Origin of the sequence: Planotetraspora sp. A-T 1434, assembly GCF_025420585.1 — a bacterium.
Taxonomy (GTDB): Bacteria; Actinomycetota; Actinomycetes; order Streptosporangiales; family Streptosporangiaceae; genus JAOEGB01.
In genome coordinates, this window is record NZ_JAOEGB010000015.1 from 113,573 (window position 1) to 196,594 (window position 83,022).

Consider the following 83,022-nt stretch of genomic DNA (forward strand, 5'->3'; position numbering starts at 1 on the left):
GCAAGTCAGCAGGCGCAGGCTTCTGCCACACGAACGGCCGGGGGTTGTCATTCCACCGGCTGCTCGTCCGTCAGCCCCTCCGGCCTCAGACGGACGAACCGGGTCCCCCATTTGGACACCGAGTCGTGGTGCACCGGCAACCGCGCGGCGGTCTCGATGTTGTCCCCACCAGCCGCGCGCGTCAGCACGATCTTGGATCGCATCGCCAGGACCTGCGAGGACCTACCTCGCCGCGCCCAGCGCTCCAGGATCATCCTCATCCGAGAGCGTTACCGGAGTTTTCGGCCGTCCGGTCCGCGCCCTACCACCACTCTGGACTTAACGGACGAATTTCTGACGCAGGACAGTAGTGGCCCATGGGACGCGCCTGCGTCCACGCCTCGTCGTGAAATGGCACATCAGGTCCCTTATGTCACGATGGAAAGCTCCGACTCTCCCGCGACACTAGGATTTGGCGACGTGCAAGAGACCAGGGCCGTCTTCGTGGATCACACTGGACGCCGACGCAGGATCTTGATGATGGTGGGCGTGGGCACCGGCGCCGGCGCGATAGCGCTCGTCCTCACGCTTGTCGGCGGCATCGTCAGCGGCACCGAGCTCCCCGGAATGAACTGGCCCGGTGGCTCCGACGTGTCTGAGGGCGGCGGGGCGGGCGCCACACCGTCCGCCAGGCATACGACCTCCTCTCGCCCCCCGACTCCGGAAGCCAAGCCCAGTCGCTCCATCTCTCGTCCACCGGCAACGGCGTCAGCGCCCACCTCGACGTCCGCGTCCCCTTCGAAGCCGGCCACTCCGACACGCCGGCCGTCGCCCTCGCCCACGCCGAAACCCTCGACGGAGGAGCCCTCCCCGACGCCCGAGCCGTCCACGTCGGAGGCTCAGAACCCGGGTCATGGCGGCATGCCTCCCGGCCAGGCGGGCAAGTCCAAGGGCCCCTGGCAGTGAGCCGGCGGAGCGACACCCGGCCGCGGAGGCGGGCCCGTACGAGACAGCCCGCCGACCCGAGGGCGCACTGGTTCCTCGTCGCCGTGGGAGTGCTGCTGATCACGGGAGGGCTGCTGCTCAACGGCTTCGCCCACAACGAGGTCGGGGAGACGCACGCTCCCATCGCCACCGGCACCGGGATGACTCCCGGCATGGATCTCGTCCGGGAGGGCGGACCCGTCGTGAACATGGCGGGCGCTCGGCCGGAAAGCCTCCAGATGCCCCGCAAGACCGTGGCGCTCACCTTCGACGACGGACCCGACCCCCGTTGGACGCCCCGGCTTCTGGACGTCCTCAAGCGGCACAACGCGAAGGCGACCTTCTTCGTCGTCGGCGCGCGGGCCGCTGAGGAACCCGCGCTCGTCCGCCGGATGGTGGCGGAGGGGCATGAAATCGGTAACCACACCTACACCCACGCCGACATCGCCACGACGCCCGCCTGGCGGACCCGAATGGAGCTGTCGCTGACCCAGAGGGCGCTCGCGGGAGCCGCCGGGATCCACACGCGGCTGGCGCGCCTGCCCTACTCCTCCTCGAACGACTCGGTGAGCGACGAGCAACTCAAGGCGATGCGCGTCCTCGGGGCCGAGGGCTACCTGGTGGTGCTCACCGACCTCGACTCCAGGGACTGGAGCCGGCCCGGGACCGAAAAGATCTTCAAGTCGGCGCTGCCACGGAACGGTGACGGCGCCGTCATCATGCTCCACGACGCGGGCGGCGACCGGGCGGAGACCTTGGCCGCCGTGGACAGGCTGCTGACCTGGCTGTCCCGCAAGGGCTACTCGGCCAAGACGGTCACCGACGCGGTCGGGCTCCCGTCCGCCCACACCTCCGTGGACGCCGCGGATCGGTTCACCGGCAGCGTGCTCAGCCTGGCCCAGCGGGGCTCCGCCGCCCTCACCGGCGCACTGACCTGGATCCTGGCCGTCGCCGGCGTCCTGACCCTCGTGAGGCTGCTGTTCTTTCTCACGCTCGCGTGGGTCCACGCCCGGCGGGCCCGGCTCGCGCGGGGAGAGAGGGGTGGCAGGCGCCGTCGCGGCCGCGCCCCCATCTGGGAGACGCCCCCGCCGGTCACCGTCATCGTTCCCGCCTACAACGAGGCGGCCGGCATCGAGGCCACCGTCCGGTCGCTGGTCTTCACCGACTACGCGGGCGAGGTGGAGGTCCTCGTCGTCGACGACGGCTCCTCCGACGACACCGCCCGCATCGCCGAGTCCCTGGGGCTGCCGGGCGTGCGGGTGATCCGCAAGGAGAACGGCGGCAAGCCGTCGGCGCTGAACACGGGCATCGCCCACGCGCGGCACGAGATCCTCGTCATGGTGGACGGTGACACGGTCTTCGAGCCTTCGACGATCGGAATGCTGGTGCGGCAGCTCGCCGACCCGTCGGTCGGCGCGGTCAGCGGCAACACCAAGGTCGGCAACCGCCGCGGAATGATCGGCCGGTGGCAGCACATCGAGTACGTCATCGGGTTCAACCTCGACCGGCGCGCTTTCGAGCTGCTCGGATGCATGGCGACGGTGCCGGGGGCGATCGGCGCGTTCCGCCGCTCCGCGCTGGAGTCCGTCGGCCGGGTCAGCCTGGACACCCTCGCCGAGGACACGGACCTCACGATGGCCATCTGCCGGGCCGGCTGGCGCGTCGTCTACGAGGAAGAGGCACGGGCCTGGACCGAGGCGCCCTCGTCGCTGCGCCAGCTCTGGCGCCAGCGCTACCGCTGGTGCTACGGCACCCTGCAGGCGATGTGGAAGCACCGGGGAGCCCTGCTGGAGCCGGGGCCCTTCGGCCGCCGTTGCCTGACCTACCTCACCTTGTTCCAGGTGGTGCTGCCCCTGCTGGCTCCAGTCGTCGACGTCATGGCGATCTACAGCGCGGCGGTGGGCGACCCGTTGCCCGTGGTCGCCGTGTGGGCGGGTTTCGTCACCGTCCAGGCCATGACGGGCTGGTACGCCCTGCACCTCGACCGTGAGCGGGTCTCCGCCCTGTGGGTTCTCCCGCTGCAGCAGTTCGTGTACCGCCAGCTCATGTATCTGGTGGTCATCCAGTCGGTGGCGACGGCCGTGCTGGGCGTCCGCCTGCGCTGGCACACGATCCGCCGGGAGGGCACGTTCAGCGTGTCAAAGAATCTTGAAACTTTGCCGGAAAGCGCAGAACCGGTTGTCGCGGAGGCTGCGTCTAAGAGCTGAGGGTGCTGCTCGGGACTGAAAGTGGCTTTCCCCGCCAAATGGCCGGCGAGGAAAGCCACTTTCTCTTTTCCGGCCCTCTTCCGCCCCTTCCCGCGCGGCCGTTCAGCTCAGCCAGGCCAGCAGGCGGCGCTCGGTCTCCGCGATCATGGCGAGGCTCACGTTCTCACCGGCGGTGTGGGCGAGGTTGGGGTTGCCGGGGCCGCAGTTCACGGCCGGCATGCCGAGGGCGGAGAACCGCGCCACGTCGGTCCAGCCCAGCTTGGCGCGCGGCGTGCCGCCGATGGCCTCGGCGAAGGCCGCCGCCACCGGGTGGGTCAGGCCGGGCCGGGCTCCGGGGGCGCCGTCCATGAGCCGCACCTCGAAGCCGTCGAACAGCTCGCGGACGTGGTCGAACGCCTCCTCCACGGTCAAGTCGGGGGCGAACCGGTAGTTGACGCTCACCACGCACTCGTCGGGGATCACGTTCCCCGCGACCCCGCCCCGCACGGCGATGGCGTTCAGCCCCTCGTGGTACCGCAGGCCGTCCACGACGGGACGCCGGGGCTCGTAGGCGCTGAGGATGTCGATGATCGGCTTGATGCCGTGGATGGCGTTGACGCCCTCCCACGACCTGGCGCTGTGCGCGCGGGCTCCACGCGCCACGATTTCGGCGCGAAGCGTGCCCTGGCAGCCGCCCTCGATCAGCCCGTCCGTCGGCTCCATGACGACCGCGAAGTCGCCGGCGAGCCAGTCAGGGTGGTCGCGGGTGAGCCGCAGCAGGCCGCTCCGTTCGGCCTCGATTTCCTCGCACTCGTAGAAGACGAAGGTGAGGTCGCGGTTGGGGTTCTCCAGCAGGCAGAGCTTGAGCTGGACGGCCACGCCGCTCTTCATGTCGGAGGTGCCGCAGCCGTAGAGCAGGTCGCCCTCGACCCGGCTGGGGAGGTTGCCCGCGATTGGGACGGTGTCGAGGTGCCCGGCGATCACCACCCGCTCCGGGCGACCGAGGTTCGTCCGGGCCACGATGTTCTCGCCGGCGCGGTCCACGGTCAGGTGGGAGAGCGGGGTGAGCGCCTCCTCGATGGCGTCGGCGAGCGCCTTCTCGCCTCCGCTCACCGACTCGATGTCCACGAGCCGCGCCGTCAGCGTTCCGACGTCCTGTGCAAGGTCAAGCCACATGCCCCCTCACACTAGTGGTCACGCAGGAAGTCGCTCAGCTCGGCCTTGTCGTGACGGGTGCCCTCGGCGAGGCGCCTCAGCACCAGCACGCACAGGAGGCCGAAGGTCCCGCCGGGGAACTCCCTGGGCCTGGTCCCGCCCACCGCCACGCACCAGTCCGGGACCCGGCCACGGGCGATCTCGGCGCCGGTCTGGACGTCGATGACCGGCATGGAGGCCGACAGGATCGTGCCCGCGCCGACCACCGCGCCCCTGCCGACCCGGGCGCCCTCAACGATCATCGCGCGGCTTCCGATCAGCGCGCCGTCCTCGATGACGACCGGCACCGCGTTGGGAGGCTCCAGCAAGGACCTTGAAGGCCAGCAGGATCGCCCGCTTGGCCCGCTCGTCGACGACCACGTCGCCGGTGCTCTCGTCGACGAAGGCGACCCGGGCCCTGCCGGTGTCCAGCATGTCGACCGCGGCCACCACGACGCCGCGCGCCTGCGCGTCCGCCGGGCTCAGCTCCGCCCGCCGCTCCCACAGCTCGTCGACGGCCGCCGGCCGGGAGCTGGTGAACCTCATGGCAGGCGAGCTTAACCGGGCGGGGGCACGTCCTATGTGATCCGCACGGATCCGGATGCCTTCGCGTCCTTCAGCCAGCCGTCGTGGCCCGCCACAGCCGTCCAGGACACCCCGTCATAGCGCACCTCGCGCAGGCCGTACTTCTGGGCGTGCGTGACGTACCAGGCGGCGACCAGCCAGCCGCGCCTGGCCGCGGCGTCCTCGCCGAGGGCGCGGATCAGCTGCTTGCGCGCCTCGTCGGGCTGCGGTGTGACGGGCTTGTCCGCCGGGGGGTACCAGCAGTGGACCGCCTTGGGAACGCGGCCCGTGAACGCCGCGGAGAGGATCTTCGCGGACGACTCGTGCTCGGCGTACGCCGAGCCGTCGGCCGAGCGCTGGACGGCCTGCGCCGCCTCGTGCAGCGGCATGGTCTTGTAGTGCTTGACCTTCTCCAGGGCGACGAAGAATCTCCTGGTCGCGTAGACCGGGTCCTGGAGCTGCTTCACCGTGCCCCAGCCCTGCGAGGGCCGCTGCTGGAAGACCCCCACCGAGTCGAGGTCGCCGTACGGCAGGTTGGCGAGCTTGGACTCCTGGATGGCGGTGACGTAGGCGATCTGCAACGCCCGCTCGGAGAGGCCGCGCCGCGCCGCGACGGCCGCGATGGTGGCGGCGATCTGCGCCTGGTCGATGTCGAGGTCGAGCGTGCCGTCAGGGGCCTTGATGAGGCAGTGTTCGCCCAGAGCGAACGGCTGTGCCTTCTTGAGCAAGTGGTAGGCGCCGTAGAAGATGCCCGCCGTCAGCAGGGCGACGATGACCATGATGGTCAGTGCCGTTCGGGAAAGGCGCCATGTCACGTTCCGAACCTACCCGGCGCCTCAGGGCAGCCGCTCCACGCGGATCGATCCGGGAGTGAGGGCCTGGGCGTAGCACGCCTGCCACTGGCCGCCCTGCACACGCTCGAAGGACAGCAGGCGGCCGTCGTCGGCGCGGTAGTCGGCGAAGTCCAGCAGGCCCTTGTCCGGATGGCCGGTCACGCCCTCGGAGCGGAAGGCCGCCGTCCCCCGCTCGACGGGGGAGAATTCGACGCCCTCCATGATCAGCATGTGCCGGGCGGGGACCATGCCCTCGGTCGGGACCAAGGTCCACAACAGGACCTCCAGGTGACGGGGGTCGGCGTCCGCCAGGCCGCGCCGCTCCTCGACCGACAGCCACTGGTAACGCCGGGTGCCGTCGTCGAGGAGGTAATCGGTCCACTCGGAGCCCTGCCAAGACACGTGGAGCGCGCCGATCGCCCGGGAGCGCACTCCCTCGACGTGCACGGTGTCGCCCACCTTGATCGTCCGGGGGTCGAAGTAGTCCGCGCGGGTCACCGTTGCCCTGGCCGCCGCCGGCTGCTGCTCCGGCTCCGGGGGCGGCGGTGGAGCCGCCGGAACGATGGTCCGGCCCTGCCGGGCGGTCGCCACGAACGCGCCCAGCACGATGACGAGTGTCGCGACACCCAGGATGAGCACGACCGCTGCCGTCATGCCGCGCGATCCTACTGGAGGCGGAGCACCGCCGCATCGATCCGCTCGTCGGTGGCCGTGACGGCGATCCGCACATGCTCCCGACCTGCGTCTCCGTAAAAATCGCCCGGGGCTACCAAAATCCCTTTTTCGGCCAGAGCGCGAACCTGATCCCAGCATCCGGTGCCGTCGGTGGCCCACAGGTAGAGCCCGGCCGCGGAGTGCTCGATCCGCCATCCGGCCCGCTCCAGCGCCGGGCGGAGCGCGGCCCTGCGCCGGGCGTACCGCTCCCGCTGCTCGTCGGCGTGCTCGTCGTCGTCGAGCACGGCCGCCATGGCCGCCTGGATCGGGGCCGGCACCATCATCCCCGCGTGCTTGCGCACCTCGAGGAGCCGTTTCACGAGCACGGGGTCGCCCGCGACGAACCCGGCACGGTATCCGGCGAAGTTCGACCGCTTGGACAGCGAGTGCACCGCGAGGAGCCCTTCATGGGAGCCGCCGCACACGTCCGGGTGGAGGATCGAGACGGGATCGTCCTCCCAGCCGAGCTCGATGTAGCACTCGTCGGACGCCACCACGGCGCCGCGCTCCCGCGCCCACGAGACGACCTTCCGCAGGTGCTCCGCGGGCAGCACCTTGCCCGTGGGGTTCGACGGCGAGTTCACCCAGACAAGGGGCACCCGCTCGGGCCCGAGCGCGAGCAGCCCGTCCGCGGCGTACGGCTCCGCCCCGGCCAGCCGCGCGCCCACGTCGTAGGTCGGGTAGGCCAGCTCGGGAAGGACGACCCGGTCGCCGGGGCCGACGCCGAGGAGCAGGGGCAGCCAGGCCACCAGTTCCTTGGAGCCGATCGTGGGGAGGATGTCGGCGGAGTCGACGATGACCCCGTGCCGGCGGCGCAGCCAGCCCGCGGCCGCTTCACGCAGCCGCGGGGTGCCGTACGTCTGGGGGTAACCAGGGCTGTCCGCGGCCTCGGCGAGGGCGTCCCTCGCGACCGAGGGCACGGGGTCGACCGGGGTGCCGACCGAGAGGTCGGCGATCCCGTCCGGATGCGCCTGCGCCAACTCCTTGTAGGGGGCGAGCCGATCCCACGGGAAGTCCGGCAACGCGATCAAGAAGTCCCCCCAGCCGTACGAATCCGCCTGATGCTCAGTGGTCCTCACCCTGCGGCGGGAGGGCGGCCACAACGGGGTGGTCCTTGTTGATCTTTCCGACCTTCGAGGCGCCGCCGGGCGAACCGAGGTCCTCGAAGAAATCGACGTTGGCCTTGTAGAAGTCCTTCCACTGGTCGGGAAGGTCGTCCTCGTAGAAGATCGCCTCTACCGGGCAGACCGGCTCGCACGCCCCGCAGTCCACGCACTCGTCGGGGTGGATGTAGAGCATGCGGTTGCCCTCGTAGATGCAATCGACGGGGCACTCCTCGATGCACGCCTTGTCCAGGACGTCCACGCAAGGCTGCGCGATGACGTACGTCACCTCGGGCTCCTTCTGGGTTGCACGACTCTGACCGCGGTTGCTACGACCTAGTATTGCGTTGCCCGCCCAGTAGCTGGAACAGGAGGGGGCCAATCAAGATGAGCCCTCATTTCGGAGCCCGGCTGGCGGTCGCCATCACCCCCGATGACGTGGGACGACGGGTGACGGTGCGACGCACGGACTCGGGCGCGTTCCGCGACGCCGTCGGCGTGTTGGAGTCCTGGCGCGACGGCGTGCTCACCGTACGGAAGCGGGACGGCACGCTCGTGGAGATCGCCGAGGGGACGGTCGTGGCAGCCAAGATCGTGCCTCCTCCCCGCGTGCCTCCTCGACCCGCGGCCGGAGAGCGCTGACTATACGGAGGGTGACCGTACGTGCCAGCGCTGTAATGGTGATGCTCGTCTCGGTGGCCGCGTGCTCCGCGCCCGCCGCCGACAAGAACGCCGAGAAGAAGGATCTGCCGCCGGTGAACCCGAAGGCGACCACCCTGCGGGACGGGTTCGCCACCATGGACAGGCTCGTGGAGGCGGCCCGCGACGAGGGCGCCCTGACCGTCGTGGGGCTGCCGCGCGGCTGGGTGAACTACGGCGAGATCATCGACCGTTTCTCGGACAAGTACGGCATCAAGGTCACCGGGGTCTCCCCGGACGCTAGCAGCCAGCAGGAGATCGACGCCGCCGGCGGCCCGCAGGGCGTCCCCGACGTGTTCGACCTGAGCCTCGACGTGGCCGTCGCCAACGCCAAGCGGTTCGCGCCCTACAAGGTCACGGGCTGGACGGACATCCCGGACCGGCTGAAGGACCCGAAGGGGCTCTGGTACGCCGGATACGGCGGATACATGTCGATCGGCTTCAACCCCCGGAAGATGGCGGCCCCGGCCTCCTACGCCGCGCTGCTCAAGCCGGGGAACCTGGTGGCGCTGCCCGGTGACCCGCTGCGGACCGCCTCGGCCTTCAGCGGCGTCATGGCCGCCTCGCTCAGCGGAGGCAAGCCGGACGCCGCCCGCGGGGTGGACTTCTTCGCCCAGCTCAAGAGGGCCGGCATGCTGACCCAGCCCGACCGGGCCACCTCGCTGCTCGACTGGGACTACCTCAACACGGCCAGGGCGGTTGCCGCCGAGCACGACAAGCAGGCGTGGCAGGTGACGATCCCCCGCGACGCGGTCCTCGCCTCCTACTACGTCCAGGCCATCAACGTGAACGCCCCCCACCCGGCCGCCGCACGGCTGTGGGAGGAGTTCCTGCTGTCCGACGAGGGTCAGAACCTCTATCTCAAGGGGTACGCCCGCCCGAGCCGGATGGAGGCGATGGAGATGCGCGGGACGATCGACAAGGACGCCGCGGGCAAGCTCGCTCCGGTCACCGGCACACCGGTGGTTCTCACCATCCCCGAGCAGGATCAGGCCAAGTCCTACCTCCAAGCACATTGGCCACAGACCGTGGGTTAATGGATACATCTCTGCGAGCCCAGCCGAAGCCGTACAGTGTGTCCTTATCGTCGGTATGAGGATGCGAGCTGATCTTGCGGTACGACACGCCCAGTCTCACGAGGTGGAACCCCCGTGCGTACGACAGCTCCTTCGGCTACGTCTCCGCGCACGGGGCTCCGCTCCTGGAACTGCTCGATCCCCGGCCGGGTGAGCGCGTTCTCGATCTCGGCTGCGGCACCGGCGTGCTCACCGCCGACATCGCCGCCCGCGGCAGCGAGGTCCTGGGCATCGACGGCTCGTACTCCATGATCGAGACGGCCATCGCCCAGCATCCCGGCCTGGACTTCACCGTCGGCGACGCCCACGACTTCACCGTCGCCCAGCCGTACGACGCGGTCTTCTCGAACGCGGCGCTGCACTGGATGAGCCGCGACCCGGACGCGGTGATCGGATGCGTCCGGATGGCGCTGCGGCCGGGCGGCCGGTTCGTGGCCGAGCTTGGCGGCGCCGGAAACTGCGCGGCGCTGACGTCCGCGATGCTGACCGCCTGGCGCGAGCACGGCCTGCGGGAGCCCGAGCTGCCCTGGTATTTCCCCACCCCCGCCCAATACGCCCATCGCCTGGAGAAGGCCGGCTTCACGGTGCGGCTCCTCGAATACTTCGACCGGCCCACCCCGCTCGACGAGTGCCCGAACGGCGCGGCCGACTGGGTGCGGATGTTCGCCGGCTCGCTGCTGGACGGCGTGCCGCCCGCGAACGTGGAGCCGCTGCTCCGGCGCGTCAACGAGCTCGCCGCCCCCGCCCTGCGCCGGGAGTCCGGGTGGATGGCCGACTACGTGCGCCTTCGCTTCGCCGCCGTGCGTCACTGACGGAAATGCCTACCGCGGCTGGGGGATTTGCCAGACTATGGTCTGGTCTTATGGAGTGATGGGGAAAGCATGAACTTCTGCCTGAGTGACCTCGTGCCACCGTTGCGCTGGAGTGACGCCGCCCGCATCGGCCTCCTTGGCGACCATGCCGACCTGCCCGACGCCTGGTGGCGGAGCCTGCCGATGGAGCGTGTCCTCGGCGCCATGGATCCCGACGCGCTCGGCGAGCTGCTGACGGACCTGGCGCTGGAGCACTGGCCGGCCGCGGCGGTGGGCGACGTGCTGCCCGCGCTGCACGTGCTCGATCCGGACGAGGCGGACGACCCGCAGGTCGCGATCGCGCTCGACCGGGTGGGGTCGTGGCCCGGCCTGTTAGCCCTCTCCGGCCGCGAGCTCGCCGACCAGCCGTTCATCAAGGCCCGCCCCGTGCTGACCGCGCTCTTCACCGCCGTGTTCGTACGGCTCGCGCCCCAGCAGGCCACCCCCGCCCAGCCGGTGGAACCGATCGAGCCCGCGGAGCCCGTAGAACCCATCGAGCCCGTAGAACCGATCGAACCGGTCCCTCCGATCGAGCCGGCGCTCCCGATCGAACCGGTGGCTCCGATCGAACCGGTAGAGCCCATCGAGCCGATCTCGCCGGTGATCCCGGCCCCAGAGCCGGTCCCTGCGCCGGCCCCGCCGCCGGACCGGGAGCCGGAGCCGTCCCGGCCCGTCGACCTCGACTTCCCCGCGCTCATCGACGCCGCCTTCGCCGATCTGGACGACAGGACCTGGATGGTCGCCCAGAACCGGGTGTTCACCGACGCCCCCTCGGCCGTCGAGGAGCTCGCCAAGCTGCTGGCCGTCTCCCCCGATGTCATCCAGGCGCTGGAGACCGCCCTGCGGGCCCGGCTGGCGGAGTGGCTGGCCCGGCCGGAGGCGGAGCCGTACGGCAGGCACCTGAAGTGGGTCGCCGGGCTCCTGGGGGTGGCGGCGCCCAAGTCCCGGCTGGTCACGGCGGTGGAGTGGCACGAGCGGGAGCTGCGCTCGCTCGACGTGCCGGCCTGGCAGTTCGTCCTGACCACGCTGCCCGGTTACCGGGTCTCCGGCGACTGGCTGGTGGCCGGAGATCTCGGGGAGCTGCACGGCAGGACGCGCCGCCTGATCCTCGACTCCGACCGGCCTCCGACGGTCTCCCGCGCCCTGGAGCTCGTCTCCACCCTCGGCATCCATCCCGACGTGGCCAAGGAGTGGCTGGAGAACGTGCCCCAGCTGCGGATCCAGAGCAGCAACGGCAACGGCTCACGCCCGTCCGCCGCGCAGACCCCCACGAAAACCCCAAGCCCCCCGAAAACCGACAGCCACGCGAAAACCGACAGCCCCCAGAAAACCGCGAGCCCCGCCAAAACCCAGAGTGCTCAGGGCCCGCTCAAGGACGTGGCGCTCACCCGGAGGTGCTTCCGGCAGCCGGACGGGCGCTGGTGGCTCCGGGTGGACGTCACGGGCGAGCACCTAGGCGGCGCCGAGGTGCCCCTGCCGACCGGCTTCGCCGCCTATCTGGGCCTCGCTCCGGGCGGCAGCCGTACCGTCAAGAGCGCGGCCGGAGACGTCCCCCTGGCGTGGAACGGCCGCCCGGCTCTCGGCTCGCTCCGGCGGATCCTCGGCGAGGTGGCCGCCAAGGAGGGAAGCCACATCTTCCTGACGCTCTCCGACGAGGGGATGCTGCGGGTGCGGCACCTCCCGGCGGCGAGCGGCGGCGACCCGACCACCCGGGCGCTGCGCCTGGTGGGCTACACCGCCCCCGGAGGCACCCAGGACCAGGCGGTCCGGGTGATCGCGACGAGGATCGGGCTCAGCGGGCCCGCCGGAAAGCCGGAGCTCCTCACGCGGCTGCGAGAACGCGGGGACCGCGACCTGCTGTCCCTGCTGGGATAGCGCGGTGCCCCGGCTCGCGATCTCCCCGGAGTTCACCCAGGAGCTCGACGCACTGTCCCGGCCGGTGCGGCGGGACGCGGTCGTCGCGGTACGCCGGTTCCTGAGCAACTCGCCGGCGGCCCCCCATCCGGAGAGGGTGCGCAACAGCCGCGACCCGCGCGTGGCCACCCTGCGCCTCGCCGACCGCCATCGCGGCGTCACCGTACGGCAGGGCGACGTCTACTGGCTCCTCACCGTGCTGCCCGACGCCGAGGCGTGGTCGTACGCGCAGCGGCACCGGTTCGGGGTGAACCCCGCGATCGGGGTGATCGAGACCTGGGACGCCGAGGCGCTGGAACGGATCGAGCCCGCACTGTCGAGGGCGGCGGAGAGCACGGACCTGCGGCTGTTCGCCCACATCTGCGACGCCGACCTCCTGGGCATCGGCATCGACCACCGGCTGCTTCCCCTCCTGCGGCTGATGACCTCCGAGACGCATCTGACCGCGGTGGAGCCGCTGCTGCCGGAGAGCCAGTTCGCCCCTCTGTGGGCCCTGGCCCGGGGCGGCTCGCTGGCGGCGGCCTGGCGGGAGCTGGACCACTGCCGGGCGTCGGCCGTCGACGTGGTCGATCCCGACGACCTGGCGGCCGCGCTGTGGCGCAGCCCCGGCCAGGCCGCGTTCGCCGCCGACCGGCACGAGCTCGACCGGATCCTCACGCTGCCGCACTGGTGCACCTTCCTCCACCCGCCGCAGCACACCTACTCCCACTGGAAGCGGTACGACTGGCCCGTGCTCGTGACCGGCGGCGCGGGCACCGGAAAGACGATCATCGCGCTGCACCGGGCGGCCTACCTCGCGCGCGCCGGCAACGGGCCGGTCCTGCTGGTGACCTTCTCCCAGGGCCTCGCCACCGAGCTCTCCTCGCGGCTGGACATGCTCCTCGACGACGAGATGGTCCGCAAACGCGTCGAGGTCGGCAACGTGGACCGGCTCGCCCATCGCATCGTCTCCGAGGCGGAGGGGCGCTCGCCGGCCCTGGTCGGCGCCGGAGACCTGGCCACCTTATGGCAGGAAGCGGCGGGCAGCCGGTTCGGGGCCGCGTTCCTGCTGCGCGAGTGGGAGCAGGTCATCCTGGCCCAGAACCTCCGCACGCTGGAGGAGTATCAGGCGGCCCACCGTCCCGGCCGGAGCGTCGAGCTGAGCGCGGAGAGCCGCGACGGCGTGTGGGAGGCCGTCCAGCACGTCGTCGGGCGGCTGAGGGAGGGCGGCCGCCGGACGCTCCTGCAACTGGCCTCCGACGCGGCCGCGCTGCTCGGGCAGGCCACCGGCGACCTGCTCGGCGACGAGGCCCCGGGGCGGGAGCCGTACCGGCACATCGTGGTGGACGAGGGGCAGGACCTGCACCCGGCCCAGTGGCGGCTGCTGCGGGCGGCGGTGCCCGCCGCCCCGAACGACCTCTTCGTGGTGGGCGACCCGCACCAGCGCATGTTCGACACCAGGGTCGCGCTGGCCGCGCTCGGCATCCCGGCCCGCAGGTTCCACCTCAAGATCTCCTACCGGCTGCCGCAGGAGATCCTGTCATGGGGCGTGCGGCTGCGCGGCGGCGGGCCGGCCGACGGCCTCGTCGAGGGCAACGCCGAGCTGTACGGCTACCGCGCGGTGCGGCACGGGCCCCGGCCGATCGTCCTGGGATACGTCAGCCCTGAAGCCGAAATCTCTGGACTCGTCTCTCACATCGCCGGATGGCTCAAGGAAGGCGTGCCCACGCGGGAGATCGCCGTCGCCGCACGCACCGCCGACCTGGTCAAGACGGCCCGTACGGCACTGCGCGAGGCCGGCATAACGGTCAAGGTGACCATGCTCCACGGGATGAAGGGGCTGGAATTCCGCCGGGTGGCCGTGATAGGCGTGGCTGACGGAATCGTGCCGGCGCCCGACGCGCTGACCCCGGCCGCCGAGGATCCGGCGGCCCGGGCACACGATCTGCAAAGGGAACGGGGGCTGCTGTACGTGGCGTGCACGCGGGCCGGCGAGCTGCTCTACGTGTCCTATTCCGGCCGGGCGAGTCCCTTCCTGCCCGCCTGATCCCATAGTCTGAACTGCGGATATATTCCCCTTGCCGGTTGGACCTGCATTGAATCTGAGCCTGAGCGACATCGTGCCTCCGCTGCGCTGGACCGCACCCAGCCAAGTAGAGCCGATCGCGAGCGACCCCGGTCTCCCCGACGCGTGGTGGCAGGCACTACCGCTCGACCGGGCGTGCGCGACGGTGGGCACGGCCCAGGTCGCGTCCCGGCTTGCCGACCTCACGACCGCCTGCTGGGGACATCTGGTCCTCGGCGACATCCTGCCGCTGCTCAGGTTCACCGATCCTGAGGAGAGCCTCCAGACGCCGGGGCCGCGCGAGAGCGTGCACAAGCTGTTCATCGGGGTGATCGACAAGCTGCTGGCGACGGAGCCCTCCGAGGGCGCCTCGGACGCCCCCGTCCCGCCCGCGCTGCCCGAGCGGCCGCTGCCCGAGATCATCGACGAGGTCTTCGCCCGCCTGGACGACCGGCAGCGGGCCATCGCCAGGGACCGCCTCTACTTCGACGCCTCGGAGGAGGCCGGGCAGCGGGCCACGCTCGACGACCTGGCCCAGCGGTTCTCCGTCACCCGCGAGCGCATCCGGCAGATCGAGCGCGATCTCCGCGACCACGTCGTCGCGTGGCTGGCGAGCCCCGAGGCTGCCCCTCTCACCGCCCACCTGTCGTGGCTGCGCACCCGGCTCGGCTCCGCCGTACCGGCCGACGACCTCGCCGCGGCGGTGCCCTGGCACCGCACCGACCTGGCCACCCTCGCCATCCCGGCGTGGCGCTTCGTCCGCACGCTCCTGACGGGCTACGAGCAGGTGGACGGCTGGCTGGTCGCAGGAGGCGCCGACGAGCTGAGGGAGAAGACGCGGCAGCTCTTCACCGACGGGCCGCGGCCGCTGGAGGAGGCCGTGTCCATGGTGTCCCAGCTCGGGATCCGGGAGGACCTGGCCGAGCGGTGGCTCGCCTTCGTGCCGCACCTGCGGCTCCTGGAGGGGCACGTCGTCCCGTGGCCGCGCAGCGTCAACGACAAGGCCGAGGCCGTCCTGGCCGTCGCCGGGACGCCGCTGACGCCCGAGGAGATCCAGACGCGGATCGGCGAGGACTATAGCCTCGTGGGGATCCGCAACCAGCTAACGGCCGACGAGCGGTTCCTCCGCCTCGACCGCAACAAGTACGGCCTACGGCGCTGGGGCGGCGAGGAGTATCTGGGCATCCGCGAGATGATCATCCGGGAGATCGAGCGGGCCGGGGGCGAGGCCTCGGTCAGCACGGTCGTGGGCAACCTGACCTCCCGCTACGAGGTGAGCGAGAGCTCGGTCCGGGCGTACGCCGGCGGCCCCGGGTTCGAGCGCACTCAGCGGGGCTGGATCAGGGTCGCCGGGCAGGAGCACGCCGAGCCGTACCAGCCGCGCCGGGACGTGTCGATGACCCGCCGCTGCTTCCGCAGCCGCGACGGCCGCTGGTGGCACCGGGTCGACGTCAACGCCGAGCACCTGCGCGGCTCGGGCTCGCCGCTCCCGACCGGGTTCGCCGCCCACCTCGGGATGGCTCCGGGCGGGCAGCTCACCGCCTCCACGGCGCAGGGCGAGGTGGTGATCAGCTGGCACAACCAGCCGACGATGGGCTCCATCAGGCCGGTGCTCGCGGAGTACAACGCCGCGGAGGGCGACCACGTCTTCCTGACCGTCTCCGACGGCGGCGAGCTGCTCACCCGCTTCCTGCCGGCCGCGGCGGCGAGCGTTCCGGCGCTCAACCAGGCCCTGCACCTCATCGGCTACACGGCTCCCGTGGCGTCCGAGGCGGAGGGGCTGCGGCTCATCGGCGCCCGCATCGGCCTCCCGGACGGCGCTCTCCGCGAAGAGATCCTCGAGCGTCTCCGCGAAAGGGGCGATCGCGACATCCTGGGGTTCCTCTCGTAGGCTCGGAGCATGTTGCGGCTCTACGACACGCGCGCCAGGCAGGTGGAGCCGATCGTCCCGGCGGGGTCGCGGGTCCTTCGGATGTACACCTGCGGCCCGACCGTCTACCGGCACGCCCACGTGGGAAACCTGCGGTCGTACCTGCTGTCCGACCTGATCAGGCGGGTGGCGGAGCGGCACGGGCTGCGGGCCGTCGTCTGCCAGAACATCACCGACGTGGGCCACCTGGTGGACGACGCCGAGATCGATCCCACCGGCGAGGACAAGGTCCTGGCCCAGGCCCGGCGGGAGGGTCGCTCCGCGCTGGAGATCGCGCGGTTCTACGAGGACGCGTTCCGGCGTGACACGCTGGCGCTGAACATCCACACGCCGCGGCACACACCACGGGCCACCGAGACGATCGACCTGATGATCGAGCTGATCGCCCGGCTGATCGAGAAGGGCCACGCCTACGCCGTGCCGGACGGCTCCGTGTTCTTCGACGCGACGTCGTTCCCGACTTACGGCGAAATTTCAGGGAATCGGCTTGATCAGCTCAAGCCCGGCCACCGGGTCGAGGGCGTTGACTCGCGCAAGCGGTTCCACGCCGACTGGGCCCTGTGGAAGGCCTCCGGGCGCGAGATGACCTGGGACGCTCCCTGGGGCCGCGGCTTCCCCGGCTGGCACGTCGAGTGCTCGGCCATGTCGCTGCGCTTCCTCGGGGACCGTGTCGACGTCCACACGGGCGGCATAGACCTGCGCTTCCCCCACCACGAGGACGAGCGGGCCCAGTCGAACGCGGCCACCGGCCACGAGGTCGTCGGCCACTGGGTCCACGGCGAGCACCTGCTCTTCGACGGCCGCAAGATGTCCAAGTCGACCGGCAACGTCGTGCTCCTGTCCGACGTCGCCGAGGCCGGTCTCGACCCGCTGGCCATACGGCTGGCCCTGATGGAGCACCGCTACCGGCAGCAGATGAACCTGACGTGGGACACCCTCCGGGCGGCCGACCGGACGCTCAGGCGGTGGCGGCTGCGAGTGGCCGAGTGGGCGGAGTCACCGAGCCGCCCGATCGACGCCGGGCACTCCGCGCGGATCCAGCAGGCGCTCGACGACGACCTCGACACGCCGCTGGCCCTGCGCCTGCTGCGGGACCTCGAACGGGACGACTCGGTGGCTCCCGGATCCCGGTTCGAGACGTTCCTCCACTTCGACCACATCCTGGGCCTGGACCTGTCGACCGAGATCGGCAAGGTCTCCGTGCTGCCGCCCGGCGCCTCCGAGCTGCTCGAACGGCGCGAGCGCGCGCGGGCGGCAGGGGACTGGGCCGCCTCGGACCGGCTCCGCGACGAGCTGACCGAGCTCGGGGTGCGAGTGTCGGACACCCCCGAGGGCCAAACCGCCCAACCCCTCCAGCCGTGATCATGCAGGGTTTCCTTGGCGTGCCACTTGACCTGGCGAAATGCGATTGGTGATCATGTAAGGGCGCACCGGGGCAACGATGCATGATCACGGCCCAGATGTGGCCAGCTCAGACACCCCGCCCGGGAACCCGTGCATGATCACGGTCGGGAGATGGACACCTTGGGACGCATGGCCGGGAACTTGTGCATGATCACGACATGGTCACGGGTCAAATTTTAGGAGGCTCCGAGCGCTGACGACGACGCCGTCCTCGTCGCTGTAGAGCCACTCCCCCGGCGTGAAGGTCACGCCGCCGAAGCTCACCGGGACGTCGACCTCTCCCAGGCCGTGCTTGGCGCTCTTGCGCGGATTCGAGCCGAGCGCCTTGATCCCCAGGTCGAGCCGGCCGAGGGCCACCGTGTCCCTGACCGCGCCGTTGATGATCACACCGGACCAGCCGTTCTTCACGGCGGAGGCGGCGATCAGATCGCCCATCAGGGCCGTCCGCAGCGAGCCGCCGCCGTCCACGACGAGCACCCGGCCCTGCCCCGGGGCCGCGAGCACCTGCTTCACGAGCGCGTTGTCCTCCAGGCAGCGGACCGTGGCGATCGGCCCGGAGAACCGGGTGCGGGAGCCGTACGAGCGGAACTGGGTGACGCAGCTGCTCAGCGCGTCGCCGTGAGCATCGAAGAGATCAGCGGTGGCGAACGTCATGGCCGCATTCTGTCAGGGCGCCATGGTGTTCCAGGGGAGAGGTGTTTCTCAGCGTTCTCTCTGGTCCTCCCGAGGCGCGACCAGTGCGGCGAGCCGGTCGAGGGCGCGCTCCGCCTCACGGCGCACGCCGAGGGGCACGATCGCGGCCCGGCCCGGAACCCTTACTCCGCCGGTGAGCGCGACCCTGGTGCCACCGCCCGGTTCGGCTGCCGCGGCGGCGCCGATGAGGAGGAACCGGCTTTGCAGCCAGCACCAACCGGGCCGTAGGACCCCGTCGAACCGGGCTCGCATGCCGAAGCGGCTCCAGGCGCGGGCCTCCAGCCGTTCACCGTCCGTGCGAATCACCCGGATATGGCGCATGTCCGGTTCGATGAGGCCGAAGGAGCCCTCGATGTCGGCCAGGAGCGCCCAGACCTCGGTGAACGGTGCGTCCAGGAGCCGCTCGGTGACGTGCGCTCCGGGGATGCCGGCGGCCAGGACGTGCAGGCGGCGGACCTCGTCGAGATCGGCGGTCGGCCAGTGTGCTGTCATGACGTCCACGCCTTTCGGAAGCTGTCCCTGGCCCTGTGCAGCCGGGATTTGATGGTGCCGGTGGGGATGCCGAGGAGTTCGGCGGCGGCGTGTTCGTCGAGCCCCTCGACGTCGCGGAGGGTCAGGACGGCTCGATGTTCAGGTGACAGCCGGGTCAGTACGTCGCGGATGTCGGCCGCCAACTGCGGGTCGCCTACCGCCGGCACTTCGGTGAGCTCGGCCGGGGTCGAGCGGGAGTCGCGGTGGGCGACCCGGATGGCCTCGCGGACCGCGATCCGGCGGACCCAGCCGTACAGCGCTGCCGGCTCCTTCAGAGTGCGCAGTGCGCGGAAGATCGCGACGAGGGCCTCCTGAGTGGCGTCATCCCCGTTGGGCAAGGCGATCGGCCCGCAGATCCGGCCCACGTAGGGGGTGAGCCGGTCCAGGAGTTCGTTCATCGCGAGTGTGTCGCCGTTCTGGGCGGCGCGCACCAGGCGGGCGTCGTCACCGGACACTCAGAAAGTCTTCCATGAGGGCGGTGACCTGGTCGGGGCAGTCCAGAGTCAGAGCATGGCCGCAGCCGTTGAGGACAGCCACTTTGGCGCCCGGGAGGATCCGGCCGAAAGTGGAAGCCTGAGCGACCGGCAGGACCGTGTCCTGGGCACCCCACACGATCAGGGTCGGCTGAGTGGTGCGGTGGAGCCGGTCCTGGGTGATCCGCCAGTCCAGGCCGCGTTCGAGCAGGTACACCGAGCGCAGGTTGTCCCGCAGCGTGCCGGGCGCCCACATCGCGTCGATGACCTGGTCGGTGACGCGTTCCTTGTGAACGAACAGATCCCGGATGCCGGCGGCCACGCCGGCACGGCTGCCGACGCCGACATTGGTCAGAAGCTCGCCAACCACAAGCGGCTTGAGGATCTCCCAGCTCCACACGTCGCGTTCGGCCAGGCCGGACGGGGCGAGCAGCATAAGGCCGCTGACCGGCCGCGGGTGGCTTTGCGCGTAGGCGAGGGCCCAGCCGCCGCTCCAGGAGTTCCCACCCAGGACCGCCGTCCGCACGCCGACGGCGTTCAGGAAGCTGTCGACAGCCGAGGTCATCGACGACAGGTCGAAGCGGAATCCGCGGTCGTACAACTCGGTGAAACCCTGGCCGGGCAGGTCCACGACGTCACCGGTATGGGTCCGCGAGATCGCGGCCAGCTGGGGCCGCCTGGCGAACGTCGAGGAGGCTCCGGGTGAGAGCAGGACCACCGCCGGGCCCTGCCCCTCGCGCAGATAGTGGAACCGCGCGACGGGCGTCTCCACGTAGCGAGAGCCGGCCTCGGGCCGATATCCGCGCTGCCGCTCGGGGGCGTAGCCGTGGGCCCCGTACAAGGCCGAGGCGGCGGCGATCAGCAGCGGCACGGCCAAGGCGGTGTTCTGGACCCAGGACCGGCCGTTCACCTCCTGCCGGGCCACGGCGGCCGCCGCGGCGCCCAGGACCAGGCATGCCGGGGTGTACACGAACAGGTTCAGCCAGTAGAACGCCGTGTCGGTGCGCACCCCTATCCCGCACGCCCACACGAGTCCGGCCAGCGCCCGGACCAGCAGCCCGGCGGTCACGGCCACAGTGCCGGCCTGTAGCAGCCATCCGATCCGATGCCGGCGGCCGAGCCTGGCACGGCCACCGACCAGCAGCGCGGCTGCGAACAGGAGCGCCGTCAGCGGCAGCAGAACCCCAGGCGTGAACGGCACCTGGAATCCGAGCACCGCCAGGGACAGTGTGCGGGAGTCGGGCGCGGGCCAGGTCAGGCCCGTCGACCAGTACGCGTGGGCCACGCCGTCGACGGCGAGCACGGCGGCGACCAGTGTCCCGGCCCGCCGGACCATCTCTTCTCTCACAACGGTTCCTCTGCTGGAGTGACTGTGTCATCCAGGAAGAGGAAGATCACGGGGAAAACGTTCCGCGTGACGTGCGTCACAACGGTCGCGAGCGGCGCCAGCGGGCGGACTGGCGGGCGTAGCCGCCGTCCTCCAGGTCGGCCAGCCGTTCGAAGGGGTTCCAGGAGGCGTGGTCACCGCAGACGGCGTACGACAGGCCGACGGCGAGGACGTACAGCACGAGCATCGGGAGGCCGACGCACGCGGCCCACTGGGTGGCGTGCCGCGACTCGTGGTCGAGCAGCCTGCCCGTCAGGTAACCCTCGTCGTGCCTGGTCAGGATCACGTTGCCGACCGTGAACGCCCCCGCGACGGGGAACGGGATCCGGTAGCCGTGCGCGAGGATCAGCCCCCGCTCGCCCCTGCGCGGCCGAGCCCCGCCCATCAGGGCGATGAGCAGCCCGAGAGGCGTCGAGAGGTTGACATAGTTGATCACCTGCCGGGCCCGGTGCCACATGCTCCCAGAATCGGCGATGACCTCGCCCCCTAGGAAGACCTCAGCAGCCACGAACCCGTTGACCGGGTGGCCAGGACGGCGGCCGCGACGGCGACGGCCCCGCCGTACAGGTACCAGAACCCGGACGCGTCCCCGGCGATGGCCAGATCGCCCGCGGGCTGCCGGGTGGCGAGCATGAACGACGAGACGAGCCAGCCCAGGGCGGGGGCGACCGCGGCCAGCTTGCCGCCCATGAGCCTGCCCATGCCGTACGGCACGGCGAACAGGACCAGGAGCCAGCCCAGGGCGGCGGCGGGCACGACCCCGGCGTACCAGGAGTGCTCGAACGCGCCGACGACGCCCAGCGCGAGGCCGAGCAGGAACAGCATCCCGTAGACCGCGCCGGTCATGGCGCCGGTCATGGCGCCGGGCTGGGTGCCCGGGATCTCTTCCTCCGTCATGCGGCCCCCTTCATGCGGCTGAGGTTAGCCGATCGCCTATCCGACGCCGGCGAACAGGTCGCTCTCCCGGTTGTACGGCTCACCGATCCCACCGGCCTCGTAGGGGGCGCCGATGCCGGGCCGTCCGGGCACCCCGGCCCTGAGGATGAAGTGCTCGACACCGAGCACCTGCTGGCCGACGTTGTTCGAGAGCGCGAACCAGGGGGCGTCCACGGCGATCTGGGTGACGTGCGCCCGCATCGCCTCGATCTTGGCCTCCACGTGGGCACGGGCGTCGATCTCCGTGGTGACCGCCTCGTCGGAGCATCCGAACGGCAGGTCGTCGACCGGCTCCGGGGCCCAGAACTCGACGTCCGCCTGGCGCATGGCCTCGGTGGCCCGTCTCATGACGGACTTCGGCAGCGCGGTGAGGTAGAACTTGGCGATCCGCCACGGCTCGCCGCCCGGGTGCGCGGGGTCGGCGGCCAGCTCGAAGGCCCGCCAGGCCACCCGGTGCGCCTGGATGTGGTCGGGGTGCCCGTAGAAGCCGTTCTCGTCGTAGGTCACCAGGACCTGCGGCCGGACCTCGCGGATCACCTTGACCAGTTCACCGGCCGCCTCGTCGAGGTCGGCCCGCCAGAAGCAACCGGGACGGTCGTTGGTCACCGCGCCCATCATCCCGGAGTCGCGCCAGCGGCCCGCGCCGCCGAGGAACCGGTGGTCGGTCACGCCCAGCGCCCTACAGGCGGCCGCCAGCTCGCCGATGCGGTACTGGCCGAGGGTGTCGTCCCGGTCGGCCGCGAGGTGGGCCAGCTCCGCCGGGATGACCTCGCCCTCCTCTCCGAGCGTGCAGGTCACCAGGGTCACGTGGGCTCCCTCGGCCACGTATTTGGCCATGGTCGCCCCCGTCCCGATCGACTCGTCGTCGGGGTGGGCGTGCACGAGCAGCAGACGCCGGTCAGTCATGTCTCCGAGACTAGTGCTGAGCGGCGGAGGGCCGTGCGTCCTGGCAGTATGAGGGACTATGACTGAGAGCTTCTCCGGGTTGAGCTTCCCGCGCTTGCATGCCAGGACCCGGCGGTTCACCCTCGGGGTTCCGCGTGGCTTCACGATTTCTCCGGACGGCGGCCGCACCGTCTTCCTGCGGACGAAGTCCGGCACTGATCCCGTGACGTGCCTGTGGGAGCTCGGCGTCGAATCCGGGACCGAGCGGCTGGTCGTCGACCCGCTCGCGCTGGGCGCGGCCGACGAGGATCTGCCGCCGGAGGAGCGGGCACGCCGCGAGCGGTCGCGGGAGTCGGCGGGCGGCGTGGTCGCGTACGCGACGGACGCCGACGTCCGCCAGGCCGTCTTCGCGCTGTCGGCCGAGCTCCACCTCGTCGATCTGGCGACGGGAGCGGTGCGGAGCCTGCCGACGCCGGGGCCGGTCATCGACCCCCGGCTGAACCCGGCCGGCACCCACGTCGCATACGTCACCGGTGGCCAGTTGTACACCCAGGACGTCGCGACGGGTGAGCGGGTCCCCCTGGCGACGCCGGAGAGTCCGCAGGTCACCTATGGTCTGGCCGAGTTCGTCGCCGCCGAGGAGATGGACCGCATGCGCGGCTACTGGTGGGCCCCCTCGGGAGACCGCCTCCTGGTCGCCCGGGTGGACGAGTCGCCGGTGGGGCTGTGGCACATCGCCGACCCGGCCAACCCGGACCGTCCCCCCGTGCCGCAGCGCTATCCCGCGGCCGGCACGGCCAACGCCGAGGTCTCGCTGTTCGTCATCGGGCTCGACGGCTCGCGCGTCGCCGTGCCGTACGAGCACGAGTATCTGGTCACCGCCTCCTGGAGCGAGCACGGCCTGAACATCGTCACGCTCTCCCGCGACCAGCGGACCATGCGCCTGCTCGACGTCGATCCCGCCACGGGGGCGACGACCACGCTCCGCGAGGACACCGACCCCGCCTGGGTGGAGATCGTTTCCGGCGTGCCCGGCCGCCTGTCCGACGGAGCCCTCGTGTGGGTGGCCGACGCCGAGGACGGACGTCGCCTCTTCGTCGGCGACCAGCCCGTGACGCCGCCGTCACTGCAGGTCAGGGCGGTGCTGGACGCCGACGGCGACACGGTCCTCTTCCAGGCCAGCGGCGAGCCCACGCAGATCCAGCTCTGGACCTACGCCGGGGGCTCGATCCGCCCGCTGACCATCGAGCCCGGCGTCCACTCCGGCCGTCGCGCGGGCGGCGTCACCGTCGTGACCACTCAGAACCTGGAGACCGAGGGCGTTTCCGTCGCGGTCCTGCGGCGTGACGGCTCATCGGCGGCCATCAGGTCGGTGACGGAGCGGCCGGGCATCGAACCGCGGGTCTCGCTCGTCCGGGCCGGGTCGCGGGAGCTGTCCACCGCCGTCCTGTTCCCCTCGTGGCACGTGCCGGGCTCGGCGCGGCTGCCCGTCCTCATGGACCCGTACGGCGGGCCGCACGCGCAGCGGGTCCTCACCGCCCGGCGCGTCTTCCTGGAGTCCCAGTGGTGGGCCGAGCAGGGCTTCGCGGTCGTCGTCGCCGACGGGCGGGGCACCCCGGGCCGGGGTCCGGCGTTCGAGCGTGAGGTGCTGCGCGACCTGTCGCTGACGCTGGAGGACCAGGTGGACTCGCTCCAGGGGGCCGCGGCGCTCTACCCCGACGACCTCGACCTGTCGCGGGTGGGCATCCGCGGCTGGTCGTTCGGCGGCTACCTTGCCGCGCTCGCCGTCCTCCGGCGCCCGGACGTGTTCCACGCGGCCATCGCGGGCGCGCCGGTCACCGACTGGCGTCTGTACGACACGTGCTACACCGAGCGCTACCTGGGCCACCCGGACGAGGGCCACTACGAGGGGTCCTCGCTGCTCGCCGACGCCGAGAAGCTGGAGCGGCCGCTGCTGCTCGTGCACGGACTGGCCGACGACAACGTGGTGGCGGCACACACGCTGCGGCTGTCGTCCGCCCTGCTGGCGGCGGGCCGCCCGCACACCGTGCTGCCGCTGTCGGGGGTCACCCACATGACCCCTCAGGAGGTCGTCGCCGAGAACCTGCTGCTCCTGCAGGTGGACTTCCTGAAGAAGGCTCTGGGGGTCGAGTGAGTGGCGGTCTCGCCTCTCCAGGAGATTCACGATGAGCGCTTGAGCGAGAGAGGCGTCCGGCTCTGGCTCAAGCGCGACGATCTCATCGACGCGCACATCACCGGGAACAAGTGGCGGAAGCTCAAATACAACCTCGCGGCGGCCACCGAATCCGGGCATGACACCCTGCTCACCTTCGGCGGCGCGTACTCCAACCACATCCGCGCGGTGGCGGCGGCCGGGCATCGTTTCGGCTTCGCGACGGTCGGCGTGATCCGCGGCGAGGAACGCCTGCCGTTGAATCCGTCACTGGCCTACGCGGCGGACCAGGGCATGCGCCTCACGTACCTCGACAGGGGGACCTACCGGCGGAAGACGGACGCCCAGGTCGTGGACACGCTGAAACGGGAGTGGGGCGACTTCTACCTCATCCCGGAAGGAGGCAGCAACGCTCTCGCCGTTCGCGGGTGCGCGGAGCTGCCCCATGAGATCGACCTGGATTTCGACCTGATCTGCTGCCCCTCCGGAACCGGCGGGACGTTGGCCGGCATCGCCGCCGGTCTGGCCCCCGGGCAACGCGCTCTGGGCTTCTCCGTGCTCAAAGGCGGCGAGTTCCTCAACGAGGATGTCGCGGACCTGCAAATTCAGGCTTTCGGCCGGCCATCGGGGAACTGGGCCGTCCAGACCGGCTTTCACTTCGGTGGCTTCGCGAAGAAGCCGCCGGAGCTCACCGCCTTCATCGGCGACTTCTTCGACAGGCATGCGCTCATTCTTGAATGGATCTACGTCGCCAAGATGATGTACGGCATCTTCGCGCTCGCCGAGAGCGGCGCCATTGAGCCCGGAACGCGATGTGTCGCCGTCATCACCGGACCGCCCGGACCGGAGCAGGCGCTGGACGCTCCCGGCCGCGCGGGATCTCCAGGGGAACTGGTAGGGCGACGGTGACCTCGAGCCCGCCTTTCGGGAGGGGACGGGTCTCCAGCGTGCCGTGATGGGCCTCGACGATGGCGGCGACGATCGACAGGCCCAGTCCCAGACCGTCGCCGCTGGCTCTCCTGCCGCCTTCCAGGCGCTGGAAGGGCTGCAGGAGCATGTGGACCCGATCGGGCGGAATCACCGGACCGCTGTTGGAGATCCTGAGGGTCGGACGGCCGGACTGTACGGCGGTCGCCACCTTGACCCAGCCGCCGGGCACGTTGTGCCGCATGGCGTTGTCCAGCAGGTTCGCGACCAGGCGTTCGATCAGAGCACGGTCGCCGGACGCGGGTGCCGGGTGAAGCCTGGATTGGACGGGCACGCCCGGGTCTCCACGTTGGTCGAGGGCCTGCCCGGTGATTACGGCCAGGTCGAGGGGCTGCCGGTGGTGCAGGCCCTGCTGGCTGCGAGCCAGGGTGAGCAGGGCCTCGATGAGCCGTTCCTGGTGCTGCCCGGCGGCCAGCAGGCGTTCCAGTACGGCCCGCAGTGACTCGGCGTCGGCCTCCAGGTCGGCGAGCGCGACCTCGACCATGGCATGCTGCAGCGTCAACGGGGTGCGCAGCTCGTGAGACGCGTTGGCGACGAACCGCCGTTGCGCGGTGAACGCGGCCTCCAGCCGATCGAGGAGCTCGTCGAAGGTGTCGGCCAGCTCCTTGAGCTCGTCGTCGGGTCCGGACGCTGCCAGCCGCTGGTCGAGCCGGTCAGCCGTGATGCGCCGGACGGTGGCCGTCATGTCGCCCAGCGGCTGCAGCACCCGCCCGGCCATGAGCCGGCCCAGCAGAATCGACGCGAACGCCATGATCGACAGCGCGATCAGGGAGTTGACCAGCAGCCGGCGCAGATTCTCGGCCTGCTGCTCCCACACGGGCGCCGGGACCGGGGTGTCGAGCCCGCCGGGCGGCGCGGGAGCGGTCGGCGGCCCGGGGAAAGGCGAGTTCTCGACCAGGAAGTAGATGAGGGCGACCAGCAGCACCGCCGCCGCCAGGAACAGGCCGCTGTAGAGCAGGGTCAGGCGCAGCCGTACCGTCCGTCTCATATCCGGTAACCGGCCTGCGGGACCGTCTCGATCAGCGGCGGGTCGCCGAGCTTGCGGCGCAACCGGCTGATCGTCACCTTCACGGTCTGCGTGAACGGGTCGGCGAACTCGTCCCAGCCCCGCTCAAGGAGCTGTTCGGCGGAGACCACGGCGCCCCTGGCGGCCAGCAGCAGCTCCAACACGGCGAACTCCTTGGGGCTCAGCGGAAGGCGGTGCCCGTCGCGGGTGGCGATCCGGGTGGCCGGGTCGAGGCGCAGATCGCCGTGGACGAGCACCGGCGGGAGGGCCGGACGCGACCGCCTGCCCAGCGCCCGGATCCGGGCGACCAACTCGGCGAAGGCGAACGGCTTGGGGAGGTAGTCATCGGCTCCGACGCCCAGGCCCGTCACCTTGTCGTCGATCGTCCCAGCGGCGGTGAGCATCAGCACCCGCGCCGGGTAGCCCACGTTGACCAGCGACCTGCACACCTCGTCGCCATGCAGGCCTGGCAGGTCCCGGTCGAGGATGACGACGTCGTAGTGGTTGGCCGAGGTGCGGTCGAGCGCGGCGTCGCCGTCCAACACCACGTCGACGGCCATGCCCTCGCGGCGCAGCCCCGCGGCCACCGTCTGGGCCAGTTCCTCGTGGTCTTCGACCATCAACACCCTCATGATCCCCCCAGGATGCCCAGCGCCCGGTTACAGCCGGGTAACCGCCCCCGTTCCCCTTTCGTCACCGGCCGTCGGCTTGTCTGGTTCCACCGACAGAAACGGAGAACCACCATGTCCGGCTCGACAATCAGGAACGCGATCCTCGCCGCCGTGATCCTCACCGTGGGCGTGGGCAGGGTGGCTGCCGCGCCCCCGGTGTCCGGCGGGGACGGCGGCAAGGCGTTCACCGCCTGCATGCGCTCGCAGGGGCTGCCCGGCTTCCCCGATGTGACGGTCTCTACAGATGGGCTCATCAACCTGGATATCAAGGGTGACCGCGTGGACACCCTCTCCCATGAGTACGGGGCGGCGGTGAAGGCATGTGAGTCGCTGCTGCCGGCCGACGCCAGGCTGCGGGGCGCGCCTGCGGCGCCGTCCGCCCTGTCGCTCCCGTCCTAACTCACTACAGGCGAGGGGATGGGTGTGGACCCACCCATCCCCTCAGCTCTTGCCATGCCGGCTGACCACTCGAACCCTGCCATGCCGGCTGTCCCACTCAGCTCGATGCCGCACCGCCTTATTCCCCGGCATTCCGCCGCATTCAGCTGGCATTCCGCCGGCTCGGTGCCCACCTGCCTGTCCGTCAGCCCTTGCCGTGCCAGCTGTCCCACAGCGCGGCGTAGGCCCCGCCCGCGGCGACGAGCTGGTCGTGTGAGCCCAGCTCGCTGACGCGGCCGTCCTCCACGACGGCCACCCGGTCGGCGTCGTGCGCCGTGTAGAGCCGGTGCGCGATCGCGATGACCGTGCGGCCCTCCAGGACGGCCCCGAGCGAGCGCTCCAGATGCCGGGCCGCACGGGGGTCGATCAGTGACGTGGCCTCGTCGAGCACCAGCGTGTGCGGGTCGGCCAGCACGAGCCTGGCCAGCGCGAGCTGCTGCGCCTGGGCCGGTGAGATTGTCGTGCCGCCCGACCCGACGGTCGTGTCCAGCCCCTCTCCGGGTCCCTCACCGAGCGCCTTGACCCATTCCCACGCGTCCACGGCCTCCAGGGCCCGGCGGATGTCGGCGTCGGCGGCGTCCGGCCGCGCGATCAGCATGTTGTCGCGCAGGGCCCCCCGGAACACATGGTGCTCCTGGGTGACCAGGGCGACATGCCCCCGGAGGTCGTCGAGCGGCAGCTCCACGAGCTGCACGCCGCCGACCGTGACGGAGCCCGTCCGCGGGCCGTGGATGCCCGCGAGCAGCCGTCCGAGCGTCGACTTGCCGGCGCCCGAGGGGCCCACCATGGCCAGCCGCTCACCCGGCCGCACGTCGAGGTCGATGCCGTGGAGGACGTCATGGCCCTCGCGGTAGGCGTACCGTACGTCCGACGCCCTCAGGTCCTCGCCCTCCGGCCGGGCGTCGCCGGTGACCCGGTCCTCCGGCACGTTTGCCACGCCGAGCAGCCTCGCCATCGACGCCCCGCCGACCTGCAGCTCGTCCACCCACGAGAGCAGCCGGTCGAGCGGGTCGATGAGTTGCTGCACGTACAGCGTGGCCGCGGTCACCTGGGCCAGGGACACCCAGCCCTCGACGTAGAACAGGCCGCCCAGCGAGACCGTCGCCACGACGGGGATCACGTAACCGATCTCCACGGCGGGAAACCACACCATCCTGAGGCCGAGGGTGTAGCGCTCCGCGGCGAAGGACCGTGAGATATCGCGATCCGTTCGCTCGCGGCGGCGCGGCTGGAGCCCCAGTGCCTCCACGGTGCGCGCGCCTTCGACGGTCTCGGCCAACCCTTCGGTCATGTCCGCGTACGCGGCGTTCTCCCGCAGATAGCCGTCCCTGGCCCGGCTGAGGTACCACTTCGTGGAGATCCACAGCAGCGGCACGGCGATCAGCGACGGCACGGCCATCACCGGGCCGACGAGCATCAGCGCGCCCACCATGAAGGCCCCGGTGACGACCGCGATCAGGGTCTCCGGCACGGCATGCCGCACCGACCGGGAGAGAGCGTCGACGTCTCGGGAGGTCCGGGTGATGAGGTCACCGGAACCGGCCCGCTCGACCGTCGACAGCGGCAGGGCGAGCACCTGGTCGACGAAGTCCTCCCGGAGCTCGGCCAGCACCTTCTCGCCCAGCCGTGACGAGGCGTAGATCGCGAACCGGATGAGCACGGCCTGTGCGACCACGAAGCCGCCAAGGATCAGCGCGACCAGGTCGACGTCGACGTGGCGGGACCCGTCGGCCACGGCCTGGACCAGCTCGCCCAGCAGGCGCGGTGACGCCAGCCCCGCGATCGCCGCGAGGGCGTGCAGGGACAGCGCCAGCCCCAGCTCCCGGGGATACTTCAGCGTCAGCCGCCGCGCGTAGGCGCGGACCTGCGCCGGGTCCGCGACCGGCAGGATCTGGCGGGCCATGCTCAGCCTTCCCCTCGGGTAACCGTCATCGTGTAACCGGGCTCCACCCGGAGCAGCTCCCGGTGGGTGCCCTCGGCGCGGACCTTGCCGTCCTCGACGAAGAGGACCAGCTCCGCCCGATCGAGGACGAGCGGGCTCGTCGTGCAGACCAGGGTCGTACGGCCGGCCCGCGCCTTGCCGAGCCGGTCCGCGATGCGCGCCTCGGTGTGGGCGTCCACCGCGCTCGTCGGCTCGACCAGAACGAGGACCTCCGGATCCGCGACCAGCGCCCTGACCAGGCGGAGCCGCTGCTGCTGACCACCGGAGAACTCACGGCCGGACTCGGCCACGTGTCCCTCCAGTCCCTCCGGCAGCGCCTCCACGATGTCCTCGGCGCAGGCCGTCTGCAGCGCGAGCCGCAGGTCGTCGTCGGTGGCCGTGCCCGTGACGTCCAACTCCTCGCGGAGACGGCCGGTGAACAGCCTCGCGGCGTTGTCGGCGACCAGGATGTGCCGTCTCACCTCGGCTATCGGCAGGTCGGCGAGTGGCGTGCCGTCCAGCGTCACGTCGCCGGGGGCATATCTGCCGAGCCGGTCCGCGATGGCGATCGCCTCCTCGGGGACCGCAGCCGCCAGCGCGGTGAGCCTGCCGGGCCGTACCGCGACGCCGGACTCGCCGTCCAGCAGCAGGCCGTCGGACAGGCCGGCGTCGGCGCGGCGGAGCGGGCCGTCCTGGAACTCGGGCTCCAGCGACAGGATCCGGCACACGCGGCGGGCCGCCACGTGGCCCTTGGTGATTCTGTCGGCGGCCTCCGTGAGCGTCCTCAGCGGCGCGATCAGGAAGACCGCGTAGCCGTAGAACGTCACGAGCTGGCCCGCGCTGATACGCCCGTCCAGGGCGAAGCGCGCCCCGAGCCACGTCACACACGCGATGAGCACCCCGGGCAGCAGAATCTGGGCGCCTTCCAGCATCGACTCGACCGAGGCCACCCGCACGCCCGCGTGCCGGACGCGCTGCGACTCCTCCCGGTAGCGCGCCGCGAAGACCTGCTCGCCGCCGATGCCGCGCAGGACCCGCAGGCCCCCGACGATGTCGGCCGCACGGGTCGCCAGGTCGCCCTGGAGGTCGCGCTGCGCGTGCTGCCTGCTGTGCAGCGGCTTGAGCAGCGGCCCGACGGCGGCCGCCATCAGCGGCACACCGATGAGCACGACGAGCCCGAGAGTCGGCGACGTGGTGAGGAGGATCACCGTCACGGTGGCGATGGCGAAGAGGGCGCCGGCGCCGCGCAGGAGGATCTCCATCGCGCCCCCGATGTTCGCGATGTCGGAGTTGCCGACGCTGACCACCTCGCCGGTGGACAGGCGTTTGGGCAGCGTCGCGCCCAGCCGGGTCGCCTGCCGCGAGGTGAGCTGCACCGTGCGGTAGGCCGCCGCCAGCCAGGTGAGGACGGCGCACCGGTGCCGCAGCACGCCCGCGACGGCCTGCACGACGCCCAGGGCCAGCAGTGCGGCCGACCACCGGATGAGCAGGGGAACGTCCTTCGCGGTCAGCGCGTCGATCGCCCTTCCGATGGCCGCCGGCACCAGCGCCTGCCCCAGCCACCACAGAATGGCCAGCCCGATGCCGATCAGCATCGGGGCCTTCTGGGCACGCGCCACCCACCACAGGTACCGGAGCGGGCTGCGGGCGTCAGGAGTGCCGGGATCGGCGACAGGCAAAGAGAGCATGGTCACCCCAGGCTCGCAAGATCCCAGGTCACGGGGCAAACCATTTTCCCGCAAACCGGCGCGTCGCGGTGGCCCCCCACGAGCCGGGCACACCCGGAAAGCACGCGACGGCACCGCACGCCCACGCCGCGCGGGCCGTACGCCGGCGCCGCACGGGCCGTACGCCGGCGCCGCACGGGCCGTACGCCGGCGCCGCGCAGGCCGCACGCCGGCTCCAGAACACCCGCATCAGTCCGAGCTGTCATCGCCGCACATGGCCAGAGCGGTGTGGTCGCGCCAGCGGGCCTCTCCTCCGGAGAACCCGTCCGGTGGGAGGACGGTCAGGTAACCCGCGCCCACGTCGTGTCGCAGCCGCACGGTGGCCTCTTGGGGCTTGTCGGGCTCCGGCCACCCGTGGGCCACCGAGACGTCCTCGGCCGAGACCACGACGTCCGAGGCGAGCGCGTGGACGCCGCCATGCGGTCTCAGCCGGGCGTCGTCGAACAGCCGCCTGACGAGCACGCCGGCGAGACCGTTGAAGAGATGGAACCACCCGTGGGCGTGATGCCGCTGAAGCCTTCGCGTCCGCAGGTCCGGCAGCCCGAATCTCGGCAGTCCCTTCGTCCGCATGCTGTACAGCCCGTCGTCGTCGGGACCGCAGGTGACGAACAGCCAGTCCACGATGGGAAACGTGTACGGCGAAGGCGACGACCGAGGCCGCCAAGGGCCGGGCAGGATCCTGGGCGAATCCGCGTCAAGGCGGATGCCACCGGTCAGCTCGGCGACCTGGTCGGTCAGCTGGGCGCAGGCGTGGAGATGGGCCGGTGGCCAGCCCGGCGGTGCCGTACAGGTGATGGACAGATGACCGTCGGTGCGCTCGATGAGCACGGCGATGAGCGGATCCACGCCGGGCGAGCAGTCCGGACACGAGAGCCGGGAGACGGCCGGAGCGAGATAGGGGTCGCCGCCGCCTATCTCTTCGATCCGGAGGTCGATCCCGGCGGGAAGCGAGGCCCGAAGCCGGGCGGCGACCGCCGGTGACAGGGGACGCTCAGGCGCCGCCACAACGAACGTGACACTCACCGATCCGGGGATCGGCAGGAGGATCTTGCCGGCCATCGTGTGCCTTCCGTACGAGGAAGGCACACGCTGTCAGCCACGCCGCCCCGCCAAGCGGCCCGAACCCCGTTCTGTGGATAACGTATCGGAGCCTTCGGCACGCGTTCGATTTAGCAGCAGGACTTCGCCGTAACAGGGGTGACGGTGTCGTCCGCGGACTCACCGGGAGCGCAGCAGACCGAGTCGGTTTCCTTGGTCAGCTTGCCGGCGTCGGCCTTGACCACGTACACCTCCCAGGGCTCGCTACCGGGGCCGTGGACCCAGACCTTGTCCTGGAGCGCGTAACAGCAGGTGGTGTCGTTCTCCTCGAAGGTCGCCAGGCCGGCGCCCTTAAGACGCTCGGTCGCCGCCGCGACCTGGGCGGTGTCGTCCACCTCCACGCCGAGATGGTCCATCCGGGTCGGTTCGCCCCCCTCGCCTTCCAGAAGGACGAGCTTGAGCGGGGGCTCGGTGATGGCGAAGTTGGCGTAGCCGGGTCGCCGCTTGGCGGGCTCGACCCCGAACAGCTTGGAGTAGAACGCTACGGAGCCTTCCAGGTCGGCGACCCGTAGAGCGAGCTGGACACGGGACATGGGGGTTTCCTCCCTTGGCCGTGAAGAGGCGGACGGCCGAAGCCATACCCCGCCTGCTTCGATGAACTTCTAATCAAAGGATGCCCGTAGTTTGTGTCCTTGCCTAGATCCGTGTCAAATTAGAGCCATGTCTAAGCAAGAGCTGCCGATCGTGGACGCGGGCGTTGACGTGCCGGCCGGGGCGTGTTGCGCGCCGCTGGTGTGCGAGCCGCTGTCAGAGAACGAGGCCGCCGAGCTGGCCCCGCTGTTCAAGGCGATCGCCGACCCGGTACGGCTGCGCCTGCTGTCGCTGATCGCCTGCCACGAGGGCGGCGAGGCGTGCGTCTGCGACCTGACGGTGGCGTTCGACCTCACCGCGCCGACGATCAGCCATCACCTCAAGGTGCTCAAGCAAGCCGGGCTCATCGGCTCCGAACGCCGGGGCACCTGGGTGTACTACTGGATCAACCCCGCGGTGCTGGCCCGAATGTCGGCTCTGATCGGCCCGGCGTCCGCCGCCCTGGCCGTGACTTCATGACCGTGTCCGTACGTCCCGGAATGGGACGTCAAGCGTTCGCCGAGTTCCTCGGCACCGGGCTCCTGGTCACCGTCGTTATCGGGTCAGGCGTCATGGCCGTCCGCCTGTCTCACGACGTCGGCATCCAACTGCTGGCCAACAGCGCCGCCACCGCAGCCGCCCTGCCCGTCGTCATCGCCCTGGTGGGGCCGGTCTCCGGCGCGCACCTCAACCCCGTCGTCTCCCTGGTGGACTGGATATTGGGCCGCCGCGCCCGCACCGGCCTGACCGCCTCCCAAGTGGCCGTCTACCTGCCCGCACAAGTCGCCGGAGGGATCGCCGGTACGGTGCTGGCCAACCTCATGTTCGCCCTCCCACCCATCACCGTCTCGACACACGGGCGGTCAGCACCGTCATTGTGGCTCGGCGAGGTCGTCGCCACCGCCGGACTTGTCGCCCTCATCGTCACCCTCGCACGTCAGGGCCGCCCGCATCTGGCCCCGCCGCTGATCGGGGCCTACATCGGCGCGGCCTACTGGTTCACCAGTTCCACCAGCTTCGCCAACCCCGCCGTGACCGTCGCCCGGGGCTTCTCCGACACCTTCGCCGGGATTGCCCCCGCCTCCATCCCCGCATTCATCGCTGCCCAACTACTCGGCGCGTTCTTCGGAGCGGTCATCGCCCTCGCCCTGTACCGCGCCCCCGATCACGCGGAAGCACCCGGCCTCCACGACGACGGCCGTGACCCCGCCATCGTCGCGCCTGGCCGTCCGCTTCGCCACTGACCGGCTACGTGCCGCCGCCCACGCTCAAGGAGCCCTTGTGTCCGACACCCCCGAGGTCCTGTTCGTCTGCGTGCACAACGCCGGACGCTCTCAAATGGCCGCCGCCCTGCTCGACCACCACGCCGAGGGTCGCGTGCGTGTCCGCTCAGCCGGGTCGGCACCGGCTGACACCATCAACCCCGCCGTCATCGCCGTCATGGACGAACTCGGCCTCGACCTGTCCAAGGAGTTCCCCAAGCCCTTGACCACCGAGGCCGTCCAGGCTTCCGACGTCGTGATCACTATGGGTTGCGGGGACGCCTGCCCCATCTTCCCCGGCAAGCGCTACCTCGACTGGCGACTCGACGACCCAGCCGGCAAGCCCATCGACCAGGTCCGCCCCATCCGCGACGAGATCGACCGCCGCGTACGCGACCTGCTCACCGAACTGACCGAACTGACCGAAGGACCCACCCGGTGAGCGCCCAGCCACCCACCCCCGTAAGCGCCCCCGGCATCACCATCCGCCCCATGCAGGCGACCGACGCCGCACAGGTCCTCGCCATCTACCAAGCGGGGCTCGACAGCCGCAACGCCAGCTTCGAGACCACCGCACCGACCTGGCAGGTGTTCGACGCCGCGAAGCTACCCCTCCACCGGCACGTCGCCGCCGACACCTCCACCGGACAGGTACTCGGCTGGATCGCCGCCGGCACCGTCTCCGACCGATGCGTCTACGCCGGAGTCGTCGAAAACTCCCTCTACGTCCACCCCTACCACCACAGCCGGGGGATCGGAACCGCCCTGTTGCGCACCTTCATCCAGTCCACCGAAACCGAGGGCATATGGACGATCCAATCAGGGATCTTCCCCGAGAACATCGCCAGTCTCCGCCTCCACGAAAAGGCCGGCTTCCGCGTCGTCGGCACCCGGCACCACATCGGCCGCCATCACGACCAGTGGCGAGACGTCGTCCTCATCGAACGCCGCAGCACAGTCACCGGTCTGTGACGCCGCCGCGCACATTGCCGACGGCGCGGACACCCCGAGGCGGGAAGACGCGAAACCGCGCGCTCGACGAACGAGCGCGCGGTTTCAGAAGCGTACGGCCGAAGCCGGACCCGCTACTTCGAGGATGCCTTGAGGAATTCGGCGTTCATGCGGGCGATGGTGTCGAGCGGGATGCCCTTGGGGCAGACCGCGGTGCACTCACCGGTGTTGGTGCAGCCGCCGAAGCCCTCGGCGTCCATCTGCTCCACCATGGCCTTGGCACGGGAGGCACGCTCCGGCTGGCCCTGGGGCAGCAGGCTCAGGTGGGTGATCTTGGCGGCGGTGAACAGCGAGGCCGAGCCGTTCGGGCAGGCCGCCACGCACGCGCCGCAGCCGATGCAGGTGGCCGCGTCGAACGCCGCGTCCGCGTCGTCCTTGGGCACCGGGATGGCGTGGGCGTCGGGGGCCGACCCGGCGGGGACGGAGATGAAGCCGCCGGCCTGGATGATCCGGTCGAAGGACGACCTGTCGACCACGAGGTCCTTCACCACCGGGAACGGCGCGGCGCGCCACGGCTCGATGGTGACGACAGCGCCGTCCTCGAAGTGCCGCATGTGCAGCTGGCAGGTCGTCGTCGCGCGCTGCTCGCCGTGGGCGACGCCGTTGATGACCATGCCACACATGCCGCAGATGCCCTCGCGGCAGTCGTGGTCGAAGGCGACGGGGTCGTCGCCCTCAAGGATCAGCCGCTCGTTGAGGACGTCCAGCATCTCCAGGAACGACATGTCTGGCGAGACGTCTTCGACCCGGTAAGTCACCATACGTCCGCGATCCGCCGGGCCGTTCTGACGCCAGATCTTGAGGGTCAGGTTCACTTGTAGCTCCGCTGGGTCATCTTGACGTAGTCGTAGTTGAGGTCTTCCTTGTGCAGGACGGGTCCGTCCGGACCCCACTCCCAGGCGGCGACGTAGGCGAAGTGCTCGTCGTCGCGCAGCGCCTCGCCGTCCGCGTCCTGCGACTCGGCCCGGAAGTGACCGCCGCAGGATTCCGTACGGTGCAACGCGTCGATGCACATGAGCTCGGCGAGGTCGAAGAAGTCGGCGACCCGGCCGGCCCGCTCCAGCGCCTGGTTGAGGCCCTCGCCGTCACCCGGCACCTTCACGTTGTTCCAGAACTCCTCACGGAGCTCGGGGATCCGCTGCAGCGCCTTGCGCAGCGACTCGTCGGTGCGCTCCATGCCGCAGTAGTCCCACATGAGCCGGCCCAGCTCGCGGTGGTAGGAGTCGGCCGTACGGGTGCCGTTGACGCAGAGCAGCTTCTCGATCTTCTCTCGGACCGTGATCTCGGCCTCGGCCACGGCCTTCTCGTCCACCTCGCCGAAGCCCCCTGCGCCCGCGAGGTAGTCGCCGAGCGTCGTGGGCAGCACGAAGTACCCGTCCGCCAGGCCCTGCATCAGCGCGGACGCGCCCAGGCGGTTGGCTCCGTGGTCGGAGAAGTTGGCCTCACCGATCACGAACAGTCCCGGGATGGTGGACTGCAGGTCGTAGTCAACCCACAGGCCGCCCATCGTGTAGTGAACGGCGGGGTAGATGCGCATCGGCGTCTCGTACGGGTTCTCCCCGGTGATCCGCTCGTACATCTCGAAGAGGTTGCCGTACTTCTTCTCGACGGCGTCACGGCCGAGCCGCCCGATGGCGTCGGCGAAGTCGAGGTAGACGCCCAGGCCGCCGGGGCCGACGCCGCGGCCCTCGTCGCAGACGTTCTTGGCGGCACGGCTGGCGATGTCGCGGGGCACGAGGTTTCCGAAAGCCGGATAAATCCGCTCAAGGTAGTAATCGCGCTCGCCCTCGGGGATGTCCGCCGGCCTGCGGTCGTCGCCTCCACGGGCGGGCACCCAGACCCGGCCGTCGTTGCGCAGCGACTCCGACATCAGCGTGAGCTTGGACTGGTAGTCGCCGCTGACCGGGATGCAGGTCGGGTGGATCTGCGTGAAGCACGGGTTGGCGAACAGCGCGCCACGCCGGTGTGCCCGCCAGATCGCCGTGGTGTTGCAGCCCTTGGCGTTGGTGGACAGGAAGAACACGTTGCCGTAGCCGCCGGTCGCGAGGACCACGGCGTCGGCGAGGTGGGTCTCGATCTCTCCGGTGACCATGTCCCGGACCACGACGCCGCGCGCCCGGCCGCCGCTGACGACGAGTTCGAGCATCTCGTGGCGGGTGTGCATCTCCACGGTCCCGGCCGCGATCTGCCGCTCCAGCGCCGAGTAGGCCCCGAGCAGCAGCTGCTGGCCCGTCTGGCCGCGGGCGTAGAAGGTCCGCGACACCTGGGCGCCGCCGAAGGAGCGGGTGTCGAGCAGCCCGCCGTACTCCCGCGCGAACGGCACGCCCTGCGCCACCGCCTGGTCGATGATGTTCACGCTGACCTGCGCGAGCCGGTAGACGTTCGACTCGCGGGCGCGGAAGTCGCCGCCCTTGACCGTGTCGTAGAAGAGCCGGTAGACGCTGTCGCCGTCGCCGCGGTAGTTCTTCGCGGCGTTGATCCCGCCCTGCGCGGCGATCGAGTGGGCGCGCCGCGGCGAGTCCTGGTAACAGAACGACTTGACCTTGTAGCCCAGCTCGCCCAGGGTCGCCGCCGCCGAACCGCCGGCCAGGCCGGTGCCGACGACGATGACGGTCAGCTTGCGCTTGTTGGCCGGGTTGACCAGCTTGGCCTGGAAGCGCCGCGTGTCCCAGCGGTCCTCGATCGGCCCCTCCGGCGCCTTCGTGTCCCGGATGGGCTCGCCAACGGTGTAGTTCACGTTGTCCTTCACTTGACCGCTCCGATCATCACGGCGATGGGCACGGCGACGAATCCCAGCACCAGGACGGTGGCTATCACTGCCGAGCCCGCCTTCAGCGCGGCGTACCGGTGGGCGAGCCCCAGGGTCTGGAGCGCGCTCCACAGGCCGTGCCGCAGGTGCAGGCCGACCATCACCATGGCCACGAGGTAGAAGACCGTCACCCACCAGCGCGAGGGGTCGAAGCCCGCGACGACCCGGTCGTACGGCGTGGCGTCCCCGCCCTTGGGGTTCACGACCCCGAAGGTCAGGTCAAGCAGGTGCCAGATCACGAACAGCAGGATGATGACCCCGCCGTACCGCATGGTGTGCGTCGCGTAGCCGCCGGCCTGCGACTTCCGCTTCGCGGCGTACTTGACCGGCCGCGCCTTCGCCGCGCGCCTGGCCAGCGACACGGCCGACCACATGTGCAGCACGACGGCGAGGGCGAGCACGATCTCGGCGATGGTCAGCAGTGTGCGGTTCGGCAGCGCGGGCGAGCCGACGGTCCGCAGCCATTCCGCGTAGTGGTTGAACGAGCCGGCCCCCAGGAAGATCTTGAGGTTGCCGAGCATGTGGCCGACGAGGAACAGCACCAGGACGGCGCCCGTTACGGCCATGAGGGCCTTCTTGCCGTTGGAGGAGGCGTAGAAGCCCCCCTTGTGGGCGGCGTGAGGAAGAGTGGGCGCGGTGGCCATCCCGCGGTTAACAGTCGCTGTCACAGCTGTTCACGCTAGGTACGGGCCGGCGCGGGAGTCCAAGTCATCAGGGGTCTGGATCCGATAGCCAACGGCTATGTGCTCTGTCCGGAGGGCTTGCCTCCTCCCCACGGCGGTGAGCTCGTGCGAGGAATGTCACACAACGTCGCATATCGACGCGATAGCCGTAGGCTATGAAAGTGCAGCTCCAGCAACTCGCCTACTTCGTCGCGGTGGCCGAGACGCGGCACTTCACCCATGCCGCCGAGCGGACACGGGTGGCCCAGCCCTCCCTGAGCAAGCAGATCAAGGCCCTGGAGACCGAGCTCGGGGCCCCGCTGTTCAGCCGCGCCCGCGGCAACGTGACGCTGACCCCCGCCGGGGAGGCGCTGCTCCCACTCGCCCGCCGCATGCTGGCCGACGCGGAGACCGCCCGCCGGGAGGTGGCCGAGCTCGCCGGGCTGCGCAAAGGGAGGGTACGGCTCGGCGCCACGCCGTCGCTGTGCGCGGGGCTGCTCGGCGACGCGCTGGCCCGCTACCACCGTGACTATCCCGGCGTGGAGCTCCGGGTGGAGGAGGGAGGGTCCCGCGACCTCGTCCGCGACCTCGCGAGGGGCCAGCTCGACCTGGCGCTGATCATCCTGCCGCTGCACAGCAGCGATCCCTCCCTGGTGACCGAGGAGATCCTCCGGGAGGACCTCGTCGTGGCCTCCGCCGCGGGGCAGGGGCGGAAGGCGAACATGCGGATCGAGGACCTCCGCGGGCGGCCGCTGGTGATGTTCCGCCGGGGATACGACCTCCGGGAGGCGACCCTCACGGCGTGCCGGCAGGCCGGGTTCGAGCCGCGGTTCTCCGTGGAGGGCGGCGAGATGGACGCGGTCCTGCGGTTCGTCGAGGCCGGGCTGGGGATCGCCGTGGTCCCGTCGATGGTCCTGGACGGCAGGCCCGGGCTGGTCGGGACGCCGCTCGTTCCGGGGCTTCGCCGTACGGTCGCCCTCGCCCACCGCAAGGACGTCGAGCCCACCAGGGCGGCCAGGGCTTTCCGCGCCACCCTCCTGGCGTTCCTGGCCGAGGAGGGGACCCTGCCCCGGGGAATCGACGCCCTCGCTCACGGATAGCCCGTTATATTGGCGATAACCCTTCCGCGACTCTACGAGAGGCGTATGTGACCACGCCCTCGCCCGACCTTCCTGATCTCCTCACCCTGCTGCTCATCGAGGACGACGCCGCCGACGCGTTCCTCGTCGAGGAGTTGCTGGCGAACGCCGACAGGCCACCGAAGATCACCTGGGCCCGGACGCTCGCCGAGGGACGTGAGCGGCTGACCGACGACGTGCGGTGCGTGCTCGTCGATCTCTCCCTGCCCGACGCGTCGGGACTCGAGGCGCTGGAACAGGTGCTGGCCATGGCCCCGGACACCGCCGTCCTCGTGCTCACGGGCCTCAACGACGCCCACGTCGGGATCGAGGCGGTCGCGGCCGGCGCACAGGACTTCCTGGTCAAGCAGGACGTGGACGACCGGCTGCTGACCCGCGCGATCCGTTACGCCATCGAGCGAAAGCGCGCCGACGTCGCCATGCGGGAGCTGGTCGAGGAGCGGGTCGTCAGCAAAGAGAACGCGCGCCTGGAGCGGGGCCTGCTGCCGGTGCCGCTGCTCGACTCGGCGCTCCTGCACCACCAGTCCCGATACCTTCCCGGACGGGTGCGGAGCCTGCTGGCGGGCGACTTCTGGGACACCGTGCAGACCGGCGACGGCGCGGTCCACGTCCTGATCGGCGACGTGTGCGGCCACGGGCCCGACGAGGCCGCACTCGGAACGGCGCTGCGGATCGCCTGGCGCGCTCTCGTCCTCGCCGGCCACACGGGTGACGCGGTCCTCGGCACGCTCGACACGCTGCTCAGGCACGAGCGGAAGTCACCCGAGATCTTCACCACCTTGTGCACCGCGACCATCGCCCCCGACCTGCGGAGCGCCCGGATGCACGTGGTCGGTCACCCGCCCCCGCTGATGATCAGGGACGGCGTGATCGACGTGGTAACCGACACCCCGTCGGGACCGCCTCTGGGCATCTTCAGCGACGTCACGTGGAAGCCCGTCGACGTCGAACTCGGCGACCGGTGGTCGCTGCTGCTCTACACGGACGGCCTGATCGAGGCCACCATCGGCGACCAGCGCGACCTGCTCGGCACCGAGGGCCTGCTGCGCATCGTCCGCGAGCAGGCCGGCATCGACCTCGACCGGATCATCGCCCAGGTCGGGGACACGATCAACGACGACGTCGCCGCCGTCCTGGTCTCGCGGGGATTGGATCACCCGTGAACAGGCCCGAGCCGCTGCCCCCGCTCGCTCCCCCGGCCGGGATGGGACCGCTTCCCGTCGGCCGCTGGTTCCTGCTCGCCGGTACGGCTGTCGCGCTCGTCTTCGCCGTGGGCGTCACCGCGATCCTCATCGCGCTCACCCAGACTCAGGGTGCGAGGAAGACGCTGGTCGACGTCATCGACCCCACCGCGCTGCACACCCTGGAGATCTCCACGGCCCTGCAGGCGCAGGAAGGCGCGATCCGCGGCTACGGGCTCACCACCGAGCAGCAGTACTTCCAGGACTACCGGCAGGGGGTGGCCGACGAGCAGGCCGCAACCGGACAGATCGCGGCGCTGCTGCCGCGGCTCCCCGACCCCTCCGCCCTCCGCTCCCGGATGGACCGCCTCACCATCGCGGCGGCGGCGTGGCGGCGGGACTACGCGGAGAAGATCGCCGCGGCGGTGCCCAAGGTCGGCGCCAACGCCGTGAACCGCGATCTCGGCAAGGTCAACGTCGAGCGGTTCAACGACGTCCGCGCGGCCCTGGCCGACCAGCAGGATCTACTGAACCGGCTGCACGATCTCGGCCGCGACCGGCTGCAGAAGGGCTGGCGGACGATCTACGTCGCGGTCGCCGTGCTCGTCGGCTCCCTGGCGCTCGCGGTCATCGGCTGCACGCTCATCGTTCGCTATGTCGTAATCCTTCCGGTCGCGCGGCTCGCCCGGCAGGTCCGGGCGGTCGCCACCGGCGACTTCGACCGCGAGCTTGGCGTGGAGCGCCCCGCCGAGCTGCGGGAGCTGTCCGGGCATGTCGACGGCATGCGCCGCCGCATCGTCTCGGAGTGGCGGGCCGCGGAGGAGGCGCGGCAGCAGTTCGCCGAGCAGGCCAAGGAGCTCAAGCGGTCCAACGGCGAGTTGGAGCAGTTCGCCTACGTGGCGAGCCACGACCTGCAGGAGCCGCTGAGGAAGGTGGCGAGCTTCAGCCAGATGCTGGAGCAGCGCTACGCCGACCAGCTCGACGACCGGGCCAGGCAGTACATCGCCTTCGCCGTGGACGGCGCGAAGCGCATGCAACTGCTGATCAACGACCTGCTCGACTTCTCCCGGGTCGGCCGCGTGGGCGGCGAGCTCACGCCCGTGGCCTCGGAAGACGCCCTGGACCGGGCGCTGCGGAACCTGGACGCCCTCCTGACGGACGCGGGAGCCACCGTCACGCGTGACGACGACCTGCCGGAGGTCGTCGGCAACACGCTGCTGCTGAGCCAGCTCTTCCAGAACCTCGTCGGCAACGCCGTGAAATTCCGCGGCTCGGAGCCGCCGCTGATCCACATCGGCGCCGAGCGGGACGGCGGCATGTGGGAGTTCCACTGCTCGGACAACGGGATCGGCGTGGACCCCAAGTACGCTGACCGAATTTTCCTGATTTTTCAGCGTTTGCACCCGCGGGACGTGTACCCGGGAAGCGGCATCGGACTGGCGTTGTGCCGGAAGATCGTCGAATATCATGGCGGCCGGATCTGGCTCGACGGCGGTGAGGGAGCCGGAGCCACGTTCCGCTGGACGCTACCCGTTGTGGGAGATCCCGATGCCTAGATATCACCCGATAGAGGTCCTCCTCGTGGAGGACGACCCGGGTGACGTGCTGCTGACCCAGGAGGCGTTCGCGTACAACAAGGTCGGCAACAGGCTCCATGTCGTGAACGACGGCGAGCAGGCGCTGGCCTTCCTGCGCGGCGAAGGCCTGTACGGCTCGGCGCCCCGGCCGGACCTGATCCTCCTCGACCTCAACCTGCCCCGCGTGGACGGCTTCGAGGTGCTTCAGGAGATCAAGAACGACCCCGCGTTACGGGGCATCCCGGTGGTCATCCTCACCACCTCGGAGGCCGAGCAGGACATCCTCCGGGGCTACGACCTGCACGCCAACGCGTACGTCTCCAAACCGGTGGACTTCGACCAGTTCATCCGCGTCGTGCGGCAAATCGACGACTTCTGGGTGACAGTGGTTAAACTGCCGAGGAAGTGACGGGAATCACAGACGCCAGGAGTGACCCTCCTCACACTTCGTGATGTGCTCGTCGTAATGTTTCCCCCACCAATAGCGCGAGGTGGGAGGTCTCCATTGAGCCAGACAACGGCCGAGAGCCCAGCAAGAAAACAACGCGCGCAACTCCGGGTGCGCACGCTTCGCACCGACAGGTGGTGGCTGGCGCCCGCGCTGACGTTCGCCGCGCTCCTGTCATTCCTGATCTACGGTTTTTGGGCGATTTTCGACAAAAGCTACTTTGTCGAGCCCTATATCGCACCCTTCTCGTCGCCCTGCTGGACGACCTCGTGTCCGCCAGGGGCCCGTTTCCTCGGGCTCGCGCCTATCGGCGACTGGTACACGCTGCCGCCGGGGCTGCTGATCCTCGGCCTGCCGGCGGGCTTCCGGCTGACGTGCTACTACTACCGGAAGGCCTACTACCGGTCGTTCTGGCTGTCGCCGCCGGCGTGCGCCGTGGCCGAGCCGCACGGCAAGTACACCGGTGAGACCCGGTTCCCGCTGATCCTCCAGAACATCCACCGCTACTTCTTCTACGGTGCCCTGGTGATCGGCGCGATCCTGGCCTACGACGCGGTCCTGGCCTTCCGCGACGAGCACGGCAACTGGGGCCACATCGGACTCGGCACGGTGATCCTGGTGGTCAACGCGATTCTGATCAACGCCTACTCGCTGTCGTGCCACTCGTGCCGGCACATCACCGCGGGACGCCTGAACCACTTCTCCAGGCACCCCCTGCGCTACAAGGCGTGGACGTTCGTGTCCAAGCTCAACGCCAAGCACCAGCAGCTGGCCCTGGCCTCGATGTACTCGGTCATGATCGCCGACCTCTACGTGCGACTGGTCGCCAAGGGCGTCATCAACTTCCCGTTCGCTTAAGGAATCTCGTTCGCTTAAGGAATCTCAGTCGTTTAAGGATCTCAACGTGGAGCGTCACGAATACGACGTCGTCGTCATCGGAGCCGGTGGAGCAGGGCTCCGCGCGGCGATCGAGGCGCGGCAGCAGGGCAAGCGGACGGCGATCGTCTGCAAGTCGCTCTTCGGCAAGGCCCACACGGTCATGGCCGAGGGCGGCGCCGCCGCCGCGATGGGGAACGTCAACCCCGACGACAACTGGATGGTGCACTTCCGCGACACCATGCGCGGAGGCAAGTTCCTGAACAACTGGCGGATGGCCGAGCTGCACGCCAAGGAGGCCCCGGACCGGGTCTGGGAGCTGGAGGCGTGGGGTGCGCTGTTCGACCGCACCAAGGACGGCAAGATCAGCCAGCGGAACTTCGGCGGCCACGAGTACCCTCGCCTGGCCCACGTCGGCGACCGTACCGGCCTGGAGCTGATCCGCACGCTGCAGCAGCGGGTCGTCGCGCTCCAGCAGGAGGACGAGAAGCTGCACGGCGACCCCGAGGCGTACATCAAGGTCTTCGCCGAGTGCACGATCACCCGCCTGCTCAAAGAAGCCGGCTCCGTGCACGGCAAGGACGGTGCCATCGCCGGAGCCTTCGGCTACTGGCGCGAGACGGGCAACTTCATCGTCTTCGACGCGCCCGCCGTGGTCCTGGCGACGGGCGGCATCGGCAAGTCCTACGTCGTCACCTCGAACTCCTGGGAGTACACGGGCGACGGGCACGCGCTGGCCCTGCTCGCGGGCGCCCAGCTGATCAACATGGAGTTCATCCAGTTCCACCCGACGGGCATGGTCTGGCCGCCGTCGGTGCGCGGCATCCTCGTCACCGAGTCGGTCCGCGGCGACGGCGGCGTCCTGCGCAACTCCGAGGGCCGCCGGTTCATGTTCGACTACGTGCCGGACGTGTTCAAGGACAAGTACGCCACGACCGAGGAGGAGGGCGACCGCTGGTACACCGACCAGGCCAACAACCGGCGTCCTCCGGAGCTGCTGCCCCGTGACGAGGTGGCGAGGGCCATCAACTCCGAGGTGAAGGCCGGGCGCGGGTCACCCCAGGGCGGCGTCTTCCTCGACGTCTCCACCCGGCTCCCCGCAGCCGAGATCATCAAGCGGCTGCCGTCGATGCACCACCAGTTCAAGGAGCTGGCCGACGTCGACATCACCGCCGAGCCCATGCAGGTGGGCCCGACGTGCCACTACATCATGGGCGGCGTGGAGGTCGACGCCGACACGGCCGCCGCCTCGGTGCCGGGCCTGTTCGCGGCCGGGGAGGTCTCCGGCGGCATGCACGGCTCCAACCGCCTCGGCGGCAACTCGCTGTCGGACCTGCTCGTCTTCGGCCGCCGGGCCGGCGCGGGAGCGGCCGCCTACATCGACGGTCTGCCCAGGCGCCCCGTGGCGACCGGCGTGGAGGAGGCCATGGCCGAGGCCGTCGCCCCGCTGGAGCGGTCGGGCGGCGAGAACCCGTACGAGGTGCACCACGAGCTCCAGCGCACGATGAACGACCTGGTCGGCATCATCCGCAAGGCCGAGGAGGTCAGCGAGGCCCTCCAGGTCGTCGAGAAGCTCAAGGAGCGGGCGAAGAACACGGCGTCCGCCGGGAGCCGGATCTACAACCCCGGGTGGCACCTCGCGATCGACCTGCGCAACATGCTGCTGGTGAGCGAGTGCGTCGCCCGCGCGGCGCTGCTGCGCGAGGAGAGCCGCGGCGGCCACACCCGCGACGACTTCCCCGGCATGTCGCCCGAGTGGCGCCGCAAGCTGCTGGTCTGCTCGGCCATGCCGGACGGCTCGGGAGTTACGGTCGAAGAGAAGGACCAGGTGTCCATGCGCGGCGACCTGATCACCCTGTTCGAGCGGTCCGAGCTGGAGAAGTACCTCACCGAGCAAGAGCTGGCGGACTACGACGCCGCGGTCAAGGAGTCGTGATGGGATACAAGGCGAAGTTCCGCATCTGGCGCGGCGAGGGCGGCGAGGGACGGCTGGAGGACTTCACCGTCGAGGTGAACGAGGGCGAGGTCGTCCTCGACGTCATCCACCGGCTGCAGGCCACCCAGGCCCCCGACCTGGCGGTCCGGTGGAACTGCAAGGCCGGCAAGTGCGGCTCCTGCTCGATGGAGATCAACGGCAAGCCGCGTCTGGGCTGCATGACCCGGATGTCCACGTTTGAGGAGACCGAGACCATCACGGTCACGCCGATGCGGACGTTCCCGGTCATCAAGGACCTGGTCTGCGACGTCTCGTTCAACTACCAGAAGGCGCGGGAGATCCCGTCGTTCACCCCGCCCAAGGACGTCAAGCCGGGCGAGTACCGCATGAAGCAGATCGACGTCGAGCGGTCCCAGGAGTTCCGCAAGTGCATCGAGTGCTTCATGTGCAACAACGTCTGCCACGTCATCCGCGACCACGACGAGAACAAGCCGGCCTTCGCGGGCCCGCGCTTCCTCATGCGGATCGCCGAGCTGGACATGCACCCCTATGACGTGCTCGACCGCAAGGACTCCGCCCAGGAGGACCACGGCCTCGGCTACTGCAACATCACCAAGTGTTGTACGGAGGTCTGCCCCGAGCACATCAAGATCACCGACAACGCGCTGATCCCGATGAAGGAGCGCGTGGTCGACCGGAAGTACGACCCACTGGTGTGGCTGGGCTCCAAGATCTTCAAGCGCCCCAGCTGAACAGGCGAAAAGCGCCGGCCGGATATTCTCCGGTCGGCGCTTTTTCGGCTTTTCAGACCCTTATTCCGCTGCTTGCCGGCGTTACTGCCGGGCGTCGCCGGGCTGATCCTCGTGGATTACCTCGCCGATGACCTCGCCCTGCTCGATCACCGGGTACGGCGGGGGGTACCCATAAGCCTGCGGATATCCGTAGGGCTGCTGCGGGTAGCCGTACGGCGGCTGCATGCCGGGCTGCATCGGGGGCTGCATGGGGTATGCCTGGATCGGCACGAAGCCGACCATCGGCGCGTATCCCGGCCCGGCCGGGTAGCCGGCGAAGTCCTCCGGGGCCCCCTGGGGCCGTCCCACCCTGGGGCCGGCCTTCCGCACGGCCGCCGCGTGGGCCATCCGCCGCAGCCGGCCCTCGAAGACCAGCCAGGCGAGCAGGGCGAGCAGCACGAGCAGCGCGGCGGGGGCCGCGAGCTTGCGGCTCAGCGTCACCTGGTCGAAGTCGGGGGTCGCGTTGCGGATCTCGTACGGCACCGCCTCGGAGGCGGGCTCCTCGAACGACACCGACGGCGTGGGCACCACACTCGGCTGCTGCGACGCCGGGGCCAGCGAGACCGGCGGCTCCGTGGTGGCCGGCGGGTTCTCCTGCGGCGGCGGGATGATGGCCGTGGTGGTCGGCAGGACCGGCGGCTGCTCGGCGTGCCCCTGCGGCGGCGGCGCGGTGGTGGTCTTGGTGGTCTTGGTGTGCTTCGGCGTCGGGGTGACCGTGACGGTCGCCGTCACCACCGGATCGCCCGTCGGGGTCGGCGACTTCGTGGGGGTCGGCGTCTCGGTGATCGTCACGGTGACGACCGGGTCACAGTTCTGGTTCTGGCCCGGGTCACAGGGGTCGACCGGGTCGGCCGCCGCGCTGGCGCCCAGCACCGGACCGGCCAGGATGAGGGCCGCCGTGACCATGGCCAGCGAAGCGGCAACCGAGGACGCGGCTCTCTTCTGTGCCCGTCCTACCACCGCTGGCCTCCAACCGTGTCACGCCTACTTTGGTCAAGGCTAATTGTAGTTGGGTAAAAGTAATAGCAAAGCACTTCCGGGACATGATTCCCGGCCGGAATTTAATCGCCCGCCGGTCCCCACAGCAGCTTCTCGACGGCCGCGACAATGGGCAGATCAGCCGGCAGCCATGGGACGTCGTAGAGCTCGCGCGGCTCCAGCCAGCGCAGCGCCAGGTGTTCGTGGGGATGCGGCACGCCCCTGACGATCTCGGCGAGCCAGACGCGCATCACATAGCCGTTCGAAAGCGGCCAGTCCTCGCCCACCCGGCGTCCGACGACGATCTCGACCCCAAGCTCCTCCACGCACTCGCGGATCAGCGCCTCGTGGTCGCTCTCTCCCGGATCGACCTTCCCTCCCGGGAACTCCCACCCGCCCCTGAGCGCGGGAGGCTCGGCCCGCTGCGCTGCGAGCAGCCTGCCGCCCTCGACGATCGCGGCCCCCACGACGACCTTCTCCATGGCCGACTAGGTTAGGGCTCTCTTGAGTTGCTCCACCACATCGGCGTTCTCCAGCGGGCGGGTGAAGCCGACGATGTTCGGCCTGTCCTTGTACGTCGTGACCTTGATGGGTCCGCAGAGCGTGCACCGGGCCTCGACCATCTTCCCCGGTGAGACGACGAGGCCGACGTGTCCCGGATGATCGGCCGACGTGCCGGGGCCGGCGTTGAAGAACACCAGGTCACCCGGCAGTTCGCTGCCCTCCTGCACCGGCTCGCCGAACGGCCACTGGCCGAAGGTCGTCCGGGGGATCGTCAGCCCGGCGTTGCGGTAGGCCATGTAGATGATCCCCGAGCAGTCGAAGGCGTCGGGCCCCGTCCCTCCCCATCGGTACGGCTTGCCGCGCTGGGCCAGGGCGTACTCGAGGATCTTCCGTACGACTTCGCTGGACGCCGTGGCGACATAGCTGGAGTCGCAGTTGGGATCGGCCTCGGCCGGGACGCCGATGTCGCCCGTGGCGTCATAGCGCTTGGCGATCTCCAGGACCTGGTCGACGTACCACGTCGCCCGGTTGTAGACGAAGATGGCCCTCCGCAGGTCGTCGGGGGCGCCGTTGCGCTTGAGCATCTTCGCCGCCCCAAGGATGGCGTCGGCGGGGTTGTAGATGTCGCCGTATCCGTCGCCGTCGCCGTCCGAGGCGTAGCCGTTGACCCCTGAGCCGATCTTTATCTTGGCCTTGCCGCCCCAGGTGCTGACCAGGAACTGCATCGGCCCTGCCGCGCCCGCGTAGTTCGTGCCGCTCTGGACACCGGGCAGCTTCGACCGGCCGTGGTCGGTCTCCCGCTTCCCGATGGCGGCGAGGACGTTCCACTGGACGCCGATCTTCTGACCGAACTTCTTGTACAGCTGGAGATATTCGGAGGGGATGTCCGAACGGGCGGTCTCGGAGAGGTCCACGGCGGTGGCCGCCTCCGCGCAGTCCTCCCCCGAGCGCCCGCCGAGGATGATCGACGGGGACGGGGTCATCAGGATGATCGACCCGAACAGCGTCATCGGGACGATGAAGGCCAGCGCGACGGCGATTCCGCGCCAGGAGAGGCTCCTGGCCGCGACCCGCCCCCACAACCCCCGAAACGGCGTGCGTGGCGGCGCTGTCACGGCGACGAGTCCCCGTCCTGCCCGGCGTCGGCCGGCTCCAGGTCGTAGATCCGCCAGTCGGTGCCGACCTTGACCACGGTCACGGCGTACTGGTCGCTCTGCGTCTTGCCGCCGCTCTTGGCCGTCACCTGCCGGGCCGAGTCGACGACGAACACCACCATGTTGGCGGACATGTCACGAATCGACGCCACCTTGGCCGTTCCCCGGGAGACCACCTGGTCGGCGCGGTTCTGGGACACCAGCCCCGGGTCCGTCATGGCCTTGGTGAGCTGCGCGCCGAAGTCGTCGGTCGCGAACGCCTTGAGCCGCCCGGCGAAGGCCGCCGGGTCCTCGCCGTACTGGAACGTGCCGTACGACTCGGTGAACCGCCGGGCGAAGTCCGCCGCCGCGCCGAGCTCCTGCCTCGACAGCGGCAGGTACTGGTAGACGTCGAACGTGCCCGGCGTGCTGGCGACCTGGGTCGGCTGCTGCGTGGGAGCGGCCGCCGCGGTCGACGGGACGACGGCCTGTTCCCTGGTCGGACCGCTGCCGCCTCCGGACGACGGGCTCATCGTCAGGTAGACGCCGACGGCGGCCAGCACCACCACGGCGCCGGCGAAGGCGAGCCCTTTCCTCCGGTCGCTTCCCTGGGTCGTCGTCATGGGTGGCTCCGCGCCCTCACGAGTCGCTGTCGGCGGGCCGCGCCCAGAACGGCGCGGGGCCGTCGTCGGACCCTCGCCCGCTGTCCCCCCTGCTCGGGAGCCACAGAGGGGGCGCCTCCGACGACCGTGACCTGCTCTCCCGCGGCGGCGCGGGACGCGGCCGGGCGCCCGAACCGCCCGAGCCGGAGCCGGAACCACCGCCGAACAGGCCGCCGCCCCCACCGGACGAACGGCCGCTCGACGAGCGACCCCCGGATGAACGCCCACCGGACGAACGGCCTCCCGACCCCCGAGAGCCGCTCGGCGTGGAGGGCCGCGAGGCCCAGCCTCCGGATCGGCCGCTGAACCAGCCCCCGCCGCCGCCGGATCCGGAACTCGGCGAACCCGAGCCGGAGGATCCCCGAGAGCCCGCACCCGAAGGCGGGGAACCGGAGCCCGTGCTGGGACCCGCGGGCGACGGAACCCGGGCCGGCCCGGCGGGCCGTACAGGACTCGACGGCCTCACCCCGGTGAGGTTGAGCGGCGGCGCCGAGCCGGTGCGGGGAACCGCTCCGCCGGCCTTGCGCCGCCCGGCGGCCTGCGCCTCGGTCTCCAGAGGCACGGGCTGCGCCCCGGCCCTCGCGCCGGCCTGACCGGCGGCGGCACCGGCACCGGCGGCGCCTTCCTCGCCCCGGACTCGGCCCTGGGCCACCGCGGAGGCGGCAGCGGCCGCGCTGCCCGCTCCGCTCGCCATCGCGGCCGCGCCGATGACCGGCTCGGCCTTGCGCAGCCCCCAGCGGGCCGCGCGCGTGGCGGCCACAGGAGGCAGGGCGTTGGCCGCCCGCGACAGGGTTGGCGCGGCGGCGGCCTCCCCGAGCATCCGCGTCGCGATCGTGTGGCCGTCCATGGAGGCGAACAGGTGCTGGAACGGCCGCCGGTAGAAGAACACCGCGATCGTCAGCAGCGCCATGAACATGATCTGCATGCCCCATGGCAGGTTGGTGGAAATGATCAGCGAATAGCCGTAGATCAGGATGCCGAGCACGAGCGCCAGTACGGCCTGCCGGAGGAGCGTGCCGACCAGCATCTCGACCCAGCGCATCGCGATGATCCGCCCCGAGCCTGGATGCACGCCGATCAGCAGGAACACCGGCCCGAGCATCAGCAGCAGCAGGAAGCCCACCTTCAGCACGAGCAGCGACACCGCGACCAGGAAGATGAGCACACCGGCGACCATGGCCGCGATGAACGCGCCGATCGCGATGCCGAGGCGGCCGGTCCAGTCCTTGCCCTGGAGCAGGAAGAACACCGAGGTGTTCTCCAGAGGCTTGACGACCTCCTCCTCGAAGCGCTTCTGGTGGGCGTCGCTGCCGGGCATCTGCTTGGCGGCCTGCTCGTCGGCGTCGATCGCCTGGATGTCGAGCAGCTTGGAGCCGAAGGCGCGCACCACCGGAGCGTTTGCGTCGGCCGTGCCGAACTCGCCCATCAGCCACGGCTTGCAGACCAGCGTGGACCACAGCGCGTCGGCGTTCTGAGCGACGCCGGGCGTGCCCGTGTGGCCGTATCCGCCCGCTTGAGCCTGCGCGGTGGTGTCGCCCTTCGCCGGAAGACACGAGGCCCCGCCCGCGCCCGGAAGTCCGGAGAAGGCGGAGTTGATCACCTCGCCGGTCTTGTCGGTCACCGTCTTCCCCAGCCCGGTGAAGTCGCCGGGGCGGCTGAAGAACCAGATCGCCACGGTGACCGCCAGCACCATCCAGATGACGCCCTCGGTGGTCGTGGTCGCCCGCTTGCGGATCAGGCCGAACCAGGCCAGCCAGATCGCGCCGAGGATGACGATCGGCCGCAGATAGGGCCAGTACATGGCGTTGGCCAGGTTTGTGACGATCTTGTCGACCACGTCCTTGATGGGTTGCAGCGGCCCTTCGGTGGCCGCCGCCTGGTAGGTCGTGATCGTCAGCCGGTCGACGGCCTTGGCCCACGAGAAGATCGTGTTCGCCCAGGCGTTACCGAGCACCGCCGCCACGTCGGAGCAGCCCAGCCCGTAGGTGTGCCAGAACTGCCCGGCCATGCCGTACCGGTCGTAGTTGGTGGCGGCCGTCTTCGGGGCGGGCGCCACGCCGGTCAGCGTCCCGGCTCCGACGCTCGCGCCGGTGGCGGCGCCCGTGTCTCCGTTGTCGGGCGCCGGAGCCTTGACCAGGCCGTCGACTCCCCCGCCCACGCTTTCGGGCGCGAGGTCGGACGACAGGTCACACGGCCCGACCGCGCTCGCCGTGTCGACCGGGAAGACCAGTGGCAGCGTCACGAACGCCGCGAAGACGACGAGGAGCAGGGCGAGCCTGCGCCGAACTCCGGACCGACCGCGACCGTTCCTGCGCAATCTCAAGACCGCACCTCCTGCGCGACCCCCGACCGACCGGAGCCCCCGTCAAGAAGATCATGCCCGTTCTCGCTTGGTTTGTCGTGCGTCGGATTGGTGTCGAGCCAACGCAGCAGTTCCTCCGAGATCAGGTCCACCCCGATACGGCCCGCCCGGCCGTCCAGATCCCGGAACACGCACTCGCCGTTGCCGAGCGAGCGAAGCACGCCCTTGTGCTCCTCCGACGGGTCCACGCCGAGAAGCTCCATCACGTGCTCGACCTCCACCCGCTCCGTGGAGCGGAACGCGAAGACCGACGACAGGCAGTTGGTCACCTGCTCGCTGAGCAGGTCACCGGCGTTCTGCGACACCAGGACGAGCGCCGTGTTGCGGGACCGGCCCATCCTGGAGACCTCGGGCACCAGCTTGGCGCCCTCCGGCGTGGACGTGATCGCCCACGCCTCGTCAAGGAAGATCGCCTTGGGAGTCCGCCGGTCGAGGCCGTTCATCAGCCGCCGGGCGAACTGCGAGACGAGATAGAGCAGGGCGACCGACAGCCGCTGCTCGTAGGAGTAGTCGTCGCGGACGGTCGTGACGTCCGGCAGGGTCAGCCCGCCCAGCGTGAAGACCGTCGTCCACCCCTCGGTGTCGATCTGGTCGCCTCCCGACGGGTCGAAGCAGAGCCTGGCCAGGTGCATCTCGGACATCGAGCGCAGCACGGCCCCGAGGTTCTTCGACGCCGGGTCCGCCGACTTCTCCAGATGGTCGACCACCTTGCCGAGGGACGGGTCGGGCTCGTTGGAGACCGCCGCCACCGCCTGGATCATCGCCGACTCGCGCTCCTCCGACATGCGCGGGAGGAGCAGGCGCAGCGTCTCGCTGGCCATCGTCTTCTTGGCCGCGATGTCGTCGCCGAACGAGAACGGGTCGAGCAGGCCGGGCGCGGCCGAGCCGAGCGGGATGATCCGCGCCCTCCGGCCGCGCCGGTGGAGGAGCTGCACGAGCGACTCGGCGTCGCCCTTGGGGTCGATGACCGCGACCGTCACGCCGCGCAGGGCCATCTGGTAGATGAGCAGCAGGGCGAGGGTCGTCTTGCCGCCGCCGGGCTCACCCGTGATCGCGATGGCCGTCGGGCGGTTGCGCGTCGCCGCCACCAGCGGGTCGAAGTGGACGATGCTGCGGGCCCGCCCCAGGGTCTCCCCGATGTACGGCCCGACCCACCCGGCGTTCGACTCGTCGACCCGGTCGCCGAGCTCGACGGTCGCGGTGGCCATGCCTCCCGCGATCGTTCGCAGCGGCTGCCTCTGCGCGTACGCGTTGACCCGGATCTTCTCCCCCGGAAGGGCCTCGCAGAACAGCGAGAACTGGTCACCGGTGGAGTTGACCACGTCGATGCCCAGGTCGCGGTAGTGCTCCACGACAGCCTCGACCCGCTGGACGCAGATCTCCTCCGTGGGCGCGCTCACGCTCAGCCGGTGCCAGCCGTACACGAAGGGGAGGCGCTCCTTGGTGATCCCGTGCTCCAGCATCCGGGCGGCGTCGATCTGCTCCGCCAGCGCGAGCGGCGCCTCCGCTCCCGCCTCACGGATGTGGATGTCCATGTCGCGGGCGTGGGCGAGCTTGCGCGCCACGTCCTTGCTGGCCCGGACCGGCGGGATCAGCCGCATCCTGCTGGAGATCTCCACCGGGAACGGAAGCTGGTCGGCGAAGTGCAGCCACGGCTCCCCGTCGGGAAAGGCCATGAGGTCGGGGAAGCGGGCGAACGACAGGTGGGCCGTGAAGGAGTCGCCCGACGGCTGCTCGATCCGCAGCAGCGACCGGCCGTTGTGGATCTGCCCCTCGACCAGCGACTCGATCTCGCCCTTGCCCCATCTGCGGCGCGGCGAGGCCGACGGAAGCGGCTCGCCGAGCGCACCCGCGGCGGCGTGCTGGAACAGCCAGGCGATCTCGGTGGAGGTGGCGTGGCGGGCGTAGAGGGCGCTGGAGGCGAGGGCGCGGCCGAGCCGTTCCGCTCCGTCCGTCCACCGCTCGATCTCCCGCTCGGGGACGTGGTCGTCGTCGATCCCGAGGGCCTTCTCGCTCCGCTGGTAGAACCCGAAGAGCTGGGCCAGCACTCCCGAGCCGAGCTGGGCGCCACGCGGGCCGAGCCGTACGCCGAGGTAGACCTCCTTGCTCCAGAAGTCCTTCGCCCAGACGTGCCGGTACATCTCCTCCAGGTACTCACGCCAGCCCGGGCCCTCGTCGGAGGTGTTGTTGAGCGCCATCGCCCACTCGGCGGCCGGATAGGCCCGGTGGGCGATGCGCAGGTGCACCTCGGCGTCGGGCATCCTGATGGCCGCCAGCGCGATCGTGATGTTGTTGGCGAGCGCCTCGCGCTCCTCGGGGGTGAGGAACTCGTAGCTCACCGTCGGCAGCCGGAAGTATGCCCACGCCGCCGAGTCGGTCAGAAGGACGCGATCGTCGAAGTACCGCACCGCGAGGCGGCTTCGCGCCCTGCTCATTATCTCGCCACCTCCTGCTTGGCCTGGATCGCCGCCAGGCCATTCACGATCACTCCCGCAAGTGCAACGTACGCCCTGCGGCCGCCGGTCCGGAGGTGGTTGACGTCAACCGGTTCAGGACGCCCGGGAGCGAGCTCGTCCTCCCACGGGACGCGGACGATCGCCCGGCACCGGCCGCTGGCCACCGCCTCGGCCTGTTCGACGTCCGGAAGGCTCCGGCGGCTCACGCCGTTGATCACCATCACCGCTCTGCGCCGCAGGTCCGAGCAGCCATGGCCGTCGAGCCACTCGTACGTCATCGCGATCGCGTCCGGCGCGTCCTCGCTCGCCGGGGCGACCAGCACTAACTGGTCGGCGTACGGCAGCAGCCGCGCCGCGAGCGAAGCCGCGGGGTCCACCACGATCAGGCGGTAGTGCCGGTCGAGTGCGCTGAGAGTCCGCCGCCAGTCGGCCAGGCGCGCGCGGTCCGCCAGCCGCTGGGCGGCCCCGTCGTCGGTGTCCGCGCCGACGACCTCCAGGCCCGACTCGCAGCGGGTCGTGTACGCCCGCATGCCGAGGTAGCCGCTCACCGTGTCCGAGCCTTCGAGGAGAGAGCTCAGCGTCTCGGGCGACTCGGCCTGGATCCTGCTCGTCAACGTGTTGTCACCGGTGTTCGCGTCGAGGGCCAGCACCCGGTCCTGCCGGTAGCGGGCCAGCGTGTGCCCCAGCATCAGCGCCGTCGTCGTCTGTCCCGCGCCGCCGGTGCAGCCCAGCACCATGATCCGCCTGCTGGACGTGAGGACCGTGCGGGTCCGCGCCTCGTCGATCTCCATTCCGTCGGTACGGCTCCCGCCGACGACGACCTGGGCGAGCCTGCGCCAGCCACCCGAGGGGTCACGCCCCACGACGGACTCCACGCGACGGACCCTGGGCGGCTCGTCCGCCGGAGCGGCGGGCGTGGGAGCGGTTCTCGGAGCCGGAGGCACGGCCGGGCTGGCCGGGCCCCCGGGCCCGCCGCTCAGCGGTCCCGCCGGAACAGCCCGGATCGACACCCCCGCAGCCCCCGCGGACGCGTCGCCCGGTTCCCTGCCGCCCTGCTGCCTGCCGCGAGGTTCCGCCGCGCCACCCCGGGGTGCCCCCATCCGAGGCTCCGCCGCCTCAGCGCCCGGCCGGGGCTCAGGCCGCCGGACCAGGCGCGGCGGCTGCCCCTTCCTGTGCTGCTCCCGAGCGTCCATGCGGTCGTCGGCCGCATCCGAGGGCTCCCTCGGTTGCTCGTCAGATGCGCTCTCGCGCTCGTCCGGAACAGCCGTCGTGATGGGCTGCTCCACTGCGGGCTGTTGGCTTGGCTTCTCTCCCAAGATGTGTGCGGGATCAACGTCAGTGCCGGCGCCCTCCACATCCGGGCCACTGGGCCGCCCACGATCGGGGCCGCTCGGCCGTACGGCATCGCGAGCGCTGTACCGCACGGCATCCCGGCCGCTGGACTGCTTGATGGCGTCGGCAGCACTGGGCGAAACGGTGTCCTCCGCGCCGGTGGGCCGTACCGGATCCAAGGCGGCGGGCCGTGCGGCGGGAGGCTCAGCGGAGGCGGCCAGCCTGCGGAGCCGTCGGAGCGCCTCCGTGCCGATGGGCGGGATGGCGGCGGCCGGTTCCCCGGAGGCCGCTCCAGCGGATCCTGCCCGCTCCACCGAGCTTGATTGCTCCGCCACTCCGGGCAGTTCGGCTGGGGGCGCCGGGTCCGGGGCGGCACGCTCGGACGGCTCCGGCATGTAGAAGACCGGCTGGCCTGGGGCGACTTCCGCACGGCTGTGCCCCGGCGGGAGCCCCTTCGCGGGGGCGGCAGCCGTACTCCACGACGCCGCAGTGGAGGTGTCGGCCACCGGGGCCGCGGCGGCGGCAGCGGCGGCGACCGCCGGGTGCACCGTCCCAGGAGGGCCCGGCGCAGCGGGCTCGGCGGCCGGAGGAGGGACGGCTGCGAGGCCGGGCACGGAGCGGGCGGGAGCGGCGCGCTCCGGGGACCACGGCTCGACGGCCCTGGCCCTGCCCCTGCCTCCGGCCGGAGCGGGTGGCTTGGCCATGACGGCGGCGGGAGCCTTGGCCGGTGCCGTACGGCCGGCCTTGCCAGGCTTGTTCGCCGCCTTGCCGGCGGCCTTCTTGGCCGCTTTGGCGGCCGGCTTGCGCGGCTCCTGGGCCGTTACCGCCTCCTCCATGCCGAGCGACGGCAGTGGAGCGGTCCGCCAGACACGCGCCGTGAAGGTGATCTCGCCGGGCTCGCTGACGGGGGCCATGCGGCACCACGTGCGCGGCTCGGCCATGTAGCGGAGCTGCGACTGCAGGAGCTCCGTCAGTCGCTTGCTCTCGATGACGGGCCGGGTGGAAAGCCAGGTCAGGACGCCCGGAGGGACCAGGTAGAGGACATGCCAGGGAGCCGCGAACGGCAGGCCGATGAGGTAGAGGAACAGCGACCACGGGGCGAGCACGCCCACGAACACACCGATCCAGACGATGGGAAGCGGCATCGGCAGCCGTAGGTCGTACAGCTTGTACAGCCGCTTCTCAATTCGCCAAATATTGGTATATGTGGGCAGATCCACCCGTTCCTCCTCTCCGCCGGATCACTTGATGCCGAGCGCGCCCGCGATCGCCTTCGCCGTCACCTCGATGATGTTGGGGACATAGAAGATCACGCCGATTGCGATCGCCAGGATGATGAACTGCACAAATCTGGTGATCTCTCGGGTGAAGAGGAAGAAGATGGCCACGACGGAGACGACCGCGAGGAAAAGCGGGGCGAAGAAGGTGCGGAGGAAGTCCGCCAGGCCCGCGGTGTTGATTCCCGTCGTCGGCGGGGGCGACGGACTGGCCAGTGTGAAAACACCGTCCACCATGGTTTTCAGGATCAATTCTCGCCCTCCCGGGGGTATGGATCAGCGATGTCGTGGCCGGGCATGCGCTACCCCACGGACCGGCTCGCACCCTGGATCTGCCTGACGAACCACTTGCCGCCCTGCTTCTCCATGGTCAGCTGGTAGGCCTGTTCCAGGCCGGCGGGCTGAGTGACCGGGTTGTCGGACCCGGGGGTCGGGACGGCGTCCGCCCCGCCCGACGACACTGCCCACACGACCACGGCGGTGACCTCCCTGGTGTTCGCCGCGCCCTGCGGCACGACGACGTCCTTGAGCTGTGCCAGAGAGAACTGCCCGTCGAAGCCCTCGATCGTCACGCCGCTCGCGACATACCGCTGGAGGTCCACCTGGTTGCCCGCGGCGAACGCCTTGAAGAAGCCCTCGAGTTGCGGTTGCAACTCGGCTTCCGCGGCCTTGTCGCGGTCGGGATCGGGAAGCTGCGGAAGGCCCGCCGGGCCCCCTGCGGGCAGCAACCCCGGCTGCGCGGCAACGACGAACCGGGCGCCGTCGTAGTAAACCGGCACGGAGAGCAGTCCGCGGCTGCCGCCGGACTGGTAGCTCACCGTCACGACCGCGTTGTTCGGGCCGAGCACCTTGATTCCGGCGAACTGGAAGGCCCCGGCGGACATCCGGCCGTAGCCGTTCCAGCCGAACTGCTCCCCGCCTGTGGGAACGAATGCCCTCAGCCGTTCAGCCCGCTGCTGGGGATTGGCGGCGTCGTAATTCAGGTAGACCGCGGCGAACTGGTCGGCGAAGGCGGCGGCCTGCGTCACCGGGAACCCCGAATCGGCGGGCCCGGCCGTCGCGCCTGTCGTGCCGGCGTTCTGGCTCAGCCGCTCGAACGGCGCCCGGACACCGTTGACGACGATCACGATGATGAGCGCCCAGAGAACGACGCGGCCGACCCAGACGAGCCAGCGGCCCCCGCCGCCACCCCAGCCCCCGCGCCGGGGCGAAGTCCTGCCCGCGACAGGCACCCGATCAAAACCGTCCGGAGGGTACGACTCGGGGTCGCCAGCGATCCGAGGATCCTGCTGGACGGTTGACCTGCGAGCCATCACGCCTCCGCTCGCGCCGATCCCCCCGGCTGGCGCGGTGTCGTCTTACTCTCGATCCGGTTAGCCGCATTGAAGTATTCACCTTAGCGGTCTCGCCAATTCTTCCAGGTAAGCCACGCCCATGGTGCAAGCATCGCCGCGACCGAGCAAACCAGGTCTACATCCCGATGAGACGCCCCACACCTATCCGCTCTGCGGAAAAGCACGTTACGCCTGGCCAGCGGGGACATCGATTACCTAACCGCCACGAATTGCTGTCCCCGCAGCTCAGAGGACTGTCGACGCGGCGATCCAGCGTCGAAGAGAGCCCCGAGCGCAGGGCCCCCGGACTGCCACATTGCGCTTACACCCGCTCTGAACTGCCGCTTTTCCCGTTCACTGACTCCCCTGTGACTCCGGCGGCGCGGCGGCCCCGCCGCCGGATCGCCGCCTGGCTCCAGATCTTGCGGGCATCCTCACGCCCGCTTGGTCCGACCGGCCTTCCGGACAGCCTCCGTCACCGGGTGGCCGTGAGGCGGCGGCGCGGGCCCGTCATGCCGGCGAGGGTCCGGTCCTCCCGGGCCGTCCGCCCCACGAGAGTCACCCGGTCGCGGTGAGGCCTCAACCCATGCCGTACGACCGCGCACACCGGTGATCGGCCATCTGCCGAAGGTGGCGTCGCCGAATGCGACGAAGAAAGGTCGGTTCGTGCTATTCCAAAATACACAAGGCATGGCGAGTAAATTCATTATCAGCCGATGAGGGGTTGTATCGCATCAGCAATGCGAGGCAAATCCCGGTTCCATCGGCAGACGCCTTCCGGAAACCCATGGGCGCGCACAGGCACGAACTAGGGGGCCGATCGCCCTAAGGGAGGTCAATTCACCTAGACGCGCTCCGAAATGCATGCCAACGATGGAATGGCAATCCCGATCGCCGCATTCGGCATGATCGGAGAGGAGTCATCTCTATGCATGGCAAACGATTCTCGTTGCTACTCGGCCCAGCGGTTCTCACGGTCGTCGCCCTCGGGCCGGCCGGAGCTGCCCAGGCCTCCGTCCACCACCAGTCCGCCATGGCGGCAGCAGTCAGCGCGAACCGTGCGGCACTGCATGCGGCCCACGGCGACGGATCAGAAGAGAGCAGCAGCCTCGGATCCGTGCGGGAAAGCGGATACGAGCAGGAAAGCGGATCCATTCCCGAGCGCGGATCCGTCCAGGAGAGCGGATACAGCCAGAGCAGAATCGGCAGCGCGTCTGGTGAGGAATCCAGCTACAACCCCACCAGCTACAGCGAAGAGGCAAGCCTCAGCAATCCGGCGTCGTACAGCCGGACGAGCCGTCTGAGCCGTCTGAGCCGTCTGAGCCGCCTGAGCGAATGCTCTGAGGCAGCCGGCAGTGAGACGTACAGCCGCCCGACGAGGTACAGCCGCCCGGCGACGTACACCCGCCAGGTCACCTTCACCCGCCCGGCGACGTACACCCGCCAGGTCACCTTCACCCGCCCGGTGAGGGTTACCCGCATGGAGACGATCACCCGCCCGGTCATCCGCATGGAGACGGCCACCCGTCCGGTGACCCGGATGGAGACGATCACCCGCCCGGTGACCCGCATGGAGACGATCACCCGCCCGGTCACCCGCATGGAGACGATCACCCGCCCGGTCACCCGGATGGAGACGATCACCCGCCCGGTGACCTTCACGCGCCACGTGAGGTACACCCGCCCGATGACCTTCACCAGCCAGGTGAGGTACACCCGCCCGATGACGTTCACGCGCCACGCCCGGCACGCGGGGCAAGTGAGCTATCGGACCAGCCGATACCACCGGGCGAACATCGACCCGTGACGTATCAGCCGATCGCTGGAGTAGCGGAATAGCAGGGGGGCACGGACGTTTTCGCCCGTGCCCCTCTGGCATGCTCATTGCCGCGCCGGCTCCGTTCAAGAGCGCTTTTCAAGAGTTGCCGCGCTTTCAGACGTTGAAGCGGAACTCCACGACGTCGCCGTCGCGCATGACGTAGTCCTTGCCCTCGATGCGGGCCTTGCCGGCGGACCTCGCGGCGGTCATCGAGCCGGCCTCGATGAGGTCGTCGAACGAGATGACCTCGGCCTTGATGAACCCACGCTGGAAGTCGGTGTGGATGACCCCGGCGGCCTCGGGAGCCGTGGCGCCCCTGCGGATCGTCCAGGCCCGGGTCTCCTTCGGACCGGCGGTCAGGTAGGTCTGCAGGCCGAGCGTCTCGAAACCCACCCGCGCCAGCTGCGCCAGGCCGGACTCCTCCTGGCCCACCGACTGCAGCAGTTCGAGCGCCTCGTCGTCCGGCAGCTCGACCAGCTCGGACTCGATCTTGGCGTCGAGGAACACGGCCTCGGCCGGAGCGACGATGGCCGACAGCTTCGCCCGGAGGTCGGTGTCCACCAGCTCGTCCGCGTCCAGATTGAAGACGTACAGGAACGGCTTGGCCGTGAGGAGGTGGAGCTCGCGCAGGTCGGCGAGGTCGATCCCGGCCGCTTTGCCCCCGGCGTACAGCGTCGTGCCGGTGTCGAGGAGCTTGGCCGCGGCCTCGGCCGCCTCCAGCAGGACCTTGCGGTCCTTGTTGGTCCTGGCCTCCTTCTGGAGCCGGGGAATCGCCTTCTCGATCGTCTGCAGGTCGGCGAGGATCAGCTCGGTGTTGATCGTCTCGATGTCCCGCTCCGGGGCGACATCGCCGTCGACGTGCGTGACGTCGGGGTCGGTGAACACCCGGATGACCTGGCAGATGGCGTCGGTCTCGCGAATGTTGGCGAGGAACTGGTTGCCTCGTCCCTGACCTTCGGAAGCACCCTTGACCAGGCCCGCGATGTCCACGAACTCCACCTTGGCGGGCAGAACCCGCGCGGATCCGTAGATCTCGGCCAGCTTCTCCAGCCGCGGGTCGGGCACGCCCACGATGCCCACGTTGGGCTCGATCGTGGCGAACGGGTAGTTCGCCGCCAGGGCGTTGCCACTCTTGGTCAACGCGTTGAAAAGCGTTGACTTGCCGACGTTGGGCAGGCCGACGATGCCGATGCTCAGGCTCACGTAGGCCGAGTTTACGGGCCGAGACCAGTGCGCCGGACATCAGCCGCGTCATCTGCGGCGTGTGCGCGCGCCTCCCCCTCCGAGAACGGACGACCTGGGATCATCAGGCGTGGACGTCATGGCTCTCGTACTCGTGCTCGCCGTGGGGCTGGCCGCCGGGCTGGCGATCGGCTTCGCGCTCGGACGGGCCAGGGCGGCCACGGAGGTCGCCGTCAGGCTCGCGGAGGCGGAGGCGAGGATGAGAGCGGCCGAGGACAAGGTCGTCTACGTCGAGAACCAGCTCTCCGAGAGATTCCAGGCCATCTCCGCCCGCGTCCTCGACGTCGCCAACCTGCGCTTCCTGGAGCTCGCCGAGAACCGGCTGAACACCACGCGCGCGGAGGCCGCGGGCGACCTCGACCAGCGGAGGCTGGCCGTGGAGAACCTGGTCGGGCCGCTCAAGGACACCCTTGCCAAGGTCGAATCCCAGCTCCGCGAGAGCGAGCTGGGCGCCCGGGCCGCCCGCGCCGAGCTCAGCAAGCAGATGGAGTTCGTACGGCAGAGCTCGGAGCAGCTCAAGACCCAGACGACAGCGCTGGTCAGGGCGCTCCAGCGGCCCGAGGCGCGCGGCCGGTGGGGCGAGCTCCAGCTCCGCCGGGTGGCCGAGATAGCCGGCATGGCCCGGTTCTGCGACTTCGACGAGCAGGTCAGCGCCGTGACCCGCGACGGTGTGGTCCGCCCCGACATGGTCGTACGGCTGAGCGGCGGCAAGAACATCATCGTGGACTCCAAGGTCTCGCTGGCCGCGTACCTCGAAGCCGCCGAGGCCACCGACCCCGACCTGATCTCGGCGCGGCTCGACGCCCATGCCCGCCACGTCCGCGAGCACATCGACCGGCTGGCCGCGAAGTCCTACTGGCAGGCGTTCAGCCCGGCGCCCGAGTTCATGGTGCTGTTCATCCCCGGCGAGGCGTTCCTCGCGCCCGCGCTGGAGCGCGATCCGGGCCTGCTGGAGTACGCCATGAACAGGCGGGTGCACATCGCCACCCCAACCACGCTGATCACCATGCTCCGCACGGCTCAGTACGCCTGGCAGCAGGCCGCGCTCAGCGAGAACGCCCGCGCGGTCTTCGACCTCGGCAAGGAGCTGTACGAGCGGCTCGGTGGCCTTGGCCGTCACGTCGACGGGCTCGGCCGGGCCCTCACGAAGGCGGTCGTGGCCTACAACCGGACGGTGGGCTCCTTAGAGAGCAGAGTCCTGGTGAGTGCCCGCAAGATGAACGACCTCGGCATCGTGGACTCCCCGCTGACTTCACCTGAGCTGGTGGAGGAGGTCCCGCGCCTCGTGGGGATGCCGGAAGCCGACGGTGAAGAGCAGGTAAGCCCCCCTCCTTTCCATCGTCAGAACGGTAAATTGACGCGAGACTTGTCGTAAGGGGGGCTCGATGACAAGGACCGAGAGGACAAGGACCGAGGGGACAGGGCTCAGGCTGACCGCCCGGGGCGCCATCGCCGTGCTCTTTGTGATCACGCTGCTGGGCCAGGTCTTCCTCCCCGGCCCGGCCTTCGTGGCCGGATGCGTCGCGGCGGCCCTGCTCGTGCAGCCGCGCGACCTGCTGCCTCTGGTGGTCACTCCGCCGCTGGTGTTCTTCGCCGCCACGGCGTTCGTCGAGCTGGTGCGGTCGATGGGTTCCGGCTCCATGCTCCAGACGCTCGGCCTCGGACTCCTCACCGCGCTCTCAGCGGGTGCTCCGTGGCTGTTCGGCGGCTCCGCGCTGATGCTGGCGATCGCCTGGCCACGCGGCCTGCCCGCCAATGTGCGGGAGCTCCGCCAGGACCTCAGAGCCGGCGGCCCCCGTAGCTCTGGCGGCGCTCCTGTGCCCCGGCCACGCCAGAGCGGCGAAGCCGCCTTCGACCCCGAGCCGGAGGGTTACTTCGAGCCCCGCGTGTACGGCAAGGCCCCCGACGAGTGACCCGGCGAGCAGCCCGGCCGACAGCCTGAGGAGCCACCCCGGCGCTAAACGGCGCGGAGGTCGCGCCGGAGCTCGTGGGGCAGCGCGAAGCGCATGCTCTCCTTGACCGACTCGATCTCCTGGACATCTGTGAAGCCGAGGCCCGCGAGCTTGCGCAGGACCCCTTCGACGAGCTCCTCGGGGACGGAGGCGCCGCTGGTGAGGCCGACCGTGGTCACGCCCTCCAGCCATTCGTCGCGGATGAGGGAGGCGTCGTCCACCAGGTAGGAGGCGTCGGCCCCGTAGTCCTTGGCCACCTCCACGAGGCGCTTGGAGTTGGACGAGTTGGCCGAGCCGACGACGATGACGAGCTCGGACTCCGCGGCGATCTCCTTCACGGCCGCCTGCCGGTTCGACGTGGCGTAGCAGATGTCGTCGCTCGGGGGGTCGATCAGGTTGGGGAAGCGCTCACGGAGCCGGGCGACGGTCTCGATGGTCTCATCGACGGACAGCGTGGTCTGGGAGAGCCAGACGACCTTCTCCGGATCGCGGACCTCGACCTCGCCGACGCCGTCGAGCCCGTCCACGAGCTGGATGTGCTGAGGCGCCTCGCCCGCCGTGCCCTCGACCTCCTCGTGCCCCTCGTGGCCGATGAGAAGGATGTCGTAGTCCTTCGCGGCGAACCGCTTGGCCTCGTTGTGCACCTTCGTCACCAGCGGACAGGTCGCGTCGATCGTCTTGAGCCGGCGGCCGGCGGCCTCCTCGTGGACGCTCGGCGCCACGCCGTGGGCCGAGAACACCACGATGGCCCCTTCGGGGACCTGCTCGGTCTCCTCGACGAAGACGGCTCCCCTGGCTTCGAGCGTCTTGACCACGTGCGTGTTGTGAACGATCTGTTTCCGCACATAGATCGGCGCGCCATACTGGTCCAGGGCCTTCTCGACCGCTTCGACGGCACGGTCCACGCCCGCGCAGTATCCGCGCGGCTTGGCGACGAGGACGCGGCGGGTCGCGGGGCTCTGTGAATCCATGTTCCTATGCTATGTGGAACGCCAGCCGCATCTTGACTGTGGTCTTGCGAGACTGGATGTCCGAAAACATATCTCCCCAGGAGCCGCGATGTCCGTCCTGAGAGCCATCACCAAACCTCTGCGTGACGTCTTGGGCCACCGCGACGATTTGCGTGAAAAGGCCAAGGACCTGCCCGTATACGTGCTTCAGACCGCTCTGAGCAGCGTGGGGCACGCCCTGCTGATCGGTGACCGCGTGCGGACCACGATCAAGCGTCTGACCGGTTCGGAGGAAGAGACAGCGTACGCGCCGAGTCCGGCCGCGACCCAGCCGACGGAGGAGGAGGAGGCGCGGCCGGCACGCCGTGAGCCGGTCATCTTCGCCCCTCGCCCCGAAAAGGAGGCGGCCGCTCCCGCCGCCGCCAAGCCGGAGCCGGTCATCTTCGCTCCCGGCCGGAAGCCCGAGGCCGCTCCGCCCGAGGCCGCTCCGCCCGCCGCCGAGCTTTTCGAGGAGGCGGCGGCCGGGGCCGTGCCCGGCGAAGCCGAGAAGCTCGACCTGCCCGCCGTACCGGTCGAAGCGGAGCCGCCGGAGGTGGCGGCCGCGCTGGACCGCCAGACCGAGACGCGGCCGGCGCCCAAGCCCCGCCAGCCTCGCGCCAAGGCGCCCCGGGCGGAAGAGGCCGCCAAGGCCCCCGAGAAGGCCCCCGAGAAGGCCCCCGCCAAGCCGCGCGCTCGGAAGGCCGCCGAGAAGCCGGCCGCTCCGCCCGCCCCGGAGACCGCCTCCGAAAAGGCTCCCGCGAAACCGGCCGCGATGGCTCCCGAAGCCGCCAAGGCTCCCGCGAAACCGGCCGCGAAGGCTCCCGCGAAAGCACCCGCCAAGCCCGCCCCGAGGCCGGCAGCCGAGGCCGCTGGGGAGGGTCTCGCTGAGCCGCTGCCGGGCTACAGCGGCCTGACGCTCGCGTCGCTGCGGGCGAGACTGCGGGGCAAGACCGTCGAGCAGGTGCGCGAGCTGCTCGACTACGAGAGGGGGCACGCGGGCCGCGCCGAGGTGATCCGCCTGTTCCAGAACCGCATCGGCAAGCTCGAAGCCGGAGTCCCGCCCACCGACATCCCGGGTGGGCCGCTCGGCCGATAGTGGAATGTCGGCGGGTACGGCTAGCCTTCGGAGCGGGTAGCAGGGGCATCGGCGAGGAGGGCCTGTGAGCGCGAAGACGTCACCGGAAGCGCCGCTGCCGATCCGGTCGGTGCTGCAGATGGTCGCGCAGTGGATCGGCAAGCTGGGCACCATCTGGGTGGAAGGGCAGATCACCGACCTCACCGCCCGTGGCGGCACGGTGTTCCTGACCCTCCGTGACCCGGTGGCCAACGTCTCCGCCCGGATCACCTGCGCGCGTGCCGTCTACGAGGCGAGCGTGCCCCGCCCGATGGACGGCGCGCGGGTCGTCATGCACGTGAAGCCCGACTTCTGGGTCAACAAGGGGTCCTTCGCGTTCACCGCCATGGAGATCCGGCCGGTCGGCGTCGGCGAGTTGCTGGCCCGGCTGGAGCGGCTCCGCCAGGTACTGGCCGGTGAGGGCCTGTTCAACGTGGACCGCAAGCGGCGGCTGCCGTTCCTGCCCGGCACGATCGGGCTCATCTGCGGGCGCGACTCGGCGGCCGAGCGCGACGTGCTGGAGAACGCGCGCCGCCGCTGGCCCGCCGTCCGGTTCAAGGTGGAGGCGGTAGCCGTACAGGGCCCTTACGCGGTCGGTGAGGTCACCGAGGCGTTAAGCAGGCTCGACGCGGACCGCGAGGTCGACGTCATCATCGTCACCCGGGGCGGCGGCTCCCTGGAGGATCTGCTGCCGTTCTCCGACGAGTCGCTGGTCCGGGCCGTCGCGGCATGCCGTACTCCTGTGGTGAGCGCGATCGGCCACGAGCAGGACAGCCCGCTTCTGGACCTCGTGGCCGACGTGCGGGCCTCGACGCCGACCGACGCGGCGAAGAAGGTCGTGCCGGACGTCGGCGAGCAGCTCACGCTGGTCCGCCAGCTCAGGGACCGGGGTCGCCGGGTGGTGGGCGGCTGGCTCGACCGGGAGCTCTCCTGGCTGGCGTCGGTCCGCTCGCGGCCCTCGCTCGCCGACCCCGTCCGCGAGCTGGACCGCCGCGCCGAGCAGGTCGACGCGCTGCGGGACCGGTCCCGGCGGTGCCTCACGGCATCTCTGGACCGGTCGGCCGACTCGCTCGGACACCTTCGCGCCCGGCTCGTGGCCCTCTCCCCCGCCGCCACGCTGGAGCGCGGCTACGCGATCGCCCAGCGCCCCTCCGGCGAGGTCGTACGGCTCGCCCGCGACGTGAAGCCGGGCGACGAGCTGACCATCCGGTTCTCCGACGACCGCGTCGCCGTGACGGCCCAGCCGGACGAGTAGGGGCCTGTCAGACGACAACCCGCGTGCCGTAGTCCTCCAGCCAGGCGTTGAACTGAAGCAGCCCTTCCATCGACATCCGGGCGGGGCTCTGGGTGCTGGTGGCGCCGAGCGGCTGGTCGATGACGGTCCGCATCCCCTTCAGGTCGAGGAGAGGCGCGGCGGCGAGGTCCTCGCGGCCGAGCATCCGCGCCACCTCGGTGCGCAGGCCCTGCTCGTAGGACGGGTCCTGCGTGGAGGGATACGGGCTCTTGCGGCGTTCGATCACCGAGCGCGGCAGCAGGTCGGCGGTTGCGGCGCGCAGCAGGCTCTTCTCGTGCCCGTCGAAGGTCTTCATCGCCCAAGGCGTGTTGAAGACGTACTCCACCAGCCGGTGATCGCAGAACGGCACACGGACCTCGAGCCCGACGGCCATGCTCATGCGGTCCTTGCGGTCGAGCAGAATCTGCACGAACCGGGTGAGATGCAGGTAGCTGATCTCCCGCATGCGCCTTTCCAGGCCGCCCTCGCCCGGCAGGTGCGGCACCTCCGCCAGCGCCTGCTGGTAGCTGTGGGCCCGGTACGCCGGGATGTCCAACTTGCGCAGCAGGTGCTCGTCGAGGAACTGGCCCGGCGTCGACATGCCACGCATGACGGGTGTGGCCAGCCACGGGAAGGTGTGGGCGTTCACCGCCTCGGGATCGTGGAACCAGCGGTACCCGCCGAAGACCTCGTCGGCCGATTCGCCCGACAGCGCCACCGTGGAGTGGCTGCGGATCGCCTTGAAGAGCAGGTACAGCGAGGTGTCCATGTCGCCGATGCCGACCGGCAGGTCACGTGCCCGCAGGACGGCCGCGCGCACGGCCGGGTCCATGAGATCGGCCGAATCGAGCACGATGTCCGCGTGCTCGGAGCCGACGTGCCGTACGACGTCGTGGACGTACGGCGTGTCCGGTGTGTCGCGTGCCTCGTCGGGCTGGAAGTTCTCCTCGTATCCGGCGAAGTCCACCGAGAACGACCGCACCTTGGTTTGGTGGCCCTCCAGCGCCCGCGCGGCCAGCGCCGTGACGGCACTGGAGTCGAGGCCCCCGGACAGGAGCGTGCAGAGGGGCACATCGGAGATGAGCTGCCGCGTGACGATGTCCTCCAGCAGCTCGCGGACGGTCCGTACGGTCGTCTGGAGATCGTCGGTGTGCTCGCGGGCTTCGAGCCGCCAGTAACGCCGCTTGCTCAGGCCCTCCCGGCGCACCTTGACGATCTGGCCGGGGCGCACCTCGTACATCCCTCGGAAGATCGCGTTCTCCGGTGTCTTGACGAAGGCGAGCACCTCGCGGAGGCCGTCGGCGTCCACCACCCGCTGCGCGAGCGGGTTGGCGAGGATGGCCTTGGGCTCGGAGCCGAAGAGCACTCCATCGGGCGTCGGGTAGTAGTAGAGCGGCTTGATCCCCATCCGGTCGCGGACGAGCAGTAGTTCCTCACGCCGGGCGTCCCAGATGGCGAAGGCGTACATGCCGTTGAGGCGGGCGACGAAGTCCTCGCCCCACTCCAGGTACGCCTGGAGGACGACCTCGGTGTCGCTGTGCGTCCGGAAGCGGTGCCCCCGCTGGGTCAGCTCGGCGCGCAGCTCGCGGAAGTTGTAGGCCTCACCACTGTAGGTGAGCACGGCGAGCACCCGGCCGTCGTCTTCGGCGACCATGGGCTGGCGGCCGCCCTCGATGTCGATGATGGCGAGCCGCCGGTGGCCCAGTGCCGCGTGCGGAGCGAGCCACAATCCCTCGGCGTCCGGCCCCCTGCAGGCCATCGTGTCAACCATCGCCTGCGCGGTCCCCCGCTCCTGGCGAAGATCGCGCCCGTAGTCCACCCAGCCGCTGATTCCACACATTCGACGACCCCCCGGTTCATCGGTCTGCTTGGTATACCCGTTAAAACGTTCAAATGGTTTCATCTATGCCCATTATGGGATAAATAACGCTGGCATCGTGATCATTTGGGAGGCGTGGTCAGTTTGTCGGCGGCGGCCTCTATCGTGGGTGCCGTGGCCGAGGAGAAGCAGACACCGTCGTACGAGCAGGCTCGCGAGGAGCTGACCGAAGTGGTCCGCCGGCTGGAGACGGGCGGGCTGACGCTGGAGCAGTCGATCGAGCTGTGGGAGCGGGGAGAGAAGCTCGCCGCGGTCTGCGAGGAGTGGCTGCAGGGCGCCCGGGTCAAGCTGGCCGCCGCCATGGCCCAGCGCCAGGAGCCTCAGCCGAACAACTCCGACGAAGCGCCCTTCTAGGACGACCGTCGCCAACCAAGGCGCGCCGCCGAGGCCGCGCCGATCAGCCGGAGGCGGGGGCGGATTGAGGGACGAGCGAGGCGGCGAGGGCGGTCAGCTCCTGCCAATCGGCGGAGCCGGTGACGATCACGGCGTGATCGGGGAGGATCCGGACGAGCGACCGCTGGTTCTTGTCCGGGCGGAACCGCTCCTCCCAGGTCGCGCCGTTGATCTGGCGGCTGCCCGTGGCCTTGTCGGTGTTGGCCATCCGGTTGGCGAAAGCGGCGGCCGGCTGCTCGTTGCTCTGCGCGAGCATGGCGTGCATCCGCTTGCCGGTCGCGAAGCCCAGGCGCCAGGTGACGGTGCCGCCGTTCTGGGTCAGCGTCGAGCTGTTGGCGATCCAGTTCGGGAGGGCCTGGCGGGGCGCCTCGATCTCGTACGGCGCTGACCGGACGGCGTTGGCCAGGTCGATCTTGTAGTCCACGGCAGGGATGTGCTCGGTCCTGCTCTGAGGCGTGATGAGCAGAAACACAGCGACGCCCGCGAGGCAGATGGCCAGCGCGACGGCATAGCCGTAGAAACCCTGCGTGAATCGTCCCACGTCAGAGGAGATTACCCGGTGCAGGGAGGGGCAGCCGCTAAGGATGCCGGATTTGGCCGATGATGAGAAGAGCGTCCTCTGCCATCTTCCGGGCGGCCTCGGGGTCCTCCGAGAGGGTCACCTCCTGGACGACGGCGGCGAGCGCGCCGGTGACCACCACCACCAGAGCGTCCTCGTGCTCGAAGAGGGCGGCGGTCCTCCTGGCCCACTGGCGGAGCCGGTCCCGCATGATGACCTCGAATCCGGGAGGGGCGTCCCCCCGGAGAAACAGCGCGGCGAGATCCCGCTCCGCCAGACAGCCCTCCAGGTATGCCCGGGCGGCCGAGAGGAACACGGGCATCGGGTCGGTCTCCCCCGCGGCCCGCGCCGTCTGGACGGCCTGCCTGGTCCGCTGGGTCTGCCGCTTCTGGAACTCTTCGAACAGCGTCAGGTAGAGGTCGGCCTTGCCGGAGAAGTGGTGGTAGAGGCTGCCGACGCTCGCCCCGGCTCGGGCCACGACCTCGGTCACTCCGGCTTCCGCGAAGCCGCTTGTGACGAAAATCTCCTTCGCCGCTTCGAGGAGCGCGCCGCGCGTGGCCGCGCCACGCTCCGACGTGCGCACTGTTACCGGTCGCTCGGTGTCGCTGCTCATGACCGCGACGATATCCCGACCTGTCGGTCCTGGGGCGTCCCCTGACCAAATGGCCTCCTACCTGCTGTGACAGGTCCAGACCAATCAGACAAAGCCGGGGGTCTCGGCCTACGATCTCTGTAGAGAGGAAGGCGATCGATGTCTGAACACGTACCGGCCGCTCTGGCGACGGGGGAACACGCGCCCGACCGCAACCTGGCTCTCGAGTTGGTGCGCGTGACCGAGGCCGCGGCCATGGCCGCCGCCCGCTGGGTGGGCCGGGGCGACAAGAACGGGGCGGACGGCGCCGCGGTCAACGCCATGCGCCAGCTGATCAACACGGTCTCCATGCGGGGCGCCGTCGTGATCGGCGAGGGCGAGAAGGACAACGCTCCCATGCTCTACAACGGGGAAGAGGTCGGCGACGGCACGGGCCCCGACTGCGACGTGGCCGTCGACCCGATCGACGGCACCCGCCTGTGCGCCCTCGGCATGAACAACGCGATCTCCGTCATCGCGGTCAGCGAGCGCGGCTCGATGTACGACCCGTCCGCCGTCTTCTACATGGAGAAGCTGGTCACGGGTCCGGAGGCCGCCGACCAGGTGGACATCGAGGCGCCGGTCGCCGACAACATCCGGGCGGTGGCCAGGGCCAAGGGCGCCAAGCCGTCCGACGTGACGGTGGTCATCCTCGACCGCCCCCGGCACGAGGGCGTCGTAAAGGAGGTCAGGGAGACCGGAGCGCGGATCAAGTTCATCACCGACGGCGACGTGGCCGGCGCGATCATGGCGGCCCGCGCCGGGACCGGCGTCGACCTGCTGCTCGGCATCGGCGGGACGCCGGAGGGCATCATCGCGGCCTGCGCGATGAAGTGCCTGGGCGGCGTCATCCAGGGCAAGCTGTGGCCGCGCGACGAGCAGGAGCGGCGCAAGGCCCTGGACGCCGGGCTCGACCTCGGCCAGGTGCTCACGACCGACGACCTGGTCCGCTCCGACGACGTGTTCTTCGCGGCGACGGGGATCACCGACGGGGAGCTCATGTACGGCGTGCGGTTCCAGGGTGGGGCCGCCGTCACGCACTCCCTCGTCATGCGGGGCCGTTCCGGCACGATCCGCAAGATCGAGAGCGAGCACCAGCTCTGGAAGCTGGGCGCCTACAGCGCGATCAACTTCGACACGGCTGTGTGAGGCTCAGGGTCTGCGGAACAGGCCCTTACGGGGACGCCGGGGCGACCGGGCGATCACCTTGCCGCCGAAGACGAATCCCGCCAGCTCGATGACGGGCGCGTCCGGACCGTATCCGGCCGCGCCCGGCGGAAGCCGCACCTCATTCCGCAGCGATCCCACGCGCGCCGACGGCGCAGTGACGATCCGCACCCCCTCCGGCACGATGAGCGTGACCGTGCCCGCCATGACGGCGAGCTGGACCACCACCCGGCGCGACTGGAGCAGCGCCTCACACAGGTCCATGGTGACCCGGCCGCCGAGCGAGGTGACGGGCACCTGCGAGGGCACGACCCACCGGCCCGCCCGGCTCTCCGTGCGGAAGAAGGCCGTGACCGGACGGCCGTCCATGTTGAACGGCTGGCTCTCCGGGGGAAGCAGGTCCGTGGTGAGGGCGGCGAGCTCGCCCAGCGTCCGGGCGGTGTAGGCCCGCTCCACCCGCTCCTCGTGTTCGGGAGGGGTGAGCCTGCCGTCGGTCACCGCGTCGGCCAGAACCTTGATCACGCGTTCCCTGTCCGCGTCGGACGCCCGCAGCTCGGCCGCGCCGGGCGCGTCCGGGGCTCGCGGGGCGAGGAACGCGGAGACGGCGGACAGCCACTTGGACTCGGTGCTCACACCATTGAGAGTACGGCCGTTCGGAGGCATTGACCGCGTGCGGCGGCGACTCCTACGCTGGCCGAAACTTGAACCCTCCTCATGTTCCCCGGAGGCCGCGTGCCGACCCCACTGCCCACCTCACGCGACCGGCAGGCGCGGCTCGCCACCTTCGCCGTCTTCTTCGTCCAGGGCCTCACGTTCGCCACGCTGCTCACCCAGGTGGCCGCGCTGCAGAGGAAGCACGGCCTCAGCGACGACCAGCTCACCCTGTTGCTGCTCGTCGTACCGGTGATCGCGGGGGTCGGGAGCGTGCTCGCGGGCGTGCTCGCCTCCCGGTTCGGCAGCCGCCTGATCCTCCGGGTGGTCCAGCCGCTCGCGTGCGTGGCGGTCGTCCTGGCCGGGCTGGCCTCCAGCGTCCCGCTGCTCGTGGCGGCCAACGTGCTGTTCGGCCTCGGTCTCGGCGGCGTGGACGCGGGGATGAACATGCAGGGCGTCGCGGTCGAGCGCCGGTACGGCAGGGCGGTCCTGACCGGCTTCCACGCCCTGTGGAGCGCGGCGGCGGTGATCGGCGCGGGATGGGCCTCCGTGGCGGGCGGCCTCGGCCTGAGCCTCCCGGCCATGTTCGCGACGGCCATGGCCCCCGCCGTGGTGATCTCGCTGATCGCCTCCACGTGGCTCTGCGTGCCGCAGGAGGAGCATGTGGCGGCGGACGCCGTACAGACCGCGTCGAGGGTCCCCTGGAAGGCGATCATCCCGCTCTGCCTGGCGATGTGCTTCCTGTACGTGGGCGACGCCTCGATCTCCAACTACGGCTCGGTCTTCATGGACAAGATCATCCACGCGACCGCCGCCGTGGCGCCCTGGGCGCTGGGCGCCTACCAGGCGACCACGTTCGCCGTCCGGGTCGGCGGCGACTTCGCGGTCCGCCGGTACGGCCCGGCAATGATCGTCCGGATCGGCGGCGCGATCGCCACGCTCGGCTTCGCCGCGATCGTCGCGGCGCCGAACGAAGTGCTGGCCGTCGCGGGCTTCGCCCTGACCGGCATCGGCCTGTCCGTCGTCGCCCCGCAGTCGTTCTCCGCGGCGGGCCGCCTCGACCCGGCCGGGACCGGCGTGGCGATCGCCCGGGTCAACATGTTCAACTACCTCGGCTTCATCGTCGGCGCGGCCCTCGTGGGCGGCATCGCCGACTCAGCCGACTACCGGATCGCGTTCGCCGCGCCGCTCGTGCTCGCCGCCGCGATCATCGTGCTGGCCCGCGGCTTCCAACCGGCTCCCGCCGCCACCGTCACCGCGCCCGCCACGTCCTGAGGTAGGGCTCCTGGGCCCGCTTGGCCTGGTCGTACCGTTCGCGGATCTCCGGAACGCCCACCTCGGCCACCGGGACGTCCCACCACGCCTCGGAGTCCGGCGTTCCCCCGGGCACGGTCTCGACGTAGACCACGGTGGTCCGGGTCGCCTCCATGGCCTTGGCGAGGGTGCTCCGCAGGGAGCCGGGATCGCTCGCCTTGAGCACGTCGGCCCCGAGGCTCGCCGCGTTGGCCGCCAGGTCAACCGGGAGAGGGCCCCCGTCCAGCTCTCCCGAGCCGCCGCGCAGGCGGTAGGCCGTGCCGAGCCGCTCCGCGCCGACCGACTCCGACAGGTTGCCGATGGACGCGAACCCCTGGTTGTCCACCAGGACGATCACGAGCTTGACGCCCTCCTGGACGGCGGTGGCGATCTCCTGGGCCATCATGAGGTACGACCCATCCCCGACCAGCACGAACACCTCGCGCTCAGGGTCGGCGAGCTTCACGCCGAGCCCCCCGGCGATCTCGTAGCCCATGCAGGAGAAGCCGTACTCGACGTGGTATTCCGTCGGGTCGGACGCCCGCCAGAGCTTGTGCAGGTCGCCCGGCATCGAACCGGCGGCGTTGACCACGACGCCTCCGCCGGCCACCTCGTTGAGGATGCCGAGCGCGACCGGCTGGGTCAGCGCGTCGCCCTCGTACGCCCGGGAGATCACCGCCTGCCAGTCCCCTGCCAGCGAGGCCGCCCGTGCCGTCCATTCCTCATCGGCCCGCCAGTCCCGCACGTCCAGCGCCTCGATCGCGGCCCTGGCGTCGGCCACGAGTGGGATCCCGGCGTGCTTGGCCGCGTCGAAGGCGGCGACGTTGACGTTCACGAACCCCGCCGCGTCGCCGAACAGCGTCCGGGAGGCCGTGGTGAAGTCGCTGTAGCGGGTCCCGATGCCGATCACCAGGTCGGCGTCGCGGGCGAGCGCGTTGGCGGCCGCCGTGCCGGTGTGGCCGATGGCCCCGACCGCGCACGGATGGTCGTACGGCAGGGCGCCCTTGCCCGCCTGGGTCTCCCCGACCGGGATGCCGTACCGCTCGGCGAACTCCTTGAGCTGCTCCCACGCCTCGCTGTACCGGACCCCGCCGCCCGCGACGATCAGCGGCCTGCGCGACTCCCTGATGGCCCGTACGGCTCTCGCCAATGCGGCAGGCTCGGGCACCGGGCGGCCGACATGCCAGACGCGCCTCTCGAAGAGCTCGTCCGGCCAGTCGAACGCCTCGGCCTGGACGTCCTGGGGCAGCGCCAGCGTCACCGCGCCGGTCTCGGCCGGGTCCGTCAGCACGCGCATCGCGGCCAGCAGAGCGGACGGAAGCTGCTCCGGCCGGTTGATCCGGTCCCAGAACCGGCTGACGGGCTTGAAGGCGTCGTTCACACTGATGTCGTACGACCGGGGATCCTCGAGTTCCTGCAGCACCGGGCTCGCGGCGCGGGTGGCGAAGATGTCCCCGGGCAGCAGCAGCACCGGCAGCCGGTTCACGGTCGCCAGGGCCGCCCCCGTGACCATGTTGGTCGCGCCCGGCCCGACAGACGTCGTGCAGGCGAAGGTGGACAGCCGATTCGCCGTCTTGGCGTAGCCCGCCGCCGTGTGGACCATGGCCTGCTCGTTGCGGGCCAGATAGTACGGCAGGGCCGACCGGGTGCCCGCGCCCTGCTCGGCGAGCGCCTGGCCGATCCCGGCCACGTTGCCGTGGCCGAAGATGCCGAAGACGCCCTCGATGAGCCGCCGCTCGACGCCGTCCCGCTCGCTCCACTGCTGCCCGAGGAACCGCACGAGCGCCTGCGCCACCGTGAGTCGCATGATCTCAGTCCCTTCCGAAGGGCACGCGCGGGTCGATCGGCTGGCCGGCCCACGACGACCGGATCCAGGCGTGCCTGGGGTCGTCGCAGAACGCCATGGACCGCTTCTCGGCGGGCCCGGCCAGCACGTTGAGGTAGTAGAGGTCGTAACCCGGAGCCGCCATCGAGGGTCCGTGGTAGCCGTGCGGCACCAGGACCACGTCACCGGGCGACACCTCGGCGAGGACGTCGTGCGTGCCGTACACCCGCTGATACCCGGGGCCGCCCTCGAAGTAGTAGATCTCCTCCAGGACGGCCTCGCCCTCGCCCAGGGTGTCGTGCTTGTGGGGCGGGTAGGACGACCAGTTGCCGCCGGGCGTGAGCACCTCGACGGCCACGAGCTTGTCGCACTCGAAGGTCTCCGGCGCGCAGAAGTTGTTGACCTGCCGCGTCGCCTGCCCGGCTCCCCGGATCTCCACCGGCACCTCGGACGCCGGGCCGTACCGGACGGGAAGCCGGCGGGTGGCCCTGGCGGACGGCAGGGCGATCCGGCCCCGGCCGCTGATCCGCGCCGTCGTCCCGATGGGCAGGTACGCGAAGTCGGTCGGCGCCGCGAACACGGACTCGCGCCCGGCGAGCGAGAGCCGTACGCCGTCGGCCTCGACCTCGCACGCGCCGGACAGCGGGAGGACCAGCATCTCCTCGGAGCCGGTGGCGAACTCCACCGGCTCCCCGGCCAGGTCGATGATCCGCAGGCCGGAGTAGGTCCATCCGGCCGACTCGGGGGTGACCTTCACCGCCCACGGACCCGACGCCGCCGCGCCGAACGGGATGTACGTCATCGGGCCGCCCCTTCCAGCAGTCCCGCCGCGATGTCCACGGCGGCCGCCACGTCGTCGTCCGGGGGGTAGAGCAGTGCCCGGCCCACCACCAGGCCGCGCACGCCGGGGTTGCGCAGGGCCTTGGCCCACGACGCGTAGACCTCGTCGGGCGCGCCGGAGGGGTCCCCGCCGAGCAGCAGCGTCGGCAGCGTGGTGGCCTCCATCACGCGCTCCATGTCGTCGACCACCGGGAGCTTCAGCCACGTCCGGGCGGAGGAGGCCCCGAGGGCCTGGCCCACGTGGATGGCGTGGATCATCGCGTCGGCCGACAGGTCGTTCCTGACCACGCCGCCGGACCGCTTCGACCAGAACGGCTCGACCATCGCGGCCAGGCCCTCCCTGGACAGCTCGGTGACGGCGCGGGCGCAGCTCTCCAGCGTGGCGGCCGTGCGCTCGTCCTCCAGGCCGATGCGGCAGAGCATCTTCCCGCCGTCGAGCCGCATCGCGACGATCGACTCGGTGTCGTAGGCCGTGAAACGGTCGTCGAACTCGAAGACCGCCCCCTGCAGGCCGCCCCGGTTCATCGACCCGATCACGATCTTGTCGTCGAGCGCGCCGAGCAGAAGGAGATCCTCGATGATGTCGGGGGTCCCCAGCACGCCGTCCACGCCGGGCCGCGACAGGGCGACCACGAGCCGGTCGAGCAGCTCGACCCGGCTGGCCATGGCCATCGGCCGCCCCGACACGCCGAGGGCGCCACGGGCCGGATGGTCGGCCGCGATGATCAGGATTTGGTCGCGGTCGGCCAGCAGGGGCCTGCGCCGCCGTACGGCCGCCGCCTGGGCGATCCGCTCGGGGTGCCGGGCGCGGTCGTCGAGGAGCCGCCGGTAGTCGTCGTCACGCATGAGCACTTCCCGACAGCATCGCGTCGACCTCCTCGGCGGTCGGCATGGCGGGCGCGCAGGCGAGCCGCCCGGCCACGATGGCGCCCGCGGCGTTCGCGAACCGCAGCGTCCGCTCCAGGGACCATCCGGACAGCAGCGCGTGGCACAGCGCGCCGCCGAACGCGTCGCCCGCCCCGAGCCCGTTGACGACCTCGACCTTCTGCGGCGGGACGATCACGGTCTCGTCCCTGGTCATGCCCAGCACGCCCTTGGAGCCCTGCTTGACGACCGCCAGCTCCAGGCCGGCGTCGAGGAGAGCCTTCGCCGCCTCGTACGGCTCCCGCGTCCCGGTGGCAACCTCGACCTCGTCGAGATTGCCGACCGCCACGGTGACATGGCGGAGGGCCTGCCGCACGAGATCGGGGGCCTCGGCCACGTCGGGCCAGAGCATGGGGCGGTAGTCGAGGTCCAGCACGGTAAAGGGGCGGCGGCCGCGCGCCTCCCAGGCCGCGAAGTGGGCGCTCCGCGACGGCTCCTGGGACAGACCGGTCACGGTCGCCCAGAACAGGTCCGCGCCAGTGATCGCGCCGAGGTCCAGTTCGTCGGCGTGGATCTCCAGGTCGGGAGCCTTGGGCCAGCGGTAGAAGAAGATCGGGAAGTCCTCGGGCGGCCGGATCTCGGTGAACGTCACGGGCGTGGGGAGTCCCTCGACCGGCGTGACGTAACGGTCGTCCACCTTGTACTCGGCCAGCGCGTCGTGGAGGAACTCACCGAAGGGGTCCGCTCCCGTCCGGGTGATCACCGCGGCCGAGTGCCCGTACCGCGCGGCGGCGACCGCCACGTTGGCCGGGCTGCCGCCGAGGTACTTGCCGAACGTCTCGACCTCCCGGAGGGACACCCCCACCTGGAGCGGGTAGATGTCCACCCCGATCCGGCCGATGGTCAGCACCTCAGTCATCGGAGAGGCCCTTGAGGTAGTCCATGCTCGCCCTGACGTCGCCGATCGGGCCCTCGCCCGCCGGGGGCTCGCCGTCCAGCACGACGTCCTGCTCCATGACATACCACCCGTCGTATCCGGCCATGCCGAGGCCGGAGACGATTCCCGCGACGTCGACGTCACCCGTGCCGAGCGGGCGGTAGATCCCCTTGCCGACGGCCTCCGTGTAGGTCAGGCGGCCCTCGCGGACCTGCTCCGCCATCGCGGAGTCCACGTCCTTGAGGTGGGCGTGCGCCACTCGTCCCGGCGCCTCCCTGACGATCTCCAGCGGGTCCGTGCCGCCGATCAGCAGGTGCCCGGTGTCCAGGCAGAGAGGTACGGCACAGCCGTCGATCACCCGGCGGACCTCGTCACGGGTCTCCACCATCGTCCCGACATGCGGGTGCAGCGTGACCAGGGGGCCGTCCGCGCCGGCGGCCTCCTTGAGGATCCGGTCGAGGTTGCCGAGCAGCGTCTCCCAGCCGGTGGCGTCGAGCGCCGGACGCCCGTCGTAGCCGTCCACGCCGGTCGCGGCGGCCAGCACCATTACCTCGACGGACCCTTCGCGGAACGAGCCGAGAAGCTCGCGGACGCCGGGCAGCGGGTCATGCCCCGGGTCGTGCAGCACGACCGGGACGAACCCCCCGATGGCCCGCAGGCCGTACCCGTCAAGAAGGGACCGGCGGCTCCCGGGCGACGACGGGAGGAACCCGTCGGGGCCCAGCTCCGTGGCCGCCAGGCCGAGGTCCCGCATCTCCTGGAGGACTCGGTCGGGGGCGAGCTGGTAACCCCAACCGGGCACCTCGCACACCCCCCACGAGATCGGGGCTCCGGCGATCTTCACTTCGATACCTCCATATTCGAAACTTCCGCCACGCGGACTGGACGGCCCTCGCGGCGGGACAGGTCGGCCGCCTCGGCGACGTAGAGTGCGGCCAGGGCGTCCTCGACCGTGCAGGGGCTCTGCCGCTCGCCCCGGGCGGCCTCGAGGAACGCCGCCATCTCACGAACGTATGCGGGCTCGAACCGTGTCTGGAAATCCGGCCAGGGATCCCCCGCAGGCCGGAGTCCCTCCGTGGAGTGGAGTGGCGCCCGCTGGTCCAGGCCGACGACCCAGGTCCTGGCGGTCCCGGCGAGCTCCATCCGGACGTCGTAGCCGTGGCCGTTGTAGCGGGAGCCCTGCATGGTCACCAGTGTGCCGTCGTCCATCGTGAGGAGGGCGGCGCTGTTGTCCACGTCACCCGCCTCGGCGAAGAAGGCGGCCCCCCGGTTCGACCCGGTGGCGTACACCGTCTCGACCTCCCGGCCGGTCACCCAGCGCAGGATGTCGAAGTCGTGGATGTGGCAGTCGCGGTAGATGCCGCCGGAGAGCGGGATGTATTCGGCGGCGGGCGGCCGGGGATCGGCGGTCAGCATGTGAACGCGGTGGAGCTCGCCCAGCTCGCCCGTCCGGAGCGCCTCACGCGCCGCCACGTAGCCCGCGTCGAACCGCCGCTGGAAGCCGATGTGGACCATGGTCCCGCTCTGCTTCGACGCCTCCAGGACCTCGAGGGTCTCGGCCGGGGTCGGCGCGGCCGGCTTCTCGCAGAACGCGGGGATGCCGCGACGGCAGGCCTCGGCCAGCAGCTCGGCGTGCGTCGAGGTCGGGGTCGCGATCACCACGGCGTCGGCGTCGAAGGCGTCCCCCGCGCGAGCGCCCAGCCGCGCGGCCACCTCGGCCGCCCGAGCGGTGTCCGCGTCGGAGACGACGAGCTCGTCCACCAGGCCGGAAAGCGTCTCCGCGTGGAACGCGCCTATCCGGCCAAGACCGAGCACACCGACACGCATGGCGCTCCTCCCCATTTACGACAAATCAGACCATCCAGTTGTAGGTGGAGGGCAAGCGGGAGTCAAGACTTTGTCCTGACATTCTGACGAAGTCAGGTTACGCCATCCGCCAGGTCCCGTACGGCCCGCGTGATCCTGTGCGGGGGGACGCGGGCGAATCCGATCACCAGTCCGGGGCGCCGGTGCGCCGGGACGACCGCCTCGGCCGCCAGACCCGCGGCCCGCGCGGCGGCGGCGAGCGCCACCTCGTCCCAGCCCTCGGGGAGCCGCGCGTAGAGGTGGAGGCCGGCGGAGACGCCCTGGACGGCGATGGCGGGCAGATGCTCGGCCAGGGCGCTGACGAGGGCGTCCCGGCGGGCCCGATACTCACGTCGCATCCGCCGCAGGTGCCGGTCGTAGCGGCCCGTCCTGATGAGATGGGCGAGGGCGTACTGGTCGATGACCGGTGAGCCGAGATCCAGCTCGGCCCGCGCGAGCCGTACGGACGTCGCGATGTGCGGCGGCGCGACGACCCAGCCGAGCCGCATGCCGGGAGCGAGCGACTTGCTCACGCTGCCCACCAGCACCACGCGGTCGGGGGCGAGCCCCTGAAGACAGCCGACCGGGTCACGGTCGAACCGGAACTCGGCGTCGTAGTCGTCCTCCAGCACGATCGCGCCGGTCCCGGCCGCCCAGGCCATGACCTCGGCCCGGCGGCGCGGCGAGAGCACGACCCCCGTCGGATACTGATGGGCCGGGGTCAGCAGCACGGCGTCCGCCTTGGTCTCGGCGAGCCGCTCGACGACGATTCCCTCCTCGTCCACCGGCACCCGGACCAGGCCCGCGCCCGCCCGCTGGAGCAGCGGAAGCTGGTGGGGGCTGGTGGGGTCCTCCACCGCGAGGACGATCCCGCGCCCTCTGCTCGCGGCGAGCGCCTGGATGGTCAGGCTGAGCCCCTGCGCCACGCCCGTGACGACGACGAGGTGCTCCGGCGCCGCGTCGGCCGCCCGCACCCGGCGCAGGTAGGGGGCCAGTTCCTCACGCAGATCGGGCACGCCGCCCGGGTCGCCGTAGTCCAGCGCGTCGTTGGGCAGCGTCGTCAGGACATGCCGGACGGCCGCCATCCACGCCTGCCGGGGAAACGCCCCGAGATCCGGAGAGGTAGGCCGGTCCCTGTCCCTTTCCGACAGGCCCCACGTCACCGGGGCAGTTACCGGGGAAGTCATTGCGGAAGTCATTGGGGAAGTCGCCGGGAAAGTCACCGGGGAAGTGGCTGCCGCCGCCGCGACGCCGCCCCCTCCTCCAGCCGACGGCCCGCCGGTTCTCGGTCCGGCGGCGACGTAGGTCCCGGCGCCGGTCCTCGCCGCGAGGAAGCCTTCCGCCACGAGTTGCTCGTACGCCTCGACCACGGCGCCACGGGACAGGCCGAGGTCCTTCGCGAGGTCACGGCTGGGCGGCAGGCGGGTGCCGAGGGCCAGCCTCCCCGACCGGATCGCGTCCCTCAACTCTCGGGCCACCTGGCCGGCGAGGCCCCCCGCGCCGCGATCGACCGCGAGATGCAGATCTGTCATTGGTCCCCGATTTCGCCGCTTGATTGGACCCGTGGAGGGGACCATTGGATTCCTAGCATCTCCAGACGTGACCTCCCGTATCAAGACGAATCCCGCCGAAGTGGCTGCGGCCCGACCAAGCCGTACCGCCTCCGGACAGTTACGCAGCACGGCGAGCGCGGCGGCGGCGATGTTCATGGTGGGCACGCTGGCGGCGGTCTCCGGCGTCATCGGGACCTACCCCGTCTATGGCGGCCAGGCCCTGCGCTACGCCCTCGCCGCCGTGATCCTGCTCGCCGTCGCCCGCGCCCGAGGGCTCGGTCCCGTACGCCTCGGGGCGGCTGGCTGGGCCTTGCTCGGACTGCTGTCGCTGACCGGGCTCGTGATCTTCAATGTGTGCGTGATCGAGGCCGCGCGAGCGTCCAGCCCCTCCCTCGTCGGGACCATCGTGGGGACCGTACCGCTCGCCCTCGCCGTCCTCGGCCCGCTGACCCGGCCTGCCGGCGGCGCGGGGAGGGGGCGGTCGCCGTCGCCGCGCGTCATCGGCGCGGCGGTCGTCGTGGTCGCGGGAGCCACGCTCGCCACGGGCCTGGGCAGCGGCAACCTGCCCGGCCTGATGTGGTCGCTCGGCGCACTGGCGTGCGAGGTGTGCTTCTCGCTCCTCGCCCTGCCGCTGCTTCCCACCCTCGGGGCCATCCGGGTGTCGGCCTACTCGGCGGCCCTCGCCGTGCCGTTCCTGCTCGTCATGGGCGCGATCGTGGACGGCGGGGCGATGCTGCGGATGCCGACGGCGGCCGAGGCCCTGGGCCTGGGCTACCTGGCGGTGATCGTGACGACGGTGGCGTTCTTCCTCTGGTACACCGCGCTCCCCCGGCTCGGCGCGGACCGGGCCGGGCTGTTCGCCGGGATGATCCCGGTGGGCGCCATCGTGACCACTCTGGTCCTCGGCCTGGGCACTCCGTCGGCGGCCGATCTCGCGGGAGCGGCGGTCGTCATCGCCGGACTCGCCCTCGGGCTGCGGACGGGTTCACGCTGACCGGGCCCCGGATCCGAAGCACATCACGATCGTCCGACCAGGCCCCGAACTCACGGCATGGCGCTCCAAGTTATTGCGCATCCGGGCTCCCTTTGCGGCCTGTATTGGGCGATATAGGGGATTCGAGTCGTTCGCATGTTCGAGTCGACTGGTGGACACTTGGCGTGGCCGGAGAAGGGGGTGGGAGTTGATCCAGCAGACGGCACGCCAGGACGAATCGCCTGCCGGGCCTTCGCAGCGCGAGGACCTGGAGTGGTGGTGGGTCGACCCCTCATGTGTCCCATCGATCGAGGACACGGGGGATTCGCCCGGCTCCGGCACGACTTCGTACGCCGACCTTCAGTACGGCCATGGCGATCCCGCATATGGCGGTGGGCCGGAAACCGGGAAAGACGACGGCAAGCGCATCGGCGAGGAGCTCGGTGAAGGGCTGAGCGGGGACCCGCACGAAGAGCCGGATGCGGACCTGGGCCAGGCGCCGGGTGCTGACCTGGATGACGC

76 protein-coding genes and 1 pseudogene are annotated in these 83,022 nt (G+C 70.5%); 31 read left to right on the top strand and 46 right to left on the bottom strand.

Translation table 11 applies throughout. The annotated features are described in order from the left end of the window. Nucleotides 1-47: 47 nt before the first annotated feature. Nucleotides 48-260 carry a hypothetical protein gene (locus N5079_RS20655; protein WP_261585585.1) on the bottom strand — a complete coding sequence of 71 codons (213 nt, stop codon included), beginning with the start codon at nt 258-260 and terminating at the stop codon, nt 48-50. A 681-nt stretch (nt 261-941) separates the two neighbouring features. Between N5079_RS20655 and N5079_RS20660 the strand changes: the two genes are divergently transcribed. After that, the gene (locus N5079_RS20660) at nt 942-3,170 is read left to right on the top strand and encodes a bifunctional polysaccharide deacetylase/glycosyltransferase family 2 protein (protein ID WP_261585586.1); all 2,229 of its coding nucleotides are present in this window, start codon (nt 942-944) and stop codon (nt 3,168-3,170) included. Nucleotides 3,171-3,272: 102 nt separating this feature from the next. On the opposite strand, the gene dapE is transcribed toward N5079_RS20660, so the two are convergent. From dapE to fdxA, 6 genes and pseudogenes are all read right to left on the bottom strand, one after another. Beyond that, nucleotides 3,273-4,325: a succinyl-diaminopimelate desuccinylase gene (gene dapE / locus N5079_RS20665; RefSeq protein ID WP_261585587.1), complete on the bottom strand. Its 1,053-nt coding sequence runs from the start codon at nt 4,323-4,325 to the stop codon at nt 3,273-3,275. Between the two features lie 11 nt (nt 4,326-4,336). After that, nucleotides 4,337-4,889 (bottom strand): annotated as a pseudogene (locus N5079_RS20670) (DapH/DapD/GlmU-related protein). Nucleotides 4,890-4,921: 32 nt separating this feature from the next. Beyond that, nucleotides 4,922-5,686, bottom strand: coding sequence for a hypothetical protein (locus N5079_RS20675; protein ID WP_261585588.1), 765 nt, complete (start codon nt 5,684-5,686; stop codon nt 4,922-4,924). Nucleotides 5,687-5,743: 57 nt separating this feature from the next. Beyond that, nucleotides 5,744-6,394, bottom strand: a complete 651-nt coding sequence (locus N5079_RS20680; protein WP_261585589.1) for a DUF4178 domain-containing protein — start codon at nt 6,392-6,394, stop codon at nt 5,744-5,746. Between the two features lie 11 nt (nt 6,395-6,405). After that, nucleotides 6,406-7,485, bottom strand: coding sequence for a succinyldiaminopimelate transaminase (gene dapC / locus N5079_RS20685; RefSeq protein ID WP_261585590.1), 1,080 nt, complete (start codon nt 7,483-7,485; stop codon nt 6,406-6,408). Nucleotides 7,486-7,519: 34 nt separating this feature from the next. After that, on the bottom strand, nt 7,520-7,846 hold the full coding sequence (gene fdxA / locus N5079_RS20690; RefSeq protein ID WP_261585591.1) for a ferredoxin: 327 nt from the start codon (nt 7,844-7,846) through the stop codon (nt 7,520-7,522). A gap of 98 nt (nt 7,847-7,944) precedes the next feature. On the opposite strand from fdxA, the gene N5079_RS20695 reads away from it, so the two are divergent. The 7 genes from N5079_RS20695 to cysS all read left to right on the top strand — a co-directional run bounded on the left by N5079_RS20695 (nt 7,945) and on the right by cysS (nt 17,433). Then, nucleotides 7,945-8,199, top strand: a complete 255-nt coding sequence (locus tag N5079_RS20695) for a hypothetical protein (RefSeq protein WP_261585592.1) — start codon at nt 7,945-7,947, stop codon at nt 8,197-8,199. Nucleotides 8,200-8,210: 11 nt separating this feature from the next. Next, nucleotides 8,211-9,293 carry an ABC transporter substrate-binding protein gene (locus N5079_RS20700; protein WP_261585593.1) on the top strand — a complete coding sequence of 361 codons (1,083 nt, stop codon included), beginning with the start codon at nt 8,211-8,213 and terminating at the stop codon, nt 9,291-9,293. A 74-nt stretch (nt 9,294-9,367) separates the two neighbouring features. Next, the gene (locus N5079_RS20705; protein WP_261585594.1) at nt 9,368-10,144 is read left to right on the top strand and encodes a class I SAM-dependent methyltransferase; all 777 of its coding nucleotides are present in this window, start codon (nt 9,368-9,370) and stop codon (nt 10,142-10,144) included. A 69-nt stretch (nt 10,145-10,213) separates the two neighbouring features. Next, nucleotides 10,214-12,058: a hypothetical protein gene (locus tag N5079_RS20710; protein WP_261585595.1), complete on the top strand. Its 1,845-nt coding sequence runs from the start codon at nt 10,214-10,216 to the stop codon at nt 12,056-12,058. A 4-nt stretch (nt 12,059-12,062) separates the two neighbouring features. After that, nucleotides 12,063-14,123, top strand: coding sequence for a UvrD-helicase domain-containing protein (locus N5079_RS20715; RefSeq protein ID WP_261585596.1), 2,061 nt, complete (start codon nt 12,063-12,065; stop codon nt 14,121-14,123). A 49-nt stretch (nt 14,124-14,172) separates the two neighbouring features. Beyond that, nucleotides 14,173-16,032, top strand: a complete 1,860-nt coding sequence (locus tag N5079_RS20720) for a sigma factor-like helix-turn-helix DNA-binding protein (RefSeq protein WP_261585597.1) — start codon at nt 14,173-14,175, stop codon at nt 16,030-16,032. Between the two features lie 9 nt (nt 16,033-16,041). Then, on the top strand, nt 16,042-17,433 hold the full coding sequence (gene cysS, locus N5079_RS20725; protein ID WP_261585598.1) for a cysteine--tRNA ligase: 1,392 nt from the start codon (nt 16,042-16,044) through the stop codon (nt 17,431-17,433). Between the two features lie 204 nt (nt 17,434-17,637). On the opposite strand, the gene rraA is transcribed toward cysS, so the two are convergent. The 7 genes from rraA to mshB all read right to left on the bottom strand — a co-directional run bounded on the left by rraA (nt 17,638) and on the right by mshB (nt 22,401). Continuing rightward, nucleotides 17,638-18,129 (bottom strand): ribonuclease E activity regulator RraA, encoded by a 492-nt coding sequence (rraA, locus tag N5079_RS20730; protein WP_261585599.1) that lies wholly within the window; start codon nt 18,127-18,129, stop codon nt 17,638-17,640. Between the two features lie 48 nt (nt 18,130-18,177). After that, complete coding sequence (locus N5079_RS20735) at nt 18,178-18,660, bottom strand: hypothetical protein (RefSeq protein ID WP_261585600.1); 483 nt, start codon at nt 18,658-18,660, stop codon at nt 18,178-18,180. After that, nucleotides 18,657-19,154 carry an RNA polymerase sigma factor gene (locus N5079_RS20740; RefSeq protein ID WP_261585601.1) on the bottom strand — a complete coding sequence of 166 codons (498 nt, stop codon included), beginning with the start codon at nt 19,152-19,154 and terminating at the stop codon, nt 18,657-18,659. Before N5079_RS20740 ends, N5079_RS20735 begins: the two co-directional genes overlap by 4 nt. Continuing rightward, a complete protein-coding gene (locus tag N5079_RS20745) occupies nt 19,144-20,520 on the bottom strand; it encodes an alpha/beta fold hydrolase (protein WP_261585602.1) in 1,377 nt (458 codons plus the stop codon). The genes N5079_RS20740 and N5079_RS20745 overlap by 11 nt, the downstream gene beginning before the upstream one ends. A gap of 76 nt (nt 20,521-20,596) precedes the next feature. After that, nucleotides 20,597-21,016, bottom strand: coding sequence for a hypothetical protein (locus N5079_RS20750; protein ID WP_261585603.1), 420 nt, complete (start codon nt 21,014-21,016; stop codon nt 20,597-20,599). A gap of 29 nt (nt 21,017-21,045) precedes the next feature. Next, on the bottom strand, nt 21,046-21,456 hold the full coding sequence (locus N5079_RS20755) for a DUF6113 family protein (protein WP_261585604.1): 411 nt from the start codon (nt 21,454-21,456) through the stop codon (nt 21,046-21,048). A 36-nt stretch (nt 21,457-21,492) separates the two neighbouring features. Continuing rightward, a complete protein-coding gene (mshB, locus tag N5079_RS20760) occupies nt 21,493-22,401 on the bottom strand; it encodes an N-acetyl-1-D-myo-inositol-2-amino-2-deoxy-alpha-D-glucopyranoside deacetylase (RefSeq protein WP_261585605.1) in 909 nt (302 codons plus the stop codon). A 58-nt stretch (nt 22,402-22,459) separates the two neighbouring features. Here mshB and N5079_RS20765 point away from each other — a divergent pair, with 58 nt between their 5' ends. Both N5079_RS20765 and N5079_RS20770 read left to right on the top strand, forming a co-directional pair. Then, nucleotides 22,460-24,535, top strand: coding sequence for a S9 family peptidase (locus N5079_RS20765; RefSeq protein ID WP_261585606.1), 2,076 nt, complete (start codon nt 22,460-22,462; stop codon nt 24,533-24,535). A 39-nt stretch (nt 24,536-24,574) separates the two neighbouring features. Continuing rightward, nucleotides 24,575-25,462, top strand: coding sequence for a 1-aminocyclopropane-1-carboxylate deaminase/D-cysteine desulfhydrase (locus N5079_RS20770; RefSeq protein WP_410007814.1), 888 nt, complete (start codon nt 24,575-24,577; stop codon nt 25,460-25,462). On the opposite strand, the gene N5079_RS20775 is transcribed toward N5079_RS20770, so the two are convergent. Both N5079_RS20775 and N5079_RS20780 read right to left on the bottom strand, forming a co-directional pair. Further along, nucleotides 25,380-26,528, bottom strand: a complete 1,149-nt coding sequence (locus tag N5079_RS20775) for a sensor histidine kinase (protein ID WP_261585608.1) — start codon at nt 26,526-26,528, stop codon at nt 25,380-25,382. The two genes, N5079_RS20770 and N5079_RS20775, sit on opposite strands and share 83 nt — an antisense overlap. Beyond that, on the bottom strand, nt 26,525-27,178 hold the full coding sequence (locus N5079_RS20780) for a response regulator transcription factor (protein ID WP_261585609.1): 654 nt from the start codon (nt 27,176-27,178) through the stop codon (nt 26,525-26,527). Before N5079_RS20780 ends, N5079_RS20775 begins: the two co-directional genes overlap by 4 nt. A 111-nt stretch (nt 27,179-27,289) precedes the next feature. Between N5079_RS20780 and N5079_RS20785 the strand changes: the two genes are divergently transcribed. Further along, entirely contained in the window at nt 27,290-27,616 is a 327-nt protein-coding gene (locus tag N5079_RS20785) for a hypothetical protein (protein WP_261585610.1), read from the top strand. A gap of 184 nt (nt 27,617-27,800) precedes the next feature. Here the strand turns inward: N5079_RS20785 and N5079_RS20790 are convergent, their stop codons facing one another. The 4 genes from N5079_RS20790 to N5079_RS20805 all read right to left on the bottom strand — a co-directional run bounded on the left by N5079_RS20790 (nt 27,801) and on the right by N5079_RS20805 (nt 32,934). Then, nucleotides 27,801-29,558, bottom strand: a complete 1,758-nt coding sequence (locus N5079_RS20790; protein ID WP_261585611.1) for an ABC transporter ATP-binding protein — start codon at nt 29,556-29,558, stop codon at nt 27,801-27,803. A gap of 2 nt (nt 29,559-29,560) precedes the next feature. Then, nucleotides 29,561-31,264 (bottom strand): ABC transporter ATP-binding protein, encoded by a 1,704-nt coding sequence (locus N5079_RS20795; RefSeq protein ID WP_261585612.1) that lies wholly within the window; start codon nt 31,262-31,264, stop codon nt 29,561-29,563. A 228-nt stretch (nt 31,265-31,492) separates the two neighbouring features. Continuing rightward, nucleotides 31,493-32,362: a hypothetical protein gene (locus N5079_RS20800; protein ID WP_261585613.1), complete on the bottom strand. Its 870-nt coding sequence runs from the start codon at nt 32,360-32,362 to the stop codon at nt 31,493-31,495. A 110-nt stretch (nt 32,363-32,472) separates the two neighbouring features. Continuing rightward, nucleotides 32,473-32,934 (bottom strand): ArsI/CadI family heavy metal resistance metalloenzyme, encoded by a 462-nt coding sequence (locus N5079_RS20805; RefSeq protein WP_261585614.1) that lies wholly within the window; start codon nt 32,932-32,934, stop codon nt 32,473-32,475. 127 nt (nt 32,935-33,061) lie between these two features. On the opposite strand from N5079_RS20805, the gene N5079_RS20810 reads away from it, so the two are divergent. Genes N5079_RS20810 through N5079_RS20825 form a run of 4 tightly spaced genes read left to right on the top strand, consistent with a single transcriptional unit; the run spans nt 33,062 to nt 35,205 of the window. Beyond that, a complete protein-coding gene (locus tag N5079_RS20810; protein ID WP_261585615.1) occupies nt 33,062-33,451 on the top strand; it encodes an ArsR/SmtB family transcription factor in 390 nt (129 codons plus the stop codon). Nucleotides 33,452-33,471: 20 nt separating this feature from the next. Beyond that, a complete protein-coding gene (locus N5079_RS20815) occupies nt 33,472-34,215 on the top strand; it encodes an aquaporin (protein WP_261585616.1) in 744 nt (247 codons plus the stop codon). Nucleotides 34,216-34,252: 37 nt separating this feature from the next. Next, complete coding sequence (locus tag N5079_RS20820) at nt 34,253-34,675, top strand: arsenate reductase ArsC (protein WP_261585617.1); 423 nt, start codon at nt 34,253-34,255, stop codon at nt 34,673-34,675. Then, on the top strand, nt 34,672-35,205 hold the full coding sequence (locus N5079_RS20825; RefSeq protein ID WP_261585618.1) for a GNAT family N-acetyltransferase: 534 nt from the start codon (nt 34,672-34,674) through the stop codon (nt 35,203-35,205). Before N5079_RS20820 ends, N5079_RS20825 begins: the two co-directional genes overlap by 4 nt. 113 nt (nt 35,206-35,318) lie before the next feature. Here the strand turns inward: N5079_RS20825 and N5079_RS20830 are convergent, their stop codons facing one another. From N5079_RS20830 to N5079_RS20840, 3 genes are read right to left on the bottom strand one after another with little or no spacing between them, the layout of a single operon-like run. Then, nucleotides 35,319-36,059 carry a succinate dehydrogenase/fumarate reductase iron-sulfur subunit gene (locus N5079_RS20830; RefSeq protein ID WP_261585619.1) on the bottom strand — a complete coding sequence of 247 codons (741 nt, stop codon included), beginning with the start codon at nt 36,057-36,059 and terminating at the stop codon, nt 35,319-35,321. Continuing rightward, on the bottom strand, nt 36,056-37,993 hold the full coding sequence (locus N5079_RS20835; RefSeq protein WP_261585620.1) for a fumarate reductase/succinate dehydrogenase flavoprotein subunit: 1,938 nt from the start codon (nt 37,991-37,993) through the stop codon (nt 36,056-36,058). Before N5079_RS20835 ends, N5079_RS20830 begins: the two co-directional genes overlap by 4 nt. Then, on the bottom strand, nt 37,990-38,721 hold the full coding sequence (locus N5079_RS20840; RefSeq protein ID WP_261585621.1) for a succinate dehydrogenase cytochrome b subunit: 732 nt from the start codon (nt 38,719-38,721) through the stop codon (nt 37,990-37,992). The genes N5079_RS20835 and N5079_RS20840 overlap by 4 nt, the downstream gene beginning before the upstream one ends. Before the next feature lie 176 nt (nt 38,722-38,897). Between N5079_RS20840 and N5079_RS20845 the strand changes: the two genes are divergently transcribed. From N5079_RS20845 to N5079_RS20875, 7 genes are all read left to right on the top strand, one after another. Continuing rightward, nucleotides 38,898-39,815: a LysR family transcriptional regulator gene (locus tag N5079_RS20845; RefSeq protein ID WP_261585662.1), complete on the top strand. Its 918-nt coding sequence runs from the start codon at nt 38,898-38,900 to the stop codon at nt 39,813-39,815. Between the two features lie 47 nt (nt 39,816-39,862). Beyond that, nucleotides 39,863-41,017, top strand: a complete 1,155-nt coding sequence (locus N5079_RS20850) for a PP2C family protein-serine/threonine phosphatase (protein WP_261585622.1) — start codon at nt 39,863-39,865, stop codon at nt 41,015-41,017. Next, nucleotides 41,014-42,591 (top strand): sensor histidine kinase, encoded by a 1,578-nt coding sequence (locus N5079_RS20855; protein WP_261585623.1) that lies wholly within the window; start codon nt 41,014-41,016, stop codon nt 42,589-42,591. The genes N5079_RS20850 and N5079_RS20855 overlap by 4 nt, the downstream gene beginning before the upstream one ends. Next, nucleotides 42,584-43,021 (top strand): response regulator, encoded by a 438-nt coding sequence (locus N5079_RS20860; protein WP_261585624.1) that lies wholly within the window; start codon nt 42,584-42,586, stop codon nt 43,019-43,021. Before N5079_RS20855 ends, N5079_RS20860 begins: the two co-directional genes overlap by 8 nt. 96 nt (nt 43,022-43,117) lie before the next feature. Then, nucleotides 43,118-43,918 carry a hypothetical protein gene (locus N5079_RS20865; RefSeq protein ID WP_261585625.1) on the top strand — a complete coding sequence of 267 codons (801 nt, stop codon included), beginning with the start codon at nt 43,118-43,120 and terminating at the stop codon, nt 43,916-43,918. 46 nt (nt 43,919-43,964) lie between these two features. Continuing rightward, nucleotides 43,965-45,872: a fumarate reductase/succinate dehydrogenase flavoprotein subunit gene (locus N5079_RS20870; RefSeq protein WP_261585626.1), complete on the top strand. Its 1,908-nt coding sequence runs from the start codon at nt 43,965-43,967 to the stop codon at nt 45,870-45,872. Further along, nucleotides 45,872-46,624 (top strand): succinate dehydrogenase/fumarate reductase iron-sulfur subunit, encoded by a 753-nt coding sequence (locus N5079_RS20875; RefSeq protein WP_261585627.1) that lies wholly within the window; start codon nt 45,872-45,874, stop codon nt 46,622-46,624. Before N5079_RS20870 ends, N5079_RS20875 begins: the two co-directional genes overlap by 1 nt. A gap of 81 nt (nt 46,625-46,705) precedes the next feature. Here the strand turns inward: N5079_RS20875 and N5079_RS20880 are convergent, their stop codons facing one another. The 11 genes from N5079_RS20880 to ychF form a co-directional block, all read right to left on the bottom strand. Next, the gene (locus tag N5079_RS20880) at nt 46,706-47,623 is read right to left on the bottom strand and encodes a hypothetical protein (RefSeq protein ID WP_261585628.1); all 918 of its coding nucleotides are present in this window, start codon (nt 47,621-47,623) and stop codon (nt 46,706-46,708) included. A gap of 101 nt (nt 47,624-47,724) precedes the next feature. After that, complete coding sequence (locus tag N5079_RS20885) at nt 47,725-48,123, bottom strand: (deoxy)nucleoside triphosphate pyrophosphohydrolase (RefSeq protein ID WP_261585629.1); 399 nt, start codon at nt 48,121-48,123, stop codon at nt 47,725-47,727. A gap of 6 nt (nt 48,124-48,129) precedes the next feature. Continuing rightward, a complete protein-coding gene (locus N5079_RS20890) occupies nt 48,130-49,260 on the bottom strand; it encodes an NlpC/P60 family protein (protein ID WP_261585630.1) in 1,131 nt (376 codons plus the stop codon). Continuing rightward, nucleotides 49,257-49,901, bottom strand: coding sequence for a hypothetical protein (locus N5079_RS20895; protein ID WP_261585631.1), 645 nt, complete (start codon nt 49,899-49,901; stop codon nt 49,257-49,259). Before N5079_RS20895 ends, N5079_RS20890 begins: the two co-directional genes overlap by 4 nt. A gap of 16 nt (nt 49,902-49,917) precedes the next feature. Beyond that, nucleotides 49,918-52,263, bottom strand: coding sequence for a type IV secretion system protein (locus N5079_RS20900; RefSeq protein WP_261585632.1), 2,346 nt, complete (start codon nt 52,261-52,263; stop codon nt 49,918-49,920). Next, entirely contained in the window at nt 52,260-54,737 is a 2,478-nt protein-coding gene (locus N5079_RS20905; RefSeq protein ID WP_261585633.1) for an ATP-binding protein, read from the bottom strand. The genes N5079_RS20900 and N5079_RS20905 overlap by 4 nt, the downstream gene beginning before the upstream one ends. Continuing rightward, entirely contained in the window at nt 54,737-57,310 is a 2,574-nt protein-coding gene (locus N5079_RS20910) for a TcpE family conjugal transfer membrane protein (RefSeq protein WP_261585634.1), read from the bottom strand. The genes N5079_RS20905 and N5079_RS20910 overlap by 1 nt, the downstream gene beginning before the upstream one ends. 21 nt (nt 57,311-57,331) lie before the next feature. After that, nucleotides 57,332-57,604: a hypothetical protein gene (locus tag N5079_RS20915; protein ID WP_261585635.1), complete on the bottom strand. Its 273-nt coding sequence runs from the start codon at nt 57,602-57,604 to the stop codon at nt 57,332-57,334. A 65-nt stretch (nt 57,605-57,669) separates the two neighbouring features. Then, nucleotides 57,670-58,680: a conjugal transfer protein gene (locus tag N5079_RS20920; RefSeq protein ID WP_261585636.1), complete on the bottom strand. Its 1,011-nt coding sequence runs from the start codon at nt 58,678-58,680 to the stop codon at nt 57,670-57,672. Nucleotides 58,681-59,946: 1,266 nt separating this feature from the next. Then, the gene (locus tag N5079_RS20925) at nt 59,947-60,435 is read right to left on the bottom strand and encodes a hypothetical protein (RefSeq protein WP_261585637.1); all 489 of its coding nucleotides are present in this window, start codon (nt 60,433-60,435) and stop codon (nt 59,947-59,949) included. Between the two features lie 199 nt (nt 60,436-60,634). Next, nucleotides 60,635-61,723 (bottom strand): redox-regulated ATPase YchF, encoded by a 1,089-nt coding sequence (gene ychF / locus N5079_RS20930; RefSeq protein ID WP_261585638.1) that lies wholly within the window; start codon nt 61,721-61,723, stop codon nt 60,635-60,637. 118 nt (nt 61,724-61,841) lie between these two features. On the opposite strand from ychF, the gene N5079_RS20935 reads away from it, so the two are divergent. Together N5079_RS20935 and N5079_RS20940 are read left to right on the top strand one after the other, a co-directional pair. Then, entirely contained in the window at nt 61,842-63,137 is a 1,296-nt protein-coding gene (locus N5079_RS20935; RefSeq protein WP_410007815.1) for a DNA recombination protein RmuC, read from the top strand. A gap of 10 nt (nt 63,138-63,147) precedes the next feature. Further along, complete coding sequence (locus N5079_RS20940) at nt 63,148-63,675, top strand: DUF6542 domain-containing protein (RefSeq protein WP_261585640.1); 528 nt, start codon at nt 63,148-63,150, stop codon at nt 63,673-63,675. 44 nt (nt 63,676-63,719) lie between these two features. On the opposite strand, the gene N5079_RS20945 is transcribed toward N5079_RS20940, so the two are convergent. Then, complete coding sequence (locus N5079_RS20945; RefSeq protein WP_261585641.1) at nt 63,720-64,685, bottom strand: 4-hydroxy-3-methylbut-2-enyl diphosphate reductase; 966 nt, start codon at nt 64,683-64,685, stop codon at nt 63,720-63,722. A gap of 88 nt (nt 64,686-64,773) precedes the next feature. Here N5079_RS20945 and N5079_RS20950 point away from each other — a divergent pair, with 88 nt between their 5' ends. Both N5079_RS20950 and xseA read left to right on the top strand, forming a co-directional pair. Next, a complete protein-coding gene (locus N5079_RS20950) occupies nt 64,774-65,799 on the top strand; it encodes a hypothetical protein (RefSeq protein WP_261585642.1) in 1,026 nt (341 codons plus the stop codon). Between the two features lie 64 nt (nt 65,800-65,863). Next, nucleotides 65,864-67,072, top strand: coding sequence for an exodeoxyribonuclease VII large subunit (gene xseA, locus N5079_RS20955; RefSeq protein ID WP_261585643.1), 1,209 nt, complete (start codon nt 65,864-65,866; stop codon nt 67,070-67,072). A 7-nt stretch (nt 67,073-67,079) separates the two neighbouring features. Here xseA and asnB read toward each other — a convergent pair whose 3' ends face one another. Further along, nucleotides 67,080-68,930, bottom strand: coding sequence for an asparagine synthase (glutamine-hydrolyzing) (gene asnB / locus N5079_RS20960; protein WP_261585644.1), 1,851 nt, complete (start codon nt 68,928-68,930; stop codon nt 67,080-67,082). Between the two features lie 153 nt (nt 68,931-69,083). Between asnB and N5079_RS20965 the strand changes: the two genes are divergently transcribed. Next, nucleotides 69,084-69,323, top strand: a complete 240-nt coding sequence (locus tag N5079_RS20965; RefSeq protein WP_261585645.1) for an exodeoxyribonuclease VII small subunit — start codon at nt 69,084-69,086, stop codon at nt 69,321-69,323. A gap of 43 nt (nt 69,324-69,366) precedes the next feature. Here the strand turns inward: N5079_RS20965 and N5079_RS20970 are convergent, their stop codons facing one another. Together N5079_RS20970 and N5079_RS20975 are read right to left on the bottom strand one after the other, a co-directional pair. Continuing rightward, complete coding sequence (locus tag N5079_RS20970; RefSeq protein ID WP_261585646.1) at nt 69,367-69,903, bottom strand: DUF4245 domain-containing protein; 537 nt, start codon at nt 69,901-69,903, stop codon at nt 69,367-69,369. A gap of 37 nt (nt 69,904-69,940) precedes the next feature. Beyond that, complete coding sequence (locus tag N5079_RS20975) at nt 69,941-70,534, bottom strand: TetR/AcrR family transcriptional regulator (protein WP_261585647.1); 594 nt, start codon at nt 70,532-70,534, stop codon at nt 69,941-69,943. Nucleotides 70,535-70,672: 138 nt separating this feature from the next. On the opposite strand from N5079_RS20975, the gene glpX reads away from it, so the two are divergent. Further along, the gene (gene glpX, locus N5079_RS20980; protein WP_261585648.1) at nt 70,673-71,701 is read left to right on the top strand and encodes a class II fructose-bisphosphatase; all 1,029 of its coding nucleotides are present in this window, start codon (nt 70,673-70,675) and stop codon (nt 71,699-71,701) included. A gap of 3 nt (nt 71,702-71,704) precedes the next feature. On the opposite strand, the gene N5079_RS20985 is transcribed toward glpX, so the two are convergent. Further along, nucleotides 71,705-72,352, bottom strand: coding sequence for a DUF1707 domain-containing protein (locus tag N5079_RS20985; RefSeq protein ID WP_261585649.1), 648 nt, complete (start codon nt 72,350-72,352; stop codon nt 71,705-71,707). A 99-nt stretch (nt 72,353-72,451) separates the two neighbouring features. Between N5079_RS20985 and N5079_RS20990 the strand changes: the two genes are divergently transcribed. Then, nucleotides 72,452-73,645: an MFS transporter gene (locus N5079_RS20990; RefSeq protein WP_261585650.1), complete on the top strand. Its 1,194-nt coding sequence runs from the start codon at nt 72,452-72,454 to the stop codon at nt 73,643-73,645. On the opposite strand, the gene iolD is transcribed toward N5079_RS20990, so the two are convergent. From iolD to N5079_RS21025, 7 genes are all read right to left on the bottom strand, one after another. Next, the gene (gene iolD, locus N5079_RS20995) at nt 73,623-75,470 is read right to left on the bottom strand and encodes a 3D-(3,5/4)-trihydroxycyclohexane-1,2-dione acylhydrolase (decyclizing) (RefSeq protein WP_261585651.1); all 1,848 of its coding nucleotides are present in this window, start codon (nt 75,468-75,470) and stop codon (nt 73,623-73,625) included. The genes N5079_RS20990 and iolD overlap by 23 nt on opposite strands. 4 nt (nt 75,471-75,474) lie before the next feature. Beyond that, the gene (gene iolB, locus N5079_RS21000) at nt 75,475-76,290 is read right to left on the bottom strand and encodes a 5-deoxy-glucuronate isomerase (protein ID WP_261585652.1); all 816 of its coding nucleotides are present in this window, start codon (nt 76,288-76,290) and stop codon (nt 75,475-75,477) included. Further along, entirely contained in the window at nt 76,287-77,174 is an 888-nt protein-coding gene (locus N5079_RS21005) for a class I fructose-bisphosphate aldolase (protein ID WP_261585653.1), read from the bottom strand. The genes iolB and N5079_RS21005 overlap by 4 nt, the downstream gene beginning before the upstream one ends. Then, a complete protein-coding gene (gene iolC, locus N5079_RS21010) occupies nt 77,167-78,111 on the bottom strand; it encodes a 5-dehydro-2-deoxygluconokinase (RefSeq protein WP_261585654.1) in 945 nt (314 codons plus the stop codon). The genes N5079_RS21005 and iolC overlap by 8 nt, the downstream gene beginning before the upstream one ends. Then, nucleotides 78,104-78,973 (bottom strand): sugar phosphate isomerase/epimerase family protein, encoded by an 870-nt coding sequence (locus N5079_RS21015; RefSeq protein WP_261585655.1) that lies wholly within the window; start codon nt 78,971-78,973, stop codon nt 78,104-78,106. Before N5079_RS21015 ends, iolC begins: the two co-directional genes overlap by 8 nt. Next, nucleotides 78,970-79,956, bottom strand: coding sequence for a Gfo/Idh/MocA family oxidoreductase (locus N5079_RS21020; protein ID WP_261585656.1), 987 nt, complete (start codon nt 79,954-79,956; stop codon nt 78,970-78,972). Before N5079_RS21020 ends, N5079_RS21015 begins: the two co-directional genes overlap by 4 nt. A 92-nt stretch (nt 79,957-80,048) precedes the next feature. Further along, nucleotides 80,049-81,506, bottom strand: coding sequence for a PLP-dependent aminotransferase family protein (locus N5079_RS21025; protein WP_261585657.1), 1,458 nt, complete (start codon nt 81,504-81,506; stop codon nt 80,049-80,051). Nucleotides 81,507-81,573: 67 nt separating this feature from the next. Between N5079_RS21025 and N5079_RS21030 the strand changes: the two genes are divergently transcribed. Further along, the gene (locus N5079_RS21030) at nt 81,574-82,521 is read left to right on the top strand and encodes a DMT family transporter (protein ID WP_261585658.1); all 948 of its coding nucleotides are present in this window, start codon (nt 81,574-81,576) and stop codon (nt 82,519-82,521) included. A 187-nt stretch (nt 82,522-82,708) separates the two neighbouring features. Then, the coding region (locus N5079_RS21035) for a hypothetical protein (RefSeq protein WP_261585659.1) at nt 82,709-83,022 on the top strand (314 nt) is incomplete at its 3' end.

Bases quoted from the DNA above. Each gene is read 5' to 3' on its own strand.
- N5079_RS20655 (WP_261585585.1), bottom strand. From the start codon at position 260: ATGAGGATGATCCTGGAGCGCTGGGCGCGGCGAGGTAGGTCCTCGCAG.
- dapE (WP_261585587.1), bottom strand. From the start codon at position 4,325: ATGTGGCTTGACCTTGCACAGGACGTCGGAACGCTGACGGCGCGGCTC.
- N5079_RS20675 (WP_261585588.1), bottom strand. From the start codon at position 5,686: ATGGTCATCGTCGCCCTGCTGACGGCGGGCATCTTCTACGGCGCCTAC.
- N5079_RS20680 (WP_261585589.1), bottom strand. From the start codon at position 6,394: ATGACGGCAGCGGTCGTGCTCATCCTGGGTGTCGCGACACTCGTCATC.
- N5079_RS20695 (WP_261585592.1), top strand. From the start codon at position 7,945: ATGAGCCCTCATTTCGGAGCCCGGCTGGCGGTCGCCATCACCCCCGAT.
- N5079_RS20710 (WP_261585595.1), top strand. From the start codon at position 10,214: ATGAACTTCTGCCTGAGTGACCTCGTGCCACCGTTGCGCTGGAGTGAC.
- cysS (WP_261585598.1), top strand. From the start codon at position 16,042: ATGTTGCGGCTCTACGACACGCGCGCCAGGCAGGTGGAGCCGATCGTC.
- rraA (WP_261585599.1), bottom strand. From the start codon at position 18,129: ATGACGTTCGCCACCGCTGATCTCTTCGATGCTCACGGCGACGCGCTG.
- N5079_RS20735 (WP_261585600.1), bottom strand. From the start codon at position 18,660: ATGACAGCACACTGGCCGACCGCCGATCTCGACGAGGTCCGCCGCCTG.
- N5079_RS20750 (WP_261585603.1), bottom strand. From the start codon at position 21,016: ATGTGGCACCGGGCCCGGCAGGTGATCAACTATGTCAACCTCTCGACG.
- N5079_RS20755 (WP_261585604.1), bottom strand. From the start codon at position 21,456: ATGACGGAGGAAGAGATCCCGGGCACCCAGCCCGGCGCCATGACCGGC.
- mshB (WP_261585605.1), bottom strand. From the start codon at position 22,401: ATGACTGACCGGCGTCTGCTGCTCGTGCACGCCCACCCCGACGACGAG.
- N5079_RS20765 (WP_261585606.1), top strand. From the start codon at position 22,460: ATGACTGAGAGCTTCTCCGGGTTGAGCTTCCCGCGCTTGCATGCCAGG.
- N5079_RS20775 (WP_261585608.1), bottom strand. From the start codon at position 26,528: ATGAGACGGACGGTACGGCTGCGCCTGACCCTGCTCTACAGCGGCCTG.
- N5079_RS20780 (WP_261585609.1), bottom strand. From the start codon at position 27,178: ATGAGGGTGTTGATGGTCGAAGACCACGAGGAACTGGCCCAGACGGTG.
- N5079_RS20785 (WP_261585610.1), top strand. From the start codon at position 27,290: ATGTCCGGCTCGACAATCAGGAACGCGATCCTCGCCGCCGTGATCCTC.
- N5079_RS20790 (WP_261585611.1), bottom strand. From the start codon at position 29,558: ATGGCCCGCCAGATCCTGCCGGTCGCGGACCCGGCGCAGGTCCGCGCC.
- N5079_RS20795 (WP_261585612.1), bottom strand. From the start codon at position 31,264: ATGCTCTCTTTGCCTGTCGCCGATCCCGGCACTCCTGACGCCCGCAGC.
- N5079_RS20800 (WP_261585613.1), bottom strand. From the start codon at position 32,362: ATGGCCGGCAAGATCCTCCTGCCGATCCCCGGATCGGTGAGTGTCACG.
- N5079_RS20805 (WP_261585614.1), bottom strand. From the start codon at position 32,934: ATGTCCCGTGTCCAGCTCGCTCTACGGGTCGCCGACCTGGAAGGCTCC.
- N5079_RS20810 (WP_261585615.1), top strand. From the start codon at position 33,062: ATGTCTAAGCAAGAGCTGCCGATCGTGGACGCGGGCGTTGACGTGCCG.
- N5079_RS20815 (WP_261585616.1), top strand. From the start codon at position 33,472: ATGGGACGTCAAGCGTTCGCCGAGTTCCTCGGCACCGGGCTCCTGGTC.
- N5079_RS20860 (WP_261585624.1), top strand. From the start codon at position 42,584: ATGCCTAGATATCACCCGATAGAGGTCCTCCTCGTGGAGGACGACCCG.
- N5079_RS20875 (WP_261585627.1), top strand. From the start codon at position 45,872: ATGGGATACAAGGCGAAGTTCCGCATCTGGCGCGGCGAGGGCGGCGAG.
- N5079_RS20885 (WP_261585629.1), bottom strand. From the start codon at position 48,123: ATGGAGAAGGTCGTCGTGGGGGCCGCGATCGTCGAGGGCGGCAGGCTG.
- N5079_RS20895 (WP_261585631.1), bottom strand. From the start codon at position 49,901: ATGACGACGACCCAGGGAAGCGACCGGAGGAAAGGGCTCGCCTTCGCC.
- N5079_RS20905 (WP_261585633.1), bottom strand. From the start codon at position 54,737: ATGAGCAGGGCGCGAAGCCGCCTCGCGGTGCGGTACTTCGACGATCGC.
- N5079_RS20915 (WP_261585635.1), bottom strand. From the start codon at position 57,604: ATGGTGGACGGTGTTTTCACACTGGCCAGTCCGTCGCCCCCGCCGACG.
- N5079_RS20920 (WP_261585636.1), bottom strand. From the start codon at position 58,680: ATGGCTCGCAGGTCAACCGTCCAGCAGGATCCTCGGATCGCTGGCGAC.
- N5079_RS20935 (WP_410007815.1), top strand. From the start codon at position 61,842: ATGGCTCTCGTACTCGTGCTCGCCGTGGGGCTGGCCGCCGGGCTGGCG.
- N5079_RS20940 (WP_261585640.1), top strand. From the start codon at position 63,148: ATGACAAGGACCGAGAGGACAAGGACCGAGGGGACAGGGCTCAGGCTG.
- N5079_RS20945 (WP_261585641.1), bottom strand. From the start codon at position 64,685: ATGGATTCACAGAGCCCCGCGACCCGCCGCGTCCTCGTCGCCAAGCCG.
- N5079_RS20950 (WP_261585642.1), top strand. From the start codon at position 64,774: ATGTCCGTCCTGAGAGCCATCACCAAACCTCTGCGTGACGTCTTGGGC.
- asnB (WP_261585644.1), bottom strand. From the start codon at position 68,930: ATGTGTGGAATCAGCGGCTGGGTGGACTACGGGCGCGATCTTCGCCAG.
- N5079_RS20975 (WP_261585647.1), bottom strand. From the start codon at position 70,534: ATGAGCAGCGACACCGAGCGACCGGTAACAGTGCGCACGTCGGAGCGT.
- glpX (WP_261585648.1), top strand. From the start codon at position 70,673: ATGTCTGAACACGTACCGGCCGCTCTGGCGACGGGGGAACACGCGCCC.
- iolD (WP_261585651.1), bottom strand. From the start codon at position 75,470: ATGCGACTCACGGTGGCGCAGGCGCTCGTGCGGTTCCTCGGGCAGCAG.
- iolB (WP_261585652.1), bottom strand. From the start codon at position 76,290: ATGACGTACATCCCGTTCGGCGCGGCGGCGTCGGGTCCGTGGGCGGTG.
- N5079_RS21005 (WP_261585653.1), bottom strand. From the start codon at position 77,174: ATGCGTGACGACGACTACCGGCGGCTCCTCGACGACCGCGCCCGGCAC.
- iolC (WP_261585654.1), bottom strand. From the start codon at position 78,111: ATGACTGAGGTGCTGACCATCGGCCGGATCGGGGTGGACATCTACCCG.
- N5079_RS21020 (WP_261585656.1), bottom strand. From the start codon at position 79,956: ATGCGTGTCGGTGTGCTCGGTCTTGGCCGGATAGGCGCGTTCCACGCG.
- N5079_RS21025 (WP_261585657.1), bottom strand. From the start codon at position 81,506: ATGACAGATCTGCATCTCGCGGTCGATCGCGGCGCGGGGGGCCTCGCC.